At 73.4% G+C, this 97,790-nt stretch carries 82 protein-coding genes and 3 pseudogenes (1 of these 85 cut by a window edge); 46 read left to right on the top strand and 39 right to left on the bottom strand.

Translation table 11 applies throughout. The annotated features are described in order from the left end of the window. Window positions 1-160 precede the first annotated feature (160 nt). A complete protein-coding gene (locus ACFC02_RS01520) occupies window positions 161-1,132 on the bottom strand; it encodes a hypothetical protein (RefSeq protein WP_376350609.1) in 972 nt (323 codons plus the stop codon). A 448-nt stretch (window positions 1,133-1,580) separates the two neighbouring features. Here ACFC02_RS01520 and ACFC02_RS01515 point away from each other — a divergent pair. Then, window positions 1,581-2,030, top strand: a pseudogene (locus ACFC02_RS01515) (pectate lyase); the annotation flags it as partial. Window positions 2,031-2,080: 50 nt separating this feature from the next. Here the strand turns inward: ACFC02_RS01515 and ACFC02_RS01510 are convergent. Continuing rightward, window positions 2,081-2,887: a PaaX family transcriptional regulator C-terminal domain-containing protein gene (locus ACFC02_RS01510; RefSeq protein WP_376350606.1), complete on the bottom strand. Its 807-nt coding sequence runs from the start codon at window positions 2,885-2,887 to the stop codon at window positions 2,081-2,083. A gap of 71 nt (window positions 2,888-2,958) precedes the next feature. Here ACFC02_RS01510 and ACFC02_RS01505 point away from each other — a divergent pair, with 71 nt between their 5' ends. From ACFC02_RS01505 to ACFC02_RS01495, 3 genes are all read left to right on the top strand, one after another. Next, complete coding sequence (locus ACFC02_RS01505; protein ID WP_376350603.1) at window positions 2,959-4,707, top strand: acyl-CoA dehydrogenase family protein; 1,749 nt, start codon at window positions 2,959-2,961, stop codon at window positions 4,705-4,707. Window positions 4,708-5,010: 303 nt separating this feature from the next. Continuing rightward, the gene (locus ACFC02_RS01500) at window positions 5,011-6,168 is read left to right on the top strand and encodes a WD40/YVTN/BNR-like repeat-containing protein (RefSeq protein WP_376350601.1); all 1,158 of its coding nucleotides are present in this window, start codon (window positions 5,011-5,013) and stop codon (window positions 6,166-6,168) included. Between the two features lie 140 nt (window positions 6,169-6,308). Next, a complete protein-coding gene (locus ACFC02_RS01495) occupies window positions 6,309-7,718 on the top strand; it encodes a sensor histidine kinase (RefSeq protein WP_376350598.1) in 1,410 nt (469 codons plus the stop codon). A gap of 428 nt (window positions 7,719-8,146) precedes the next feature. Here the strand turns inward: ACFC02_RS01495 and ACFC02_RS01490 are convergent, their stop codons facing one another. Then, the gene (locus ACFC02_RS01490) at window positions 8,147-8,824 is read right to left on the bottom strand and encodes a uracil-DNA glycosylase (protein ID WP_376350595.1); all 678 of its coding nucleotides are present in this window, start codon (window positions 8,822-8,824) and stop codon (window positions 8,147-8,149) included. Between the two features lie 361 nt (window positions 8,825-9,185). Between ACFC02_RS01490 and ACFC02_RS01485 the strand changes: the two genes are divergently transcribed. Continuing rightward, window positions 9,186-10,109, top strand: coding sequence for a sirohydrochlorin chelatase (locus ACFC02_RS01485; protein WP_376350592.1), 924 nt, complete (start codon window positions 9,186-9,188; stop codon window positions 10,107-10,109). Between the two features lie 198 nt (window positions 10,110-10,307). Here ACFC02_RS01485 and ACFC02_RS01480 read toward each other — a convergent pair whose 3' ends face one another. After that, entirely contained in the window at window positions 10,308-11,345 is a 1,038-nt protein-coding gene (locus tag ACFC02_RS01480; RefSeq protein WP_376350589.1) for a lactonase family protein, read from the bottom strand. Window positions 11,346-11,446: 101 nt separating this feature from the next. Further along, complete coding sequence (locus tag ACFC02_RS01475) at window positions 11,447-12,946, bottom strand: FUSC family protein (protein WP_376350586.1); 1,500 nt, start codon at window positions 12,944-12,946, stop codon at window positions 11,447-11,449. Window positions 12,947-13,217: 271 nt separating this feature from the next. Here ACFC02_RS01475 and ACFC02_RS01470 point away from each other — a divergent pair, with 271 nt between their 5' ends. Then, window positions 13,218-13,694 (top strand): Lrp/AsnC family transcriptional regulator, encoded by a 477-nt coding sequence (locus tag ACFC02_RS01470; protein WP_376350583.1) that lies wholly within the window; start codon window positions 13,218-13,220, stop codon window positions 13,692-13,694. Between the two features lie 49 nt (window positions 13,695-13,743). Here the strand turns inward: ACFC02_RS01470 and ACFC02_RS01465 are convergent, their stop codons facing one another. Further along, window positions 13,744-14,568: a LysR family substrate-binding domain-containing protein gene (locus tag ACFC02_RS01465; protein WP_376350581.1), complete on the bottom strand. Its 825-nt coding sequence runs from the start codon at window positions 14,566-14,568 to the stop codon at window positions 13,744-13,746. Between the two features lie 285 nt (window positions 14,569-14,853). Here ACFC02_RS01465 and ACFC02_RS01460 point away from each other — a divergent pair, with 285 nt between their 5' ends. From ACFC02_RS01460 to ACFC02_RS01445, 4 genes are all read left to right on the top strand, one after another. Further along, the gene (locus tag ACFC02_RS01460; RefSeq protein ID WP_376350578.1) at window positions 14,854-15,255 is read left to right on the top strand and encodes a DUF5997 family protein; all 402 of its coding nucleotides are present in this window, start codon (window positions 14,854-14,856) and stop codon (window positions 15,253-15,255) included. A 427-nt stretch (window positions 15,256-15,682) separates the two neighbouring features. Next, window positions 15,683-17,008 carry a cytochrome P450 gene (locus tag ACFC02_RS01455; protein WP_376350575.1) on the top strand — a complete coding sequence of 442 codons (1,326 nt, stop codon included), beginning with the start codon at window positions 15,683-15,685 and terminating at the stop codon, window positions 17,006-17,008. Between the two features lie 5 nt (window positions 17,009-17,013). Further along, on the top strand, window positions 17,014-18,039 hold the full coding sequence (locus ACFC02_RS01450; protein WP_376350572.1) for a (-)-alpha-amorphene synthase: 1,026 nt from the start codon (window positions 17,014-17,016) through the stop codon (window positions 18,037-18,039). A 167-nt stretch (window positions 18,040-18,206) separates the two neighbouring features. Beyond that, window positions 18,207-21,110: an AAA family ATPase gene (locus ACFC02_RS01445; RefSeq protein WP_376350570.1), complete on the top strand. Its 2,904-nt coding sequence runs from the start codon at window positions 18,207-18,209 to the stop codon at window positions 21,108-21,110. An 82-nt stretch (window positions 21,111-21,192) separates the two neighbouring features. Here ACFC02_RS01445 and ACFC02_RS01440 read toward each other — a convergent pair whose 3' ends face one another. From ACFC02_RS01440 to ACFC02_RS01425, 4 genes are read right to left on the bottom strand one after another with little or no spacing between them, the layout of a single operon-like run. Further along, entirely contained in the window at window positions 21,193-22,389 is a 1,197-nt protein-coding gene (locus tag ACFC02_RS01440; protein ID WP_376350567.1) for an XdhC family protein, read from the bottom strand. Next, window positions 22,382-24,523, bottom strand: coding sequence for a xanthine dehydrogenase family protein molybdopterin-binding subunit (locus ACFC02_RS01435; RefSeq protein WP_376350564.1), 2,142 nt, complete (start codon window positions 24,521-24,523; stop codon window positions 22,382-22,384). Before ACFC02_RS01435 ends, ACFC02_RS01440 begins: the two co-directional genes overlap by 8 nt. Next, window positions 24,520-25,512 (bottom strand): FAD binding domain-containing protein, encoded by a 993-nt coding sequence (locus ACFC02_RS01430; protein ID WP_376350562.1) that lies wholly within the window; start codon window positions 25,510-25,512, stop codon window positions 24,520-24,522. Before ACFC02_RS01430 ends, ACFC02_RS01435 begins: the two co-directional genes overlap by 4 nt. Beyond that, window positions 25,509-26,096 (bottom strand): (2Fe-2S)-binding protein, encoded by a 588-nt coding sequence (locus ACFC02_RS01425; protein WP_376350559.1) that lies wholly within the window; start codon window positions 26,094-26,096, stop codon window positions 25,509-25,511. Before ACFC02_RS01425 ends, ACFC02_RS01430 begins: the two co-directional genes overlap by 4 nt. A gap of 263 nt (window positions 26,097-26,359) precedes the next feature. Here ACFC02_RS01425 and ACFC02_RS01420 point away from each other — a divergent pair, with 263 nt between their 5' ends. From ACFC02_RS01420 to ACFC02_RS01390, 7 genes are all read left to right on the top strand, one after another. Beyond that, the gene (locus ACFC02_RS01420) at window positions 26,360-26,938 is read left to right on the top strand and encodes a TetR/AcrR family transcriptional regulator (protein ID WP_376350556.1); all 579 of its coding nucleotides are present in this window, start codon (window positions 26,360-26,362) and stop codon (window positions 26,936-26,938) included. 201 nt (window positions 26,939-27,139) lie between these two features. Further along, complete coding sequence (locus ACFC02_RS01415) at window positions 27,140-28,273, top strand: acyl-CoA dehydrogenase (protein ID WP_376350553.1); 1,134 nt, start codon at window positions 27,140-27,142, stop codon at window positions 28,271-28,273. A gap of 223 nt (window positions 28,274-28,496) precedes the next feature. Further along, complete coding sequence (locus ACFC02_RS01410; RefSeq protein ID WP_376350550.1) at window positions 28,497-29,594, top strand: SDR family oxidoreductase; 1,098 nt, start codon at window positions 28,497-28,499, stop codon at window positions 29,592-29,594. Next, the gene (locus tag ACFC02_RS01405; RefSeq protein WP_376350547.1) at window positions 29,591-31,018 is read left to right on the top strand and encodes an aspartate aminotransferase family protein; all 1,428 of its coding nucleotides are present in this window, start codon (window positions 29,591-29,593) and stop codon (window positions 31,016-31,018) included. Before ACFC02_RS01410 ends, ACFC02_RS01405 begins: the two co-directional genes overlap by 4 nt. Before the next feature lie 188 nt (window positions 31,019-31,206). Continuing rightward, window positions 31,207-31,692 carry an SRPBCC family protein gene (locus tag ACFC02_RS01400; protein WP_360970405.1) on the top strand — a complete coding sequence of 162 codons (486 nt, stop codon included), beginning with the start codon at window positions 31,207-31,209 and terminating at the stop codon, window positions 31,690-31,692. Beyond that, complete coding sequence (locus tag ACFC02_RS01395; protein ID WP_376350543.1) at window positions 31,685-32,371, top strand: flavin reductase family protein; 687 nt, start codon at window positions 31,685-31,687, stop codon at window positions 32,369-32,371. Before ACFC02_RS01400 ends, ACFC02_RS01395 begins: the two co-directional genes overlap by 8 nt. 91 nt (window positions 32,372-32,462) lie before the next feature. Then, window positions 32,463-33,350, top strand: coding sequence for an esterase/lipase family protein (locus ACFC02_RS01390; protein ID WP_376350541.1), 888 nt, complete (start codon window positions 32,463-32,465; stop codon window positions 33,348-33,350). A 70-nt stretch (window positions 33,351-33,420) separates the two neighbouring features. Here ACFC02_RS01390 and ACFC02_RS01385 read toward each other — a convergent pair whose 3' ends face one another. The 9 genes from ACFC02_RS01385 to ACFC02_RS01345 form a co-directional block, all read right to left on the bottom strand. Beyond that, window positions 33,421-34,059, bottom strand: coding sequence for a hypothetical protein (locus ACFC02_RS01385; RefSeq protein ID WP_376350539.1), 639 nt, complete (start codon window positions 34,057-34,059; stop codon window positions 33,421-33,423). Between the two features lie 70 nt (window positions 34,060-34,129). Next, window positions 34,130-35,182 (bottom strand): fatty acid desaturase family protein, encoded by a 1,053-nt coding sequence (locus ACFC02_RS01380; RefSeq protein WP_376350536.1) that lies wholly within the window; start codon window positions 35,180-35,182, stop codon window positions 34,130-34,132. Window positions 35,183-35,236: 54 nt separating this feature from the next. After that, complete coding sequence (locus tag ACFC02_RS01375) at window positions 35,237-36,217, bottom strand: VlmB-like protein (protein ID WP_376350533.1); 981 nt, start codon at window positions 36,215-36,217, stop codon at window positions 35,237-35,239. Between the two features lie 220 nt (window positions 36,218-36,437). Then, window positions 36,438-37,490 (bottom strand): phosphatidylglycerol lysyltransferase domain-containing protein, encoded by a 1,053-nt coding sequence (locus ACFC02_RS01370; protein ID WP_376350530.1) that lies wholly within the window; start codon window positions 37,488-37,490, stop codon window positions 36,438-36,440. Beyond that, window positions 37,487-37,954 (bottom strand): hypothetical protein, encoded by a 468-nt coding sequence (locus ACFC02_RS01365; protein WP_376350527.1) that lies wholly within the window; start codon window positions 37,952-37,954, stop codon window positions 37,487-37,489. The genes ACFC02_RS01370 and ACFC02_RS01365 overlap by 4 nt, the downstream gene beginning before the upstream one ends. 5 nt (window positions 37,955-37,959) lie before the next feature. Continuing rightward, on the bottom strand, window positions 37,960-38,850 hold the full coding sequence (locus tag ACFC02_RS01360; RefSeq protein WP_376350524.1) for an SAM-dependent methyltransferase: 891 nt from the start codon (window positions 38,848-38,850) through the stop codon (window positions 37,960-37,962). Between the two features lie 262 nt (window positions 38,851-39,112). Further along, the gene (locus ACFC02_RS01355; RefSeq protein ID WP_360970388.1) at window positions 39,113-40,660 is read right to left on the bottom strand and encodes an AarF/UbiB family protein; all 1,548 of its coding nucleotides are present in this window, start codon (window positions 40,658-40,660) and stop codon (window positions 39,113-39,115) included. 156 nt (window positions 40,661-40,816) lie between these two features. Then, complete coding sequence (locus tag ACFC02_RS01350) at window positions 40,817-41,458, bottom strand: hypothetical protein (RefSeq protein ID WP_376350521.1); 642 nt, start codon at window positions 41,456-41,458, stop codon at window positions 40,817-40,819. A 208-nt stretch (window positions 41,459-41,666) separates the two neighbouring features. Then, the gene (locus ACFC02_RS01345) at window positions 41,667-42,203 is read right to left on the bottom strand and encodes a sigma-70 family RNA polymerase sigma factor (protein ID WP_360970384.1); all 537 of its coding nucleotides are present in this window, start codon (window positions 42,201-42,203) and stop codon (window positions 41,667-41,669) included. A gap of 534 nt (window positions 42,204-42,737) precedes the next feature. Between ACFC02_RS01345 and ACFC02_RS01340 the strand changes: the two genes are divergently transcribed. Next, window positions 42,738-43,745, top strand: coding sequence for a LacI family DNA-binding transcriptional regulator (locus ACFC02_RS01340; RefSeq protein ID WP_376350517.1), 1,008 nt, complete (start codon window positions 42,738-42,740; stop codon window positions 43,743-43,745). Window positions 43,746-43,897: 152 nt separating this feature from the next. On the opposite strand, the gene ACFC02_RS01335 is transcribed toward ACFC02_RS01340, so the two are convergent. Both ACFC02_RS01335 and ACFC02_RS01330 read right to left on the bottom strand, forming a co-directional pair. Further along, window positions 43,898-44,350 (bottom strand): hypothetical protein, encoded by a 453-nt coding sequence (locus ACFC02_RS01335; RefSeq protein WP_376350514.1) that lies wholly within the window; start codon window positions 44,348-44,350, stop codon window positions 43,898-43,900. Window positions 44,351-44,540: 190 nt separating this feature from the next. Then, window positions 44,541-44,963 carry a secondary thiamine-phosphate synthase enzyme YjbQ gene (locus tag ACFC02_RS01330; protein WP_376350511.1) on the bottom strand — a complete coding sequence of 141 codons (423 nt, stop codon included), beginning with the start codon at window positions 44,961-44,963 and terminating at the stop codon, window positions 44,541-44,543. A gap of 58 nt (window positions 44,964-45,021) precedes the next feature. Between ACFC02_RS01330 and ACFC02_RS01325 the strand changes: the two genes are divergently transcribed. Then, complete coding sequence (locus ACFC02_RS01325) at window positions 45,022-46,101, top strand: NAD(P)-binding domain-containing protein (RefSeq protein WP_376350509.1); 1,080 nt, start codon at window positions 45,022-45,024, stop codon at window positions 46,099-46,101. A gap of 78 nt (window positions 46,102-46,179) precedes the next feature. Here ACFC02_RS01325 and mltG read toward each other — a convergent pair whose 3' ends face one another. Together mltG and ACFC02_RS01315 are read right to left on the bottom strand one after the other, a co-directional pair. Continuing rightward, window positions 46,180-47,094 (bottom strand): endolytic transglycosylase MltG, encoded by a 915-nt coding sequence (gene mltG, locus ACFC02_RS01320; protein ID WP_376350506.1) that lies wholly within the window; start codon window positions 47,092-47,094, stop codon window positions 46,180-46,182. A 43-nt stretch (window positions 47,095-47,137) separates the two neighbouring features. After that, a complete protein-coding gene (locus ACFC02_RS01315) occupies window positions 47,138-49,012 on the bottom strand; it encodes an ABC transporter ATP-binding protein (RefSeq protein WP_376350503.1) in 1,875 nt (624 codons plus the stop codon). 166 nt (window positions 49,013-49,178) lie between these two features. On the opposite strand from ACFC02_RS01315, the gene ACFC02_RS01310 reads away from it, so the two are divergent. Beyond that, window positions 49,179-49,634 (top strand): MarR family winged helix-turn-helix transcriptional regulator, encoded by a 456-nt coding sequence (locus tag ACFC02_RS01310; RefSeq protein WP_376350500.1) that lies wholly within the window; start codon window positions 49,179-49,181, stop codon window positions 49,632-49,634. 359 nt (window positions 49,635-49,993) lie between these two features. Here ACFC02_RS01310 and ACFC02_RS01305 read toward each other — a convergent pair whose 3' ends face one another. After that, window positions 49,994-50,560, bottom strand: a complete 567-nt coding sequence (locus tag ACFC02_RS01305; RefSeq protein WP_376350497.1) for a L,D-transpeptidase family protein — start codon at window positions 50,558-50,560, stop codon at window positions 49,994-49,996. A 635-nt stretch (window positions 50,561-51,195) separates the two neighbouring features. Here ACFC02_RS01305 and ACFC02_RS01300 point away from each other — a divergent pair. The 4 genes from ACFC02_RS01300 (at window position 51,196) to ACFC02_RS01285 (ending at window position 56,060) form a co-directional block, all read left to right on the top strand. Then, window positions 51,196-53,235, top strand: coding sequence for an ABC transporter transmembrane domain-containing protein (locus ACFC02_RS01300; protein ID WP_376350495.1), 2,040 nt, complete (start codon window positions 51,196-51,198; stop codon window positions 53,233-53,235). Continuing rightward, window positions 53,232-55,013: an ABC transporter ATP-binding protein gene (locus tag ACFC02_RS01295; protein WP_376350492.1), complete on the top strand. Its 1,782-nt coding sequence runs from the start codon at window positions 53,232-53,234 to the stop codon at window positions 55,011-55,013. Before ACFC02_RS01300 ends, ACFC02_RS01295 begins: the two co-directional genes overlap by 4 nt. A gap of 249 nt (window positions 55,014-55,262) precedes the next feature. Continuing rightward, window positions 55,263-55,736 carry a DUF5709 domain-containing protein gene (locus ACFC02_RS01290; RefSeq protein ID WP_376350490.1) on the top strand — a complete coding sequence of 158 codons (474 nt, stop codon included), beginning with the start codon at window positions 55,263-55,265 and terminating at the stop codon, window positions 55,734-55,736. Between the two features lie 66 nt (window positions 55,737-55,802). Further along, window positions 55,803-56,060 carry a type B 50S ribosomal protein L31 gene (locus ACFC02_RS01285; RefSeq protein ID WP_376350487.1) on the top strand — a complete coding sequence of 86 codons (258 nt, stop codon included), beginning with the start codon at window positions 55,803-55,805 and terminating at the stop codon, window positions 56,058-56,060. A gap of 83 nt (window positions 56,061-56,143) precedes the next feature. Here ACFC02_RS01285 and ACFC02_RS01280 read toward each other — a convergent pair whose 3' ends face one another. After that, window positions 56,144-56,938: a metal-dependent hydrolase gene (locus ACFC02_RS01280; protein WP_376350484.1), complete on the bottom strand. Its 795-nt coding sequence runs from the start codon at window positions 56,936-56,938 to the stop codon at window positions 56,144-56,146. Here ACFC02_RS01280 and ACFC02_RS01275 point away from each other — a divergent pair. Both ACFC02_RS01275 and ACFC02_RS01270 read left to right on the top strand, forming a co-directional pair. Further along, the gene (locus tag ACFC02_RS01275; RefSeq protein ID WP_376350481.1) at window positions 56,937-59,597 is read left to right on the top strand and encodes a DEAD/DEAH box helicase; all 2,661 of its coding nucleotides are present in this window, start codon (window positions 56,937-56,939) and stop codon (window positions 59,595-59,597) included. The genes ACFC02_RS01280 and ACFC02_RS01275 overlap by 2 nt on opposite strands. A 61-nt stretch (window positions 59,598-59,658) precedes the next feature. Continuing rightward, complete coding sequence (locus ACFC02_RS01270; RefSeq protein ID WP_376350478.1) at window positions 59,659-60,525, top strand: acyl-CoA thioesterase; 867 nt, start codon at window positions 59,659-59,661, stop codon at window positions 60,523-60,525. Window positions 60,526-60,596: 71 nt separating this feature from the next. On the opposite strand, the gene ACFC02_RS01265 is transcribed toward ACFC02_RS01270, so the two are convergent. Both ACFC02_RS01265 and ACFC02_RS01260 read right to left on the bottom strand, forming a co-directional pair. Further along, the gene (locus ACFC02_RS01265) at window positions 60,597-61,535 is read right to left on the bottom strand and encodes a DUF6397 family protein (RefSeq protein ID WP_376350475.1); all 939 of its coding nucleotides are present in this window, start codon (window positions 61,533-61,535) and stop codon (window positions 60,597-60,599) included. Between the two features lie 123 nt (window positions 61,536-61,658). Further along, a complete protein-coding gene (locus tag ACFC02_RS01260; protein WP_376350472.1) occupies window positions 61,659-62,072 on the bottom strand; it encodes a roadblock/LC7 domain-containing protein in 414 nt (137 codons plus the stop codon). A 91-nt stretch (window positions 62,073-62,163) separates the two neighbouring features. Between ACFC02_RS01260 and ACFC02_RS01255 the strand changes: the two genes are divergently transcribed. Continuing rightward, entirely contained in the window at window positions 62,164-62,592 is a 429-nt protein-coding gene (locus ACFC02_RS01255; protein WP_376350469.1) for a PPOX class F420-dependent oxidoreductase, read from the top strand. 107 nt (window positions 62,593-62,699) lie between these two features. Here ACFC02_RS01255 and ACFC02_RS01250 read toward each other — a convergent pair. Further along, window positions 62,700-63,012 (bottom strand): annotated as a pseudogene (locus ACFC02_RS01250) (ATP/GTP-binding protein); the annotation flags it as partial. 284 nt (window positions 63,013-63,296) lie between these two features. Here ACFC02_RS01250 and ACFC02_RS01245 point away from each other — a divergent pair. After that, on the top strand, window positions 63,297-63,896 hold the full coding sequence (locus ACFC02_RS01245) for a class I SAM-dependent methyltransferase (RefSeq protein ID WP_376350466.1): 600 nt from the start codon (window positions 63,297-63,299) through the stop codon (window positions 63,894-63,896). Between the two features lie 67 nt (window positions 63,897-63,963). Here ACFC02_RS01245 and ACFC02_RS01240 read toward each other — a convergent pair whose 3' ends face one another. Next, the gene (locus tag ACFC02_RS01240; RefSeq protein ID WP_376350614.1) at window positions 63,964-64,833 is read right to left on the bottom strand and encodes an oxygenase MpaB family protein; all 870 of its coding nucleotides are present in this window, start codon (window positions 64,831-64,833) and stop codon (window positions 63,964-63,966) included. 265 nt (window positions 64,834-65,098) lie between these two features. Here ACFC02_RS01240 and ACFC02_RS01235 point away from each other — a divergent pair, with 265 nt between their 5' ends. Continuing rightward, entirely contained in the window at window positions 65,099-66,073 is a 975-nt protein-coding gene (locus ACFC02_RS01235) for a hypothetical protein (protein ID WP_376350464.1), read from the top strand. Window positions 66,074-66,173: 100 nt separating this feature from the next. On the opposite strand, the gene ACFC02_RS01230 is transcribed toward ACFC02_RS01235, so the two are convergent. Next, window positions 66,174-66,356, bottom strand: coding sequence for a hypothetical protein (locus tag ACFC02_RS01230; protein ID WP_376350462.1), 183 nt, complete (start codon window positions 66,354-66,356; stop codon window positions 66,174-66,176). 281 nt (window positions 66,357-66,637) lie between these two features. After that, window positions 66,638-67,696, bottom strand: a complete 1,059-nt coding sequence (locus ACFC02_RS01225; protein WP_376350460.1) for a fatty acid desaturase family protein — start codon at window positions 67,694-67,696, stop codon at window positions 66,638-66,640. A 265-nt stretch (window positions 67,697-67,961) separates the two neighbouring features. Here ACFC02_RS01225 and ACFC02_RS01220 point away from each other — a divergent pair, with 265 nt between their 5' ends. The 3 genes from ACFC02_RS01220 (at window position 67,962) to ACFC02_RS01210 (ending at window position 73,737) form a co-directional block, all read left to right on the top strand. Next, entirely contained in the window at window positions 67,962-70,832 is a 2,871-nt protein-coding gene (locus ACFC02_RS01220) for an SNF2-related protein (RefSeq protein ID WP_376350457.1), read from the top strand. Continuing rightward, window positions 70,829-72,214, top strand: a complete 1,386-nt coding sequence (locus ACFC02_RS01215; RefSeq protein ID WP_376350455.1) for an SWF or SNF family helicase — start codon at window positions 70,829-70,831, stop codon at window positions 72,212-72,214. Before ACFC02_RS01220 ends, ACFC02_RS01215 begins: the two co-directional genes overlap by 4 nt. Window positions 72,215-72,366: 152 nt before the next feature. Further along, window positions 72,367-73,737, top strand: a complete 1,371-nt coding sequence (locus tag ACFC02_RS01210) for an esterase-like activity of phytase family protein (RefSeq protein ID WP_376350453.1) — start codon at window positions 72,367-72,369, stop codon at window positions 73,735-73,737. Window positions 73,738-73,795: 58 nt separating this feature from the next. On the opposite strand, the gene xylA is transcribed toward ACFC02_RS01210, so the two are convergent. Continuing rightward, the gene (gene xylA, locus ACFC02_RS01205) at window positions 73,796-74,962 is read right to left on the bottom strand and encodes a xylose isomerase (protein ID WP_376350451.1); all 1,167 of its coding nucleotides are present in this window, start codon (window positions 74,960-74,962) and stop codon (window positions 73,796-73,798) included. Window positions 74,963-75,143: 181 nt separating this feature from the next. On the opposite strand from xylA, the gene xylB reads away from it, so the two are divergent. The 6 genes from xylB to ACFC02_RS01175 all read left to right on the top strand — a co-directional run bounded on the left by xylB (window position 75,144) and on the right by ACFC02_RS01175 (window position 83,102). Beyond that, window positions 75,144-76,589, top strand: a complete 1,446-nt coding sequence (gene xylB, locus ACFC02_RS01200; RefSeq protein WP_376350448.1) for a xylulokinase — start codon at window positions 75,144-75,146, stop codon at window positions 76,587-76,589. A gap of 75 nt (window positions 76,590-76,664) precedes the next feature. Next, window positions 76,665-77,873 carry an ROK family protein gene (locus ACFC02_RS01195; RefSeq protein WP_376350446.1) on the top strand — a complete coding sequence of 403 codons (1,209 nt, stop codon included), beginning with the start codon at window positions 76,665-76,667 and terminating at the stop codon, window positions 77,871-77,873. A 343-nt stretch (window positions 77,874-78,216) separates the two neighbouring features. Beyond that, complete coding sequence (locus ACFC02_RS01190) at window positions 78,217-78,834, top strand: N-acetylmuramoyl-L-alanine amidase (protein ID WP_376350445.1); 618 nt, start codon at window positions 78,217-78,219, stop codon at window positions 78,832-78,834. Between the two features lie 351 nt (window positions 78,835-79,185). After that, window positions 79,186-81,267: a SpoIIE family protein phosphatase gene (locus tag ACFC02_RS01185; protein ID WP_376350442.1), complete on the top strand. Its 2,082-nt coding sequence runs from the start codon at window positions 79,186-79,188 to the stop codon at window positions 81,265-81,267. A 109-nt stretch (window positions 81,268-81,376) separates the two neighbouring features. Then, entirely contained in the window at window positions 81,377-81,724 is a 348-nt protein-coding gene (locus tag ACFC02_RS01180) for a VOC family protein (protein ID WP_376350441.1), read from the top strand. Window positions 81,725-81,902: 178 nt separating this feature from the next. Beyond that, a complete protein-coding gene (locus tag ACFC02_RS01175; protein ID WP_376350439.1) occupies window positions 81,903-83,102 on the top strand; it encodes a phosphodiester glycosidase family protein in 1,200 nt (399 codons plus the stop codon). 66 nt (window positions 83,103-83,168) lie between these two features. On the opposite strand, the gene ACFC02_RS01170 is transcribed toward ACFC02_RS01175, so the two are convergent. From ACFC02_RS01170 to ACFC02_RS01145, 6 genes are all read right to left on the bottom strand, one after another. Next, complete coding sequence (locus ACFC02_RS01170) at window positions 83,169-83,363, bottom strand: hypothetical protein (protein ID WP_376350437.1); 195 nt, start codon at window positions 83,361-83,363, stop codon at window positions 83,169-83,171. A 124-nt stretch (window positions 83,364-83,487) separates the two neighbouring features. Next, entirely contained in the window at window positions 83,488-84,384 is an 897-nt protein-coding gene (locus ACFC02_RS01165) for a phosphatidylinositol-specific phospholipase C/glycerophosphodiester phosphodiesterase family protein (RefSeq protein WP_376350435.1), read from the bottom strand. A gap of 173 nt (window positions 84,385-84,557) precedes the next feature. Further along, complete coding sequence (locus ACFC02_RS01160) at window positions 84,558-85,661, bottom strand: acyl-CoA dehydrogenase family protein (protein ID WP_376350433.1); 1,104 nt, start codon at window positions 85,659-85,661, stop codon at window positions 84,558-84,560. Next, a complete protein-coding gene (locus ACFC02_RS01155) occupies window positions 85,658-86,881 on the bottom strand; it encodes an acyl-CoA dehydrogenase family protein (RefSeq protein WP_376350430.1) in 1,224 nt (407 codons plus the stop codon). The genes ACFC02_RS01160 and ACFC02_RS01155 overlap by 4 nt, the downstream gene beginning before the upstream one ends. Then, a complete protein-coding gene (locus ACFC02_RS01150) occupies window positions 86,878-87,855 on the bottom strand; it encodes an NADPH:quinone oxidoreductase family protein (protein ID WP_376350428.1) in 978 nt (325 codons plus the stop codon). The genes ACFC02_RS01155 and ACFC02_RS01150 overlap by 4 nt, the downstream gene beginning before the upstream one ends. Window positions 87,856-87,936: 81 nt before the next feature. Next, entirely contained in the window at window positions 87,937-88,530 is a 594-nt protein-coding gene (locus ACFC02_RS01145) for a helix-turn-helix domain-containing protein (protein WP_376350425.1), read from the bottom strand. A gap of 83 nt (window positions 88,531-88,613) precedes the next feature. Between ACFC02_RS01145 and ACFC02_RS01140 the strand changes: the two genes are divergently transcribed. The 8 genes and pseudogenes from ACFC02_RS01140 to ACFC02_RS01105 all read left to right on the top strand — a co-directional run bounded on the left by ACFC02_RS01140 (window position 88,614) and on the right by ACFC02_RS01105 (window position 97,153). After that, complete coding sequence (locus tag ACFC02_RS01140) at window positions 88,614-89,657, top strand: NAD(P)/FAD-dependent oxidoreductase (protein WP_376350422.1); 1,044 nt, start codon at window positions 88,614-88,616, stop codon at window positions 89,655-89,657. A 123-nt stretch (window positions 89,658-89,780) separates the two neighbouring features. Then, window positions 89,781-91,319 carry an ATP-dependent DNA ligase gene (locus ACFC02_RS01135; RefSeq protein WP_376350419.1) on the top strand — a complete coding sequence of 513 codons (1,539 nt, stop codon included), beginning with the start codon at window positions 89,781-89,783 and terminating at the stop codon, window positions 91,317-91,319. A gap of 149 nt (window positions 91,320-91,468) precedes the next feature. Then, window positions 91,469-91,879 (top strand): NUDIX domain-containing protein, encoded by a 411-nt coding sequence (locus ACFC02_RS01130; RefSeq protein WP_360970534.1) that lies wholly within the window; start codon window positions 91,469-91,471, stop codon window positions 91,877-91,879. A gap of 77 nt (window positions 91,880-91,956) precedes the next feature. After that, window positions 91,957-93,342: an NADP-dependent succinic semialdehyde dehydrogenase gene (locus ACFC02_RS01125; RefSeq protein WP_376350416.1), complete on the top strand. Its 1,386-nt coding sequence runs from the start codon at window positions 91,957-91,959 to the stop codon at window positions 93,340-93,342. A gap of 25 nt (window positions 93,343-93,367) precedes the next feature. Further along, window positions 93,368-93,607, top strand: coding sequence for a DUF6213 family protein (locus tag ACFC02_RS01120; RefSeq protein WP_360970300.1), 240 nt, complete (start codon window positions 93,368-93,370; stop codon window positions 93,605-93,607). A 652-nt stretch (window positions 93,608-94,259) separates the two neighbouring features. After that, window positions 94,260-95,327: pseudogene (locus ACFC02_RS01115) on the top strand (type III polyketide synthase); the annotation flags it as partial. Continuing rightward, complete coding sequence (locus ACFC02_RS01110) at window positions 95,324-96,556, top strand: cytochrome P450 (RefSeq protein ID WP_376350412.1); 1,233 nt, start codon at window positions 95,324-95,326, stop codon at window positions 96,554-96,556. The pseudogene ACFC02_RS01115 and the gene ACFC02_RS01110, both read left to right, overlap by 4 nt. Window positions 96,557-96,562: 6 nt before the next feature. Further along, entirely contained in the window at window positions 96,563-97,153 is a 591-nt protein-coding gene (locus tag ACFC02_RS01105; protein ID WP_376350409.1) for a cupin domain-containing protein, read from the top strand. 239 nt (window positions 97,154-97,392) lie between these two features. Here ACFC02_RS01105 and ACFC02_RS01100 read toward each other — a convergent pair whose 3' ends face one another. After that, window positions 97,393-97,790, bottom strand: the 3' end of a protein-coding gene (locus tag ACFC02_RS01100) for an acyl-CoA dehydrogenase family protein (RefSeq protein WP_376350406.1). It continues 826 nt past the right edge of the window; the window shows 398 of its 1,224 coding nt (coding positions 827-1,224); the start codon falls outside the window, past its right edge — the gene reads right to left on this strand; it ends in the stop codon at window positions 97,393-97,395.

Below are 97,790 nucleotides of genomic sequence, written 5' to 3'. Positions count from 1 at the left end.
AGTCCGCGCCGCGCACGCCGGCCCGCGCGGTCCCCGCCAGCGCCCCGGCGGCCACGCCGATCGCCGGGGCGGCGGCCCGTGCCAGCAACGCGGGCGCCGCCGGCAGCAGCCGTACGGCGGCCGAGGGAGCGGTGAGCAGCCCGAGCACCATCACGCACCTTCACAGAGTGGTTCGGCCGGGCCGCGCCGTGGGCCCGAGCGGCCCGGCGGACGCGGCCCGGCCCTTGCGCTGCCCGCCGGTGGCGGCTTGGGCTGCGGCGGACTTGGCGGTCGCGGTCTTGGCTGCGGCGGTCTTGGCGGTCGCGGTCTTGGCGGTCGCGGTCTTCGCCCGGGTGGCCTTGGCGGCGACCTCGGCCGGGGTGGCCTTGGTGGCCGCGGCAGTCTTGGCGGTGGGGGTCTTGCCCGCCGGTGCCTTGCCCACCGCTGCTGTCCTGGCCGAGGCGGCCTTGCCGGCCGGTGCCTTGCCGGCAGCGGTCTTGGTCGCAGCCGCCTTGCTCGCCGTCGACTTGCTCGCCGTCGCCTTGGCCGCCGCGGTCCGGCGGGCAGCGGCCGCGGCGGCGCTGCCTGTCGCCGCCTTCCCGGCGGGCGCCTTGGCGGCGGACGTCTTGGCCGCGGACGTCTTGGCAGCGGTCGTCCGGCCTGCGGCAGTCTTGGCCGTGGGTGACTTGACGGCGGCGGTCTTGACGGCGGTGGCCTTCGAGGCGGACGCCTTGGTCGTGGTCTTCGCCAGGGTCGCGCGGGTCCGGCTGCGGCCTCCGCCGCCCGCCGGGGCCGGTCCCGGCGCCGTTCGATCGTCGGCGGCCCCGCCCGCGGGTGCCGGGGCACGCCCTACGCCGTCCGTGTGCCGTTCCGGGGACGGTGGCTGGCCGGCGGGCTCGGACCGGGGCCGGGTGAGCCAGGCCACCGCGGCCCCCGTGAGCGCCACCGGCCACTCCACGACCCCGGCGATGCCGAGTACCCCGGCACCTGTGTAGACCGCGAGCCGCCGGCCCCGCGGCGACACCGCGCCGATCACGTCCAGCGTGCCCTGCGCGGCCCTGCCCACCGTGCCGGCGCCGGGCACCCTGCGCAGCACCGCCGCGGCGCCGTGCAGGGGCATCGTGAGGACCGACGACGACTTCTGCTCAGCCATGACTCTCCTCGCCTGGGAGTGGGAATCCCGCGTCCGTGCGCACCGGGTGCCCGCGGGCGTGCTGGTCATCCCCGCCCTTCTCAGGGAACGCCAGGGTGCGCGCCCGCGCCACCGGGGTCCGCCGTCGATCCGCCGCCCTGGTGGCGTCCGGGGCTCCGGGGCCGGCTGGCGCAACCACCGGACCACCGGTCCCCGGCCCTCTCGTCCCCCGGGCACCGGACACAGGATGGCAGCGCTCCCATGATTCCTGTGATCCCCCCGCCGGGAGCGTTGGCTAGAAAGCGCTTGCACTCTACGTTCCGTTCAGCAGTGTGACCGAACAGGTTCCACTCGTGGCTGTTTGACGGCTCACTCAGTCGCTCTTCCCGCGCTGCGCGTACCAGATGACGATCGTCGTCTACGTACATGACCAGTCTCGCTCACGCACTCCCCGAAGGGACACATCCGCATGCGTACCCTCCCCCCACGTCCGCGTCCCCGCGCACCGAAGTCCTTACTGGCGGCCGCGGTGGCCGTCGCCGCGGCGGTCGGCGCGCTCGCGCTGCCGCAGCCGGCCGGGGCCGCCGAGACCTCGCCGGTCGGGTTCGGCGCCGGAACCACCGGCGGCGGCACCTCCGCGGTCACGGTCTCCTCCCTCGGCGCCTTCAGGTCGGCCGTCGCGGGCGACGCGGCCAAGGTGGTCAAGGTCAGCGGCGTCATCTCGCTCAGCGGCCAGGTCGACGTCGGCTCCAACACCACCGTGCTCGGCGTGGGCGCGTCCTCCGGGTTCACCGGCGGCTGGCTGCGCCTGAAGAAGGTCAGCAACGTCGTGATCCGCAACCTCGCCATCAGCAAGGCGTTGAAGACCGACGCGATCACCGTCCAGGCCTCGACCAAGGTGTGGCAGGGCAACAACACCGGCAAGGAGCCGAAGGAGACCGGCAGCGGCCCGGACGGCACGTACTGCCGCTACTCGGCGTCCGACGTCACCTGCGGCTGACCCGGGCGGGGGGCGGTGCGGGGCCGGGTCCGGCGTCCGGTCCGGCCCAGCACCTCCTCGGTCAGCTCTCGCTGCCGGGCCGTGTAGGCGGCGCGCAGCTCGGGACCCGGCCAGCCGGCGGGGAGCAGCACGGCGGGCAGGACCGGGTCGTCGAGCAGATGGCGTACGACGGCGGCGAGGGCAGTGAAGCGGCCGGCCGGGCCGTCGGTGCGCGCCAGGTGGGTGAGCAGCGCCCGTCCGGTGGCCGCCCAGGCGTCGAGCGGCCACAGGTCCGCGGCCAGGTCGCGGGCGTCCTCGTCCGGCCGGGCGGCGAAGTGGACCACTCCGCCCAGGCCTGCGGGCCGGGCGCGGCGCAGGTTGGCGGGCCGCAGCCAGAGGCCCTCACGCAGTTCGGCGAGCCGGAGGGCGGTCAGCCGGGCACGGAGTCCGGCGCGTTCGGCGGGTCCGCGTCCGGTCGCCGTCACGACGGCCATCTCCCACTCGCCGTCCCAGGTACGGGTCCGCGGGTGCACGGCGTCGTCCTGGCGCCGCTGGCGCTCCAGCAGCCGGTCGCTGAGGCCGTGCACGCCGTCCGTGCGCCACAGGTCGCCGGCGGCCACCATCCGGCTCAGCGCCGCACGCAGGGTCGACCCGCCGACGCCGAAGGGTTCGACGGCCCGCAGGAGGTCCTTCACCGGCAGCTCGGGCGGGTGGGTGCCCAGCAGCAGGCTGAGGACGACGGACCGCGCCGACAGCGGACGCAGGTCGAGCGCGGCGGGCTCCCGGGAGTCGTTCATGGTCACGTACTGTACGGATTGCTCTTGTTGCATCATTGCTACGACTGTAGAAATAGTGCAACACTGCCGGTATGGCCTCGACACCGGCACACGCACCGGGCGCGGGAGACGCGCGGCGGGCGGGAGACGCGCCCCCGGACGGCACGGCGGCACGCTCCGCACGGCCCGCGCCGCCCTGCCCGTCCACCACTCACGACGTGACCAACCAGCCTCCTCCCCTGAGCCCCTATGACGCGTCGGAGGACGCGGCGCTGCTGGAGGGGCTGCGCCGCGAGGGCGCCGGCTGGGCCGAGGAAGGCGTGCGGCGGCTCGGGGAGCGGGCCGGGAGCACGCAGGCGCAGGAGTGGGCCGATCTCGCCGACCGCCACGAGCCGGAGCTGCGCACCCACGACCGCTACGGCAACCGGGTCGACGAGGTCGACTTCCACCCCGCCTGGCACCACCTGATGCGTACCGCCGTCACCGAGGGTCTGGCGGGCGCGCCCTGGGCGGACGACCGGCCGGGGGCCCACGTGGCCCGTACGGCGGGCGGCCTGGTGTGGGGGCACACCGATGCGGGGCACGGCTGTCCCACGTCGATGACGTACGCGGCCGTACCCGCCCTGCGCGCCCAGCCCGAGCTGGCCGCCGTCTACGAACCGCTGCTGACCAGCCGCGTCTACGAGCCGGGGCTGCGGGCGCCGGCCGGCAAAGCGGGGCTGCTGGCGGGGATGGGCATGACCGAGAAGCAGGGCGGCTCGGACGTACGGACGAACACGACGACGGCCGCGCCGACCGCGGAACCCGGCGTGTACACGCTGCGCGGGCACAAGTGGTTCACCTCGGCGCCCATGTGCGACGTCTTCCTGGTGCTGGCGCAGGCGCCGGGCGGACTGTCCTGCTTCCTGGTGCCACGCGTCCTGCCCGACGGCAGCCGCAACGCCTTCCGCATCCAGCGCCTCAAGGACAAGCTGGGCAACCGGTCCAACGCCTCGTGCGAACCGGAGTTCGACGGCACGGTGGCCTGGCTGGTCGGCCCCGAGGGGCGGGGCGTCAGGACGATCATCGAGATGGTCAACTGCACACGGCTGGACTGCGTGATGATGTCGGCGGCCCTCATGCGCAAGACCCTGGTGGAGGCCGGTCACCACGCACGGCACCGCACGGCCTTCGGAGCGCTGCTGGCCGACCAGCCGCTCATGCGCAACGTGCTGGCCGATCTGGCGCTGGAGTCGGAGGCCGCGACGACGCTCACCCTGCGGCTGGCGGGTGCGACCGACAGGGCGGTGCGGGAGGGCGGGCAGGCATCGCGAGAGGCCGCGTTCCGGCGGGTGGCCACCGCCGCCGGCAAGTACTGGGTCACCAAGCGGGGCCCGGCCTTCACCGCGGAAGCGCTGGAGTGCCTGGGAGGCAACGGCTACGTGGAGGAGTCCGGCATGCCCCGGCACTACCGCGAGGCCCCGCTGCTGTCGATCTGGGAGGGGTCGGGGAACGTCAACGCCCTGGACGTGCTACGGGCACTGGGACGCGAGCCGGGGGCCGCCGAGGCGCTGTTCGCCGAGCTCGCCCTCGCGCACGGCGGCGATCCCAGGCTGGACGCGGCCGTGACCCGGCTGCGGCGAGGCCTGGGCGAAGCCTCCCCGGTGGGCGCGCGCCGCCTGGTCGAGCTGATGGCGCTGACCCTGCAGGCGTCCCTCCTGGTCCGGCACGCCCCTTCGGCGGTCGCCGACGCGTTCTGCGCGACCCGGCTCGGCGGGGACTGGGGGCACGCCTTCGGCACCCTGCCCGGCGCCGCGGACCTCGACGCGATCCTGGAGCGGGCGCTGCCCGGGTTCGACTGAACCGGGGGCGCCGCGGGCGCCTGGCGGACGGGCTGGCACTGGCGCCTGGTGGGCGATGCGTCGCGGGCGCCTGGCGGGCGATGCGTCGCGGGCGCCTGGCGGGCGATGCGTCGCGGGCGCCTGGCGGGCGGTCCTGCGCGGGTGCCTGGCGGGCGATCCATCTCGGGCACCTGGCAGGCGGTCCGCCGCGGGCGCCTGGTGGGGGGTGGCGCGCGGTGCCCCTCCCCCGGGCTGGCGACGGCCCCCTCATGCCCGACCAGGCCGCTGTGACCTGCGGTGACGCCGCCATGGAGGTGGCTGTCAGTGGTGGGGTGCAGACTGGCCGGTGTCCAGGGCGAAGGCGCCTTGGACGCAATGGTCGCGGAGGTGATCGGCATGTCCGAGGTACTGCTCGCCGTGGGCACCCGCAAGGGCCTGTTCATCGGGCGGCGGCGAGGTGGGGCCTGGGAGTTCGACGACAGCCCACAGTTCAACGCGCAGGCCGTGTATTCGGTCGCCATCGACACCAGGGGCACCGTCCCGCGGCTGCTGGCCGGCGGTGACAGCGCGCACTGGGGGCCGTCCGTGTTCCACTCCGACGACCTGGGCCGCAGCTGGACCGAACCGGCCCGGCCGGCGGTGAAGTTCCCCAAGGACACCGGTGCGTCACTGGAGCGGGTCTGGCAGTTGCACCCGGCCGCGGCGGAACCGGACGTGGTGTACGCGGGCACGGAACCGGCCGCGCTCTACCGCTCCGAGGACCGCGGGGAGAGCTTCGAGCTGGTCCGCCCGCTGTGGGAGCACCCCACGCGCTCCCGGTGGGTTCCGGGCGGCGGCGGCGAGGGGCTGCACACCGTGGTCACGGACCGGCGCGACCCGAAGGCCGTCACGGTCGCCGTGTCCACCGCCGGAGTGTTCCGCACGGACGACGGCGGCGCGAGCTGGGCACCGTCCAACTCCGGGGTGTCCGCCGTGTTCCTGCCCGATCCGGACCCCGAGTTCGGTCAGTGCGTCCACAAGGTCGCCCAGGACCCGGCCGACCCCGACCGGCTCTACCTGCAGAACCACTGGGGTGTCTACCGCAGCGACGACAGGGGAGCGCACTGGACGGACATCGGCGAGGGCCTGCCCTCGACCTTCGGCTTCGCGGCGGCCACCCACCCGCACCGCGGCGACACGGCGTACGTCTTCCCGATCAACGCCGACGCGGACCGGGTCCCGGCCGGGCACCGCTGCCGGGTGTTCCGGACCGCCGACGCCGGCCGGAGCTGGGAGCCGCTGTCGGCCGGCCTGCCGCAGGAGGACCACTACGGAACCGTGCTGCGCGACGCGCTGTGCACCGACGACGCGGACCCGGCGGGCGTCTACTTCGGCAACCGCAACGGCGAGGTGTACGCCTCCGCGGACGACGGCGACAGCTGGCGGCAACTGGCCTCGCACCTGCCGGACGTGCTCTGTGTCCGCGCGGCGGTGATCGACTGACGCGGGCGGGTGGGGCGGCCCGTTCCCGGCCCGGTGGGAGCCGCCGTGGGTGACGGCTCCAGGGCGGCGACCTTCCGGACGAGAGGGGTGCGCTTCACGACCCGGCCGTGGAGCGGGAGCGCGCTGGCTACCCTGCCGTCATGCGCTTGCGGGTGACGCCACGTCAACGGTTGGGTCTCGACACGCTGATCGCGGCCGCGCTCCTGGGGGTCACGCTGGGCTTCGCCGCCGGGTACCGGCCGCCCGGCTGGCCCGCCTTCGACACCCGCGCCGTCGTCCTGACCTGCCTCATCCACCTGCCGCTCGTGGTGCGCCGGGTGGCTCCCTGGCCGGTGCTGTGCGCCACCTGTGCCGGCCTCGCCCTGTACACGGCACTCGGCTACCAGCCGTCCGTCAACGTGTGGTCGCCGATGCTCGCGTTCTTCACGATCGCCGCCGCGCGACCGGTCGGGGAGACCGCGCGGGCGGCCGTTCCGGTCACGGCCGCGTGGCTGTACAACGCGCTGGCCTCCCACGCGATGTCGGCGCTGGTGGCCGTGGGCCAGACCCTCGTGGTCCTGCTGCTCGCCTGGGGCTTCGGTACCAGCCTGCGCCGCCTGGAGAGGCAGAACACCGAACTGGACCGGCTCACCGCGCGCCTGCGCGCCGAGGAGGGGGCCCGCGCCCGGCACGCCGTGACGGAGGAACGCCTGCGCATCGCCCGTGAACTGCACGACGTGGTCGCCCACCATCTGTCGGTCGTCTCGGTGCAGAGCGGTCTGGCCCGGTACGTCTTCGACACCGACGCCGCCAAGGCCCGCTCCGCGCTGCGCACCATCGAGGACACAGCGCGCGAGACGCTGGAGGAGATGCGCGGCCTGCTCCAGGTGCTGCGTGTGAGCCCCGACGGCACCGACGCCGTGTCAGGTCCGTCCACCGGACCCGACGCCGGTCTCGCCCGGCTGGACGAACTGGCGGCCCGGATGACCGGCGCCGGGCTGGTCGTCGAGACCGCCGTCACCGGGGCGCCCCGGCCGTTGGCGTCGGGCGCGGACCTGTGTGCCTACCGCATCGTCCAGGAGGCCCTGACCAACACGCTCAAACACGCGGGCTCGCAGGCCCGCGTCCGGATAGCGCGGGCGTACGACACCCATGGGCTGGCCGTCACCGTGTCCGACGACGGGGGTCCCCGGGCGGACGGCTCCCGCACACCGGCCGGAGCGGGCACCAGCACCGGCACCAGAAACGGAAGCGGTGCCGAAAACGCCGCCGGGCAGCGGAAAGCCCTGGCCGGTCGATCCGCGCGAACCGGTCGGCGGGCCCCGGGAGCCGGCCGTGGCGAGGCTGGAATCGGCCCCGGCCCGGCGGGGACCGGGCACGGGTTGATCGGCATGTACGAACGCGTGAGGCTCTATGGCGGCAGCTTCCGCGCCGGGCCCGGACCGGCGGCGGGATTCGAGGTGGCGTTCACCCTGCCCGTCCCGTACCGCCCCGCCCGGGAGGACGACCCAAACGCGCTGCCGCAGGCGAGCCCGTGGACCGAACCTACTGCGGGGGAATCACAGGGATGACACATGTGCTCGTGGTAGACGACCAATACTCGTCCGCAGCGGCCTGCCGGCCCTCCTGCGGGCCGCACCCGACCTCGGCGTCTGCGCGGAGGCGGCGCGAGCGGGGAGGAGGCGGTCGAGCCGGGCGCCGGGCACCGGCCGGAGGTGATCCTCATGGACATCCGACTGCCCGGCCCGGGCGGGGTCGCCGCGGCCGAACTGCCGCGCGCGGGCACTCGCCGTCGCCTAGGAGACCGGTCTCGTACGCACACGGCGCCGGGCCCCGACGGCCGCGGTGCCGTGACCCGCGGCCGGGCGGGCCGGGTGCCAGGGCCCGACTGGACGGCCTGCCGCTGGGGCACGACTGCCGGCCGGTCGGCCACCGCGGGCCGGCCCCGACTGCGGGCAGCCGGCCACCGCGGGCCGGCCGCCGCCTTCGGGCGGTGGGATCAGGGAAGCTGCCAGTCGACCGGCTGCGCTCCCTGCCGTACGAGCAGGTCGTTGGCCCGGCTGAACGGGCGGGAGCCGAAGAAGCCCCGGTCCGCCGACATCGGCGAGGGGTGGGCGGACTCGATCGCCGGGAGATCGCCGAGCAGCGGGCGCAGATTGCGCGCGTCACGCCCCCACAGGATCGACACCAGCGGCTTGCCGCGGGCCGCCAGCGCCCGGATCGCCTGCTCCGTGACCTCTTCCCAGCCCTTGCCCCGGTGTGCCGCGGGCTTGCGGGGCGCCGTCGTCAGCGCCCTGTTGAGCAGCAGTACCCCCTGCCGGGTCCACGGCGTCAGATCGCCGTTGGACGGCCGGGGCAGCCCCAGGTCCGCATGGAGTTCCCGGAAGATGTTCTCCAGGCTGCCCGGAAGGGATCGCACCTCGGGCGAGACCGCGAAGCTCAGCCCGATGGCCATGCCCGGGGTGGGGTAGGGGTCCTGGCCGACGATCAGGACGCGCACGTCGTCGAACGGCTGCTGGAACGCCCGCAGCACGTTGGCCCCGGACGGGAGGTAGGTCCGGCCGGCCGCTATCTCGGCCCTGAGGAAGTTCCCCATGGCGGTGATGCGTTCGGCCGCGGGTTCGAGGGCTTTCGCCCAGCCCGCTTCGACGAGTTCATGCAACGGTCGTGGTGCCACGGCGCGTCACTCTACTGGCACATGTCCGCACGCCGCACAGCCAGGGAGGACCCCCCGGCACACCCACCTCCCCCGGCGCTGTCGACCGGCTTCCCCGCCGTGGACTCCCGTGGGCCGGGGCTGCGGGCCGTCGTCGGGCACACCGTCCGGGACAAGGGGACCAATTACCCATCTACCGAATATGTCGGCCTCTTGCCAGGCAAGCAACCACATGTCCGGGGCGAGTTGTCGCATCCGATCCGATTGCCCGCACCGATCATTTCCGATCGGGGCGTAACTCACGCGACAAAACCGGACGGAAACCGCTCACCCGCCCCCTCCCCGAACGGGGGAACCCCGAAAGCCAGTAACATGCGGCGCCATGAGCTCCCCCACTGGGCCCGCGTCCGGCCTGCCTGTACGAATGCCGCGCCCCCGCCAGCCCGGACGGCACCGCCGACCCGAACCGCTGGCGGCTCCCGAGGGCGCGCCCGCGCTCGTCCTCGCGGTGCCGGGCACACCCGGTGCCGCATCGCGCGCCCTCGCCGAGGAGGCCGTGAGCATCGCCCGCTCCGAGCTCCCCGGCCTGGAGGCCGTGATCGGGTACCTCGACGGGGACGAGGCGGAGTTCCCGGCCCTGCAGTCCGTGCTCGCGCGCGCGGCCGACCGGCGGACGGCCCGCTACGAGCAGGCGCTCGCCGCCGGTGGCGAGGTCAAGGAGCCCGAGGGCCCGGTCGCGGTCGTCGTACCGCTGCTGGCCGGCCCGGACAACGCGCTGCTGCGCCGGCTCCGCGAGGCCGTCATGGAGAGCCGGGTCGCCGCGGAGCTGACCGATGTGCTCGGCCCGCACCCGTTGCTCGCCGAGGCGCTGCACGTGCGGCTGTCGGAGGCGGGGCTGGCCCGTGCCGACCGCGCCCGGCTGTTCACCGTGGCGACGGCCGCGGACGGCATCATCCTCGCGTCGGTCGGCGGCGAGGAGGCCGTCCAGGCGGCGGGGATCACCGGCATGCTGCTCGCCGCCCGCCTCGCGGTGCCGGTGATGGCCGCCGCGCTCGACCAGGAGGGCTCGGTCGTCGGCGTCGCCGAGCAGCTGCGTTCCTCCGGTTCCCAGCAGCTGGCGCTGGCGCCCTACCTGATCGGCCCGGAGATCGACGCCGAGCTGGTCGAGGCCGCCGCCAAGGAGGCGGACTGCCCCGCCGCCGAGGCGCTCGGCGCCTACCCGGCGATCGGCAAGCTGGCCCTGGCCAAGTACACGACGGCCCTGGGCATCTCCCCGCAGCAGGCGCAGGGCACGCCGGCACGGTGACGCGGCTCCGGCATCCGCAGGACTGACGCGAAGGGTCCGCTCCGCTCGGTGCGGACCCTTCGCCATGTCGCCACGCGGCCGACCGGCCCGCCGGCCGATCGGCCGGATCGCGTTCAATCGGCCAGACGCCCGGTCGATCGGCCAGACGCCCGATCGATCGCATGACCGCTTGGGGTCCTCGATCGGGACGCGGAGTGTTCAGCCGAAGACGACACAGGAGGCGGCGGCGACCTTGACCGCGCCGGCCCGTTCCAAAAGCCCCGTCTCCGGGTGCACGGCGAACCAGGTGACGTCACCGGAACGCTCGTTGGCGACGTACAGGAATCCGCCGGACAGGGTGAGCGCGCGGGGCCAGTGGCCGCCGCACGGGACGGTCGCCCGCAGTTCCAGCCGCTCCCCGTCGGCCTCGGCGGCGAAGACCGAGAGCACGTCCTCGCCGCGCGTCGCGGTCCACACGAAGCGGCCGTCCGGCGCGACGACGATGCCCGACGGGTAGGCGTCGCCCGCGGGGGCGGCCCGCAGGACCTGTGTCTCGGCGAGCGGCCTGAGCGAGCCGGTCTCCGGCTCCCAGCGACAGGGGGTGACGGTGGGCGTGAGTTCGTTGAGGACGTACGCGTGTCGGCCGTCCGGGTGGAAGGCCAGGTGGCGGGGGCCGGAGCCGGGGCGGAGCGCGATCTCGCGGTGCACGCCGAGGCTGCCGTCCGTCAGCGTGCACACCCGCACCGAGTCCGTGCCGAGGTCGACGCTGACGGCCCAGCGGCCGCTCGGGTCGGGCTGCACCTGGTGGGCGTGCGGGGCGCGCTGCCGACGTTCGTGCGGTCCGGAACCGGTGTGCCGCAGCACGTCGGACACGCCCTGGCCGAGGCGTCCGTCCGCGCGCACAGGGACGGCGCTGACGCTGCCCGAGCCGTAGTTGGCCGTGAGGACGTGCCCGTCGACCAGGCTGAGGTGGGTGGGACCGCTGCCCTCGACGCGGACGGGCGGACCGGTGAGTTCGACCGTCTCGCCCTTCACCCGGTACGCGGCCACCGCGCCCTCGGCGGTCTCGCTGACCGCGTAGAGCGTGCCGCCGTCGGCGGACAGGGCGAGGTAGGACGGGTCCAGCACGCCGTCCACGCTGCTCAGCACGGTCAGCGCGCCGCCTTCGGCCACGGCCGCGGTGACCACGCCGGGGCCGCCCGCCGCCGTGAACGACCCGATGAACGCCCGCTGGCGCCCGCCGCCCTCGTCTGCCACCGCTTTCTCCTCTCCGTCGTCCCGTTCGGGGTGACGGTAGCAGTCGATCAAGATCGGTCTAGACCAAGGCCGAGGGGTGTCTCGCCGGTGCGGGAAGCGCGTCAGGCGCCGACCAGGGGCGAGCCCGAGGGAGCGCGCAGTGGTGTGGCCAGGTCCGCCAGTGCCCGCTCCAGGCCGTGCAGGTGGACGAGGGCCTGCGCCTCCGCGGCGGGCCGGGGGGTGTCGGACGCGGCGAGGGGTTCGCCGCCGCCGTCGGTGAGCGCCTCGACGGCGGCCTCCACGCGCCAGCAGGCGGCGGCCAGGCGCGCGTCGTGGGAAGCCTCCGGGTCCGCGGCGACGGTGACCAGGCCGCGGACCTCGCGGGCGCAGGCGTCCAGCAGGACGAGCACCTGGCGGGCGCGCCGCTTGCGGCCCAGCATCGGGTTCAGCGGGTGGACGAGCGGCGCCACGGAGAGGCGTACCCGGCCGAGCAGGTGTTCCAGCTCGGCCACGCGGGGCGCCGGGTCGGCGTCCGCGACTCCCGCCAGCCGGGCGGCGGCCTCGCCGGTGCAGGCGTGGACGCAGCGCAGGGCGCGCTGGATCCAGTCACCGGTGACGGCGTGGGTCGTGACCGGCAGCACGAACAGCACGGCCAGCCAGGCACCGAGCGCGCCGACGGCCGTCTCCCCGAGCCGCAGGGCGAGCAGCGCGGGAGTGAGGACGCCGAGGAGACCGTAGAGCGATACGGCGAGCAGGGTGACCCAGAGCATCATCCAGGTGTAGGACACGGCGGCCGTGTAGAAGATCCCGAAGACGCCGACGGCGACGAGGAGGGCCGTGGGCAGGGCGGATCCGTGCAGCGGCGCGACGAGCAGGGCCCCGAGGCCGAGGCCGAGCACGGTGCCGAGGACCCGGCGGAAACCGCGGACCAGGGTCTCGCCGCGCGAGGCGGTGTTCACGAACACCCACCAGGTCGCCCCGACCGCCCAGTACCAGCGCTGCCCGGAGACCAACTGGCCCAGGACGAGCGCGAAACCCGCGCCGGCGGTCGCCTGGACGGCCTGCCGGGTGGTCACCCTGGCCAGTCCGGTGCCGGCCGGCGGGGCGGGGACGGCGGCCGGGGGCTGCCGGCGTTCGTAGCACCACAGCCCGAAGCGCACCGCCGCCGCGCTGAGCACGGACAGGACGACCGCCGCGGACAGCTCGGGCAGCTGCCCGGGGGTGGCGTGCAGGAACTGGGCCACGAAGAAGGTCATGAAGGCGAAGACGCCCAGGCTGTGGCCGCGCGGTCCCCAGCGGCGCGCGTACACTCCCGCGCCGACCAGGGCGAGGAAGGTGAGGTCCCGGGCCACCGGGAGGGCGTGCAGCGCGGCGGCGGCGACGAGGACGGGGATGCCGACGACGGGCAGCAGCGCCGTGGTGAGCGCCTGCCCGCGGATCGTGGGGTCCGAGACGGTGAACAGGGCGAGCAGCGCGGCGAGCCCACCGGTGACGGCCCCGGGCAGCGAGTGGCCGGCCAGACCGCACACGACGGCCGCCAGAGCGATCCCGAGAACGGCCCGGGAGGCGAACCGCAGTCGCGCCCGTCCGGGGTCCGGAGCCATGAACACCCTCTTCAGCACTGTTGACCGCCCCCTCGGCAGACCTCGAACACCGGCATGAAAAAGGCGCCGCGGTGATCCGCAGCGCCATCGACTCGTCCATCACAACACCCGAAGGTCCTCTGGCTCAAGTCAGCGCCGATCAGCTGGGCCATTGGCTCAGCGCGGCGGGCGAAGAAGTGCCCGGCAGGGTGCCAATGGACGAGATCTACTGGCCCACTCCCACCACGCTGAGCTGGGCCATTGGTACAGTCGGAGTGGATCGACCCGCCGTCAGGAGGCCGGTGCCGTCATGGCCGTGGACGAACTCGACACCCGCATCCTGCGGCTGCTCCTCGAACAGCCGCGCACCAGCGTGCGTGAGTACGCCCGCGTCCTCGGCGTCGCGCGCGGCACGCTCCAGGCACGGCTGGACCGCCTGGAACGGGACGGTGTGATCACCGGAACGGAGCCTTCCCTGTCCCCCGCCGCTCTCGGCCATCCGGTGCTGGCGTTCGTGCACATCGAGGTGACCCAGGGGCACCTGGACGACGTCGGGGACGCGCTGGCGGGGGTGCCGGAGATCGTCGAGGCGTTCTCCATCACGGGAGGCGGCGACCTGCTCACCCGGGTGGTGGCGCGGGACAACGCCCATCTGGAGGACGTGATCCAGAAACTGATCAGTCTGCCGGGCGTGGTCCGCACCCGCACCGAGGTCGCGCTGCGCGAACGCGTCCCGCACCGGCTGCTGCCGCTGGTGGAGTCGATCGGCCGTACGACGGGGAAGTGATCCCCCGCGTGGCCGGGCGGAAGGGTCCGCCCTCCCACGGCGGCCCGTTCTACGATCCGCGGCGCGGCCTGCCCCGCTTGGCGCCCTTGCCCGAGCCCTGCGCGCCCGAGCCCCTGCCGCCGCGAGGCGCCCCGCGGGAGCCGCCCTTGTGCGCGGCGGCCCTGCCGGTGCCCGCGGCCGTCCTGCCCGAGGGCTTGCCGCCCCCTCTGCCCGCGGTCCCGCCGGCCGTCTTCTCCGTGCCCGTGGCCCGGCCCGCCGCCGGATTCCGGCCCCGGGTGCTGTTGACGGTCCGGCCACGCACGATCCCGATGAAGTCGTCGACCAGGTCGGTGGTCGCCTCCTCGGGCCACACCAGCGCGACCCCCGACTGCGGGGCGTCGACGACGGGCCGGTAGGTCAGGTCCCTGCGGTGGTACAGCCGGGCCAGCGACTGGGGCACGACCAGCAGGCCCACGCCCGCCGCCACCAGTTCGACGGCGTCCTCCGTGGTGGCCGGGCGTTCGAACGCGGGCTCGCCCGGGGGCCGCTCCCAGCCGAGGACGTCGTCCAGCGGGTGGAAGAGCACCTCGTCGGCCAGGTCGGCGACGGACACCTCGTCCGCCGCCGTCACCAGGTGGTCCTTGGGGACGACGACCACCGTGGTCTCGGTGTAGAGGGGGATCGCGCTGAAGAACGTACGGTCCACGGGCAGTCGTACGACGCCCACGTCCGCGGTGCCCTCGCGCAGCTTCGCCGGCGCGTCGGCGGCCGGGACCTGGAGGAGGTCGAGGGGGACGTCGGGCAGGCGCTCGTTCCAGATCCGCACCCACTTGGCGGGCGTCACCCCGGGGACGTACGCGAGCCGGAACGTGGGGGATGCTTCCGAGCCTGTCACCCGGCCAGGGTACCCGCCCGGCCCCCGGCGTGCGCCTCCGGCCGGTGCGGGCGGGGGCCTGGCGGCCCGGGGACACGGTGCGGTTGCGGAGGGGCGGAGGCCCGATGCGGGCGGGGCGGGGCGGGGCGGGTGCGGGCAGAGGGCCGGTGCGGGCGGGACGGGGGTGCGGCTGGAGGCTCGATGTGGGGGCGGGGCCACGGCTGGAGGCCTGGTGCGGCCGAGGTCCGGCGGGCGGCGCCCCGCGCGTGGTCGGATCCCCCCGCGCCGGTCGATAGTCTGGACACCATGAAGTCGCACCAGACCACCCAGACGATGAAGCCCGCGACCGCGGCGAAGAAGCTGGGTGTGTACCTGCCCGCCACGCCCACCGAGTTCCAGGAGGGCGTCGTCTCGCGTGCCGAACTCGACCAGCTCCAGGCCGATCCGCCCGAGTGGCTGCGGGACCTGCGGCGCGACGGCCCGCACCCCCGCCCGGTGGTCGCGGCCAAGCTGGGTGTCTCCATCGCGGGTCTCGCGCGCGGCGGGGTCACCGAGGCGCTCACCACGGAGCAGATCGAGGCCCTGAAGCAGGAGGGGCCCGAGTGGCTGGCGAAGGAGCGGGCCACCCAGGCGGAGGTCCGCAAGGAGACGGCCCGGCTGAAGAAGCGGGACGCCGAGCGCGCCGAACAGGGCGGCCCGCAGGGCTGACCGGAAAGGACCCGGCGACACCGGAACGGGCCCGAGAGCGGAAGAGGCCTCGGGCCGGGAGAAGTCGGAGACCGGAAGAAGCATGACGCCGGAAGAGGTCCGGCGGGCCCCTTGAGAGGTCCGGCGGACGCCTCAGAGGTCCGGCGCCGGAAATCGGCCGGCTGCCTCGGTTCGTCACGCACGCGGTTCGTCCCACGCTTCTACGCGCTTCCGTGCGCCCCCTTTGCAAGACGCATGGGGAGCCGGTCACGCGTTGGACTGGGCAGGACATGGTTCGAACGCCAAGCCCTGAAAGACCGCCCGAGTTGTGTGTGCCGACTGAGGCAGGTGGTATTCGATGAGCGGTGCGTCAACCGGTGCCCTGCCCACGACAGACCGGTCCGACCGGTCCTGGACCGTGGGTACTGCGCCCGGCATATTTCCTTACTTGAGCCACGGTATCGCCTTGTTCCACCGTCCGCTGGCTTTTCTGAACTCTCTGCCCCGGCGCGGGGACATGGTCCGGATCCGGCTCGGCCCGCTGCCCGCCTGGGTGGTGTGCCATCCGGAGCTGGTCCACAGGATGCTCGTGGACACCCGTACGTTCGACAAGGGCGGCCCCCAGTACGACCGGCTCCGGACGCTCATGGGCGACGGCCTGGTCACCAGCCGTCAGGAGACGCACCGCAGACAGCGCCGCCTGCTGCAACCGCGCTTCCACGCCTCGCACGTCGCCGCGTACACCGAGCTGATGGGCGCTCAGGCCGTGGCACTGTGCGACTCGCTGCGACCGGGACAGCGCGTCGACGTCAGCGCGGCGATGACGGCACTGACGACCCGCGTCACCAGCCGCATGCTGCTCTCCGACACCCTCGACGAGGCGACGGCCGCCGAGCTGAGGCGCTGTCTGTCCACGGTGGTGCGCGGGCTGTTCGTGCGCACGGTGGTGCCGCTGGACGCCCCCTTCCGCATACCCCTGCCCGCCAACCGCCGCTACCGGCACGCCCTCGCACGCCTGCACGGCCTCATCGACGCGGCCGTCGCGCGACGGCGCCGACAGGCTCCGCGTGACGACCTGCTCGGCACCCTGCTGGCGGCCGAACGGGGCGTGGAGGGACCGCCGATCACGGGACAGGAGGTCCACGACCACCTGATCACCCTCCTGCTCACCGGTGTGGAGACCACCGCCCTGTGCCTGGCCTCCCTCTTCAGCCTGCTGGGCCGGCACCCGCAGGCGGAGCGCCGCGTGCACGCGGAGGTCGACACGGTGCTCGGTGGGCGCGCGCCCACCGCCGCCGACCTGCCCCGTCTGGTGCACACCGGCAACGCGGTCACCGAGACGCTGCGGCATTCCCCGCCCGGCTGGCTCTTCACCCGCGTCACCACCGAGGCGACCGAGCTGGGCGGCTGCCGGCTGCCCCGCGGGGCCACCGTCCTCTACAGCCCCTACCTGCTGCACCACGATCCCGCGTCGTTCCCCGACCCCGAGCGGTTCTGGCCGGACCGCTGGCTGCCGGGCACGGCGGCCGGCGGGCCGCAGGGCGCGATGCTCCCGTTCGCCGCGGGCAACCGCAAGTGCATCGGTGACGCTTTCGCCGTGGCCGAGGCCACCGTTGTCCTGGCGACCGTCGCCGGACGGCTGCGGCTGCGCCACCTGCCCGGGCCCGTGGCACCCCCGCGCCCCGCGGTGACCCTGGGGCCACGGTCGCTGGTGATGACCTGTGAACCGCGTTCGGACCGTCCGCAGGACTTCATCGAGCCGAAGGTCAGGTGACAGTGGTGTCGACGACACAGGAGGAACGCGCGGTACCGCGCCAGGGGGTATCGGCCGCCGACCGGGCGGCCGATCCGGCGGCCACGCTGAACGATCTGATCGACGCCCGCCTCTACATGCCCTTCCCCTTCCGGAGCAGTCCGCACGAGGCCGAGGCGGCGGCGGGCACCGACGCATGGCTGGACAGCTGCGGGCTGACCGCCGAACCGGGCGTGGCGGGCATGATCGTCCGTACCCGTCCGGCCCAGCTCGCCTCGTACATCACCCCGGACGTCGACGCGGACATCCTGCACCTCGTCGCCCGGCAGATCGCCTACCAGTTCGTCTTCGACGACCGGGCGGAGGAGGTGGGCCTGGACGGGCCCGACCGGCTGCTGCCCATGCTGTGCGAGAGCGTCGCGATCCTCCGCGACGGCTGCCCGCCGACGACGGCCCTCGGGGCGGCCCTGGCCGACCTGTACGGCCAGGTCCGCCGACGCTGCACCCCCGCCCAGGCGGCCCGCTGGGCGGGCTACAGCCGGGAGTACGTGCACGGCCTCATGTACGAGGCGGTGGCCCAGAACGGGTCCGCGCCGCCGCACCTCGGGCTGTGCACGTCCATACGGTCGCTGACGGCGGGAGTGGAGCCCTTCTATCCGCTCTGCGAGGCGGCGGAGGCCGAGGAGATGGCGCCGGGCGAACTCCACCACCCGCTCATGCGGCGGCTGACCCGCCTCTCCGTGGACGCCGCCGTGTGGATACCCGACCTGTACTCGGCGGTGAAGGAGCAGCGGGCCGGCGGGCTGATCAATCTGGCCCTCGGCTACCAGAGGGCGTACGACTGCTCCCTCGCGGAGGCCGTGCTGCCGGCCATCCGGCGGATCAACAGCACCATCCGGGAGTTCGAGCGGATCCGCGCGGAACTCGAACCGCAGCTCAGCACCGCCGCCCTCGGCTACCTGGACGGGATGACCGGCTGGATCCGCGGGTGTTACCACTGGTCGCGCACCGTGCCGCGCTACGCCGACTCCGCACAGGCGCCTGCCCGGTAGCCGGCCATTCCAGCCGCGTTACCCGCCTCGGGGACGTGTCAATCCTTCGAGAGGGGCGATTCACCCTTCCTTACCCCTTCCATGCCCCATTCGGCCGTCCGGACCCCGCCCGGGCGTACGCTCTGGCTTTCCCCCCGGACGGCCGAAGGACAGGAAGCGGTAGGCACATGGCACATGAGCCGTGGCAGTCGCACACCGAACACCGACCCTTGCTCGAACGCCAACGGGAACTCCACGCGCTGGACACCGCGTTGGCCGACCTCGCCGCCTCCGCGGACGGCGCCCCGCGCCACGGCCGACTGCTCGCCTTCACGGGCGCGGCCGGGCTGGGCAAGACGACCCTCATGACGCAGTTGCGCGCACGGTCCGCCGCCCGAGGCTTCACGGTGCTCTCGGGCCGGGGCGGCGAGACCGAGCAGGAAATGGCCTTCCACGTCGTCCGGCAACTCGTGCAGCCCCCGCTGGCGGCCATGCCCGAGCCGGCCCGACGGGCGTTCCTGGGCAGTTGGTACGACACCGTCGCCACCGCCCTCGGCCTGGAGGCGTCCGACGGCGTCCGGGTGACCGACCCGGCGGGAGTGCGGGACGGCCTGGACTGGGTGATGACCCGCCTCGCCGTGGAGCAGGCCCCTGTCGTGCTGCTCCTGGACGACGCGCACTGGGCCGACGCCGAGTCCCTGGCCTGGCTGGCGTCCTTCGCGCCGCGCATCGAGAGCCTTCCGCTGCTGATCGTCGTCGCCTACCGCCCGGGGGAACTGCCGTGCGACGCCACCGCGTTCCGCTCCCTGGTCGATCACCACGAGAACCGTCCGCACGCCCTGGAGCCGCTCTCCGCCGCCGGAGTGGCCCAGATCGTCAGGGAACACGTGGGCGACGGGGCCGAGGAGGAGTTCTGCGCGGAGTGCTGGGCGGTCACCGAGGGGCGCCCGTTCGAGGCGGTGGAGCTGGCGATCCGGCTCGCCGAACGGCAGGTGCGGGGCGCCCGGGACGACCTGCCGGTCATGCGCGACCTCGCCTCCGCGATCAAGGGCCCCGGGCTGCTGGACCGGCTGCGCCGGCTCGGCACCACCACCGTCCGTTTCGCCTCCGCCGCCGCCGTGCTGGGCACCTCCGTCTCCCCTGACCTGGCCGCCACGATCGCCGTGGTCGGGGTGGAGCAGGCCGCGCAGGAGACCGCGAAGCTGCGCGCCGCCGGGATCCTGACCGACAGCCGGACCGCCGGCGGGAACGTGGAGTTTGCGCATCCGCTGATCGCCACGGCGATCTACCAGGCCATACCGCCGGGTCTGCGAGTCGGTCTGCACAACTCCGCCGCGGTGGCCGTCCGCGCGGCAGGGCTCGGGCCCACGGCCGCCGCACGGCACCTGCTGGAGGTCCCGTGCGAGGCCAACACCGAGGCGGTCGAGTGCCTGCGGGAGGCCGGCCGTGAATACCTGCGGGCCGGGGCACCCGAAGCCGCCCGGCGGATGCTGACCCGGGCCCTGCAGGAGCCGCCGCTGCCCGAGGACCGGGCGGCGCTGCTCCACGAATTGGCGTGCTCGACCTTCCTCGTCGAGCCCGCGGCCACCGTCAGTCATCTGCGGGAGGCGCTGGCGGAGCCGTGCGTCGATCCGGGCCTGCGGGCCTCCATCGTCTACCGGCTGACGCAGGCGCTCGCGCACACGGACCGCATGGCGGAGGCGGCGAGCGTGGCCGCGGAGGAGGCCCAGCAGGCCACCGATGCGCGGACACGGCTGCGCATGCAGGCCGACCACTTCGTGTGGAGCGCCTTCCGCAGCGACGAGCCGGACTCCCGGGGACGCTCACGGAAGCTGGCGCGGCTGGCCGGACGGCTGGCCGGACGCACCCTGGAGGAGCGCTACATCCTGGGGCTGCGCGCCTGGGACGCCATGGTGCGCGGCGAGCCGCGGCAGACCGTCCTGGAACACGCCGAGAAGGCGCTGCGCGGCGGGCTGAGCTGGACCGACGAGCACCGTGGCTTCGAGGTCCCCGCCTCGGTCGCCCTGCTGTTCATGTACTGCGACCAGCCCCGGCGGGCCGAGGAGCTGTTCGGCAAGGGCATCGCCGAGTGCACGGACAAGGGCTGGCGCGGCTCCCACCTGGCCCTGGGCCAGACCCTCCTCGGCTACATCCGCTACCACCGCGGCTGTCTGGCAGAGGCGGAGGACCAGGTCCTGGAGGGCCTGCGGGTGGCCGACCGGGTGGAAGGGGCGGTTCCGGCGCAGTGGTTCGCGGTCGGCGTCCTGATCCAGACCCTGCTGGCCCGTGGCCGGGTCGCAAAGGCCCGCCGGGTCGCCGACGACCACGGCTTCGGCGAGCGCGCGCCGAACGCGGTCATCTACCCCGATCCCCGTACGGTCTACGCCGAGCTGCTGCTGGCGGAGAACCGGAACGCCGATGCGGTCCGCCTGCTGTCCGAGGTCGGGGAGCGGCTGGACGACCGGGGCTGGCGCAACCCCGCCTGGTGTCCCTGGCAGTTGGTCCTGGCGTCGGCGCTGGCCGCGGCCGAACCGGAGCGTGCGGTGAGCCTGGCCTCGGAGGCGGTCCGGCGGGCGCGGGCCTTCGGCGCCGCGTCGGCCACGGGGCAGGCGCTGCGCACCCTGGCCGAGGTGACCGGCGGACCGGCGGCCCTCGACCTCCACGCGGAGTCGGTCTGCCTGCTGGAGGGGTCCCCCGCGGGGTACGAGCTGGCCCGCGCGCTGGTCGGGCACGGCGCTGCGCTGGCCCGCAACGGCAAGCTCCCCGAGGCCGCCGACCGCCTGTACCGGGGGCTGGAGACCGCCGTCCACTGCGGGGCGGAGGCGCTGGCCGGCCGGGCCCGGGCGGAACTGTCGGCGGCCGGTCTGCGACCGCTGCCCTTGCGGTACGCGCAGACCGACACGCTCACCGCCCAGGAGCGCCGGGCTGCCGAGCTGGCCGCCCAGGGGCATCCGGTCGCGGTGGTCGCCAAGGAGCTGCACCTCACCGAGCAGGGGGTGCGGCAGCTCCTGTCCTCCGTGTACCGCAAGGTCGGCACCGACGCCGCCGGTCTCGCCGCCGCCCTGGAGACCTTTCCCCGGTCCTGCCCCTGACCCGGTCGTGCCGACGCGATGTCCTGTCCGACGCGATGTCCTGTCCGACGCGATGTCCTGCCTGCTCGCGGCGCCCGGGCTGTCACGCCGCCCGGGTGCCTCCCGGCCGGGCCCGGTCGTGGTGGATCGGGCCCTGGGAGCCCGTCAGCGGGGCACCCGTCCCGCCACGACCGGCGGCGACGATCTCCGCCGCGATCGACAGGGCCGTCTCCTCCGGCGTCCGTGCGCCGAGGTCCAGGCCGATCGGGGACCGCAGGCGGTCCATCTCCTCCTCGCTCACGCCTGCCTCGCGCAGCCGGCGTCGGCGGTCCTCGTGGGTGCGACGCGAGCCCATCGCGCCCACGAAGGCGACCGGCATCCGCAGCGCGACCGTCAGCAGGGGTATGTCGAACTTGGCGTCGTGGGTGAGCACGCACAGCACCGTGCGCCGGTCGACGGAGGTGTCCCGCAGGTAGCGGTGCGGCCAGTCGACGACGATGTCGTCGGCCTCGGGGAAGCGGCCCCGGGTGGCGAAGACGGGCCGGGCGTCGCACACCGTGACGTGGTAGCCGAGGAACTTGCCCGCTCTGACCAGGGCCGCGGCGAAGTCCACCGCCCCGAAGACGATCATGCGGGGCGGCGGCGTGGTGGATTCGACGAGGAGGGTCAGACCGCCGGGGCAGCGGGAGCCGTCCTCGGACAGTTCCACCGTCCCCGTGCGGCCGGCCTCCAGCAGAGCCCGGGCCTCGGCCACCGCGGTACGGGCCGCCTCCGGATGGTCGTCGAATCCGCTGCCGTCCGCACCCTCGTCCCTCCCGTCCGCACCTGCGTCCGGACCGCCCGGCCCGTCCGGTCGCTGGTCCGGACGGACCAGTACCGTCGCGCCGAGCAGGTGGTCCGGACCGCGCACGATCCGGGCGACGGCCAGCGGCTCGCCCCGGACAGCAGCCGACAGCGCGGCCCGAAGCACCGTCCGCACGGGTGCGTCCGCCGCGACCGGGGTGATCATCATGTCGATGATCCCGCCGCAGGTCAGTCCGACGGCGAAGGCGTCCTCGTCGCTGTAGCCGAACCGTTCGAGGACGGTGGTGTCGTCCTCCAGCGCCTGGCGGCACAGGTCGTAGACCGCTCCCTCCACGCAGCCGCCGGAGACCGAGCCGATGACGGTGCCCTCGCTGTCGACGGCGAGGGCCGCGCCCGGGCCGCGCGGCGCGCTGCCGCCTACGGCCACGACGGTGGCGACGGCGAAGGCGCGCCCCTCCTCGATCCAGCGGTGCAGTTCCTCCGCGATGTCAAGCATGCGGCTCCCCTGCGGCCGCCCGCAGGACACGGTCGGGGCGGATGGGCAGGTGGCGGTGGCGGACGCCGGTGGCGTGCCAGACGGCGTTGGCGACCGCCGCCGCCGCTCCGACGACGCCGACCTCTCCGATGCCCTTGATCCCGACCGGGTCCTCCGGGTCCGGGTCGTCGACCCAGTCGGCCTCGATGAGCGACGGTACGTCGGCGTGCGTCGCGACGTGGTAGCCGGCGAGGTCGGCGCCGTAGAGGCCGCCGCTGGCCCGGTCGCGGACCGCCTCCTCGTGCAGCGCCATGGAGATGCCCCAGATCATGCCGCCGACCAGCTGGTTGCGTGCGGTGAGCGGGTTGACGATCTTACCGGCCGCGAAGATGCCGAGCATCCGGCGCACCCGGACCTCGCCGGTGGTGACGTCCACGGCGACCTCGGCGAACTGCGCGCCGAAGGAGTGCCGCTCCTTGCGGGCGAGGGCGCCCAGGGCCTCGGTGGTGTCCGACCGGACCGTGATGCCCTCCGGCGGGATGTCGGAGCCCAGCGCCAGCCGCTCCCACAGCTCACGGGCCGCGATCTTGATCGCCCAGCCCCAGGAGCGGGTGCCCATGGAACCGCCGGCGATCATCGCCGGTCCGAAGTCGCTGTCCCCGATCCGCACCCGGACCTTGTCCGGTGTGGTCTCCAGGGCGTCGGCGGCGATGAGGCCCAGTGCGGTGCGGGCGCCGGTGCCGATGTCGGCGGCGGCGATCCGCACCGTGAAGGTGCCGTCCGCCTCGGCCGTGACGACCGCCGTGGAGGGCCCGGCTCCGGAGGGGAACGACGCGGCGGCCATGCCGGTGCCGAGCAGCCAGCGGCCCTCGCGGCGCACGCCGGGGCGCGGGTCCCGGTCCGCCCAGCCGAACCGGCGGGCGCCCTCGTGGAAACAGGCCTCCAGGTTGCGGCCGCTGAAAGGCAGTCCGGACGCGGGGCCCCGCTCCGGTTCGTTGCGCCGGCGCAGCTCGATGGGGTCCAGGCCGCACTTCTCGGCCAGTTCGTCGAGCGCCGACTCCAGCGCGAAGGACCCCGGGGCCTCGCCCGGCGCGCGCATGAAGGTCGGGGTCGGTACGTCCAGACGTACGATCCGGTGGGCGGTGTGGTGGGCGTCGGCGTCGTACATCACCCGCGAGGGGGCGGCGCACGACTCGACGAACTCGTGGACGGCAGAGGTCTGGTTGAGGGACAGGTGTTCCAGCGCGCGCAGGCGTCCGTCGGCATCCGCGCCGAGCCTGACGCGCTGCGCGGTGGGGCTGCGGTAGCCGGTCAGCGAGAACATCTGACGGCGGGTCAGAACCACGCGGACCGGGCGGTGCAGAACGGTGGTGGCCATCACGGCGCCCACCTGGTGGACGCGCACGCCCTTGCTGCCGAAGCCTCCGCCGACGTGCTCGGAGCGCACCCGCACGGCGGACGGGTCGAGCGAGAACAGCTTGGCCAGTTCGCCGACGACCCAGGTGGCGCCCTGGTTGGAGTCGACGACCTCCAGCCGCCCGCCGTCCCACAGAGCAGTAGCCGCGTGCGGCTCCATCATGCTGTGGTGCTCTTCAGGGGTGGTGTACTCCTGGTCCAGGGCGAAGGCGGAGGCGGCGAGTTCGGCGTCCAGGTCGCCCTTCTCGACCACTGCCGGCATATGGCCCTCCAACGCGTAGGCGTCGGTGCGGTCGGCGGTGAAATCGGTGTCGTGGGGCTCCTGTTCGTAGTGCACGACGAGGGCCTCGGCCGCCTCCCGGGCCTGCTCGGAGGTCTCGGCGACGACCAGCGCCACCGGCCAACCCAGGTGCGACACCCGGTCGTTCTGGAAGAGGGCGCAGGTGGGGTCGGGCGGCGTGCCCAGCAGGCCGATGAAGTCGGTGTCCAGGCGTGGGGCGTTCCCGTGGTGCAGGACGGTGAGGACGCCGGGCATGCCGAGGACGGGCGCGGTCTCGACGGACCGGATCCGGCCGCGGGCCACGGTGGACAGCACCAGCCAGCCGTGGGCGAGGTCGGCGAAGGGGATCTCGCCGGCGTAGCGCGCGGCTCCCGTGACCTTGTCGCGGCCCTCCACGCGGGTGTGCGCGGTGCCGACGGAGCCCTGGACGTTCGTACGTGTTCCGGTGGCGGTGGTCATCGGGCGGCCTCCTCGGCGAGTTCGGTCAGCACGGCCACCACCAGGTTGCGCATGAGGGCCACCTTGTATCCGTTGTGGGGCAGCGGGGCGGCCGCCGCCAGCTCGGCGTCCGCGGCGGCGGCGAAGGCGGCGGCGTCGGCCGGTGCCCCGGTGAGGGCCCGCTCGGCCGCGTGTGCCCGCCAGGGGCGGGAGGCGACCGCGCCGAAGGCCAGGCGTGCCTCGCGCACGAGACCGTCCTGGACGTCGAGTGCGGCGGCCACCGAGCCGATGGCGAACGCGTAGGAGGCGCGCTCGCGCACCTTGCGGTAGCGCGAGGTGCGCGCGACCGGGGCCGCCGGCAGTGTGACGCCGGTGATCAGCGCTCCGGGGGGCAGGGCGGTCTCCCGGTGGGGGGTGTCGCCCACGGGCAGGTAGAAGTCCGCGAGCGGCAGGCTGCCCGGTCCGTCGGCCGTCCGGTAGGAGACGACGGCGTCGAAGGCGGTCAGGGCCACGCCCATGTCGGAGGGGTGGACTGCCACGCAGTGCTCGGAGGCGCCCAGGATCGCGTGGTTGTGGTGCTCGCCCTCGACCGCGGGGCAGCCGCTGCCGGGGACGCGCTTGTTGCACGCCCGGGTGACGTCGGTGAAGTAGCCGCAGCGGGTGCGCTGGAGGAGGTTGCCACCGACGGTGGCCATGTTGCGCAGCTGTCCCGAGGCGCCGGCCAGCACCGCCTGTGTCAGAGCCGGATAGCGGCGGCGCACCTCGGGGTGGGCGGCCAGGTCGCTGTTGGTGACCGTGGCACCGATGCGCAGTCCTCCGTCCTCGGTCTCCTCGATGCCGTCGAGGGGGAGTTCGCGCACGTCGACGAGGCGGGTGGGACGCTCGATGCCGGTCTTCATCAGGTCGACGAGGTTGGTGCCGCCACCGAGGAATCGGGCGTCCGGGTCGGCGTCGAGCAGTGCGACGGCGCCGGCGATGTCCTGGGCCCTCTCGTAACCGAACTCCCTCATGCCACGGCCTCCTTGTTCTCCGCGGCCGACGCGCCGGCGTCGGGTCGCACGGTCGCGGCGGCCCGGGCGACCGCTTGGGCGATCGACGCGTACGCGCCGCAGCGGCACAGGTTGCCGCTCATCCGTTCCTTGATCTCCTCGGGCGTGAGCGGCGGCGGGCCCGCTTCGGGGCGCACGTCATCGGTCACGGCGCTCGGCCAGCCTGCCGCGTGCTCCTCGATCAGGGCGACGGCGGAACAGATCTGACCGGGGGTGCAGTAGCCGCACTGGTAGCCGTCGAGGTCGAGGAAGGCCTGCTGCACCGGATGCAGGTGCTCACCTTCGGCCATGCCCTCGATGGTGGTGATCTCACGCCCCTCGGCCGCCACCGCCAGCTGGAGGCACGCCACGGCCCGGCGGCCGTCGAGGAGCACCGTACAGGCACCGCACTGCCCCTGGTCACAGCCCTTTTTGGTGCCGGTCAGATCGAGCCGCTCGCGCAGCGCGTCGAGCAGCGTGGTGCGGTGGTCGACGGTCAGCGCATGCTTCTCGCCGTTGATGTTCAACGTGATCGGGCTGTATGTCGACGAGGTGGCTGGGTCCATGATCAGCTTCTTTCGCATGTGCGGCGGAAACACGTCGAGAGAGTCGGGCATCGCCCTGACGGATGACCGATGACGGATCAGGAAAACGGGGCGATGCGGGGCAAGGAGTCCGGAAGCAGGAAGAGGGGCACTGTACGTGGCGAAAAAGCACTGGCTACCGCTAGAGTGGACATCAAGCGGACAGCTGTCCGCTATCGAAAAATCTACCGGACAGCTGTCCGCTTAGCAAGGCCGGGTCGGCGACGCACCCGAACGGAGGACCAGTGCAGCAGAAGAAGCACACGCCTCTGCGCTCGGACGCGCAGCGCAACCGCGAGACCATCCTGGAAGTGGCGGTGGCCGAGCTGACCCGGTGCGCGGACGCCCCGCTCAGCCTGATCGCGAGGAAGGCGGGCGTGGGGCAGGGGACGTTCTACCGCAACTTCCCCAACCGCGAGGCACTCGTCCTGGAGATCTACCGCCACGAGATGCAGCAGGTCTCCGAGAGCGCCGCCGAGCTGCTGGAGTGCCGGCCCCCCGACCGGGCACTGCGGGAGTGGATGGACCGACTGGCCCGGTTCGCGATGACCAAGGCCGGGCTCGCGGACGCCATCCGCCAGGCCACCAGCGGACCCGGCAGCCCGTCGAAACCGGGACACACCTCCCTGTCCACCGCGGCCGATCTCCTGCTCCGTGCCGCGGAGGAGGCCGGCACCATCCGGCCCGGCGTCAGCGCCGACGACTTCGTCCTCGCCATCGCCGGCATCTGGCAGCTCGACCCGCACGGCGACTGGCAGGCCCGCGCGAGCCGCCTCCTCGACCTCGTCATGGACGGCCTGCGCGTCGGTGCGCCCGGCACCTGAGAAGCCCGCCCGCGATCCCCCCTGCCCCACCGCGCCCTCCCCCGCCGGCCGTCGCCTCTCCCACGCTCCCTTTCATGTCACCCCATTTCGCCCCGAGGGGTCCTCGCGCCCCGCGCGTAAACACAAGTGACGCTGCCACGACAGCGACACCGTGAACCGTCGCCGCCGGCAGCGCCCGCGAACCAAGGAGCAGGGGACGACATGAGATTCCTGGACCGTGAACGCGCGGCCCTCACCAAACTGCTGCCGGGGCTCGACGACAGCCTGCGCGCCGTGCCGTTGATGACCCTCGAACGGCCCGGCAGCCCGGGCATCGGGCTCTTCCGCGACAGCGGCGGACCGGGGCTGCTCGCCCCGGCGTCGCTCCAGGGACGGGGGGCCTCCGCCTTGGACGCCGTACGGGTGCAGCGCGCCCTCGGCAGCCGCTCGCCCTCACTCGCCGTGGCGACGACCATGCACCACTTCTCGATGGCGACCCTGGTGGGCCTGAGCAACGCCGGTGAGGGCCTGGAGTGGATGCTGGTCCAGGCCGTCGCCACGGAGAACCAGCTGATGGCCTCCGGGTTCGCCGAGGGACGCAGCGGCGCCGGCATCCTGTCGCCGTCGATGTCCGCCACCGCGACCCCACAGGGGCTGCGGATCACGGGCGTGAAGCGGCCGTGCAGCCTGGCCCGCTCCATGGACCTGCTGACCGCCAGCGTGCTGGTGCCCCGCGAGGACGGGGAAGGGGAGGAGCTGGCCGTGGCCCTGGTCCCCGCCGCCAGCGAGGGCCTGAGTGTCAGCGGCTTCTGGTCCAGCGGCTTCCTGGCCGGGGCGGAGAGCGACCAGGTGACCTTGGACGGGGTGCTGGTGCCGACGGACCTCATGGTGCGCACCGCGTGCCCGCCCGGCGCCCGGCTGGACGAGGTGCAGACGATCGGCCTGGTCTGGTTCGAGCTGCTGATGACCGGCAGCTACCTCGGTGCGGCCAGCGGCCTGGTGGAACGGGTGCTGCTGAACGACCGGGTGCCCGAGAGCGAACGGGTCGCCCTGCTGATCAGTACCGAGAGCGCCGCCGCGGCGGTGGAGGGACTCGCGCGCCGCGTGGACGAGAGCACCCCCGACGAGTCCACGCTGGCCGAATCGCTCTACGTCCGCTACGGCGTCCAGGACGCCCTGTCCCGCATCGTCCCGCGCGCGGTGGAACTCCTCGGGGGCCTCAACTTCATGACGTCCGACGAGGTCGGCTACCTCGCCGCCTGTACCAACGGTCTCGCCCTCCACCCGCCGTCCCGGTCGCGGATGACCGGACCCCTGGCCGCGTACCTGTCCGACGGGACGCTGACCGTGGCCTGAGCCCTCACTACGCCAGGCCCGGCCACCGACTGCCCACCACCTGGCCACCGCACCGCCCTGCTGTGCTCTGCCACCGCCCGGCCGGTGCCCCGGCCTGCCTTGCCGCTGCTTCTCCACCGCTCTGCCGCCGCTCTTCCGTTCCTTGTGCCGCCGACCTGTCACGGCCCGGCCCGGACCGCGGTCCTCCGCCACCGTCCTGCCTCCGACCGAGGGGATCTTCCGCATGCCTCATCTACCGCCGACCCGACGCCCGGTGCTCCTGCTGACCGGGGGCTCCGGCGTCCTGGGCCGGGCACTCATCGAGGAGCTGTCGCCCGGGTTCCGGATCATCTGCCTGCGCCACCGCACGCCCGTGGACGACCCCCGGGTCGAAGAGGTCCGCGCCGATCTGCTGGAGCCGGGCCTCGGCCTCTCCCGCGCCGAGTTCGCGCGCCTCGCCGCCGACGTGGACGTCGTCGTGCACTCCGCCGCGGCCACCAACTGGAAGGCCGAACCCGAGGCGATCTGGCGGGCCAACCTCGACGGCACCGCCACCATGCTCGATCTGGCCGCCCGTGCCCAGGCACCCTTGCACCACATCAGCACCGCCTTCGTGGCCAACCCGCTGGCCGCCGAGGAGCAGCGGCGCTTCCCCGGCGCCGCCGCCTACCTGGCCTCCAAGACGGCGGCCGAGCAGGCGGTGCGCGAGGCGCCGGTGCCGACGACGATCCTGCGCCCCTCGGTGGTGATGGGCGACTCCGTCACCGGGCGGATCGCGGGAGCCCAGGGGCTGACCCGGGCCCTGGGCGCCATCGTGAAGGGCCAGGTCCCGGTGCTGCCCGGAGAACCCGGGGCACGCATCGACATGGTGCCCCAGGACCTCGTCGCCCGCGCCATCGGCGACCTGCTGCGCGGCGGCGTCACCCAGGGCGAGTACTGGCTGACGGCCGGCGCGGAGGCGCTCCTGCAATGCGAAGTCGTCGACGTCTGCCTGGAGTTCGCCGACCGCTACGGGCCCCGCCCGCACCCCCCGCGGCTCATCCCGGTGGAGTCGGTGCACCGGCTCCTGCTCCCGCTCATCGAAGGCCCGACCTTCCCCGAGTCTCTGCGGCGCCGCTTCCAGACGTACGCGGAGCTGCTGCTGGTCTTCCAGCGCGCCCTGCCCTTCGACTCCTCGCTGGGCTCCCCGCACTGCGGCACCGCCGTCACCAAGGACGACCTGCGCCGGGCGCTGCTGAGCAACCTGACCGCCTGGGCGGCCGGTCCCGCGGGCCCGCGGCGGCAGCGGCGGACCCGGCCCGCTCTCCAGGAGGGTTCGGCACCCAGGGAGCTGGCGTCATGACGGCGCTCCCCACCGCCGTAGCGGCCCCTCGCCCGGAAGACCCGCAGGACCCGGCAGAGCCGCAGCACCCGGCAGAGCCGGCGGTCCGGGAAGAAGCGCAGGCACGCGAAGAAGCGGAAGTACCCCCGACCGTCGAAGCCCGCGAAGCGCCGGGGCAGCCGTCGGCGGAGCCGCGCGCGGACCTCCCCGTCGACGAAGCGCACACCGCCCGCCTCTACCGGGAGCACCTGGCCGCCGGCCGCGCGGTGCTGGGCGAGGTGCTGGGCGGCATGGTGGAGACGGCGTCCGAGGGCGCCTGGGTGCACACCGCGGACGGCCGCCGCTATCTGGACTTCGGCGGGTACGGCGTCTTCATCCTCGGCCACCGGCACCCCGCGGTGACCGCCGCCGTGCACCGGCAGATCGACGCCCATCCACTGGCCACCCGGGTGTTCCTGGAGCCGGTCGCCGCCCGCGCCGCCGCCGCGCTGGCCGCGCACACACCCCTCGGCCTGGACCGGGTGCACTTCGTCAACTCCGGCGCCGAGGCCACCGAGGCCGGTCTCAAGCTGGCCCGCGCCCACGGGCACACCGCGCTGGTCAGCACCGTCGGCGGCTACCACGGCAAGACCCTCGGCGCACTCAGCGCGACCGCCAACCCCACCTACCAGGATCCGTTCCGCCCGCTGCTGCCGGACAGTTCGGCGGTGCCGTACGGGGACCGGGAGGCCCTGGCGGCCGTGCTCGCCCGCTTCGGCGAACGGGCCTGTGTGATCGTCGAGCCGGTGCAGGGCGAGGGCGGCGTCCGCATCCCGCCGCCCGGCTACCTGGCCGACGTGGGACGGATGTGCAACATGCACGGCGCCTTCCTGATCGTCGACGAGATCCAGACGGGTCTCGGGCGGCTGGGTTCGTGGTGGGGCGTGGACACCGAGCACGTCCGCCCCGACGTGCTGCTCGTCGGCAAGGGCCTGAGCGGCGGGGTGGTGCCGGTCGCCGCCATGGTGGCCACCGACGAGGCCTACGCCCCCTTCTCGCGCGACCCCTACCTGCACACCTCCACCTTCGCGGCCTCGCCGCTCGCCTGCGCGGCCGCGCTGGCCGCCGTGGAGACGATGGAACGCGAGGACGTTCCCGGGCGGGCCCGCGCGCTCGGGCTCAGGCTGCTGCACGGTGCGCGCACCGCCTGTACGCCGTTCACGGGCGGTCTCGTCCGTGACGTGCGCGGGCGCGGCCTGCTGGTCGGGCTGGAGTTCGCCGCGGAGCAGGCCGTGGGCGAGCTGATCCTCGAACTGGTCGGGCGCGGCGTCCTGGTGAACCACTCCCTCAACGCGGGCCGTGTGCTGCGTCTGACCCCGCCGGCGGTCGTCACCGACGAGGAGCTGCGGCTCTTCCTCACCGCCCTGAGCGAGGCGCTGCACGCGGTGGCGGCCCGGCTCGGCTGAACGCCGCCCCTCCCGCTCTGGCTCCTCCCCTTCTCTGACCTCCGGTCTCCCCTCTCCTCTCTGCCGTCTCCTCTCTGCCGTCTCCTCTCTGCCGTCTCCTCTCTGCCGTCTCCTCTCTGCCGTCTCCTCTCTCCCGTCTCCTCTCTCCCGAAGCCATGAAAGCTACGAAAGTCACGAAAGGTATCCCCATGCGTCGTGTGACCGTACGGATGAACGCCCAGGACGTGAGCCCCGAAGCCGCCTACGAGCGGATCCGCGACTTCCGTCGCTACCCGGACGTCACCGAGACCGTGCGCGAGGTGGTGGTGCATCCGCCCGGCGCCGACGGCACGGTGGTGTCGGACTGGACCGTGCGCTTCCGCAACGGCCTGATGCGGTGGTCGGAGCGGGACTCGTTCCATCCGGAACGCCTGACCCTCGGCTTCACCCAACTGCGCGGCGACTTCGAGGTCTTCGAGGGCACCTGGCGGTGCGCGCCGGCCGGCTCGGGCACCGTCGTGACCTTCGATGCCGGGTTCGACCTGGGCATTCCCACACTGGCCGACATGCTGGACCCGGTCGCCGAGTCGACCCTGCGCACCAACATCGAGCGCATCCTGGGCGGACTGCTCGGCTCCGTCACCTCGGCACCCGCGGTCCCGCTGCCACGGACGGCGGCCCCCGTCCGTGGCTGAACTCGCCCTGGCCCCGCCCACCCCGGGAGCATCGCCCACCGCGAGCTGGGACACCCTGCGCGACGAACCCGGTCCCGACGCCCTGCGCTGCCTCGGCCTCTACACCAGGCTGGCCGCCGGGGTCACCGTGGTCACCGCGCTCGACGCCGCCGGCCGGCCGGCCGGGATGACCGTCTCGGCCCTCACCTCCGTCTCGGCCCGGCCCCCGCTGCTGCTCGCCTGCCTGCGCAGCGGCTCACAGACATTGACCGCCCTCAAGGAGCGCGGCGAGTTCGCCGTCAGCTTCCTCACCGACCGGCAGCGCGGGGTGGCGGAGCGCTTCGCCGACCCCGCCCTGTCCCCCACCGCGCGGTTCCGCGGGGTGCCGGTACGGCAGGTGCTCGGTGTGCCGGTGGTGTCCGAGGCGCTCGCCTGGTCGGTGTGTCTCGTGGAGGACGTACGCCGGTACGGCGACCACGACGCGGTCGTCGGCCGGGTGCGGGCCGTGGAGGCCGGTTCCGGCCGGCCGCTCTTGTGGCACGACCGGGCCTTCCACACACTCACCTCTCTGCCACGCTCCTCCCCACCTGTCCCGTCTCCACCGCTCCCCTCCCCACCGCTCCCCTCCCCACCACTCCTGTCTCCGCCATTGCCCTCTCTTCCACTCGCCTCTCTCCCACTTCGGGCCGAGGAAAGTTGACCGTTCTCCTCCGCAAGGACGCCCGGCCATCTGCTCCACCGGCCGGGCGTCCGCGTATCCGCTCACCCCCATGACCGACCTAGGAGGTCGTATGTCCCTGCCCCCACTCCCCCCACTCCCCCCACTCCCCGGCGTCAACGCCGACGACGCGCGGACCGAACTCACCCGCTCGCCCGAGCGGCTCTCCGGCAACGCCACCGCCGCGGGCCACGGAGTCGCCGCTGCCTTCGACACAGCGGCCGCCACCGACGACTGGGGCCGCCCCCCGGACGCCCAGCGCCCGTGCCCCGTCGTTCTCGTGCACGGCACGCTGGGCGACCGGCAGTACGTCTGGCGGGAGGCCGTGCCGGCGCTCAAGGCCGCCGGGCACCGGGTCTTCCGGCTGAACTACGGAGAACTGCCGACCCTGCCCAGGCTGTACGGCCTCGCCGACATCCGCCTGTCCACCCGCGAGCTGGCCGCGTTCGTCGACCGGGTGCTCGCCGACACCGGCGCGGCCCAGGTGGACCTCGTCGGCCACTCGCAGGGCGGGATGATCCCGCTCTACTACCTGAAGTCCCTCGGCGGCGCGGGCAAGGTGCGCCGGGTGGTGGGCATCGCGCCCAGCAGTCACGGGGTCACCGTCGAGGGCCTGACGGCCCTGGTGCGCCAGGCGGTCGGCGTGCGCGACATCGTCGAGGAGGAGCTGCTGTTCCGGGTCAGCCCGGCGTTCGTCCAGTTGCTGCACGACTCGGAGTTCGTGCGCGAGCTGACGTCGTCCGGCGACACCGTCGCCGGGGTGCGGTACACCGTGATCTGGTCCACGCGGGACGAGGTGGTCCAGCCGCCCACGTCCCAGCGGCTCACACCCAGCGAGCCGGACCACGAGGTCACCAACCTGTGCCTGCAGGAACTCTCCCCGGACAGCCGTACCACGCACATGGCGATGCCGTACGACCCCGTGGTGCTGCGGGAGATGCTCCGCGCTCTGGACGGCTGAGCGGTCCGGAGCACGAAGAAGTGGGGTGAGGCCCCCACGGGTCTCACCCCACTTCCCTGTGTCCAGGGGTTCAGTACGCGGTGCACCGGCCCTTCTCGCCGTTCCAGAAGCACACCTGGCCGACCACGTCGAACCCGGCGACCCCGTTGGGGTCGATCTTGTCGAAGCGGGGCACGGGGATCTGCAGGCCGTTGATCCCGTCGCCGGCCAGCGGGCCGCTGGTCACCGTGCGGTCGGGCACCGGACTGCCCTTCTTCAGCTCGCCCTTGAAGTAGAGGGAGCCCTCCTCACCGGTGTTCCAGGTGCCGCGGCCGGTGCCCTCCACGGAGAACGTCGGCACCGGCACGGCACCGAACCGGCCCGTGCCGAAGACGTGGAAGACGATGTCGGTCAGCTCGGGGGCGGCGCCGTCGGGCGAGCGGCAGTCGCGGTAGCCGATGTGCCCGGTCACCTGCGCCTCCCGCGTGAGCAGGCCGAGCGGCGGGCTGAAGTTCACTTCGGCGTCGAGACGGCAGACGAGGTCGGGGACGGGGCCCGGGTCCGCTGCCGCGGTGGGGGCGGCGGCCCGTGCCGGGGCGGCGGCCGGAGCGGCGACGGCGGCCGGGGCGAGGAGGCCCAGGCCGGCGAGCAGGGCGGCGGGCAGGAGCGCTCTGCGCAGCCTGGGCCGGTGTGCCGAGGGTGTGGTGGTGGCGGTCCGAGTGGTCTTCATCCGCTGGTTCCTCTCTTGCGGTGTGTGTACGGCGTGCGTACGGGCCGGGGACGCGTACGCGGGTGGGGTGTCAGGCGGTGACGGTGCCGGAGCGCAGGACCTCGCTCGCGGAACCCAGGTGGCGTGAGAGGTCCCGGTAGGACTCCAGGACCCCGGTCTCGGTGTAGGCGATGCCGCGCTCGGCGCAGAACTGCTTGACGAGGGGGTAGGCGTGCCGCAGGGCGGAGCGCGGCATGCCCGGGAAGAGGTGGTGCTCGATCTGGTAGTTGAGACCGCCGTAGAAGAAGTCGCCGATCAGGCCGGTGGGCAGGGTGCGGGAGGTGAGCACCTGGCGCTCCAGCCAGCTCCACTCGCCGCCGGTGCGGGTGGGCAGCCCCTTGTGGTTGACGGCGAAGGCGAGGCCGAGCAGGTAGCCGAGCAGGACCTGGTGCACGGCGAGGAAGAGCAGGGCGCTCGGCCAGGGCAGCAGCCAGAACAGCGCACCGAAGAAGAGCACCGCGTGCAGGGCCATCAGGCCGCCCTCCAGCCAGGGCCTGCGCACCGCGCGCCGGCGCAGGGCGATGACCCCGGCAATGCGCAGCACCACCGACTCCAGGCCGAGCAGCGGGAAGAAGAGGTAGCGCTGGTTGGCGGCGAGAAAGCGCGCGAACCCGGTGCGCTGCTGGGCCTGTTCGGGCGCGAAGATGGCGACCCGGCGCAGGATGTCGGGGTCCAGCTCCAGGTGGTTGGGGTGGTTGTGGTGCCTGTTGTGGTGCTGCACCCACCAGCCGAAGCACACGCCGAGCATGAGGTTGCCGTGGATCAGGCCGAGCGCGCGGATGGTCTTCTGGGAGCGGCTGATCTGCCGGTGGCCTGCGTCGTGCAGCAGGAAGGCGAGCTGTTCGTGCCAGACCGCCAGCCAGATTGCGGCCAGGGCGGCCCGCCACCAACTGCCGTCGCTCAGCGCGAGCGCCGCCCAGCCTGCGGCGTTCATCAGCCACACCGTGACGATGGCGGCCGCGTACTGCCCCTTGCGGGGGCTCATCAGTCCGGCTGCCGTGACGCGCCGGGTCAGTTCGCGGAAGTCCTCCTCCGCCGCGCCCGGTTCACGCGGTGCGGAGTCGACTGCCGGGATGTCGGTCATGGGGGTGCCACCAGCCCTTTCGTTCTCGGTGTCGTGCAGGATGCGGGGGCCTCCTCACGGCGCGAGCCCCATGTCGGCGAGGCGTGCCCGCTGGGTGGTCTCGGCCCACTCGGCGGCGGTCACCATCCGTTCCTCGGCGGTGGTGTCGGCCAGCCGGCGGCCCGGCCACACCTCGTAGTCACCGGCGATGTCCCGGTGCTGTTCGAGGCCCTGCTGGTAGAGCTGCTCGCGCCGCAGGGTCAGTTCGCGCACGGGCAGCCCGGACCACAGCCCGGTGCCGCGGGCGATGAGGTCGCCGATCCGTTCCCGCTCCTCGGGGTGCCGTTCCAGGTGCCGCCGGACGATGGTGGTGCCCACCGACAGGTGGCGGATCTCGTCGATGCCGGCGGCCCGTTCGATCTGGGCGGCGGCGGGGTCGAAGGGCCGCCACTTGCGTTCGCTGAGTTCCGCGGTGGGCGCGAGGACACCCTCCACCAGGACGGTCAGGGTGATGACACCGCCGATGTAGTCCCGCTGGTCGCGCAGGACTTCGAGGCCGAACTCCTCCAGCGGAGCGAGGACCGCGTCCCGGTCGGCGCCGGCGAGTTCCTCCATGGTGGCTTCGAGGTCGCTCTCCTCGACGCCGAGTTCCAGGAGGTGGCCGCGGAAGGCGTAGGCGTGCCGGGCCTCGTCCATCAGCTGGGTGGTGTAGAAGTCCATCCCGCTGAGGTCGGGGGCGTGGGCGACCAGGTAGGAGATGGCGCGGGCCGCCTTCTCCTCGGCCATGGAGCGGAAGGCCAGTTCCTGCATCACGGCCTGCCGCAGCGGTCCTTCGCACAGCATGTGCTCGGGCACGGTGATGTCAGGGGTGCGGCCCATCGGGTCCCCTGCGAGGGTGCCGTCGGGGACTGCGCGGAACCAGTAGCCGAGGTCGCAGCCCTCCGGGGTCAGGTCGGCGTGCAGCGCGCCGTCGAGGAGGCTGGGGGCGCGGTGCCGGTCGGCCTCCGCGGGGATCGCGGTGGTGCGGGCCGGGCCGTGGGCGACGGATGTGGTCATTTCTGCCTTTCTGCTCATGCTCGGTCGTGCCTGTTGCCGAGGGATGTGCCGGTCGTGGCTGTCGGCGGGGCGTGCTTCGGTCGTGCCGGTCGGCGAGGACGTGCGGCGGTCGCGTCTGTCCGGCGAGGGGCGTGCTTCGGCCACGCCGCTCGGCAAGGGGTGCTTCGGTCGCGCCGGGCGGTGAGGGTGTGCCGGGCGGTGAGGGTGTGCCGGGCGGGGGTCACACGGCCTTGGTCAGCCGCATCAGCCGCCACACGGCGCCGGGGGTGACCCCGCCCTGGAAGGCCAGGTACTCGGGTTCGATCAGCTGCGGGCGCCACTTGAGCTTGAACGACTCCTGGGTGGCCGCAGGGTAGATGGCCTGCCCCTTGGCGGCGAGGAGTTCCAGGGAGCGCCGCAGCACGCCGCTGGTGGGCCCGAAGGCGCACGCGTCCGGCCGGAGCTGGACGAACGGGGTGAAGCCGAGGTGGAGCCAGGCGCACTCCTCGTCCTGGAAGCGGCGCAAGGCGGTGGCGAAGACCATCTCGACCGTCCCGGGCGGGGCGTCCGGGAGCCGCCGCGTCAGGTCGTAGAGCCAGCCGCCGCGCTCGCCGAAGACGGGCGAGTACGACACGTAGGCGACCGTCCGTCCCGCGTGGCGGGCGGTGAACAGCCGCCGGTGCGGTGCGCCGGGACCGCCGCGCTCGCCGATGAGGAAGTCCAGCTCCTTCACGTGGCGGCCCTTGTCGCGCAGCCAGGCCCGGTCGACCGCGTCGAGGACCGCGGTGACCTCCGGGTCGGCGCGCTCGCCGGCGGTCACCTCGGTGACGGTGACGCCTTCGCGGCGGGCCCGGTTGACCATGTTGCGCACCTTCACCATGCGCTGTCCGCCGAGGCTGTATCCGTCGAGGTGGATGCTGAAGGAGGCGCCGAACTGGTTGACGGTGAACCCGTGCCGGGCGTGGAGTTCGGCGGCCGGTCGCGGGAGCTGGACGGCGGTGACCCGGCGGCCCTCGCTCCCGGCCCGCTCCAGCAGGGCGGTCAGCAGCCGGTCCCGGTCGTCGGCGGCGCAGACCGGGCCGCCCAGCGGGAACAGGTGCCGCCGGCCGCCTTCCCGGTAGGGGACGAAGCCGTCGACGCCGGCCGTGCGGAAGCGGCGGTTGCCCGCGTTCAGGGCGAGGAAGGCGCTGCTGTGACCGGCGTGGCGGCGCAGCATGCCGTAGGCCTCGTCGTCGGCGAGGGACTGCGGCGGTTGCGGTCGCGGGGACGGCTGCCGGGCCTGCCGGGTGCTCATCGGGTGGCCGCCTGGTGCCAGGGCACGGACGCGAAGTCGCGCAGCGCGGACTGCACCGAGGGGTGCGGGCGGGGTTCGAAGGACACGGTGAAGGACTTGACGAAGTTGCCGAACAGGGCGCGGTCGCCGAACAGGTGGATCGGCAGGACGAGCAGCGCCCATTCCCAGCCGTGCGCCAGCACCCAGGCGCCGAGGACCGCGCCCTGCACGCTCAGGCTGTGCATGGTGTTGTACAGGACGTAGTAGACGCGGGAGATCCGCCGGTCGGGGCTGCGGTGGTAGGCGACGGCGCCCGGCAGGTAGCCGATCAGGTCGACGTAGAGGAAGAGCACGGCGGCGACCCACCAGCGGACCTCGGCGAGGTGGGCCAGGAAGAACCCGGCGGCCACGAGGAGTCCGAGCAGGTACTCCAGGCGCAGCAGCCGGTAGGTGGTCGGTGTCTGGCAGAGGTTGTGACCGTCCATCGCACTCACCGCCCGCCGGCGGGCCGGGTGGCGGTCACCAGGAGCATGCTCTGCTTCTCCAGGCCCGGGTGAGCGGCCAGGTGGGGTGCGAAGCGTTCGAGGGCGTACGGCAGGGAGAGCAGGTCGGCCACCTGGGCGTCCCAGCCGCGCTCGCCCCACCAGTGCTCGGCGTCCGCGAGGTGCCACACCCACGGTGTGCCCGAGCCGGACAGGGCCTCCAGCCAGGGCCGGACGAAGGGCGAGTCGGCGGCGTCGGCGTTCAGGCACTCCGCGCCGAGCGAACTGCCGGGCGCGGACAGCTCGCCGACGGTGGCGACCAGGCGGTCCACGGCCTCGGGCGCCAGGTAGAAGAGAAGCCCCTCGCACAGCCACGCGGTGGGCCGCTCGGGGTCGAACCCGGCGGCCAGCAGCGCGCCGGACCAGTCGGCGAGGAGGTCGGCGGGGACGGGGACACGCCGGGCGACGGCCGGCGTGTGCGCGGCGACGATGCGTTCCTTGAAGGCGTGCACGGCCGGCAGGTCGACCTCGAAGAGGTCGACCGAAGCGGGCCAGTCGAGCCGGTGGGCGCGGGTGTCGAGCCCGGCGCCCAGCAGGACCACCTGCGGGCAGCCGGCGCGGGTGGTGGCGAGGAGGTGGTCGTCGAAGAACCGGGTGCGCACGGCCAGCCAGTCCGGGAGCACCTGCTGGAGCAGCCCGCTGCCGGGCGGGGTGCCCACCTCACGGGCACGGGTGAGGAACTCGGCGGCCAGCGGGTCGTCGAAGAGGGCGTCGGCGCGGGCGGACTCCTGGGCACGCATCCGCACGGTCCACAGGGCCGTTCCGGAGACGCCGTCCAGCCTGGCGGAGGCGGACTCCGTCTCGTGGGGGGTGTCGTCGTGCGGCAGCAGCATGGGCATCGGTCGAGATCCTTCGTCGGAGGGTGCGCACACGGATGGTTCGCCGGGACGTGCGGCGGCGCCGGGGCACCGGCCGTCCGGGCGCCCGGCCCGCCGGGCCGGTTCGGCAGGCGAGGTCGGGGGCGACCGGCGAACGGCCCGGCAGACGCTCGGGTCGGCGGGGTGTGCGGCGTCGGTCGGCTTGGTGGGGCGGCGGGTCAGTGGGTCGGCGGTGAGTGGGCCGGCAGCGCTGCGGGTCGGCGGAGCGGGATGGCGGCGCGGCTCAGCGCGGTGCGCGGCGGCGGTCGAGCAGGAGGGCCGCCGCGCCCAGGGCCATCAGGCCGCGCGAGGGCGACCAGGGGCGCTGGCCGCCCAGGGAGGAGGGCGTGTACGGCTCGTTGACCTGCAGGGCGAAGCGGCGGTTGGCGGCGTCCGCGAGCACCCCGCGCCACTGCTCGGGGCCCGAGGTCACGGCGGTGAGCAGGTCCATGGTGTTGCGGGCGACCTGGTCGAGGGAGAAGTACTCGCGCAGCAGGGAGACGATGATGCCGCGCACCTCGGACTTGAAGACCTCGGCGAGGGCGATGTCCGGCGCCAGGCAGCGCACCGAGCCTTCGAGGTTGGCGAAGGACTTGCCCAGCAGCGAGATGGACGGCGCGGAGCCGATGCCGCGTCGTGTGGCCTTCTCCAGCACGGTGGTCAGGGACACCCCGAAGTTGATGTCCTCCAGGGACGCCGTGGCCACCTTGGGTACCAGTGCCGCCATGTCGGAGGCGAAGGCCGGCAGGTTGGACCAGGCCGTGACGCGGCCCATGTCGGCCCAGGCCCAGGCCAGTCCGTGCCCGTCGTTCTGGGCGATGGACATCAGCAGCGGCAGCAGACGCAGGCTGGTGCGCCGGTCGAGCCGGCCGACCATGCCCCAGTCGATGAGGGTGGCCGGACCGCCCGGCCGGGCGAACACGTTGCCCGCGTGCGGGTCGGCGTGGAACATCCGGTCGACGAAGTAGCCGCGGTACATGAACCGCAGCAGGTCCTTGCCCATGTCCATGCGTTCGCGGTCGCTGAACGCGCGCCGGTCGGCGTGGCGGACGGAGGTGCCCGGCGCGAGCGACTGCACCAGCACCTTGGGCGTGGCGTGGACGACGCGGGGCACCTCCAGGGTCGGGTAGCGGCGGATGTTCTCGCGCGCCTCGTCCATGTTGCGGGCCTCGCCGGTGAAGTCCAGCTCGGGCTCCATGGCGTCGAAGATGGAGTCGAGCATCGCCTCCACGTCGATGACCTCGTTGAAGCGGGGCGCGGTGCGCGCCAGGATCCGGGACGCTTTGCGCATCAGCGCCATGTCGGCGCGTACGGTGTCGCGGATGCCGGGGCGCTGCACCTTGACGACGGCCGGCCGCCCGCCGGGCAGTTGCACCCGGTACACCTGGGCCAGCGAGGCGGCGCCGAGCGGGCGGGTGGTGTCGACGTCGTCGAAGCAGAGTTTCCAGTCCGGGCCCAGCTCCGCTTCGAGGACGGGCTCGAAGACGGAGAACGGCTGGACGTCGACCTGGTCGTGGAGGTTCTGGAGTTCGGCGATCATGGCGGGGGGCACCATGTCGGGCCGCGTGGACAGGATCTGCCCGAGCTTGACGTAGAAGGGGCCGAGACTCTCCAGGGCCTGGCGGACCGCTCGCGCACGGCGGGCCCCCTCCCCCTCGGAGGACGTCCCCACGGGCGGGGACTCCCGGCCGAACTGCCGCCTGGTCCGGGCCAGTTGGCCGACCTCGTCGGTGACGAGGCTTCCCAGCACCTTCACCACCAGCCGGAGCCGGCTGCCGAGCGGGGCACTCATGTGCCACATCCTCCTGATGTCTGACGGACGTCCCGGCGGATGTCCGGGACGTCCCGGCGGATGTCCGGGACGTCCCGGACGGATCGCGTCGGTCCTGTGAGGGGTCACCGGGCGGGAGGGGGCTTCCGCCCGGTGAGCACGGGAGCCGGGACGGGCTCAGGTGGCCTTGCGGGCGGCCGGCGTGCTCACGCCGGCGAGCGGTCCCGCGACCTTCTGGACGTTCTCCAGCACGCTCGCCAGATTGCCGACGAGTTCGGTGAGCTGGGCGAGCTGGGCGGGCAGCGCGGCCAGCCCCTCGGCCATGCCCGCCGCACCGGACACGGCCGAGGCCGCGCCGCCCGCGACCTGGCCGAGCGCACCGAGCGGGTTACCGCCGCCCGCGAGCGCACCGAGCGGGTTGCCGCCGCCGGTGAGGGCGCCCAGGGGGTTGGCGGCGCCCGCCACGCCGGTCAGCGCGGCCAGCGGATTGGCGCCCCCGCCGCCGAGCGCCGCGAGCGGGTTGCCCGCGGCGCCCGTCAGCGCGGCGAGCGGGTTGCCGCCGGCCGCGGCGTTGGCGGCACTGGCCAGCGCCGCGACGGGGTTGGCGACCCCGCCGAGGGCGGAGAGCGCGCTGACGGTCCGGAGCACGTCACCGGGGAGGCCGGTGAGCGCCTGGTACGGGTTGACCGGGCCGAGCCAGTCGAGGGCGCTGCGGTCGTCGTCCTTCCGGTCGAGGATCTCGTCGAAGGCCTTCTTCGTGCTGTCGGCGATGTCCCCGATCAGGTCCTTGATGGTGTCCTGCGTGTTGTTCTTCGCCACGGCCACTTCCCTTTCATGTGCCTCACGGAGCCCAGAGGAACAGTCCCCCGAAATCCGGAGTTGATTTTTCATGGAGCCCGATCGATGAGCCCCGAAATACGATCCCTCAACCAGAGGGATTATTCTCGTGAATTCCACCGGCCGCCGCACTCACGGAACTCGCGAAATCCACGGAACGTGTCGCCGATCGCACGCGATCATTTATGGTTCAGGCCATTGCACCGTCCAGCGCGCGGGCGCACACCAGGCGCAGCCGGGCCCGCCCCCGGGTGAAGGCTCCCTCTGCGGCCTTCACCGAGATCTGGTGCATCCGCGCGAATTCAAGCGTGGAGATCCCCTGGGCGCGGGCCAGCACCACCTGGCGCTCCCGGCCGCGCAGCAGGTCGACCTGCCCGAGCAGCCAGCGCCCGAAGTCCTGGTCGCAGACCCCTTCGTCGGGCAGTTCGGGGGCGCGCGCATCAGCGGCACGCCGCAGCAGCCGACGACGTCGTTCCTGCTCACGGTAGTGATCGACACACAGGCGCAGGGCGACCGACGTCAGAAAGGGGCCGATCCGCTCCCGGTCCAGGTTTCCGTGCGCGGCGGCCCGGAGCATTGCCTCCTGTACGCAGTCCTCCGCGTCCTGGGCGTTCGGAAGTCGGCGGCGCACCAGCCGCATCAGGCGTTCGCGGTGGCCGGCAATGACATCCCAGGAGAATTCCCGCTGGAACTCTTTTGAACGATTGAACTCTTCAGAACAGTCCACGAAATCCCTCCGCCCGTCACCCGGGAAAGTGTCCTGCCCGGAACATCAGCAAACAGGGGATCTGGACGTCCACTCATCCGCGTGAAGGTCGCAAGAGGCGCGGTACCTCAGGTTCCGCTTCGTGCTAGCGTGCCATAAGAAAGAGGCCAGAGGGCTGCCTTCCGGAAGGCTCCCGGCGATGGATTCGCTCAGCGGAAACGTACCGCCAGGCGCGGAAACGTCCCAGCACTGGGTAAAGCGTGACAGGTTTCCGTGTCGGGTTTCCCGCGGGCACGGACAGCACCCCGTGCCCGGCCGGCGGATCGCGCGGGAGCGCCGCCGCTCGCCCGGCTGATACGTTCACGTAAACATGCGGTGCCGACCTGCCCCCACCGCACCGGTACGGGCTACGGGTGGCCGCGACGCGCCGCCCCGGCCAGCGCACGGATGAGGGAGACGGTGGAAGCAGCGGACAGCGCCTCGGCGCGCGGTGGGCGGCGCTCCCGGACCACGACGGCCGCGGGGCGCACCGCCGGACGCAGGCGGAGCGTGTCGATGGCGGACGTGGCACGTCTGGCCGGTGTCTCCTCGCAGACCGTCTCCCGTGTCTCCAACGGCTTCCCGGGGGTGAACGAGCAGACGCGGCAGCAGGTCCTCGCCGCCATGAAGGAACTCGGCTACCGGCCCAACAGCGCGGCCCGCGCCCTCAAGCGCGGCGAGTTCCGCACCATCGGCGTCATCACCTTCACCCTGTCCACCACGGGAAACATGCGCACGCTGGAGGCCATCGCCACCTCGGCCGCGCAGGAGGGGTACGCGGTCACCCTGCTCCCCGTCGCGGTGCCCACGCAGGACGAGGTCCGCGGCGCCTTCTCCCGGCTCGGTGAACTCGCCGTCGACGCAGCCATCGTGATCATGGAGGTGCACCTGCTCGACGCGGCCCGGCTCTCCCTGCCGCCCCACATCACCGTGGTCGTGGCGGACTCGGACGCGGGCGACAGGTACACCGTGGTCGACACCGACCAGACCGGCGGGACCCGGGACGCGGTGCGGCACCTGCTCGGCCTCGGACACCGCACGGTGTGGCACCTGGCCGGCCCCGAGGAGTCGTTCGCCGCGCAGCGCAGGGCCGACGCCTGGCGCGCGGCACTGACCGAGGAGGGGCGGGTGCCGCCGCCGGTGGTGCGCGGCGACTGGTCGGCGGACTCCGGCTACCGCGCGGGCCTCCACCTCGCCGGGCAGGAGGACTGCACGGCGGTGTTCGCGGCCAACGACCAGATGGCGCTGGGGCTGTTGCGGGCCCTGCACGAGCGGGGGCTCAGGGTGCCCGAGGACATCTCCGTCATCGGCTTCGACGACATTCCGGAGTCCGCGTCCTTCCTGCCCCCGCTCACCACCGTGCACCAGGACTTCGCCGAGGTGGGGCGCCTGTGCGTGGAAGGGGTCCTGCGCCAGGTCCGCGAGAGCGGGACGGAGCGCGGCACCACGCTCGTCCCCACCCGGCTGGTGGTCCGGCACAGCACGGCGGCGCCCCGCCCCCGCGGAAGCGGTGCCACGACGTGACCTCCGCGGACCGTCGATTGCTGGGCCCCGGAACCTGCGTGAGCACCCCGTCCGGCCATCCGGTCCGCGCGAGGTGACCACCCCCGCTGCCCGGCCGGATCTCCGGCCGCGGCAGGCCCTCGCGACCGAACGGGCCACCGGGGCGCAGCAGTTCACGTCTTCGGAGGTGCGGAGTTCCAGCACCGTACGGCGTCCTGCCGACCGGTGCGCGGCGCCTTGCCGGTCGGGCTCACCCAGTGTCGATCGACTCGATCCAGCGGTACCCCGGCGGGCGAGGCGGCACACCGCGAGACCGGCGCCACGGACGTGCGCCGCGGGCGTGGCAGCGTGCTGGGCGAGCGTGGGGCGGACGGGTCGTCGTTGCGCGAGGCTCGTCTGCCCTCGGCCTCGGCGGTCTGCGCCCCCTTGATGACGCGCGGCCCGTGGTGCTCCACCGAGGGCATGAGCGTGCCGCCCACGAAACGCGTCGCCCTCGGACCGCAGGCCCCGCGCACGCCCTCCCCCGGCAGGGCCGCCTGCGCCCGGCACGGCAGCGCGCTGCCGCCGCGCATGCGCCGGACCAGACCGTGACCGGCCGGCAGTGCGGCGCCTGCGCCCGCGGTCACCGTTGCTCCGCCGACTGCACCTGGGCCGCGCGAGCCGCACGATGCCGTGCTTGCGGACCGCGGCGAGGATCCGCTCCTGACGCTCGCCGACGGGTGGCGTCGCAGGTCCTTACCTTCCGCGCGCAGAGACGCGCAGTCGGGCGTCCCACAGGCCCGCGCCGTCCGCCCGCCCGCCCCGCGTCCGTCCCGGTCAGCCGAGGAAGCTCAGCCTCACCCGGCGGTCCGGGTTGTCCACATTGGTGTCCACCAGGCACACCGACTGCCAGGTGCCCAGTTCCATGCGTCCGCCGAGAACCGGGACGGTCGCGTGTGGCGGGACGAGGGCGGGCAGGACGTGGTCGCGGCCGTGACCGGGGCTGCCGTGGCGGTGCTGCCAGCGGTCGTCGGCGGGCAGCAGCGTGTGCAGGGCGGCCAGGAGGTCGTCGTCGCTGCCCGCGCCCGTCTCGATGATCGCGATACCGGCCGTGGCGTGCGGTACGAACAGGTTCAGCAGGCCGTCACGGCCGTCGGAGGCCTCCCGCAGGAAGGTCTCGCAGTCGCGGGTGAGGTCGACGATCCGCTCCCGTGAACCGGAGGCGACGTTCAGCACTCGGGTGGTGAAGGCGTGTGACATGCGCCCATCCTCGTCGATCCCGGGGAAGATCCGCGCCCCCCACTCGGTTGGTGCCTGCGTGAACAGCACACACGAGGTCGACGTGGTCGTCGTCGGTGCCGGTCAGGCCGGCCTGGCCGCCGCCCATCACCTGCGGCGCACCGGATTCGAGCCGGATCGCGACTTCGTCGTGCTCGACCACTCCCCCGGCCCGGGCGGCGCCTGGCAGTTCCGCTGGCCGTCACTGACGTACGGCAAGGTGCACGGGATGCACGCGCTGCCGGGGATGGAGCTGACGGGCGCCGACCCGGCGCGGCCGTCCGCGGACGTCATCGGCGAGTACTTCGCCGAGTACGAGCGCATGTTCGACCTGCGGGTGCGGCGGCCTGTGGACGTACGCGCCGTGCGCGAAGGCCCCGGTGGGCGGCTGCTGGTGGAGACCTCGAAGGACGTGTGGTCGACGCGCGCGCTGATCAGCGCGACCGGCACCTGGGACCGTCCGTTCTGGCCGCGCTACCCGGGTCAGGAGACCTTCCGCGGGCGGCAGTTGCACACCGCGCAGTACGCCGGTCCGCGGGAGTTCGCCGGGCAGCGGGTGATCGTGGTGGGCGGCGGCGCGTCCGGCACCCAGCACCTCATGGAACTCGCGCCGTACGCGGCCGCCACCACCTGGGTGACCAGGCGGCCGCCGGTCTTCCGCGAGGGGCCCTTCGACGAGTACGCGGGCCGTGCCGCGGTCGCGCTCGTCGAGGAACGGGTCCGCCGAGGACTGCCGCCCCGCAGCGTCGTCTCGGTCACGGGCCTCCCCCTGAACGACGCCGTGCGGCAGGCACTGCGCGACGGCGTCCTGGACCGCCGGCCCATGTTCGCCCGGATCACGCCCGACGGAGTGGAGTGGCGGGACGGGCAGCGCCTGGCGGCCGACGTCATCCTGTGGGCGACGGGGTTCCGGGCCGCACTGGACCACCTGGCGCCGCTGCGGCTGCGCGAGGCGGGCGGCGGCATCCGCGTGGAGGGGACCAGGACCGTCGCCGATCCGCGTGTCCACCTGGTCGGTTACGGTCCCTCGGCGAGCACGGTGGGGGCCAACCGGGCGGGGCGCGCGGCCGTCCGGGACATCCGGCGGCTGCTGGCCGGGGAGCCGGCCGTGGCCGCGTGAAGACGCGGCCGTCGTCGCGCAGGACACGACCGGCGCCGCCCGAGGGTCCGGAGGGGGGACCGCCGCATCGGCTCCGGCTCAGCTCGTGGTCGGTTGCGCACCGGGGCTGTGACCCGGCTGCGCGCTCCCTGCCCGCCCGGGGCTCTGCCGCGCCGGGGTCTGTCGGGCAGGGCTCCGTCGCAGGTCCTCGAACTCCTCGACGTCGCGCTGGTGCTGGGCGTAGTCGGAGGTGAAGCGGGTGTCACCGGGCTTGACCGTGACGAAGTACACCCAGTCACCCGGAATCGGGTCGTACACGGCGCGCAGCGCGTCCTCGCCGGGGTTGTCGATGGGGGTGGGCGGCAGCCCCATGCGCCGGTAGGAGTTGTACGGGCTGGTGATCCGCGTGTCCTCGGCGGTGGTACGGGCCGTGGTGCGGCCGAGACCGTAGTTCAGGGTGGAGTCCATCTGGAGCGGCATGCCGAGCTCCAGCCGGTTGAAGACCACCCGCGCCACCTTCCCCATGTCGGCCCTGGTGGCGGACTCCGCCTGGACGATGCTCGCGATGGTCACCGCCTGGTAGAAGGTCAGCGAGGAGCGGGGAGCGCCCGCGGCGGCCGGCGCCGCGGAGAACTTCCTGCCGGCGGTGGTGACCATGGCGGACAGCAGCGACCGCGGGGTCGTCCTGCCGTCGACCGGGTACGTCGCCGGGAACAGGTACCCCTCCGGATTGCCCTCCGCCGCGTCCGGCAGCTTCAGACCCGCCTCGGCGGCCGTCTGCTTCGTGCTGCCGGGCGGCAGCGCGAGCGCCTTGTCGACGGCGGCGTAGACCTGGGCGGCCCGCCAGCCCTCCGGGATCACCAGCGTGCGCGGGCGCACCGCTCCGTCGCTGCGCAGGGTCAGCAGCGGCACCACCACGGCGGCGCCGGCCAGGACGGCCCCGGACACGAGGAGGACCAGTCGGCCCCGCCGCGTCAGCGTGACGGTCTTCCGTGACGGAGTGTTCGCGCGCATGCGGGCACGGTAACGCTCCGAAGTTCACAAACCCGGCATATCGTCAGTTTGTCGGCTCCATTCTGACGCTTCTCGACGACTCCGGCCGGGCGTCCTTGGCCGGCTCCGGCCGGGCGTCCGCCGCCGGTTCCGTGCGGGCGTCCCGGCGGACCAGTGCCGCGTAGCGGCCGTCCAGCTCCAGCAGTTCCTCGTGTGTGCCGCGCTCGGCCACGCGGCCCGAGTCGAGGACCACGATCTGGTCCGCGCCGCGGACGGTGGACAGACGGTGCGCGATGGTGAGCGTCGTGCGGTCGGCCGACAGCGCGTCGATGGCCTCCTGGACGGCGGCCTCCGTACGGGTGTCCAGGGCGCTGGTGGCCTCGTCGAGGAGGAGGACCGGCGGATCGCGCAGGATGGTCCGGGCGATGGCCAGGCGCTGCTTCTCGCCACCGGAGAAGCGGTGGCCGCGCTCGCCGACGACGGTGTCGTAGCCGTCGGGCAGGGCCGCGATGTGGTCGTGGATCTGGGCCGCCTTCGCCGCCGCGCGCAGCTCCTCGTCGGTGGCGTCCGGCTTGGCGAACCGCAGGTTCTCGGCCACCGAGGCGTGGAAGAGGTACGTCTCCTGCGAGACCACGCCCACCGCGCGGGCGAGCGTGTCGAAGTCCAGGTCGCGCACGTCGACGCCGTCGAGCGTGACCCGGCCCCCGCTCACGTCGTACAGCCGCGGAACCAGGTAGCCGAGCGTGGACTTGCCGGCCCCGGTCGGTCCGACGACGGCCAGACTGCTGCCCGCCGGGACCGTCACGTCGACGCGGTCGAGGATCGGGGCCCCCTCGCCGTCGTAGCGGAAGGAGACGTCCTCGAAGCGGACCTCGCCCTTGACCCGTTCGAGGCGGACCGGCCGCTCGCGCTCGGTGATGTCGATCGGCAGGTCGAGGTACTCGAAGATGCGCTGGAAGAGGGCGAGCGAGGTCTGGATCTGCACCCCGGTGGACAGGAGGCTCACGGTCGGCCGGAACAGGCCCTGCTGGAGTGAGACGAAGGCGACGATCGTGCCGAGGGAGACCTTCGGGCCGCCGAGCTGGAGCGCGACACCCGCGGTCCAGTAGATGACCGCCGGCATGGCTGCCATGACGATGGTGATGACGGCCATGCGCCAGCGCCCGGCCATGTTGGACCGCACTTCGAGGCCGACCAGGCTCTCGGACTCCGCACCGAAGGACGCGGTCAGCGAGTCCGAGCGGCCCATCGTCCGGCCGAGCAGGATGCCGCTGACGGACAGCGATTCGGTGACCGTGGCGGCCATCGCGGCCATCTGCTTCTGCCGCTGGGTGGCGATCTTCTTGCGCTCGTTGCCCACGCGGCGGCTGATCCACACGAACACCGGGAGCAGCAGCAGCGAGACGACGGTCAGCCGCCAGTCGAGCGCGGCCATCGCGACGATCGTGGCGACCACGCTGGTGATGTTGGAGACCAGCGAGGTGGCGGTGGAGGTGACGGTGGCCTGCATGCCGCCGATGTCGTTGGCGATGCGGGACTGCACCTCACCGGTGCGGGTGCGGGTGAAGAAGGCCAGGGACATGCGCTGCAGACGTCCGTAGACGGCGGTGCGCAGGTCGTGCATGACGCGCTGGCCGACGGTCGTGGAGATCAGGGTCTGCAGCACACCGAAGACGCTGGTGAGCACCGCGCTGAGGATCATGCCGGCGGCGAGCAGGCTCAGAAGTCCGGTGCGGCCCTGCGGGATCGCGACGTCGAGGGTCTCCCTCAGCAGGAAGGGCGTGGCGACGGAGACCAGCGAGGAGGCGCCGACCAGCAGGCCGACGACCGCGAGACGGCCGCGGTAGGGGCGGAACAGCCTGAGGATGCGACGGACCTGCCGGGGCTGTTCCTTGGCGTCGGCGGGCGGGGTCCAGGAAGGGTGACGGTCGGGGTGCATGGGCTCCTACGGGGGTGAGTGGGCTCTGCGGCCTTCGCGCGCCCCGGCCGTGGGTGCGGTCGGCGGCGCTTCCGGAAGCCTCTCCGGGCGCTGCCCGGGCGCTCCTCGGATGCTAGCTCATTGTTACCTATGCTCATAATGAATGTCGTCCTGTTATTGTTCCCGCATGACGACCCCCGACCCCGACGGCCTCCTCGCCGAGCAGTTGCTCCGGCTGACCCGCCGGGTGCACCGCATCCAGAAGCGCCATCTGGAGCAGCACGCGCTCGGCATCACCCCGGCCCAGTCGCGGCTGCTGCGCACCCTGGCGCACTTCGGCGAGCCGCCGCGCATGGCGGACCTCGCCGAGTCCCTGGAGGTCGTCCCCCGCGCGGTGACCACGCTCGTGGACGGACTGGAGGCCGGCGGAAAGGTGCGCCGTGTGCCCGACCCGGCCAACCGCCGGGTGACGCGCATCGAGTTGACAGATGAGGGGCGCGGCGCCCTGCGCGAAGTGCGCGGGGCACGCCTGTCCGCCGCCGAGGAGATCCTCGCGCCCCTCACCGACCGGCAGCGCGCCGCGCTCGGTGAACTGCTGGACACTCTGGTGGGCACGGTACCCACAGGGCAACACCGCTGCTGAACGGGGCGCTGACGCGACGGCGGCGGACGGAGCGGCCGGGGCCGTGCGCGCGCTTGTGCACCGAGGGCGCGGTCGCGGGCGCGCACGCGGGGCGCACACCAGGGCGCGTACGGGTGGAGAGCAACGGACCGCGTACAGGTGGGGCCCGCGGGGGCATGTGGGGGGGGAGAGCGCACCGGGGGCGTGTACGGGTGGAGCGGGCCGGAGGGCTGGCGCGCCGGGGGACGTACGGAGTGACGCACCGGGGCGCATACAGTGCGCTGTAGAGCACCTGCGGGGTGACGCGCGGGGCGCCTGGGGTGGGGAGCGGCCACGACAACTGTGCGGCAGGGCCGTTCGAACGGGCGCCGCGCTCCCGGCTAGGCCTGCAGATCCGCCCTGTCCCCCATCACCACCACCGGCTTGTCCTCCGGGTCCAGTCGGCGCAGCAGGTACTGCATGGCCGACTCCGGAACACTGATGCAGCCCAACGTGCCGTCGCCGTGGTCCAGATGGAGCCAGATGCCGCCGCCCTTCCCCTGCCCCAGGGGGCGGGTCGGGTCGTCGGGACGGTTGCCCGGCTGACGGTTGTAGTCGATGGCGATGACGTAGTCGAAGTCGTGCCAGTGGGCCTCGTCCCAGTAGTAGGGGGTCTCGAAGGCCTCCTCGTCCTGGGTGTACGACAGTCTGGTGCCGGGGTCGTCGAGGAGACCGCCCGCGTCGGAGAGCGTGAACACTCCCACGGGGCTGCGCTCGTCGCCCTCACGATGGTCGGTGCTCCAGCCCTGCTTGCCGTTGTGCGAGGCCCAACTGTCGACCTGCTCCCACGCCGTCCCCCGCTTCTCGTACAACACAAGGATGGAATCCGGGGAGTTCACGCCCTCCCCGTACACCGCGACGACCTGCCGGGTGCCCACCGGGACCCGCTTCCAGATCCGTTCGCCCACCCCCGGGACACGGGCCGGCTTCGTCGCCGGAACAGGCCGGGCGGTCCCCGAAGGGCCTCCTGGTCTGGGGACGTCTGTGTGGCGGACCTCGGTCCGCGGACCGCCACAGGCGGCCAGAGCCGTCAGAGAGAAACCACAGGCCGCCACCGCGACCATCGCACGCCTTACGCCGCCTCTTCGCATGGCTCCATGGTGGCCATCACGAACCTGACGATCTACTCGAGATTGGTCCAAACAGCGTCATCGTCTCCTCTTTGGAGGGTGCCGGGCGCGCCGATCGGGCCCTGAGCAGGGGTCGAGGAGGTACGGGAACATCGCGCCGAGGCACCCGGACGGATGGCTCCGCGGAAACCTGGAGCACCGAGGGGAGGCCGGACGCCGGGCGCATGCGAAGCCGCGAGCCGGGCGCGTGCGGAGGGCGTGCACCGGACACACGCGAGGTCGGGCGCCCGGCGGGCGCGGAGGACGTGCGCGGTCGGGCGCCGGGGCACGGTGCCTGGCGCCTGCCGCGACGTCAATCCCGTTGCCGCGCAGCGGAAAACCGCTTGCCTCCGACGACTCCGCGAAGCGAACCTGTCACGGCTCGTCGCCGCCTCCGCGGCCCCTCCGCCCCTGACCCGAACCACTGGGACGTCATGCAGATTCAAGACCTTCCGTATCCCGACCCGGGGGTGCCCGACGCACGCTCGGGTCCTCGATTCCTGTGGTGGCTGGGGCGGAACCAGCTCGGCGGCCAGCTGAGAGCACTGGCCTGGGGGCTGCTGCACTTCTCCTCCGTCTCCGCGTTGCCGTTCTGCGTCGGCCTCGCCGTCCAGGCGGTCGTCGACCGCTCCGGCACCCGACTCGCCCTCAGCGGTGGCCTGCTCGCCCTGGCCTGCGCGGGCAACGCGCTCGGCGACACCTTCCTGCACCGCGCCGCCGTCACCAACTGGATCACCGCGGCGGCCCGTGTCCAGCAGCTCCTGGCCCGCAGAACCGCCCAGTTGGGCTCGGCGCTGACCCGGCGGGTCGCCGCCGGCGAGGTGGTGGCCGTCTCCACCGCTGACGTCGAGAAGATCGGCTGGTTCGTGGAGGCCGTGTCCCGCTTCACCGCGGCAGCGGTCACCATCCTGCTGGTGGTCGTCGCCCTGCTCGTCTACCAGCCCGCGCTCGGCGTTGTGGTCGCCGCGGGCCTGCCGGTGCTGGCCCTCGCCGTGCTCCCCCTGCTTCCGCGCGCGACGCGACGCGCCGACGTGCAGCGCGAGAAGGCGGGCCGCGCCACCGAACTCGCCTCGGACACCGTGGCCGGTCTGCGCGTGCTGCGCGGCATCGGCGGCGAGGAACTGTTCCTGGAGCGCTACCGCCGTGCCTCCCAGGAGGTCAGACAGGCAGCGGTGCGCAGCGCTCGGATGTGGTCCCTGCTCTCCGCCATCCAGGTGCTGCTGCCGGGGCTGCTCCTGATCGCGGTCGTCTGGTACGGCGTGCACCTGGCCCGCGCCGGCCGGATCACCGTGGGCGAACTCGTCACCGTCTACAGCTCCGTCATGGTCCTCACCTACCCCTTGCGGCACTTCGAGGAGATCGCCATGGCGTACTCCTTCTCCCGGCCGTCGGCCACACGCGCGGCGCGCGTACTTTCCCTGGAGCGGACCTCCACCGGCGGGATTCCCGCCGCGGAGCGGCCGGCCGCGGACCGGATCCCGGCCGAGGAGCGCACTGCCACGGAACGGAACAGGGCCCCGGTGGCTGCCGGCACGGGATCGACCCCCGACGTGGGACCGACTGCCGAAGCGGAACCGGTCCCCGAGGCGGAACGGACCCCCGACGCGGATCTTCCTGCCGTGCAGCGGGGTACGCCGCGCGCCCCGGGCGGGGACCTGTACGACCCGGTGACGGGGCTGCTCGTCCCCGACGGGAGTCTGTCCGCCGTGGTGTGCGGCGACCCCGACGCGGCGGGCCGACTGGCAGAACGCCTCGGGGGCCACCCCGAGGAGCCAGGCCCCTCGGTGCTCCTGGGCGGCGTCCCGCTCGACGAACTGCCGCTCGAACTGGCGCGCACTGCCGTCCTGGTCCAGGACAAGGACCCGGTACTGCTCTCCGGTTCCCTGCGGGAGCTGCTCGACGTCCCTGCCTCGGGCGATGTCACGGCCGAGGCGGCGCTGGCGGCGGCGCAGTGCGGCGACGTCCTGGCGGCACTGGAGCAGGCGTCGCCGCTCGCGGAGGACCCGATGGACGCTCGGATCACCGAGCGCGGGCGGTCCCTCTCCGGCGGCCAGCGCCAGCGGCTCGCCCTGGCCCGCTCCCTCATCACCGACCCCGAGGTACTGGTCCTGGACGAACCGACCTCAGCCGTCGACTCCCACACGGAGGCGCGGATCGCACGGGGCCTGCGAGAACTGCGTGAGGGGCGCACCACCGTGGTCTTCACGTCGTCACCGCTGGTCCTGGAACGCGCCGACCGCGTGGTGCTGCTCCACGAGGGCAGGGTCGCCGCGATCGGCACCCACCGCGACCTGGTGCGCACCGATGCCCGGTACCGGTCCGTGGTGACCCGCGAGACGGACGAGGAGCGCGCGGCGGGTGACGGGGAGCGCGCCCTGCCCGGCGAACAGCGCGCCTCGGACGGCGTACCGGACCACGGCGGCTCCCTGCCCAGCGCGCTCGAAGAGCTCGAAGAGATCGAGGAGACAGCATGATCGGCGTGGCCCCGCCGGTGTACGACCCGGCGGCTCCGACGACGGCCGACACCCTGCCCGTCGGCGCTCCCGCGACCGTACGCGCCTACGTGAGCGAACTGCTGCACCGGCACCGCCGGGAGTTCGTGCTGCTCGTCACCGTCAACACGGTGTCGGTCCTCGCCTCCATGGCGGGTCCATGGCTGCTCGGCGACCTGGTCGAGCGGGTCTCGGACGGGACCCGGGAACTCCGTCTCGGTCTGACCGCCACCTTGTTCGTCATCGCTCTGCTCGTACAGGCCGTGTTCGTGCGCGAGGTGCGGCTGCGCGGTGCGATGCTCGGCGAGCGGATGCTGGCCGACCTGCGCGAGGACTTCCTCGTCCGGGCGGTCGGCCTGCCGCCCGGTGTGCTGGAGCGGGCGGGCACCGGTGACCTGCTGTCGCGCATCACCACGGACATCGACCGGCTCGCCAACGCGATGCGCGAGGCCGTGCCCCAGCTGGCGATCGGTGTGGTGTGGGTGGTTCTGCTGCTCGGTGGCCTGGTCGTCACCGCGCCGCCACTCGGTGCGGCCGTGCTGCTGGCCGTGCCGTTGCTGGTGGCCGGCTGCCGCTGGTACTTCCGGCGGGCGCCCTCCGCCTACCGCTCGGAGGCCGCCGGGTACGCCGCGGTGGCCGCCGCGCTCGCCGAGACGGTCGACGCGGGCCGCACCGTGGAGGCGCACCGGCTCGGTGAACGCCGCATCGCCCTGTCGGAGCGGCGCATCAAGGAGTGGACGGCGTGGGAGCGCTACACGCTGTGGCTCCGGTCGGTGCTGTTCCCGGCCATCGACGTCACCCATGTGACGGTGCTCGCCTCCGTGCTCATGGTCGGCGGCGTGTTCGTGCTGCAGGGCTGGATCGGGATCGGCCAGCTGACGACGGGCGCACTCATCGCGCAGATGCTCATCGACCCGGTGGGGCTGATCCTGCGCTGGTACGACGAACTGCAGGTGGCACAGGTGTCCATCGCGCGGCTGGTCGGCGTCCGCGACATCGAGCCGGACGCCGGGGACGCCTCGCTCGCTCCCGAGGGACGGGAGGTGCACGCGGACCGGGTCCACTTCGGCTACCGCGAGGGCGTCGACGTGCTGCGCCAGGTGTCCCTGAAGGTCGCCCCCGGCACCCGTCTGGCCCTGGTCGGTCCGTCGGGCGCCGGCAAGTCCACGCTGGGACGGTTGCTCGCCGGTATCTACGCGCCCCGCGACGGCCGGGTCACCCTCGGCGGTGCCGAACTGTCCCGGATGCCCGCGGAAGGTGTCCGATCCCACGTGGCCCTCGTCAACCAGGAGCACCACGTGTTCGTGGGCTCGCTGCGCGACAACCTCCTGCTCGCCCGTACCGACGCGGTGGACGCCGAGCTGTGGGCGGCGCTGGGCGCCGTTGACGCCGACGGCTGGGCCCGGGCCCTCGACGCGGGTCTGGACACCGAGGTCGGCTCGGGCGGCCTCGCGCTCACCCCGGCCCAGGCACAGCAGATCGCGCTGGCCCGGCTGGTCCTGGCCGATCCGCACACCCTGGTCCTGGACGAGGCGACCTCGCTCCTCGACCCGCGCGCGGCCCGGCACCTGGAGAGGTCGCTGGCCCGGGTCCTCGACGGGCGCACGGTCGTGGCCATCGCGCACAGGCTGCACACGGCGCACGACGCGGACGTGATCGCCGTGGTCGAGAACGGCCGGGTCAGCGAGCTGGGCAGTCACGACGAACTGGTCTCGGCGGACGGCGCGTACGCGGCGCTGTGGCGCTCCTGGCACGGCTGAAGCGGAGCAGGCGGTCCTGACTGCCCGCGGCACACGGGCCGCCAGGTCGACGGGCCCGGCGGGCCGGGGCGCTCGCCGGAGGCCGCGGACGGCGCGGGGCACGGCGGCGGGCCGCCGCCGTGCCGTTGCGCGGTCCCGAACCGGGGTGGAAGGCTGGAATGAGGCAGCGGCTCGGGGAGCGCCCGGGAACCGTCCGGTTCGCGCCGGGCGGCGAGAGTACGGGCCCGTCCCCACCACCTGGAGGTACCCGTGGACAGCGCCGACGGATGGGGAGACGACGTCTACCAGCCCGATGACGACTCCGAGATCAAGGAAGACACCGGAGTCCTGGACTCGGAGGACACCCTGGAGTACGACGGGGTGGACGATCCGCTGGACCGTGGCTGGTCGCCGCCCGAGCGGCCGTGGGCCGTGGAGCACATCGGGGTGACCGCGGCGGAGCGCCGGCAGGGCGAGACCCTGGAGCAGCGCCTGGCCGAGGAACTGCCCGACCTCGCCGCGCCGGACGGTGACGGCATCGGTGACTGCGAGGGCTCCGACGGGGAACTCCTGGACGACGAGGTCGGCGCGGCGCGCTCCGGGCGCCTCGTGGCACCCGACGAGGGCGTGCACGAGGACGACGAGAGTGCAATGGTCGCCACGGACGTCGGTATCGACGGCGCCGCCGCCTCCGCCGAGGAGGCCGCGATGCACGTCGTCGACGAGGACACCCTGTACGGCTGACCCCGTCGCCCGCCCGCCGTCGCCGCCGTTGCTTCCCGCGCCGCCGCCGCACGTCAAGGAGTGCTCATGCAGCAGGACAAGCATCCCGACTACCACCCCGTGGTCTTCCGCGACCGAGCTGCCGGCTACGCCTTCCTGACCCGGTCGACCGCCGCCAGCGACGAGACCATCGACTGGGACGACGGGGAGACGTACCCGGTCGTGGACGTGGAGATCTCCTCGGAGAGCCACCCCTTCTACACCGGCAAGGCCCGCACGGTGGATTCCGAAGGCCGGATCGCCCGGTTCGAACGCCGCTACGGCAGCGGCTCGGGGCAGGGCTGAGGGCGGACACGACGGCCCGGTCCGCCGTCCGCGCGAAGACCGGGCAGGGGGCCGGCCAAGGTGTCGCGGGGCCGACGAGCGGCTCAGATGACGTTCAGCGCGGCGGCGCAGCCCACCCCGCCCAGCACCATGAACACCGGCATGAGCACCTTGAGCTCGACCCAGCTGCCGGCCCGGAAGCGCATGGCCTTGGGCGGCCCGATGGGGTGCCAGCGCCTGCGGCCCAGCGGTATCGGCCACAGGATGGGGCAGCCGGACACGGTCAGCGCGTCCCCTATGTCGTGCACCAGCGCGCCCAGCACGATCGGCAGCCCCAGCCACAGGTACTCCTGGCCCGGCGCCGTGAAGAGCCAGTCGGAGCCGTTGCCGGGCTGGTCGAGGATCCCGGCGAGGATCCAGGCACTCGTCCCGGCCAGCAGCCACACCAGGATGTCGCTGCTGGATCCGCGGGCCGCCCGCCACAGCAGGCCCTCGATGGCCAGCACCATGTGCGCGAAGAGGATCGCGAGCACCGCCCAGCGTCCGCCGGTGATCGCCGCCGCGGAGGCGCCCGCACCGATCAGGACAGCCCACAGCCAGGTGTGGGTCAGCGTCCGGTGGCCACCGGAGCGGCGTGGGTCGCCCTTCTTGCGTGTCGCCTTGTAGACGGCGTAGGACAATTTGTCGACGATCTCGCAGAGCCAGTGGGAGAGGGGTCCGAAGGCCCGCGAGATGGTGGCCGCCTTGTGGTCCAGGTCCGGGGCGAGCGCGGCCCCGGCGCAGATCAGCGCCCCGACCAGCAGGACCGGCCAGGGCATCGGGTGCCCCGCCGCGGCGGTCGCCGCACCGACGCCGAGCCAGGCCGCGGCGCCCGACAGTGAGTGTGCTGGTCCCATCATGGCCGTTCCCCGCCCCATTCGTCGTGTGCTGCCTCCCAGTTGGCCCGGTGCGCTGAGAGTGCGTCGGCGACACAGCGTAGCGGTCGTGATCTTCGCTCCGGCAGCCGATTCCCGCCCGGGCCGGGCGGCCAGGCAAGATGGGGGCGTGACCCTCATCGATCAGCTGCCGCCGAACGCCGACCCCGACGCCCTCTACGAAGCCTTCGACGCGTGGGCCCAGGAGCGGGGTCTCACGCTCTACCCCCACCAGGAGGAGGCGCTGATCGAGGTGGTCTCCGGGGCGAACGTGATCGTGTCGACGCCCACCGGCTCCGGAAAGAGCATGATCGCCGCCGGTGCGCACTTCGCCGCCCTGGCCCGGGACGAGGTCACCTTCTACACGGCTCCGATCAAGGCACTGGTGTCGGAGAAGTTCTTCGAGCTGTGCAAGCTGTTCGGCACCGAGAACGTCGGCATGCTCACCGGCGACGCCTCCGTGAACGCCGACGCGCCCGTCATCTGCTGTACCGCCGAGGTCCTGGCCTCGATCGCCCTGCGTGACGGCAAGGACGCCGACGTCGGCCAGGTCGTCATGGACGAGTTCCACTTCTACGCGGAACCCGATCGCGGCTGGGCCTGGCAGATCCCGCTGCTCGAGCTGCCGCAGACGCAGTTCGTCCTGATGTCGGCCACGCTCGGTGACGTCTCGTTCTTCGAGAAGGACCTCGCCCGTCGTACCGGCCGCCCCACCGCCGTGGTCCGCTCGGCGACCCGTCCGGTGCCCCTGTCGTACGAGTACCGGCGCACCCCGCTCACCGAGACCCTCACCGATCTGCTGCAGGCGCGGCAGGCGCCCGTCTACATCGTGCACTTCACCCAGGCCCAGGCTGTGGAGCGGGCTCAGGCGCTGATGAGCATCAACATGTGCTCCCGTGAGGAGAAGGAAGAGATCGCCGAGCTGATCGGCAACTTCCGTTTCACCACGAAGTTCGGCCGCAACCTCTCCCGGTACGTACGGCACGGCATCGGCGTCCACCACGCCGGCATGCTGCCCAAGTACCGGCGTCTGGTGGAGAAGCTGGCGCAGGCCGGTCTGCTGAAGGTGATCTGCGGCACCGACACGCTCGGGGTGGGCGTCAACGTCCCGATCCGCACGGTGCTGTTCACGGCGCTCACCAAGTACGACGGCAGCCGTGTGCGCACCCTGCGGGCCCGGGAGTTCCACCAGATCGCCGGCCGGGCCGGGCGGGCGGGTTTCGACACGGAGGGCTTCGTCGTCGCGCAGGCCCCGGAGCACGTCATCGAGAACGAGAAGGCGCTCGCCAAGGCCGGAGACGACCCGAAGAAGCGCCGCAAGGTCGTCCGCAAGAAGGCGCCCGAGGGGTTCGTCGCCTGGTCGGACACCACCTTCGACAAACTCATCGCCTCCGAGCCGGAGCCGCTGACCTCCCGCTTCCGCGTGACGCACACCATGCTGCTGTCGGTGATCGCACGTCCCGGCAACGCGTTCGACGCGATGCGGCACCTGCTGGAGGACAATCACGAGCCGCGCCGACAGCAGCTTCGGCACATTCGGCGGGCCATCGCCATCTACCGCTCGCTGCTCGACGGCGGCATCGTCGAGAAGCTCGACCAGCCGGACGCCGAGGGCCGGATCATCCGCCTCACGGTCGATCTCCAGCAGGACTTCGCCCTCAACCAGCCGCTGTCCACCTTCGCCCTGGCCGCCTTCGAACTGCTCGACCCGGAGTCGCCGTCCTACGCGCTGGACATGGTGTCCGTCGTGGAGTCCACGCTGGACGACCCGCGGCAGATCCTGGCGGCGCAGCAGAACAAGGCACGCGGCGAGGCCGTGGCCGCGATGAAGGCGGACGGCGTCGAGTACGAGGAGCGCATGGAGCGCCTCCAGGACGTCACCTACCCCAAGCCGCTGGAGGAACTGCTCTTCCACGCGTACAACACCTACCGCAAGAGCCATCCGTGGGTCGGTGACCATCCGCTGTCGCCGAAGTCCGTGATCCGCGACATGTACGAGCGGGCCCTGACCTTCACCGAACTGGTGTCCTTGTACGAGCTGGCGCGCACCGAGGGCATCGTCCTGCGGTACCTCGCCAGCGCCTACAAGGCCTTGGAGCACACCGTCCCGGACGACCTGAAGTCCGAGGACCTGCAGGATCTGATCGCGTGGCTGGGCGAGACGGTGCGCCAGGTCGACTCCAGCCTGCTGGACGAGTGGGAGCAGCTGGCGAACCCGGCGGAGATGACCGCCGAGCAGGCGCAGGAGAAGGCCGACCAGGTCAAGCCGGTCACCTCCAACGCGCGCGCCTTCCGCGTCCTGGTCCGCAACGCGATGTTCCGTCGCGTGGAGCTGGCCGCCCTCGACCAGGTCGAGGAGCTGGGCGAAATGGATGCCGAGTCCGGGTGGGACGCCGAGGCGTGGGGGGAGGCCATGGACGCCTACTGGGACGAGTACGAGGACCTGGGCACGGGCCCCGACGCCCGTGGCCCGAAGCTGCTGGTGATCAAGGAGGAGACGCAGCACGGGTTGTGGCGCGTGCGGCAGATCTTCGACGACCCGAACGGCGATCACGACTGGGGCATCAGCGCGGAGGTGGATCTGGCAGCCTCGGACGCCGAGGGCCGGGCTGTCGTCCGGGTCACCGCTGTCGGACAGTTGTGAACGGACGCCGGTCAACCGACCCCGCATGCCGGTCAGCTGTGAACACAGGAGAACCCCACCCATGACGAACCCGGCCGAGAGGCTTGTCGACCTGCTGGACCTGGAGCAGATCGAGGTCAACATCTTCCGTGGCCGCAGCCCGCAGGAGTCCCTGCAGCGGGTCTTCGGCGGCCAGGTGGCCGGCCAGGCCCTCGTGGCAGCCGGGCGCACCACGGACAGCGACCGCCCGGTCCACTCCCTGCACGCGTACTTCCTGCGGCCCGGCCGTCCGGGGTTGCCGATCGTGTACCAGGTCGAACGGGTGCGGGACGGGCGGTCCTTCACGACCCGCCGGGTCACCGCGGTGCAGCAGGGCCGCACGATCTTCAATCTGACCGCCTCCTTCCATCAGGCCGAACAGGGTGGTTTCGAACACCAGCTGCCGCCCGCCCGCAAGGTTCCACCTCCGGAGTCCCTGCCGACGGTCGCCGACGAGGTCCGGGAGCACCTGGGCGCGCTGCCTGAGCAGCTGGAGCGCATGGCGCGCCGCCAGCCCTTCGACATCCGTTACGTGGACCGGCTGCGCTGGACCGCCGAGGAGATCGAGGATGCCGAGCCGCGCAGCGCGGTGTGGATGCGTGCGGTCGGGCCGCTCGGCGACGATCCGCTCGTGCACACGTGCGCGCTGACCTACGCCAGCGACATGACGCTGCTGGACGCCGTGCGCCTTCCCGTCGAGCCGTTGTGGGGGCCGCGTGGCTTCGACATGGCGTCGCTGGATCACGCCATGTGGTTCCACCGGCCGTTCCGGGCGGACGAGTGGTTCCTGTACGACCAGGAGTCCCCGATCGCGACGGGCGGACGCGGTCTTGCCCGGGGCCGCATCTTCGACACCGAGGGGCGGCTGCTCGTGTCGGTCGTCCAGGAGGGGCTGTTCCGCCCGGTGTAGGCGGCCGGCGGCCGGCGCTGGTGGGCCGCTCCGGTTCCCGGACGCCGGGCGGGACGCTCGATCCCTCCGGCTCAGGCTCCTGTGCGGAAGATCCGCCCGAACAGCCCCCGCGGCGGCTGTCCTGCGGTGCCCCTCTGCCGCCGCTCCGCTACAGGCGGTCCGTCCTGCCTCGCTCCCTCCTCGGTGCAGCGGGGCACCGGGCGAGGGGCGGGGCGGTGGTCGCGTGCCTCCGACACCGCCCGTACCAGATCGGCGCGGAGCCAGGCGATCTCGTCGGGGTCCTCCGCCATGGTGATCCGCTCGGTGAGGTGGGCGGTGGGCGAACCGGGCGCACCGTGCGCGGGTGGCCTGGGCCGGTAGCGGTTCAGATGGGCCCGTTCATAGGGGTCGGGGACGATCTCGGAGACCAGGAGCGGGTCGAGGAGCGAGGCGAGGGCGGCCGCCCCCTCCCAGGGGTCGCCGGACTGGCGCAGCAGGCAGCCGAGGTACCGACCACGCCAGTTGCGTGGGCGCAGGTCCAGGCCTGCGTCCAACTGGTCGCGCAGGGTCTCCGGCAGCGGCCGGTTCAGCAGCGAGACGTTGTTCGTTTCGGCCGCGAACTCCCCCAGTTCGTCGGCCAGGTACAGCCAGACGACGGCCCGGTACCGGTTGACGTAAAAATCGACCGGCACCACGAGGCCCAGGCGGGCCAGGCGGGTGAACCGGACCCTGGTGACGCCCAGGAGCTCCGTGGCCTGTCCGGTGCCCACGGCCTCCACCCGTCGGCGCAGCCCGTCGGGAAAGTCCTCCTTGGCGCGGAGCCGCTCGACCTCCGCCCGGGCCACCCGGCGGCCGCCTCCTCCTTCGTCAGGGAGGGTCCGGATGTGGCCGAGGCGCACCGCCAGCTCGAACTGGCTGCGCTTGAAGCCCAGTTCCCGGGCCGCCCGGCTCGGGCTGAAGGACGTGTCGCGCTTTGTGACGGCCGCTTCGGCGGTGGATGTGGACGTGGGTGTGAGGGTGTAGCCGGACATGTTCGTCCCCCGTGGAGTGAGTTGCTCGCGCCTGTCGCGTTCGCATGCGAAAAACCGTAGCCGTTGCCGGGAATCTCGGCGCGGGCCTGTGGATAACTCCAGGGAAGACAGCGAAAGCGCTGGTCAGAGGTCTGTTGCAGAACCGCGCTCAGGTCGCCGGGTGGCCACGTCGAGGTGCTCGCCGACACGGTTCACCAGCAGGGTCATCTCGTAGGCGATCAGGCCGATGTCGGCCTCCGCGCCGCTGAGGACGCACAGGCAGCTGCCGGTTCCGGCCGCGGTGACGAACAGCACGGCGTCGTCGAACTCGACCATCGTCTGGCGCACCGAGCCCGCACCGAAGTGCCGCCCGGAGCCCTTGGCCAGGCTGTGCAGTCCGGACGAGACGGCGGCCAGGTGCTCCGCGTCCTCTCGCCTCAGGCCCGTGCTGGCTCCCGTGACCAACCCGTCGGTGGACAGGACGAGGGCGTGCCGGACGTCCTCCACCCGTTCGGTCAGGTCGTCCAGCAGCCAGCCGAGTGTGCGGTGCTGTTCCATGACGCTGTCGCCCCCTGCGTGTCTCCTCCCGGCCGGAGGATCTCCCGCCAGCCTTCACCACTGTCCCTGCCCCGGCAAGCAGGATGGGGGCATGGCACAGAAGATGACCGACGAGGAATGGCGGGCGTTCGTCTCGGGCGGCACCCGCACCGGCAAGCTGTCGACCGTACGGGCCGACGGGAGCCCGCACGTGGCACCGATCTGGTTCCTGCTCGACGGGGGCGATGTGGTCTTCAACACCGGGAAGGAGACCGTCAAGGGGCGCAATCTGGCGCGTGACGGCCGGTTCGCGCTGTGCGTGGACGACGACCGGCCGCCGTTCACCTTCGTGGTGGTGCAGGGTCGCGCGCACGTGTCCGAGGACCTGGGCGAGGTCCGGCACTGGGCCGCCCGGATCGGTGCCCGGTACATGGGCGAGGAGCGCGCCGAGGAGTTCGGTGCGCGCAACGGCGTCCCGGGGGAACTCCTGGTCCGGGCGACGATCGAGAAGGTCGTGGCGGTGCGGGACCTCGCGGACTGATCCGGCCGGCTTCCCGGCGCCGGACGCGTGGTTCGTCCGCTTGCCGTTCAGCCCACGGAGCCGAGCAGCCGGGCGGTGCGCACCGCCCGGCGTACTCGACGAACCGCCTCGAGCCTGCACGGGTCCACGAGGGCCACGGCGCCGAGCGCCTCCTTTGGCAGTTCGTCCCACAGGAACCAGGAGCGGTCCTGACCGGGTGCCGAACAAGGAGAGGCAGAGTCCGGAGCGGATGGTGATGCGCCCGAAGTCCATGGCGCCGGTCGTGGTCACCTTCTGGTCAGCCCCGTGGGTGTCGTCCACCGGCCGGCCCGCCTGGCTCAGCGGTTCCTCGGTGTGCAGCGGCCGGATCTCGCTGACCGCGCCCACCAGCGTGGTGTTGCCCACGCCGAACCCGCCGGCGACCAGTGTCTTCAGCGACAAGGGTCGGTGCCTTCGACCTGATCTCGCTCGTCACCCCCGTCCCGGGCGCCTCCGGGACGGGCGGGCAGCCGCAGCCGGCCCCGAACACCGTGTCTGATCGACCTGGGCCGCGCGGAGACGCAGTCGGTGGCCGAACTCGCCGCCCGCTCCGACGACGGACGCCCCCGGAAACCACCGAACCTCCACGCGCGCGTAGTCATCACCGGCGTACAGCTGAACGATCGCCTCGCGTTCGAACGTGCGCGCAGTGACGTCGTCCGATGCGGTGAGGAATCATGCGGAGCATGAGCGACGACCACACACACGTCCAGGAGTTCTTCACCGCCCGCGCCGCGGACTGGGACCGCAGGTTCCCCGACGACGGCCCCGCCTACGCCGCCGCGGTCGCCGAGCTGGAGCTCGACGAGGGCGACCGCGTGCTCGACGCGGGGTGCGGGACCGGGCGCGCCCTGCCGTCTCTGCGCGCCGCCGTGGGCGCGTCGGGCGTGGTCGTGGGTGCCGATCTGACCCCGGCCATGCTTCAGGCCGCCGTGCGGGCCGGCCGGGACCGGGACGGGCGGCTGCTGCTCGCCGACGTCGCCGCGCTGCCGTTCAGGCCGGAGTCGTTCGACGCCGTCTTCGCTGCGGGTCTGGTCGCCCATCTGCCACACCCTGGGGACGATCTGCGGGAATTGCGGCGGGTGGTGCGGCCGGGCGGCACCCTGGCGCTGTTCCACCCGATCGGCCGGGCGGCGCTCGCGGCACGTCAGGGTCGCCGGCTCACACCGGACGACCTGCGCGCGGAACCCAACCTCCGCCCCCTGCTGGCCCGTTCGGGGTGGCACATGACGGCGTACACCGACGAGGACGTCCGCTTCCTGGCACTGGCTGTGCGCCAGGACTGACGCCGGTCCAAGTGCCTGGCACCGACCGGTACCTCTGGAGCCGGTCCGGTCGCGCGCCACGGTCGGCTCACTCGACGAGGCGGCCCGCCGAGTCACTGATGTGCCGCACGGGGCATCCCCGGACGCCTGGCACCGGGTGGGTGCCCAGGTCTGCCACCCGGTAGCCGTCCGGGTAGCTCTTGATCTCCCAGTTCTGGCGCGCGAAATGCGGCGCCCGACGTGGTGGCAGCAGCCTGACGACGCGGCCGCGGGCCCGCACCGCGCGCCGCACGAGCGTGCGTGTCAGCGCGGACGGGGGGTCGTACCGGAAGGCCCGGAGCAGCGGTTCGTCGAGCAGGGCGAGGGTGGCGCCGCGCAGGACGGGGGCGAGGGGGCGCGGGTACCAGGAGGTCATCAGGTCGAGTGTGGAGTCGGAGACCGTGCGGGCCCGCTCGTCCCAGTGGAAGTTGGCCTTCTCGTAGCCGTCGAGATGCGCCTCGAAGTCCTCGTACGACTCGGGGATGTCCTTGATGCCCATGTGCCGTCCGAGCGTGCGGTAGTGGACGGCTGCGGCCACGGTCTCGTGCCGGGAGAGTCTGCGCCAGGCGTACGCGTCGATCCACCGCTTGGGCATCACGACGAACGTGCAGAGCACGTAACGCATGTCGTCGTTGCTGATGTCGTAGCTTCGGTGCATCTGGTTGATGCGCCGGATCGCGGTGCGGCCCCGTTCACTCGCGAAACCGTGCTCGACGACGGTGTCCAGGAGCAGGGACGTGTCGTCGTAGCGCTTCTGCGCGCGGTCGGTCAGCTCGGCCGTCTCCGCCAGCAGTCTGCCGATGCTCGGGACGGCGTACGTGCGGTAGAGGGCCAGTTCCAGGGCGCGGGTGAAGTCCCAGGGGAACTCGTAGGCCGCGGTGATCCGGTGGATCTCCGTCGCCTCGGCCACCGGATCCATCCGGCGGATCTGCTCCAGCCGCTCGAACCGCTTCGTCACGCCACACCCCTTCTTCCCGTTCGCATTCCAACTCTACTGTGCGTAGCGGCACATGAGCCATGCGTGCTGAAGCGGCGCGCGAAACCGGGGTCCGGGCAGGCGCCGTGCGGCCGTTTGCCCCCTCCGGGGAGGAAAACTGCAGGTCCGGGACGTAACGCGCGTCGTGACAACCGCCTCTCCCGCACACTAGGGTGCGCGCCGTTGGACGAACCGATGGGAGGCTGGGATGGCCGGGACGGACGAGGAAGCCGTCACCGCCGCGGATGACGCGCTCTACGTGCTCACGGCGGTGCTGCTGACACCGGCGCAGTTCCCGAGCGTGCTCGGCGACGACTATCCCGAGGCCTGTGCGGCGCTCGGCCTGGCCCCGTCGGCGGACGGGTACGGACTCGTGCTCGGCCAGGACGGCACCGGGGCACGGTGGACGGTCGTCGTCGACGACGTGTCCCTGGTGGCCGTGGCCATCGCTTCCTGGGACTGCGGCATGGAGTACGACCTGTCGCCCGACGAGCGCACGGTCATCGCCGCGCTGCCGGGCTGGCCGCTGGCCGTGGCCGTGGCGGCGCCCGGTGTGCCAGCGCCCCACGATCCCGCTCCGGACACCGGCGACGGCCCCCTGCTGGCACCGCCGGACACCAGTGCGTGGGGGCCGGCACAGCGGCGCCTGGGCGCCGACGAGATCGCGCTGCGCTGGTCGGTGTGGCGGGAGCAGATCGACGACGCCTTCTCCACCCCGCGCGAGCGGGGCGGCGACGCACCCGGCACGAGGGGCCCGCGTGCCGGGACAGAGCCGCAAGGAGAGGCCCGCGCGGTCCCGGGACGAGCAACAGGCGCGGGCCGGGAAGAAGAGCGGGAGCAAGGGAGCGGCGGGACGGAGGGAATCGCCACGGGCGACGACACGCCGGGCGGCCCCGGAAACCGGGCCCTCCTGGGCCACCGGGGCGTCCGGCGTGTCCTGGCGGAGGCGCGTGCGTACGTGGACTCGCCGCCGCCCCTGGGCCGTGTCCGGTCCTCCTTCGCCCCGGGCGAGGCGCGGACCCTGCGCGCCGACGGACCGGGATGGTCGATGGTGGCCCGGACCGACGACATCGCCTTCGTCCTCCTCGACGAGGAGCCCGGTGAGGTCCATCCGGTCGGCCGGGGCCCGGAGCTGCCCGGTCTGCTGCAGGCCCTCGACGAGCTGGCGGTACGTCCCAGCTGATCAGTCGGACAGCTGGACCGGATCGCCCCGAGGGGTCCCGGACGGGAGACGGCCCGGGCAGGCTCGCCCAGGTGGGCGAGGCTTCCCGGGCAGCCGTGTCTCAGCGGCGGAGTTCCTTGCGGGTGACGCGGCGCAGTCTGCGGCGCTGGGAGGGGTCCAGCGCGAGGTAGGCGGCCGCCGGGACGCCCAGGACTATCAGGAGCGCGGCCCACCAGGGCAGCCAGATCCACAGGATCAGTCCGACCGCCACTCCGCCCACGGCGATCTTCGCGTTCTTCGACATCTGTCGCCTCCTTCGCGGCCACTGCCGCTCTCTGTCGTGGAAACGGCCCCGCGGCTCAGGCGGTTCCTGGCCGCACCCCCAAGACGCCCCCGAGATGTCCCTGAGCCATCCCTGAGCCGCGCCCCCTACGGGTCGTCGCCCGCAAACGGGCCGCTCGAACACGGATCACCGGACACGATCCGCCCGGACGGGGCCCGCCCGGACGGAGCCCGTCCAGACGCGGTCCGTCCAGACGCGGTCCGCCTTCGTACGCGCTCCGCCCGGTCGGCCCCCCGCCCCGGCTACTCCGCCCTGAGCGGCTCCCCCACCTCGTACAGGTGCCGCAGGGCCTGCCGGTAGGAGTCGACGAGGCCGGTCTCCGCATAGGGGATGCCCAGTTCGCGGCAGTGTGCACGCACCAGCGGCTGGGCCAGCCGCAGGTGCGGGCGCGGCATGCTGGGAAACAGGTGGTGCTCGATCTGGTAGTTGAGTCCGCCGAGGAACCAGTCGGTCAGGACGCCACCGCGGATGTTGCGGGAGGTGAGCACCTGGCGGCGCAGGTGGCCCCAGCGGTCTCCGTCCGGGTCCGGCATCTCCATGCCCTTGTGGTTCGGTGCGAAGGCGAGTCCCAGGTGGAGTCCGAACAACGCCTGGTGCAGCGCGGCGAACGCCAGGGCCTTGCCGGGAGACAGGACAGCGAGCAGCAACGCCGTGTACGCCACCACGTGGGCCACGAGGAGCGCGCCCTCCAGAGCGCGCTCCCGGGGGGACTGCCGACGCAGGTCCTTGAAGCCGTGCACCTTGAGGGCGATGCCCTCCAGGAGGGTGAGCGGGAAGAACAGCCAGGCCTGGTTGCGGGTGAGCCAGCGCCGGAAGCCCTGCCGGACGCCGGCCTGCTCCCCCGTGAAGACCAGCACATCGGCGGCGACGTCCGGGTCCTTGTCCCGGTGGTTGGGGTTGGCGTGGTGCCGGTTGTGCTTGGCGTTCCACCAGGAGAAGCTCAGCCCGAGCAGCAGGTTGCCGTGCACCAGGCCGATGACCCGGCTGACCGCCTTGTCGCCGGTGATCTGCGCGTGGCCCGCGTCGTGCCCGATGAACGCGGTGCGGGCGAAGAGCACGGCGAAGGGCACCGCCAGGAGCAGCGCCCACCAGGAGTCGCCGATCAGGAAGAGTCCGGCGACGACCGCGGCCAGGGCGAGGGCGTTGCCGGTGATGACGCGCGCGTACCAGGCGTGGCGTCGTTCCAGCAGTTCCTGGCCCTTGGCGGTGCGCAGCAGGGGCGCGAATTCACTGCTGCCGGCGGACGACCCGACGACCCTCTCGTCGGTACCGTCCGCGACGATTGCGGCGGGTTGGGGCATGGCGGGGTCTCCGGTCTCTCGGCAACGTCCTGACCTGAGGAAACGTACGAACCGAAGCACTGTGCCGACCATGGCGGCAGCACCCGGGCCGGGAGGGGGGTGGCCTCCCCGCGGGTGGGGGGTGCACCCCCGGACGGGCCCGGGGGCTGGCGACACTCCGGTCGGCGGTGCCGCACGTCACAGCCGCGTGGTTGCGGAGCGGACGTCGGCGTGCTGTACCCTCGGCGACCCACTCAGTAGTCAAATTTGAGGAACCAGCATCACCGTGCAGAGGACCTCCCTGACCACCCCGCCCGACCTCACCGAACTCGCCCACTGCTGTGCCGTGTTCCTGCCCGCCGACCCCGCGCGTACGGGCCGGGTCGCCTTCTGGCGGCCCGACGGCCACGCCCCTTCGGCCGTCGCGCACTCGCCCGTGACGGACCTGACGGTCGTCCTTCCCGGCGGGGACGGAGTCACGCGGATGACCGTCCCCGCCGTCACTCTCCCGCTGCGCGCGGCACTGCCCGTCCTCATGCGCGCGCGGGCCGACGGACAAGGGCACCGCGCCACGGTCTTCTGGGGCGCGGCAGCCGTGCTGGGCCTGCACCTCACGGCGCGCGGCCTGCTGCTGCCCGGCCTCTCGGCGGGCGACCACGACGCGTGGCGCGCGGCTCCCCTGCACGGCGCCGACGCGGAGCAGGTGGGCGCGCTGGCCGCCGCGATGCCGCCCGAGGCGCATGCCGTGCCGCTCGACGCCACCGGGCGGCTGCGGCTGCCCGACCCCGAACGCCTGCTGCGTGCCTTCCTGGACGCGGTGGCCGACACGCTGCCCCGCTCACCGGCCGCGTCCCTCGTCACCGGCGGTCCCGCCTACGCGGCACCGCAACGGCAGCACGTGCCGGAACACCGGGCGTGGGCCGCCGAGGTCGCCGCGGGACACGACGCGGGGGTGCGGATCTCGGTGCGCGTCGAGGTGCCGGGACTGGGCTCCGCAGAGTCCGGCGGGCCGGACCCGCGGTTCCGTGCGGTGCTGCAGGTGCACAGCGTGAGCGGTCCCGCGCGGGTCGCCGACGCCGTGGACGTCTGGGACGGTTCCGGATCCGATGCCGCGGCCGGGCCCTTCGGTGCCCGGGCCCGGACGGACGTCCTGCTCGCGCTGCGCCGCGCGGCCCATGCGTGGCCGCCGCTGTCCCCGCTGCTGTCGGCGACCGTGCCGGACGCCGTCGAACTCGCCGACGAGGAGATCGCCGAACTGCTCGGAGAGGGCGTGAGGGCGCTCGCCGCGACCGGGGTCGAGGTGCACTGGCCGGCGGAGACGACCCGGGGGCTGACGGCCGGGGCGACCGTCGGGCCGCCCGACGGCGCGGACGACGCCCGGGGCCGTCCGCCGGGGCCTGGGAGCGTGCTGTCCGCCGACGCCCCGGTCGCCTTCGACTGGTGGTTCGCGCTGGGCGGTCAGCGGCTCACCCGCGCGGAACTGGACCACCTGGCGGAGGCGAACCGGCCGCTCGTACGGCTGCGCGACCGGTGGGTGCTGGTCGACCCCGGCGAGGTGCGCCGGGCCCGGGCCCGGCAGGACCGGAAGATCACCTCCGTGGAGGCGCTGGGCGCCGCTCTGACGGGCTCCGCCGACGTCGACGGCCTCCGTGTCGAGGTCCGGCCGACCGGATGGCTGGCGGCCCTGCGGGACCGCCTCACGGGCCCGCACGCGCAGGAGCCCGTCGCGCAGCCGGCCGCGCTCGCCGCACGGCTGCGCGACTACCAGCTGCGCGGCCTGGGCTGGCTGTCGCGGATGACGTCGTCGGGCCTCGGCTGCTGCCTGGCCGACGACATGGGGCTCGGCAAGACGATCACACTGATCGCGCTCCACCTGCACCGGCAGCAGGACCCGGTGACGAGCGGTCCCTCCCTGGTTGTCTGCCCGACATCCCTGATGGGCAACTGGCAGCGCGAGATCGAGAGGTTCGCTCCCGGTACGCCCGTGCGCCGCTTCCACGGGGCGCGGCGCGATCTCGCGGACCTCGCGGACGGTGAGTTCGTCCTGACCACGTACGGCACGATGCGTACGGACGCGCCGCGCCTGGCCGAGGTGGCCTGGGGCATGGTCGTGGCGGACGAGGCGCAACACGTGAAGAACCCGTACTCGGCCACGGCCCGGCAGTTGCGCACCATCGGGGCACGCGCGCGCGTGGCACTCACCGGCACGCCCGTCGAGAACAACCTGTCCGAGCTGTGGGCGATCCTCGACTGGGCGACTCCGGGCCTGCTGGGCAGGCTGGGCACCTTCCGCTCGCGCTACGCACAGGCCGTCGAGAGCGGACGGGACCCGGCCGCCGCCGAGCGCCTCGCCCGGCTCGTCGGACCGTTCCTGCTGCGCCGCCGCAAGTCGGACCCGGGCATCGCGCCCGAACTGCCACCGAAGACGGAGACCGATCACGCCGTCACGCTCACCGGGGAACAGGCCGGGCTCTACGAGGCCCTGGTGCGCGAGACGCTGGCCGAGATCTCCTGCGCGGACGGCATGGCGCGGCGCGGTCTGGTCGTGAAGCTGCTGACCGGTCTGAAGCAGATCTGCAACCACCCGGCGCACTTCCTCAAGGAGGACCGGCCGGTGATCACCGGACGCTCGGGGAAACTGGAGTTGCTGGACGAACTGCTCGACACCGTCCTCTCCGAGGACGCGAGCGTGCTGGTCTTCACGCAGTACGTGCGGATGGGACGGCTGATCGAACGGCACCTGGCGGCGCGCGGCACGCGGTCGCTGTTCCTGCACGGAGGCACACCCGTCACGGAGCGGGAGGCCTCGGTCCGCCGCTTCCAGGACGGCGAGGTCCCGGTGTTCCTGCTGTCCCTGAAGGCCGCGGGCACGGGGCTCAACCTCACGCGCGCGGAACACGTCGTGCACTACGACCGCTGGTGGAACCCGGCGGTCGAGGCCCAGGCCACCGACCGGGCGTACCGCATCGGCCAGCAACGGCCCGTGCAGGTGCACCGGCTGATCGCTGAGGGGACGATCGAGGATCGTATCGCCGACCTGCTGCACCGCAAGCGTGACCTGGCCGAGGCGGTCCTCGGATCGGGTGAGTCCGCGCTCACGGAACTGACCGACGCCGAACTGGCCGCGCTGGTGGAGCTGCGAGGAGGACCCCGATGAACGACCACGGCACCGAGACGGAGCGGACCTTTGCCGCGCTGTCGCCCGCGCGCGGGCGCGCTTTCGCGCAGACGTGGTGGGGACACGCCTGGCTGAAGGCGCTGGAGGACACGGCGCTGGACGGTCAGCAGGTACGGACGGGACGGCGGCTCGCCCGATCGGGAGCGGTGGGCGCCGTGACGGTGCGCCCGGGCCGCATCACCGCGGTCGTGTACGACCAGGACCGTACGGCACACCGTGCGGACGTCCTGCTGGAGCAGTTGCCCGAGGACCGGTGGGCCCGGTTCCTCGACCTGGCCGTGGAACGGTCCGGGTATCTCGCGGCCCTGCTGGACCGCGACCTGCCGCCCCATCTCGTCGAGGACGCGTCGGCCGCCGGCATCGAACTGCTTCCCGGGATCGGCGACCTGGAGCCGCGCTGCGACTGCGACGCCTGGGACCACTGCGGGCACACGAGCGCGCTGTGCCATCTCGCGGCGCGGTTGCTCGACCAGGATCCCTTCGTGCTGCTGCTGATGCGCGGGCGTGACGTGCGGACCCTGTTCGGCGAGCTTCGCGCGCGGGATGCCGCGCGGAGCGACGCACCGAGCGCGCAGGAGGGCGTGGACGCGGCGGCGGCCTATGCGGCGGGGCGCGCCCTGCCACCGTTGCCGCCCGTGCCCCTTGCGCCCGCCGAGCCGGGCCTGCCGCCGTCGCTGGGCACCGAGACCGCCCCGGCACCCGGGCTCGATCCGGCCGCCCTGGAGTTCCTGGCCGCGCAGACCGCCGCCACGGCCTGCAGGTGGCTCGACGGGGCGCGGGAGGACACGCCCGGGAGCCACCCGGCGGACGAGGACGGCCTCACCGTCGCGCAGGATGCCGTCCGCCTTGCCGCGGGCCTCTTCGAGAGCGAGGGCGGTGCCGCCCCCGCGGGCCGTGCGGACGACGTCCTGCTGGACCGGCTGGCCATCGGCTCAGGACGTGACAGGGCACAGCTCTCGCGGGCCGTGCGCGCCTGGCGGGCGGGCGGCGCCGCCGGGTTGTCCGTACTGGAGGAGGGGTGGACCCCCGACGGCGAGGCCCGGGTGCGCGCGCGTGCCGCACTGGCGTCGGCCTGGGAGGAGGGGGACCGCCCCTCGCTGCGGGCCACGGGCAACCGTTGGACCCTCGTCGGCGCGGCCCACCAGATCCGGTTGGGGCAGGACGGCCGTTGGTGGCCTTTTCGCAAGGAGAACGGCCACTGGGAGCCGATGGGCGCCGCGGCCCACGACCCGGCGACCGCCCTCGCCACGGCACAAGGCACCCCTGTGGAAGACGCGACGGAGGAGGACGCCACGAGGGAGGACGCCACCCAGGGAACCCGTCGGCCCCGGGCCACGGGCCCTGACCACACGAAGAGCTGAGGCAGCGCCGGCTCACCTCCACGACAGCGCGCCCCCGTCGGCCCGAGGCCGACAGCCCGTGGACGCCCGTCGTTCACCCGCCCGTCGGCCGCCGTAGCGCGCGGGCCCCAACCCTGACGGCTGTCAGCACAGTTGTGTTCTCAGGAGGCCCGATGTCCTCGCACGCCCCCGGTCGGCGCCGCGTCCGCCGTTCTCTCGCGACGGGGCTCCCGCTCGCCCTGCTCGCCTCGGTCGTCGCGGCCGGCGCGGCGGCGGCCGCCCCCGCCGGTGAGGCCCGCACCGGGAAGGCCCGCACGGGCGACGCCCGCGTCATCCGCACGGCGACGCTCCCCGACATACCGCTCGGCGCGTTCAGCAACCGGCTGCTGCCGGGCACCGTGGACGACGACCGGGGTGTGGACCTGGGTGGTATCGGCAGCGACATCTACCCGGCGGGCCGCAAGGGCGAGTTCTGGACGGTCACCGACCGCGGGCCCAACGGGCAGATCAAGGTGGCCGGCAAGAAGCGCCGCACGTTCCCGGTGCCAGGCTTCGACCCGGCGATCGTGAAGATCCGCGTGGCGGGCGACCAGGTACGGGTACTGGACGCGATCCCCCTGACGACGTCCTCCGGCAGGCCCGTCACCGGTCTGCCCGACCAGGCGGGGCGGGACGAGGCGCCGTACACCTACGACGCCCGGACACCCCTGTCGTACGACCCGAACGGCCTCGACACGGAGGGCATCGTCCGGGCGGCGGACGGCTCCTTCTGGCTCGTCGACGAGTACGGCCCCTCACTGGTCCACGTCTCCGCGCGCGGGAAGGTGCTCACGCGGTACGTGCCCAAGGGGCTGCGACTCACCGGCGCGGACTACCCGGTGGTCGAGGCGCTGCCCTCCGTCCTGCTGCACCGGAAGGTCAACCGCGGTTTCGAGGGACTGGCGCAACTGCCGGACGGTGACCTGGTGATGGCTCTGCAGAGCCCGCTGCCGCTGCCCGACGCGGACGCGGGGGACGCCTCGCGCACGACCCGGCTGCTGCGCTTCTCACCCCGCCGGCAGGCGGTCACCGCCGAGTACACGTACCGCTTCGACCCGGTGGACGTGGTCGATCCCGGCGAGGACGACACATCGGAGTTGAAGATCTCCTCGGTGGTCGCCGTGGGCCGGGACCGGCTGCTGGTGGAGGAGCGCACCGACAGGGCGGCGCGGCTGCACCTGGTGCGGCTGGAGCGCCGGGCGGACATCCTCGGGGGGCGCTGGGACGACGACACCGCCTCGCCGTCGCTGGAGCAGCTCGACGACCCGGCGGCGGCCGGCGTGCCGGTGCTCGGCAAACGGCTGGTCGTCGATCTGGGCAGAGTCGCGGGGGTGCCGGGGAAGGTCGAGGGTGTCGCGCGCGTGGACGAGCGGACGCTCGCCCTCGTCAACGACAACGACTTCGGGATGACGGACGGCGCGGACGCGTTCGACGCGCGGGGCCGGCTGGTGGACAGCGGTGTCGAGACGACCGTGACCTACGTGCGGCTGCCGCACGGCATCTGATGTCCCGTCGTCGTGTGGGCGGTACGCGCGCGCGTACCGCCCACACCACGTCCTGGGCTCAGCCCCGGGCGCCGAGCAGGTGGTCCATGGCGAGCTGGTCGAGGTGTTCGAAGGCCATCCCGCGCGCGGCGGCGGCATCGGTGTCGAAGTCCTCGTAGGCGGAACGGTCGGCCAGGAGTGCCTGCACGCCGTCGGCGGCGGTGGGCTGGGCGAGCTGGTCGAGGCGGGCGGCGCGCAGGGCCTCCTGGACCTCGGGGTCGGCTCGGAAGGCGGCGGCGCGCTCCTTGAGGATGAGGTAGTTGCGCATGCAGCCGGCCGCGGAGGCCCACACGCCGGCGAAGTCCTCGGTGCGCGGGGGCTTGAAGTCGAAGTGGCGCGGGCCGTCGTAACCGGCACTCTCCAGCAGGTCGACCAGCCAGAACGCGGCGCGCAGGTCCCCGGCGCCGAAGCGCAGGTCCTGGTCGTACTTGATGCCGGACTGGCCGTTGAGGTCGATGTGGAAGAGCTTGCCCGCCCACAGGGCCTGGGCGATGCCGTGCGGGAAGTTCAGGCCGGCCATCTGCTCGTGGCCCACCTCGGGGTTGACGCCGTACAGCTCGGGGCGTTCCAGGCGTTCGATGAAGGCCAGGGCGTGGCCGACGGTGGGCAGCAGGATGTCGCCGCGCGGCTCGTTGGGCTTGGGCTCGATCGCGAAGCGCAGGTCGTAGCCCTGGGAGGTGACGTACTCGCCGAGCAGGTCGAAGGCCTCCTTCATCCGGTCCAGCGCCGCGCGCACGTCCTTGGCCGCGCCGGACTCGGAGCCCTCCCGGCCGCCCCAGGCCACGTACGTCTTCGCGCCCAGCTCCGCCGCCAGGTCGATGTTGCGGATCGTCTTGCGCAGCGCGTAGCGGCGCACGTCGCGGTCGTTGGCGGTGAAGGCGCCGTCCTTGAAGACGGGGTGCGTGAAGAGGTTGGTGGTGGCCATCGGGACCGTCATGCCGGTCGCTTCCAGCGCCTGCCGGAATCGCTTGACGTGGGCCTCGCGCTCGGTGTCCGAGGACCCGAAGGGAATCAGGTCGTCGTCGTGGAAGGTCACTCCGTACGCGCCCAGCTCGGACAGGCGCTGCACCGACTCGACCGGGTCCAGGGCGGGGCGCGTGGCGTCGCCGAAGGGGTCCCGTCCCTGCCAGCCGACGGTCCACAACCCGAACGTGAACCGGTCCTCGGGGGTGGGCTGGTAGTTCATGCCGCGGCTCCTTGCTCGCTTGCGACTATTTCGTCATGGCGATTTACAAATTAGTATGCCGACGCGTCCCTGGGAAGGGACAACGGGGCGCCCACCGGTCCCGAACGCGGGACGCGGGCCCCACCGTGCCAGGATTTCCGCAGGTCACAGCCGCTCGAGCCGCGAAAAAAGAGGAGAGCCGATGTCAGCAGCCGAGGGTCCGCTCGTCGTCGGTGTGGACTCGTCCACCCAGTCCACCAAGGTGCTCGTCGTCGACGCGGCCACCGGTCAGGTCGTGGCGAGCGGTCAGGCACCGCACACGGTCTCCGCCGGTGCCGGCCGCGAGAGCGATCCACGCCAGTGGTGGGAGGCCCTGTGCACGGCGCTGCACCAGTGCGGGGACGCGGCGCACGAGGCCGCCGCCGTGTCGATCGGCGGGCAGCAGCACGGGCTGGTCACCCTGGACGCGCACGGGGACCCCGTGCGGCCGGCGCTGCTGTGGAACGACGTGCGCTCGGCCCCGCAGGCCCGCCGTCTCGTGGCCGAACTGGGCGGCCCGAAGGCCTGGGCGGACCGTACGGGCAGTGTGCCGGGCGCCTCGTTCACGGTCACCAAATGGGCCTGGCTCGCCGAGCACGAGCCCGAGGCGGCACGATCGGTGGCCGCCGTGCGCCTGCCGCACGACTACCTGACCGAGCGGCTGACCGGCCAGGGCACCACCGACCGCGGTGACGCCTCGGGGACGGGCTGGTGGGCGTCCGCCACCGAGGCGTACGACGAGGAGATCCTGGCCGGGATCGGTCTCGACCCCGCCCTGCTGCCCCGGGTCGTACGGCCGGGAGAGGTGGCGGGAACGGTGCGCGACATCCATGACCTGCCCTTCTCCAAGGGCACCCTGGTGGCTCCCGGTACCGGCGACAACGCCGCCGCGGCGCTCGGCCTCGGGCTGCGCCCTGGCACCCCGGTCCTCAGTCTGGGCACGTCGGGCACGGTGTACGCGGTCTCCGAGCACCGTCCGGCCGATCCGACCGGCACCGTGTCGGGGTTCGCCGACGCACGCGGGGACTGGCTGCCGCTCGCCTGCACCCTGAACTGCACGCTCGCCGTCGACCGGATGGCCACGCTGCTCGGCCTCGACCGGGAGGCCGTCGAACCCGGCACCGAAGTCACCCTGCTCCCCTACCTGGACGGCGAACGCACCCCCGACCTGCCGAACGCCACCGGCCTGCTGCACGGGCTGCGCCACGACACGACCGCCGGGCAGCTCCTGCAGGCGGCCTACGACGGGGCCGTCCACTCCCTGCTCGGCGCGCTGGACCTGGTCCTCGACCAGGACGCCGACCGCACCACCCCCCTGGTGCTGATCGGCGGCGGCGCCCGCGGCACGGCATGGCAGCAGACCGTACGCCGGCTGTCGGGCCGGCCGGTGCGGATCCCAGAGGCCGGGGAACTGGTCGCGCTGGGTGCCGCGGCCCAGGCGGCGGGACTGCTGACCGGCGAGGACCCGGCCGCCGTCGCCCGCCGCTGGAAGACGGCCGACGGCCCGGTGCTCGACCCCGTGGAGCGGGACGAGGCGACGCTGGAGAGGATCTCCGGGGTACTCTCCGACGCGGCGCCGCTGCTGGAGCGGGGGACGCGGGAGCACTGACAGGACCGGCGGGACCTGGCCGGACATCGTCCGCCGAGGCCCCGCCGCCGGACACGGACCGAGGACGACGGAGGCATGACCGCACCGCTGAACGATCCCCGCCCGACCGGTCCGGGACGTGCGCTGTCCGACACGCAGCAGGGCATGCGCCGCCGCAACCTCGCCCGGGTCCTGCACACCGTCAGCGCCGAAGGGCCGCTGTCGCGGGCCGCGGTCGCCTCACGCATCGGGCTGACCCGTGCGGCGGTGTCGACGCTGGTCGACGAACTCGTCCGCTCCGGCCTCCTGGAGGAACTGGGGCCCGAGCGGCCCGGCCGGGTGGGCCGCCCCGGCTCGGCGCTCGCCGTCAGCGGGCGCGGCCCGGCCGGGATCGGCGCCGAGGTCGGCGTCGACCACCTCGCGGCCTGCGTGGTCGACCTGCGCGGGCAGGTCAGGGCCCGGGCCGTGCGGCACGGCACGAACCGGGGGCGCGCCCCGCGACCGGTGACCGAGGATCTCACCGCGCTGATATCCCAGGTGGTCGCCGAGGCGGAGCGGCAGGGCCTGTGGCCGGCGGGGCTCGCCGTCGCCGTGCCCGGTCTGGTCGCACGGGACGGCCGTACGGTCGTCCGCGCCCCCAACCTGGACTGGCACGACACCGACCTCGGCGCCCTGATGCCCGACGCGTACGCCCTGACCGTGGACAACGAGGCGAACTTCGGCGCTCTGGCCGAACTCTGGCTCGGCGAGCACACACCGCAGGATTTCCTGCACGTGTCCGCGGAGATCGGCATCGGCGCCGCGCTGGTGGTCGACGGGCGGCTGCTGCGCGGAACCCGTGGCTTCGCCGGCGAGCTGGGGCATGTGCCGGTCGAACCGGAGGGACCCGCGTGCCCGTGCGGCGGCCGGGGCTGCCTGGAGCAGTACGCGGGCGAGGAGGCCGTGCTGCGGGCCGCCGGGCTGGCAGCGGGCGAGGGGCGGGTCGGGCTGCTCGCCGGCCGCGCCGCCGCGGGCGACGCCGGCGTGCGGCGGGCCCTGCGCGACGCCGGCCGGGCACTCGGCGTCGCGCTGACCGGCGCGGTCAACCTGCTCGATCCGCAGGCCGTCGTGCTCGGCGGGGCGCTGGCCGGACTCGCTCCCTGGCTGCTGCCCGCGCTGGAGGCCGAGCTGGACCGGCGCACCGCGGGACCGGCCTGTCCGGTGTCCGTCTCGCGGTTCGGCCCCGAGGGGCCGCTGCTGGGCGCCGCGCACGCGGTGGTCCGAGCCGTTCTCGACGACCCCGCGGCAGTGGCCGAACGCCTCTGAAACCTGGCGCAGTTCACTCGTCCGAGTGGTCGAGTTGTCCACAATCCGCCGCCCGTCCACGGATCCTTGCCGTGCCCTTCTGCCCAACCCGTCGGCGCCGTACCGTGATTCACGCGAGGCGCCGTGCACGGGCGGACGACGGCGCACCGCACCCACCCGGTCGCACCCCCGTTGCCGTGGTGTGCGACACCAACCGGACACAAGGGCCGGGCTCCGCACGGAGCGCCCGGCCGTGCGCGAGACTCACCGCCACCGACGGACATCCCTCCACGCACCCGCAGAACCCCACGAAGAGCGAGATCCCCCCACACGGACAGCCCCCACACGAGAAAGGTCCTCGCCCATGGACCGGGCCGGATCCCAGCCCAGCCGACGGCGCATCCTGAAGGGCGCCGCCCTCGCCGCCGTCCCCGCCGCCTTACTCCCCGCCTCCCGCGCCACGGCGCACCCCCGGCCCCGGTCCGTGCCCCGGACCGCCGACTACCCGCCCGCCGAATGGCAGCCGGCCTCCAGCTCCAACTACACGGCCTCCGACCGGCCCACCAGCTACTCCCTCGACCGAGTGATCATCCACGTCACCCAGGAGACCTACGCCAACACACTGGCCATCTTCCAGAACCCGGCGAAGAAGGTCTCCGCGCACTACCTCGTCCGCTCCGCCGACGGGCACGTCGCGCAGTGCGTCCGCGAGTCGGACATCGCGTGGCACGCGGGCAACTGGGACTACAACACCCACAGCATCGGCATCGAGCACGAAGGGTGGGTGGACAGGCCCGCGTACTTCACCGACGCGCTGTACGAGCAGTCGGCCCGGCTCACCTCGGCGATCTGCGACCGGTACGGGATCCCCAAAGACCGTGCGCACATCATCGGGCACTACGAGGTACCGGGCACCGACCACACCGATCCCGGACCGCACTGGGACTGGGTCCGCTACCTGAGAATGGTCAACTTCGACTGACACCGGCCGCCCACCCGCCCGCGCAGCCCCCGGCCGCCGTAGGATCCGCCGGCCCGCCTCCGGCTCCCCCCTCCCCGGGCCCAGCGGTCCGCACCCGAGCACCCCGAGCCCACCGTCCCCGCCCAGCCTAGCCCGCACCCGGCCACCCCCGGGTCCACCGTCCCCACCCGGTCCGCGCCCGGCCACCCCCGGACCCACCGGCTCTCACCCCGTCGCCCCGGGGGCCGGCGGTCCGCTCCCGCGCTGCGCGTGCGGTGGGCCCCCGCGCGGAGCACGCTGGAAGCCAGCACCCGGGGCATGCCCCCGGGCGCGGGGCGAGCGGACGGACGGGCGCGGCCGAAGGAGGCCCCAGTGGCGTACGGAGACCCCGGACGACCTGTGGAGAAGACCCCGGCCGCCATGCTGGAGGCGCTTTTCACCAGCTCACCGGTCGGGCTGCATCTCCTGGACCCCGAGCTGCGGGTGGTGCGGCTGAACACCGCGGCACCCCTCGTGCGGGGGGAGGCCCCGGACGACCTGGCCGGGCGGCCGATCCGGGACGTCTACCGCATGGTCGAGGACAACGACATGGAGACCGCTCTGCGCGAGGTGCTGGAGACCGGCGAGCCCCTGTTTCAGCGGCTCGTGGGGGCACGCGTCGAAGGGGAGCCGCCCGAGGAGCGCTGCTTCGAGACGACCGCCCTGCGTCTGGAGGGCCGTGGCGGCGACGTGCTCGGTCTCGCGGTCACCGCGGTCGACGTCACCGAACGCGAACGGGTCCGAGCCCGCTCCCGGGTCCTCGACGCGGTGCTGCGACGGGTCGGGCGGACCCTGGACCCGGTGGTGACCGGCGACGAGCTGGTCGCGGCCGTGGTCCCCGAGTTCGCGGACATCGCGGTCGTGGAGGTGGTGGAATCGGTGATCCGGGGCGACGAGCCCCCGCCCGCTCCGCTGCCGCCGGGCACGCCGTTGATGCGCACCGCCTTCCGCAGCGGCACCACGCATCCGCCGCAGGCGCACCCGGTCGGCGACGTGCGGCGGCTGCCGGCGCCCACGCCCTTCACGCAGGCCCTGACCGACCTGCGCCCCCGCATCGTCCCACTGCGTCCGGGGGACGAGTGGATGCCGGCCGACCCGCCGCGCATGGAGGCCGTGCGTTCCTCGGACGCCCACACGCTGCTCGCGGTGCCCCTGGCCCTGCGTGACACGGTGCTGGGGCTGGTCAGTCTGTACCGGTCGGGCGAGTCGCCGCCGTTCGACGCGGACGACCACCGGCTCGCGGTCGAGGTCGCCGCCCACACGGCCCTGTGCATCGACAACGCCCGGCGTTTCGTCCGTGAGCACACCGTCGCCGCGACGGTCCAGCGCCAGTTGCTGCCCCGCCGCCCCGAGTCGCACGCCTCGCTGGAGACCGCCTACCTGTCGGTCACCGGTGCCGACCCGGGCGCCTGGTACGACACCGTCGCCCTGTCCGGCGCCCGCACCGCACTCGTGGTCGGGAACGTCTCGGGCCGGGGGGTGAACGCGGCGGCCAGCATGGGCCAGCTGCGTACGGCGCTCAGGTCGCTGTCGGCGTTCGACCTGCCGCCCGACGAGTTGCTGGCCCGCCTGCACGACACAGCGTCCGAGCTGGCGTTCGAGCGCGCGCATCTGCCGCTGGGCGATCCGCTGCGCCGGGAGGCGCTCACCGCCAACTGCGTGTACGCCGTCCACGATCCGCTGACCGGTACCTGCGTGACGGCGGCGGCCGGCGAGCTGGCGCCCGTCGTGATCCGGCCCGACCACACCGTCGGTATCCCCGACACCCCGAGCGGGCCGCCCCTGGGCGCGGCGCAGGACGCGCCGTTCGCGACCGCCGAGTTCGACGTGCCCGCCGGGAGCGTGCTGGTCTTCACCAGCGACCCCCTGGTCACCGCCTACCTGGCGGACTCCTCCCGGCCGCTGCGGGCGGCCCCGGACTACGCCGACCGGCCGTTGCAGGAGTTGTGCGACGCCGTCGTCTACGCCCTCCCGGACGGCCTGGGGGCGGGCGACGCCGCGGTGATCGTCGCCCGCACCCGGTCCTTCCCGCCCGGCGCGTTCGCCTGCTGGCGGCTCGGCGGCGACAGCGCGGCGGTGGGGACCGCCCGCGCCCGCGCGCGCAGGCAGCTCACCGAGTGGGGCGTGGACGACGAGACCGCGTACAACACACAGGTCATCATCAGCGAGTTCGTCACCAACGCCCTGCGCTACGGGAGCCCGCCCATCGAACTCCGCCTGATCCACGACCGCACGCTCACCTGCGAGGTGCGCGACGCCGGCCAGGCCGCCCCTCACCTGCGCCACGCCCGCACCGCCGACGAGGGCGGACGCGGCCTGTTCATCGCCGCCCGACTGGCCCGGGCCTGGGGAATCCGCTACACGGCGACGGGCAAGACCGTGTGGGCCGAACAATCACTGGCGGACGGCCACTGACACCCGCGCCGCTTCGCTACGCTGACCGCGTCCGTCCGCGCCGGCGGACCCTACCGCCCCCGCGGAACCGGCCCGCGCGCGGCATCCGCGCGATCACCGGAGCCGCCCGATGCAAGTCCGCCGTGTCGTACCCAACGTCCGGTCCGAGGCCATGGAGGAGAGCGCGGACTTCTACGGGCTGCTGGGCTTCGAGGAGGTCATGGACCACGGCTGGATCAGGACGCTCGCGTCCACGGTGAACCCCGCCGCGCAGATCAGCTTCATGGGCGCGGACCGGACGGCTCCCGTCGCGCCCGACCTGAGCGTCGAGGTCGACGACGTCGACGCCGCCCACGCGGCGCTGCGCGAGCGCGGCGCGGAGATCGTCCACCCGCTCACCGACGAGGAGTGGGGCGTACGGCGGTTCTTCGTCCGGGACCCGGCCGGCCTCGTCGTCAACGTGCTCGGGCACCGCTGACACCCGAAGGAGTGCGTTTTCCCGTCCGTCGCCGAGTCGTCGGCGCACGGACACCGCCCCGGGCACGGGCTTCTGCTGCACTTCCTCCCTGAGTCCGAACCGAGTTGACGAGGCATCAGGGGGCACGGTGAACACTGCGGGAGTTGTGACGACGCGTCGGGCCGGGCGGTGCAGAACGGTGCTGACCGTTCTCCTCGCCGCCGGCACACTGGCGGGAACGGCCCTTGTGGGAGCGGCGGCACCGGCCGGTGGCGCGCAACGTGCCGAGGAGATCGCGCCGGGTGTCGAGTACCGCGACTTCGACCTCGCCGCGGCCCACGGGCGGGTCCGCGTCCACCTGGTCGGCGTCGACCTGAACAACAAGCACGTCCACGTGGGCCTGTTGCATCCGGACGCGGTGGCGGCGCGCGGCACGGTGTCCCGGCTCGCCGACACCCAGGGAGCGCTCGCGGGCATCAACGGCGACTTCTTCGACATCACCGAGACCCAGCATCCGGGTGTCCCGGCGACCGGCGCGGCGGTCGGCCCGGAGATCGCGGACGGGAGGGCGCTGAAGGCCGCCGTGCCGCGCGGGCAGCGGTTCGGCCCCGCCCTGCCGCCCGGCACGAGCACCGAGGACGTCCTCGGGGTGGACGCGGACCGCACGGCCCGCCTCGACCGGCTGACCCTGTCCGGCTCGGTGACCACACCCGAAGGGCGGCTGAAGCTCGGCGGGTTCAACCAGTACGCGCTGCCGGTCGGTTCGATCGGCGCGTACACCTCCGACTGGGGCGGCCTCTCCCGGGCCCGTGCCGTGTGCGGTACGGACTCGGACCGCGCCGCTGCGTGCAGTACGGACACGTACGAGGTGACGGTCAGGGGCGGCCGGGTGGTCGCCAGGGCCGGCGCGCCCGGCAGCGGAGCCGTCCCCGCGGGCACCACGGTGCTGGTGGGCCGGGAGACGGGTGCGCAGCACCTGCGTAAGCTGTCCATCGGCGAGTCGGTGACCGTCGAGCACCGCCTGACGGCGGCCTCCGGCGTGGCGTACACGTTCGCGGTCGGGGGCTTTCCGGTGCTGCGCCGGGGTGCCGCGCTGCCCGGTCTCGACGGCACGACGCCGGCCGTGCGCACCGCCGCAGGCATCACGGACGGCGGGCACCGTCTGCTGCTCCTGGCCCTCGACGGTGCGTCCGAGTACCGCAGTGGTCTGACCCTCACCGAAGTCGCCGCCGCGCTGCGCGATCTGGGGGCGACGGAGGGCTTCAGCCTGGACGGCGGCGGCTCCAGCACGCTGGTCGCCCGGAAATCCGGCGGGACGAAGGTGAGCGTGCTCAACCATCCGAGCGGAGGCGTCGAGCGGGCCGTCGCGAACGGGATCGGGGTGTTCCCCGGCTCGTGAGGCGCGCGGGGCCGGCCAGGCGCGCGCCTGTCCGCCTCGCCCGTCCGACGCCTGCGCGTACGGGCCTCAGGGCCGCAGGCTGCTGACGATCTCGGCGGTGGCCGCCAGGCCCTGGTGGATGGTGGGGGCCATGCTGGAGCAGGCCAGGAAGAAGCCGAGGAGGCCGCAGACGAGAGCGTGCGAGAACTTCAGCGCGCCGTTGCGCACGAAGATGATCGCCAGGATCGCGAGCAACAGCACCACAGAGATGGAAATAGTCATCGTGAACCTCCTCCGCCACGCCCACTTCGCGGCTTTCGGCCGCAAGTGTGGCGTAGCGGAGAGTTCGTCCGGGCGGCTGACGTGTCCGCCGAACGTGTGGTTCTGCGGTGGGCTCAGGACCGGCTCAGCGCCGGCCGCTCCGGTCGTCGTGGGCGTCCAGGAAGGCCTCCAGGCCGGCGAGGTCGTCGGTGTTGAGGTGGTCGACGCCGGCGGCGAGCAGTTCGGTCCAGACAGCGTCACGGGCCGCTCCGGGCGCGTCCGGGGTGGCCCAGAACCGCACCCTCTGACCGTGGGCGTGCGCCTGGCCCACGATGCGCCGCAGGGTGCGCCGTTCGGCGTCCGGGAAAGGCCCGGCCCCCGCCCAGGTGAAGTTCGAGATCCAGTTGTCGCTGGTCAGCGGGGCGAACGAGGCGGGAGCGGTGCTGCCGAGGTCGGTGAGCCTGCCGTCGTAGAAGGCCCGGCGTACCGTCTGCGCCTCCATGGGCGCGCGGGCCCCCCGGTCGCCGGAGACGACGGCGGTGACCGGGCCCGGGTGGACTCGGCCGTGCGCGTACGTGGTGAACAGGTGGCGGTGGCGGGCCAGGTGCCGGTCGAGCGCGAGGTAGGTGGCGGCACCCTCCGTCTTGATGTCGATCAGGAGTTGCAGGGGCTCGCGCCGGCCCCGGTAGACGGAGCCGTGGTGGGCGCGGACCCGGGCGGCCAGCGGGTCGAGGTAGAGGGCTTCGAGGGTGCGCCTCGGGTCGAGGTCGACCGGGTCGTGGGCGACCAGGAGCTCGCCGTCCACGAGGTAGATGTCGGCTTCCACGCTGCCGAAGCGGTGGTCGAGCGCGTCCAGCAGGGGCCGCGGGTGCTCGTAGTCGTTGTGGGCGTGGGCGCGCCGGAGCGGGCGCGGGCCGCACCGCCGCTCTCCGGCGGCGGCCGGGACGGGCTGCGCGACGGCCTGCACGGCGGGCAGCGCCACGGTGCCCGCGAGGGCGGCGCCGAGAGTGGTGAGGGCTCTGCGACGGGTGGTGAGGGCCATGCTGCTCTGCCTCCCTTGAGGGACGTACGGGTCCTCAGGGGAGTATGCGCGCGACAGACGCTCAACACGTCTGGCCCAGCGCCGAGTTGGCCGGATGGTCCGCATGCGTTCATTCAGGGACGGCAGGCACGGCGGAGGCCCGCGCCCTCAAGGGTGCGGGCCTCTTGGGGCTGTCAGGGCCTGGGGCCGGAGGGCGGGGGCGCCGGCAGGTCGACCAGGCAGGCCAGCGCGTCGCGGTGGACGCCCGCGGTGCCGTACGCGATCGAGTCCGCCTTGGCCCGCTTCAGGTAGAGGTGGGCCGGGTGCTCCCAGGTCATCCCGATGCCGCCGTGCAACTGGACCGCCTCTTCGGCGGCGTGCACGGCGACGGGCGCCGCGTAGGCCTGGGCGACGGCGACCGCGACGTCGGCGTCCTCGTCCCGGGCGAGCGCGTCGGCCGCGTTGCGCGCGGCGGCGCGGAGGTTGACGACCTCCAGCCACAGCTGGGCGAGCCGGTGCTTGAGCGCCTGGAAGCCGCCGACGGGCCGGTTGAACTGCTTGCGCTCCTTCAGATGGCGCACGGTCTGCGTCAACGCCCAGTCCGCGAGGCCGAGTTGTTCGGCAGCGAGCAGTCCCGCTCCGGCGCGCAGGGCGCGGCGCACGGCGGGTTCGGCGTCGCCGAGGCGGCGGCCCTCGGCCCCGTCCAGCCGCACGCGTGCCACCGGGCGCGTCAGGTCCAGGGAGACTAGCCCGGTGACGGTCGCGGCGGACGACGCGACCGCGTACAGGCCTCCGTCGTCGGCGGGCACGAGCAGCACGTCGGCGGTGGTCGCGTCGGCGACGGCGGTCAGCTCTCCGTGCAGGGTGCCGTTCTCCCGTCGTACGACGGGGTAGGGGGCGCCCGGCGCGGTGTGCAGCCCGACGGCGAGCACCCCGATGGACGTGGCCGAGGCCAGCTCGGTCACCAGGTCGTCCGCGCCGCAGGCCAGCAGCGCCTCCGTGGCCACGACGGCGCTCGTGAGGTAGGGCACGGGCGCGACCGCGCGGCCCAGTTCCTCCGCGACGACGGCGGCCTCGCGGTGGGTGGCCCCCTGGCCGCCCAGCTCCTCGGGCACCAGCAGGCCCGCGAGGCCCATGCCGCCGGCGAGCGTCTTCCACAGGGGCAGGTCGTGCGGGGCCGGCGATTCCACCCGCGCGATCACGTCCGCCGGCCGGCAGTGATCGGTGAGCAGGTCGCGTACGGCGGCGCGCAGCGCCTCTTCCTCCGCGGAGTGCAGGAGGTCCGGCTGGGTGCTCATCGGGCCAGGTCCTTCCAGGCGACGTCCTTGTCGGTGCGCGGTTCGGCGGGCAGGCCCAGCACGCGCTCGGCGACGATGTTCAGCAGGACCTCGCTGGTCCCGCCCTCGATGCTGTTCCCCTTGGACCGCAGGTAGCGGTAGCCGGCGTCGCGGCCGGTGAAGTCGACCAGTTCCGGGCGGCGCATGGTCCAGTCGTCGTACAACAGCCCCTCCTCACCGCGCAGTTCCACCTCCAGGCCGCTGATCTCCTGGTTGAGGCGGGCGAAGGCGAGCTTCATGCCGGAGCCCTCGGGGCCGGGCTGGCCGGCGACGAGCTGCTGGCGCAGCCGCTCCGCGGTGAGGCGGGCGACCTCGGCCTCCACCCACAGTTCCAGCAGCCGCCGGTGCAGGTCGTGGGTACGCAGCTGCGGGCGTTCGCGCCAGGTCCTGGCGACCGGGCCGATCATGCCGCCCTCGCGGGGCAGCCGCATGCCGCCGATGGAGACGCGTTCGTTCATCAGGGTGGTCTGCGCGACCCGCCAGCCGTCGCCCGCTTCGCCGAGTCGGTGGGAGTCGGGGATACGGACGCCGGTCAGGAAGACCTCGTTGAACTCGGCCTCGCCGGTGATCTGGCGCAGCGGCCTGACCTCGACGCCGGGGTCGGTCATGTCGCACAGGAAGTAGGTGATGCCCTGGTGTTTGGGCAGGCCGGGGTCGGTGCGGGCGATGAGGATGGCCCAGCGGGCGAGGTGGGCGCTGGAGGTCCACACCTTCTGCCCGTCGACCACCCAGTCCCCCGTGCCGTCGCGGACGGCTCGGGTCCCGAGGGCGGCCAGGTCGGAGCCGGCGCCGGGCTCGCTGAACAGCTGGCACCAGACTTCCTCGCCGGTCCACAGGGGCCGCAGGAACCGCCGCTTCTGTTCTTCGGTGCCGTAGAGCAGGATGGTCGGGGCGGCCATGCCGAGGCCGATGCCGATCCGGCGCGGGTCGTTGTCGGGGGCGCCGGCGGCCTCCAGTTCGGCGTCCACCACGGCCTGCAGGGAGCGGGGCGCGCCGAGTCCGCCGAGGCCCTCGGGGAAGTGCACCCAGGCCAGCCCGGCGTCGAAGCGGGCCTGGAGGAAGGCGAGGCGGTCGGTGTCCCGGGGCAGATGCGCGGCGAGCAACTCCCGGGTGCGGCGGCGCAGTCCGTCCGCGTCGAGGGGGCGGCCGCCGGTCTCGGGGCGGCGATCGGCGCGGCTCACAGGGCGGCTCCGTTCTCCGGTGCGGGCACCACCGTGACGCGCCCGGTGGTGGCGCCGTCGGCGACCCGCTGCACGGCGTCCGCGGCACCGCTCAGCGGCACCCGCTCGCTCACCAGCGGCTTGATCGCGCCCCGGGCGGCCAGCTCGGTGAGCTGCTCGTGGCAGTCCTGGACGAGCTTGGGGTTCTTGGTGTTGTAGAGGCCCCAGTGCAGGCCGAGGATCGAGTAGTTCTTGACGAGGGCGTGGTTCAGGGCCGGGCTCGGGATGGTGCCGCCCGCGAAGCCGACGACGACGATCCGGCCCTCGAAGGCGACGACCTTGGCGGACTGGGCGTACGCCTCACCGCCGACCGGGTCGTAGACCACGTCGGCGCCCCGGCCGCCGGTGGCCTCCTTGACGGCCGCGACGACGTCCTCGCCGCGCCGGTCGACGACGACGTCGCAGCCCAGCTCCCGGGCCACCGCCGCCTTGCGGGGGCCGCCGACGACGCCGATGACCGTGGCGCCCGCCGCCTTGCCGAGCTGCACGGCCGCGCTGCCGACACCGCCGGCCGCGGCGTGGACCAGCAGAGTCTCACCGGCCTGGAGACGGGCCCGGCGGTGCAGGCCGAACCAGCCCGTCTGGTAGCCGATGTGCAGGGCCGCGGCCTCGGCGTCGTCCAGTGCCTCCGGGGCCGGCAGCAGCGCGTCGGCCGCGGCCACGGCGTACTCGGCGAAGCCGCCGTGGGGCAGCGCCGGGTTGGCGAGGACCCTGCGTCCGTCCTCGGTCTCGCCGCAGATCTCCACGCCGGGGGTGAAGGGCAGCGGGGGCCGGACCTGGTACTGGCCCCGGCACAGCAGGGCGTCCGGGAAGTTGATGTTGGCGGCCCGTACCGCGAGCAGGACCTGGCCGTCACCGGGCGTGGGCCGCTCGGTCTCCTCCAGGCGCATCACCTCGCTCGGCTCGCCGTTCTCGTGCACTCGCCATGCCTGCATGCGCCGCCTCCACCGCACTGCGTCGTCCGTCCGGTCGACGGCATACTAAGCGGTCGCTTGCCCTCAGGGGAACAGGGAACCTCAGTCGCCTTCACCGGTCGCGCCGCGCCGTGAGGGCCGCGCCCGCACGTGCATCCGCTCGCCCTGCGGGCCGAACAGGCTCAGGAACTCCACCGGCCCCTCCCCCGTCGACCCGAACCAGTGCGGCACGCGCGTGTCGAACTCCGCCGCCTCCCCCGCAGAGAGCACCACGTCGTGGTCGCCCAGCACGATCCGCAGCTTCCCGGAGAGCACGTACAGCCACTCGTACCCCTCGTGGCTCCGCGGCACCGGTTCCTCCTTGCGCCGCGGTTCGAGCACCTTGTACGCCTGCAACCCGCCGGGCTGCCGGGTCAGCGGCCAGTAGGTACGCCCCCCGCGCACGATCGGCTTCGCCCGCACCCGGGGGTCCCCGACCGGCCCCACACCCACCAGCTCGTCGAGCGGCACCTGGTGGGCCTGCGCGATCGGCAGCAGCAGTTCCAGGCTGGGCTTGCGCAGGCCCGACTCCAGCCGCGAGAGGGTGCTGACGGAGATGCCGGTCGTCTCCGCCAGGGCCACCAGAGTCACCTCCCGCTCCTTGCGGATCCGCCGCAGCCTCGGTCCCACGCCCGCCAGTACGTCGTCCGTCGTCATACCTGTATTGCAGAATCGGCAAACGCATTTGTCAATCCCGCAGGGTTCGGGCGACTGTCGTGCCCGAGAGGGAGGTGGTCACCATGACCGAGAAGACCGACCGCACCGAGGGCCCCGGAGCCCAGGGAGGCGGAACCGAGGGACGCGGAACCGAAGGGTACGAAGTGGTCGTCGTCGGCGGCGGTGCGGCCGGGCTGTCCGCCGCGCTGGTGCTCGGCCGGGCCCGGCGGCGCACGCTGGTCGTCGACGCGGGCGAGCCGCGCAACGCGCCCGCCGCGCACATGCAGGGTTTCCTGACCCGGGACGGTATGTCACCGGCCGAGTTCCTGGCCACCGGCCGGGAGGAGATCGCGCGGTACGGGGTCGGGCTCGTCCGGGACCGGGCGGTGGACGCCGCCCGGGACGTGGACGGCGGGTTCGACGTGACCCTGGCGAGCGGCCGTACCGTCCACGCCCGGCACCTGGTCGTCGCCACCGGGCTGCGGGACGAACTGCCCACGCTCCCGGGCGTGGCCGAACGGTTCGGCGAGGACGTGCTGCACTGCCCCTACTGCCACGGCTGGGAGGTCCGCGACCAGGCCTTCGGCGTGCTCGCCACGACCCCGATGAGCGTGCACCAGGCGCTGATGGTGAGCCAGTGGTCCAAGGACGTCACGCTGTTCCTGCACCAGGTCGCCGAGGACGAGCTGTCCGACACCGACCTGCGCAGGCTCGCGGCGGCAGGCGTCGGCGTCGTGCCGGGCGAGGTGGCGGAAGCGGTCGTCGAGGACGGCCGGCTGACCGGGGTGCGGCTCGCGGACGGGACGACGCACGCCCGCCAGGTCCTGTTCGTCGCGCCGCGTGCGGTGCCACGCAACGAGCTCCTGCTGCGGCTGGGCGCCGAACTGCGCGAGACACCCTTCGGCGCCTACCCGGTGATCGACGAGCGGGGCCTGACGACGGTTCCGGGCCTGTGGGCGGCCGGGAACGCCAGCGGCTTCGCCGAGCAGGTGATCAACGCGGCCAGCCGGGGCTACCGCGCCGGGGTGGCGATCAACGGCGAGCTCGTGTTCGCCGACCTGGACGCGGCGATCGAGGCGGCGGACGCACCTGAGGTGGCGGGGACACCGCAGCCGGCGAAGGCGTAGGCGCTGGTCGCGGCGGACGATCACGGCCCCGCCCGGGCCGGCCACGACCCGCACATGCCCCTCCGCCCGCCGCGCCGCCGGGGCGGGGGTGTGCGGGTGTCCGTCGCGGTGCACCATGGCTGCATGTTGCTCGCCCGGCTCGCACAGGTGTCACAGGAGGTCGCCGCCTCCTCCGCACGGTCCCGCAAGACCGCCCTGCTGGCGGAGTTGTTCCGGGAGGCGGCGGCGGAGGACGTGCCGGTCGTCATCCCGTATCTCGCGGGCAGACTCCCGCAGGGACGGCTCGGCGTGGGGTGGAAGGTGCTCGGCCACCGCGTCCCTCCGGCCGCCGAGCCCTCGCTCACCGTGCGGGAGGTCGACGCCCGGCTGAGCGAGCTGGGCAAGGTCTCCGGCGCCGGGTCGCAGGCCGAGCGCTCCCGGATGGTCGGGGAGTTGATGGGCGCGGCGACACAGGACGAGCAGCGGTTCCTGCTGGGGCTGCTGACCGGCGAGGTCCGCCAGGGCGCGCTGGACGCGGTCGCGGTCGAGGGGCTGGCCGCGGCGACGGGCGCCCCGGCGGCGGACGTACGGCGGGCGGTGATGCTGGCCGGTTCCCTGCAGGCGGTGGCGCAGGCCCTGCTCTCGGAGGGCCCGCCGGCGCTGGAGCGCTTCCGGCTCACCGTAGGCCGTCCGGTGCTGCCGATGCTCGCGCACAGCGCCTCCTCGGTCGCCCAGGCGGTGGAGAAGCTGGGCGCCTGCGCCGTGGAGGAGAAGCTGGACGGGATCCGGGTCCAGGTGCACCGGGACGGCGACAGCGTCCGGATCCACACCCGCACGCTGGACGACATCACGGCCCGGCTGCCGGAGGTCGGCGCGGCGGTGCTCGGGCTGCCGGGCGAACGGTTCGTCCTGGACGGGGAGGTGCTCTCCTTCACTCCCGAGGGCCGGCCGCGTTCCTTCCAGGAGACCGCCGGACGCGTCGGCTCCCGGCTGGACGTGGCCACGGCCGCCGAGGCGGTGCCGGTGTCCCCGGTCTTCTTCGACGCGCTCTCGGTCGGCGACCGTGACCTGCTCGACCTGCCGTTCGCCGAGCGGCACGCCGAGCTGGCCCGGCTGGTCCCGGAGCCGATGCGGGTGAGGCGGACGCTGGTCGCCGGGCCCGAGGACACCGCCCGGGCGGAGGAGTTCCTGGCCCGGAGCCTGGAGCGGGGGCACGAGGGCGTGGTCGTCAAGGCGCTCGACGCCCCCTACAGCGCGGGCCGGCGCGGGGCGTCCTGGCTGAAGGTGAAGCCCGTCCACACGCTCGACCTGGTGGTGCTGGCCGCCGAGTGGGGGCACGGCCGCCGCACCGGCAGGCTGTCCAACCTGCACCTGGGCGCCCTGACCCCCGACGGCGGCTTCGCCATGCTCGGCAAGACGTTCAAGGGAATGACAGACGCCATGCTGGCCTGGCAGACCGAGCGGCTGCGGGCGCTGGCCGTCGAGGAGAAGGGGTGGGGCGTGGTCGTACGCCCCGAACTGGTCGTCGAGATCGCCTACGACGGCCTGCAGCGCTCCACGCGCTATCCGGCGGGCGTCACCCTGCGCTTCGCCCGGGTCGTGCGCTACCGCGAGGACAAACGCCCCGAGGACGCCGACACCGTCCGGACGCTGCTGGCCGCGCACCCGGAGGTACGGCCGTGAACGAGGGAGGGGGCGGGCGGAGCAGGCGCAGCGCCGGGCTGCTCCTCTTCCGGCGCACCGGCGCGGACGGGCTCCCGCGCGCCGACGCGGAAGGCTCCCCGCATGCCGGCGCGGACGGCTTCCGGCGCACCGGCGCGGACGGCACCGGCCTGGAGGTCCTGCTCGGCCACATGGGCGGACCGTTCTGGTCCCGTCGCGAGGCGGGCGCCTGGACCGTGCCCAAGGGCGAGTACGCGCCGGACGAACCCGCCCTGAGCGCCGCCCGGCGAGAGTTCCGCGAGGAACTGGGCGTCGCTCCGCCGGACGGCGAGGCGGTACCGCTCGGCGAGGTCCGGCAAGCGGGCGGCAAGACCGTGACCGTCTGGGCGGTCGAGGGCGACCTCGACCCGGCGGCGGTCGTCCCGGGCACGTTCACGATGGAGTGGCCCCCGCGCTCGGGGCGGACCCAGGAGTTCCCCGAGCTGGACCGTGTGGCGTGGCTCGGCCTCGACCGCGCCCGTGAGGTGATCGTCACCGCCCAGAGCGCGTTTCTCGACCGACTGGCTGAGCACTCGCTCTGACGAGGGCCGCACGCGTTGCGGCGGGCAGCGCGGCGCGCGAAGGTCGAAGCACAGCCCGCTCCCGAGGGAGGTCAGCCATGTCCATCGCCACGGTGAACCCGGCCACCGGCGAGACGATCAAGACGTACGAGGCCATGGGCGAGGAGGAGGTCGAGCGCCGGCTCCAGCTCGCCGAGGCCACCTTCCGCACGTACCGGACGACGTCCTTCGCCGAGCGGGCCCGCCTGATGAACAGCGCAGCGGAGCTGCTCGACGAGGACCGGCAGGAGATCGGCCGGGTGATGACCACCGAGATGGGCAAGCCGGTCGAGCAGGCGCGCGCGGAGGCCGCCAAGTGCGCCAAGGCGATGCGCTGGTACGCCGAGCACGCGGAGGGACTGCTCGCCGACGAGGAACCGGCCGCCGCCGACATGAAGGACTCCGGCGCCTCACGGGCCCTGGTCCGCTACCGGCCGCTGGGTCCTGTGCTCGCGGTGATGCCGTGGAACTTCCCGCTGTGGCAGGTCGTACGGTTCGCGGCGCCCGCGCTGATGGCCGGGAACGTCGGCCTGCTCAAGCACGCCTCGAACGTGCCGCAGACCGCCCTGTACCTGGAGGACCTGTTCCACCGGGCGGGCTTCACCGAGGGCTGCTTCCAGACCCTGCTGATCGGTTCCGGCGCGGTCGACGACATCCTGCGCGACGAGCGGGTGAAGGCGGCCACGCTGACCGGCAGCGAACCGGCGGGGCGGGCCGTGGCGTCCACCGCCGGGGAGATGGTCAAGAAGACGGTGCTGGAGCTGGGCGGCAGCGACCCGTTCGTCGTGATGCCGTCGGCCGACATCGACCGGGCCGCCGAGGTCGCGGTGACCGCGCGGGTGCAGAACAACGGGCAGTCCTGCATCGCGGCCAAGCGGTTCATCGTGCACACGGACGTCTACGACGCCTTCGCCGAGCGGTTCGTGGCCGGCATGCGGGCCCTGAGGACGGGCGACCCGATGCTGGAGGACACCGAGGTCGGGCCGCTCGCCAGCGAGCGGGGCCGGGCCGACCTGGAGGAGCTGGTCGACGACGCCCGGCGCAGCGGGGCGGAGGTGCTGTGCGGCGGCGAACGGCCCGGCGGCCCCGGCTGGTACTACCCGCCGACCGTGCTCGCCGGCATCACCCGTGAGATGCGCATCCACCGCGAGGAGGCCTTCGGCCCGGTCGCCACGCTCTACCGCGCCGCCGACCTGGACGAGGCGGTGCTGATCGCCAACGACTCGTCCTTCGGGCTCAGTTCGAACGTGTGGACGCGGGACGGGGACGAGGTCGACCGCTTCGTACGGGACCTGGAGGCGGGCGGGGTGTACGTGAACGGGATGACCGCCTCGCATCCGGCGTTCCCGTTCGGCGGAGTGAAGCGGTCGGGGTACGGGCGTGAGCTGTCCGGGCACGGAATCCGCGAGTTCTGCAACATCACGACGGTATGGCACGGAGCGTGAGGCTTCCGCGGCTACGATCGCTGTCGTGAACCGCGAAGTGACACTCCCTCTGATCGTCGACGACCGCGGTACCTTGCAGGTGGCCGCGGCCGATGTGAGCAAGCTGCTGCGGACGCTGGGCGGCCGGTGGCTGCGGCTGGTGGAGACCGGGCAGGAGGGGCTCGACGAGGACACGGTCGCCGCCCTGACCATCGAGCTGGCCAAGCTGGCCGACCGGATCGACGTGGCCTGCATCGCGCACAGCAGCGGGGCGGCGTCGGGCTGAACGCCCCGCACCGACGGCATCGGGACGAACGGCTTCGGGCCGAACGGCTTCGCATCCGCGGCGCGGGACCGAGCGCCGTATCGCCCGCCGCGCGCACCGCACCTCCCGCGCGTGCCTTCCCTCCCCCGGCTGCCGCGCCGGCCCGAGCCGCGCCGCAGGCCGCACCAGCGGCACCAGCGGCACCAGCGGCACCAGCGGCACCAGCGGCACCAGCGGCACCAGCGGCACCAGCGGCAGCCCACCTCATCTCACACCCTCACCGCCCACGCCGCGTCCGCCGTCCCCGCGCGAGTCGACCGCCCGGACGCCCCTGCCCCGGCGTGTGCCGCGCCGTCCCGCTCGCCGCGGGCCGCCCACGGCGCGCGCGTCCCCGATCATCGTGCCGTCGCCGAGCGACGCGCGGGCGCGGTCACCGCGTGCCGCCCGGGCCTGTCGGCCGACGCCTGTGACCAGCGGTTTTCCTGTCGCCGTGTCCGCCGCCGCGGCCGTGTCCGCGAGGCCGCCGGGGCCATGCGGTCCCACCCCGCCGTCCCCGGATTGGAGTAGTCCGGCGCGAGATCGTCGCTCTCCCGGGTGATCGTGGGTGGACCACCCTTCTGGGTGCACCACCCTCTGACCGGGGGGCTCCCGGCCCTCCGGAAGGCGAAAGCAGGCACGGATCATGGCGACTTTGTGCAGGCCCTCGGTGTCCGTCCCAGAGCACGTGATCACCATGGAGGAAACGCTGGAGCTCGCTCGCTCCCGGCACGCGGACCACCCGCAACTCGCGCTGGCCCTCCGGCTGATCGAGAACACCGGCGTGCGAACCCGCCACATCGTGCAGCCCATCGAGGAGACCCTGAAGCACCCGGGCTTCGAGGAGCGCAACAAGCTCTACGAGCGCGAGGCCAAGGCCCGGGTCCCCGCGGTCATCCAGCGGGCGCTCGACGACGCGGAACTCCTCACCACCGACATCGACGTGATCATCTACGTCTCGTGCACGGGCTTCATGATGCCCTCGCTCACGGCGTGGCTGATCAACGAGATGGCCTTCGACTCGACCACCCGTCAGATACCCATAGCCCAGCTGGGCTGTGCGGCGGGCGGCGCGGCGATCAACCGTGCGCACGACTTCTGCACGGCCTACCCGGAGGCCAACGCGCTCATCGTGGCCTGCGAGTTCTGCTCGCTTTGCTACCAGCCCACCGACCTCGGCGTCGGCTCGCTCCTGTCCAACGGCCTGTTCGGCGACGGCATCGCCGCCGCCGTGGTCCGCGGCACCGGCGGCACCGGCGTCCGCCTGGAGCGCAACGGCTCGTACCTGATCCCCAAGACCGAGGACTGGATCGCGTACGCAGTCCGGGAGACCGGCTTCCACTTCCTGCTGGACAAGCGGGTGCCCGCCACCATGGAGCCGCTCGCCCCGGCGCTCCAGGACCTGGCGGGACTGCACGGCTGGGACGCCTCCGACCTCGACTTCTACGTCATCCACGCGGGCGGTCCGCGCATCCTCGACGACCTCAGCAAGTTCCTGGAGGTCGACCCGCACGCGTTCCGGTTCAGCCGCTCCACGCTCACCGAGTACGGCAACATCGCGAGCGCCGTCGTCCTGGACGCGCTGCGCCGGCTGTGCGACGAGGGCGGCGTGGAGGACGGCGCGCGCGGGCTGCTCGCCGGGTTCGGCCCCGGCATCACCGCGGAGATGTCCCTGGGCAAGTGGCAGACCGGGGAGGGGGCATGACGGAGGAGACGCTCACCGAACCCGGCGGGGCCGTCGCGGACCTGTGCCCGGTGCGGCACTGGCCGGCGCTCGACCTGATCGGCGTCGACTTCGACCCGGTGCTGGCCGACCTGATGGAGGAGGGGCCGGTCACGCGCATCGAGCTGCCCAACGGCGAGGGCTGGGCGTGGCTGGTGACGCGCATGGACGACGTGCGGCTGGTCGCCAACGACACCCGGTTCAGCCGGGAGGCCGTGATGGACCGGCAGGTCACGCGGCTGGCCCCGCACTTCATCCCGTCCCGCGGCGCGGTCGGCTTCCTGGACCCGCCCGACCACAGCCGGCTGCGCCGTTCGGTCGCCCCCGCGTTCACGGCGCGGGGGGTGGAGCGGGTGCGACAGAGCGCGCGGCGGATGCTGGACGGTCTGGTCGACGAACTCCTCGCGGCCGGCCCGCCCGCCGATCTCACCAGCGCGGTGCTGAGCCCCTTCCCGATCGCGGTGATCTGCGAACTGATGGGCGTCCCGGCGGCCGACCGGCACGGCATGCACACCTGGACCCAGCTGATCCTCTCCTCCTCGCACGGCGCCGACGTCAGCGAGCAGGCCAAGGAGGAGATGGGCGCGTACTTCACGGAGCTGATCGACGCGCGCGTGGACAGCGGTGACGAGGACGTCGCCTCCCTGCTGGGCGCCGCCGTGGGGCGTCGGGAGATCACCGTGGACGAGGCCGTGGGACTCGCGGTGCTCCTGCAGATCGGCGGCGAGGCGGTCACCAACAACAGCGGGCAGATGTTCTACCTGCTGCTGACCCGTCCCGAGCTGGCGGACCGGCTGCGCGCCGACGCGTCGGTCCGCCCGCAGGCCATCGACGAGCTGCTGCGCTACATCCCGCACCGCAACGCGGTCGGGCTGTCGCGGATCGCCCTGGAGGACGTGGAGATCAAGGGGGTGCGGATCCGGGCGGGGGACGCGATCTACGTGTCCTACCTGGCCGCCAACCGCGACCCGGAGGTCTTCTCCGACCCGGAGAGCATCGACTTCTCGCGCAGCCCCAACCCGCACGTGGCGTTCGGTTTCGGCCCGCACTACTGCCCCGGCGGCCAGTTGGCCCGGATGGAGTCCGAGCTGCTGGTGGACGCCCTCCTCGACCGGCTGCCGGGGCTGCGGCTCGCGGTGGCGCCGGACCAGGTGCCGTTCAGGAAGGGCGCGTTGATCCGCGGGCCCGAGGCCCTGCCCGTGGTGTGGTGAGCGCCGATGACGACGATCGAGCCGCCGCTGCCCGCGATCGGGGATCCCGGGCTCACGGCGGTCGTGGAGCCCGAACTCACCGCGGGCGACGGCCTGCTCGTGCCGCCGGGCCACGGCCAGGTGGTCGAGACAGCCGCCCAGCGCGTGACGTTCAAGGTGACCGGCTCGCACTCGCGGACGGCCTCCACCTTCGAGGTGGAGGTGCCGCCCGGCTTCGACGTGGGCGCCCATGTGCACACGCGCAGCGAGGAGTTGTTCTACGTGCTCGAGGGCGAACTGGACGTCCTCGCGTTCGAGCCGCGGGTCCGGACGCCCGACCGCTGGCAGAGGTGGGAGTCCCGGTCCGGCAACCGGGTGGTGCGGGCCACCCCGGGCACGGTCATCGTGGTGCCCCCGGGCTGCCCGCACGCCTTCGCCAACCCCACGGACGGTCCGGCGAAGATGTTCTTCCAGTCGTCCCCGCCCCCGGACCACGAGCGGTACTTCGAGGAGTTGCTGGAGATCCTCGGGAACGGGGGGCCGCCGGACCACGCGGCGATCGAGGCGCTGAGACGGCGCTACGACATCGAGCAGCTGACGCCGCTCAGGCACCGCTGAGCACCGGTACCGAGTGCCCCGCCCGCGCATGACGGGCGGGGCACGGTGCTGCGGGCGGCTCAGCGTTCGGCGAACCTGGCCACCTTGGCGGTCAGGGGCTTGTGCTCCGCGTCCTTGAGCTGCTGCCGGGCGGTCGTCGCCACGAGTTCCCCCCGGCTGCCGGTGACGTCTCGGGCTCGATGCAGCCCGGCGGCCGCAGGCGGACCGGAGGGCGTGGCGGCGGCCCACGGCGGCGTCCACTAGCGGATCGGCAGGCCCGAGACCGTCCGGGAGATGACCAGCCGCTGGATCTCGCTGGTGCCCTCGAAGATGGTGTAGATCGCCGCGTCGCGGTGCATCCGCTCCACCGGGTACTCCCGGGTGTAGCCGTTGCCGCCCAGGATCTGGACCGCCTGGGCGGTGACCTTCTTCGCGGTCTCGCTCGCGAACAGCTTGGACATCGAGCCCTCGGCGGCGGTGAACGGCTTGCCGTTGATCGCCATCCAGGACGCGCGCCACACCAGCAGGCGTGCCGCGTCGATGGACGTGGCCATGTCGGCGAGCTGGAAGGCCACGCCCTGGTTGTCGATGATCGGCCGGCCGAACTGCTCGCGGGTCTTCGCGTAGTCGAGGGCGACCTCGTAGGCGGCGCGGGCGG

Source organism: Streptomyces sp. NPDC056160 (genome assembly GCF_042268205.1).
In the GTDB taxonomy this organism is placed as follows: domain Bacteria; phylum Actinomycetota; class Actinomycetes; order Streptomycetales; family Streptomycetaceae; genus Streptomyces.
Note: the sequence above shows the minus strand (reverse complement) of the source record. Positions and strands in the feature narration are given on the sequence as shown.

Coding starts and splice junctions, on each gene's coding strand:
- ACFC02_RS01520 (WP_376350609.1), bottom strand. CDS start 1,132: ATGGCTGAGCAGAAGTCGTCGTCGGTCCTCACGATGCCCCTGCACGGC.
- ACFC02_RS01510 (WP_376350606.1), bottom strand. CDS start 2,887: ATGAACGACTCCCGGGAGCCCGCCGCGCTCGACCTGCGTCCGCTGTCG.
- ACFC02_RS01505 (WP_376350603.1), top strand. CDS start 2,959: ATGGCCTCGACACCGGCACACGCACCGGGCGCGGGAGACGCGCGGCGG.
- ACFC02_RS01495 (WP_376350598.1), top strand. CDS start 6,309: ATGCGCTTGCGGGTGACGCCACGTCAACGGTTGGGTCTCGACACGCTG.
- ACFC02_RS01485 (WP_376350592.1), top strand. CDS start 9,186: ATGAGCTCCCCCACTGGGCCCGCGTCCGGCCTGCCTGTACGAATGCCG.
- ACFC02_RS01470 (WP_376350583.1), top strand. CDS start 13,218: ATGGCCGTGGACGAACTCGACACCCGCATCCTGCGGCTGCTCCTCGAA.
- ACFC02_RS01460 (WP_376350578.1), top strand. CDS start 14,854: ATGAAGTCGCACCAGACCACCCAGACGATGAAGCCCGCGACCGCGGCG.
- ACFC02_RS01445 (WP_376350570.1), top strand. CDS start 18,207: ATGGCACATGAGCCGTGGCAGTCGCACACCGAACACCGACCCTTGCTC.
- ACFC02_RS01440 (WP_376350567.1), bottom strand. CDS start 22,389: ATGCTTGACATCGCGGAGGAACTGCACCGCTGGATCGAGGAGGGGCGC.
- ACFC02_RS01435 (WP_376350564.1), bottom strand. CDS start 24,523: ATGACCACCGCCACCGGAACACGTACGAACGTCCAGGGCTCCGTCGGC.
- ACFC02_RS01430 (WP_376350562.1), bottom strand. CDS start 25,512: ATGAGGGAGTTCGGTTACGAGAGGGCCCAGGACATCGCCGGCGCCGTC.
- ACFC02_RS01425 (WP_376350559.1), bottom strand. CDS start 26,096: ATGGACCCAGCCACCTCGTCGACATACAGCCCGATCACGTTGAACATC.
- ACFC02_RS01415 (WP_376350553.1), top strand. CDS start 27,140: ATGAGATTCCTGGACCGTGAACGCGCGGCCCTCACCAAACTGCTGCCG.
- ACFC02_RS01410 (WP_376350550.1), top strand. CDS start 28,497: ATGCCTCATCTACCGCCGACCCGACGCCCGGTGCTCCTGCTGACCGGG.
- ACFC02_RS01405 (WP_376350547.1), top strand. CDS start 29,591: ATGACGGCGCTCCCCACCGCCGTAGCGGCCCCTCGCCCGGAAGACCCG.
- ACFC02_RS01400 (WP_360970405.1), top strand. CDS start 31,207: ATGCGTCGTGTGACCGTACGGATGAACGCCCAGGACGTGAGCCCCGAA.
- ACFC02_RS01390 (WP_376350541.1), top strand. CDS start 32,463: ATGTCCCTGCCCCCACTCCCCCCACTCCCCCCACTCCCCGGCGTCAAC.
- ACFC02_RS01385 (WP_376350539.1), bottom strand. CDS start 34,059: ATGAAGACCACTCGGACCGCCACCACCACACCCTCGGCACACCGGCCC.
- ACFC02_RS01380 (WP_376350536.1), bottom strand. CDS start 35,182: ATGACCGACATCCCGGCAGTCGACTCCGCACCGCGTGAACCGGGCGCG.
- ACFC02_RS01375 (WP_376350533.1), bottom strand. CDS start 36,217: ATGACCACATCCGTCGCCCACGGCCCGGCCCGCACCACCGCGATCCCC.
- ACFC02_RS01370 (WP_376350530.1), bottom strand. CDS start 37,490: ATGAGCACCCGGCAGGCCCGGCAGCCGTCCCCGCGACCGCAACCGCCG.
- ACFC02_RS01365 (WP_376350527.1), bottom strand. CDS start 37,954: ATGGACGGTCACAACCTCTGCCAGACACCGACCACCTACCGGCTGCTG.
- ACFC02_RS01360 (WP_376350524.1), bottom strand. CDS start 38,850: ATGCCCATGCTGCTGCCGCACGACGACACCCCCCACGAGACGGAGTCC.
- ACFC02_RS01355 (WP_360970388.1), bottom strand. CDS start 40,660: ATGAGTGCCCCGCTCGGCAGCCGGCTCCGGCTGGTGGTGAAGGTGCTG.
- ACFC02_RS01340 (WP_376350517.1), top strand. CDS start 42,738: ATGGCGGACGTGGCACGTCTGGCCGGTGTCTCCTCGCAGACCGTCTCC.
- ACFC02_RS01330 (WP_376350511.1), bottom strand. CDS start 44,963: ATGTCACACGCCTTCACCACCCGAGTGCTGAACGTCGCCTCCGGTTCA.
- mltG (WP_376350506.1), bottom strand. CDS start 47,094: ATGCGCGCGAACACTCCGTCACGGAAGACCGTCACGCTGACGCGGCGG.
- ACFC02_RS01315 (WP_376350503.1), bottom strand. CDS start 49,012: ATGCACCCCGACCGTCACCCTTCCTGGACCCCGCCCGCCGACGCCAAG.
- ACFC02_RS01310 (WP_376350500.1), top strand. CDS start 49,179: ATGACGACCCCCGACCCCGACGGCCTCCTCGCCGAGCAGTTGCTCCGG.
- ACFC02_RS01300 (WP_376350495.1), top strand. CDS start 51,196: ATGCAGATTCAAGACCTTCCGTATCCCGACCCGGGGGTGCCCGACGCA.
- ACFC02_RS01295 (WP_376350492.1), top strand. CDS start 53,232: ATGATCGGCGTGGCCCCGCCGGTGTACGACCCGGCGGCTCCGACGACG.
- ACFC02_RS01285 (WP_376350487.1), top strand. CDS start 55,803: ATGCAGCAGGACAAGCATCCCGACTACCACCCCGTGGTCTTCCGCGAC.
- ACFC02_RS01275 (WP_376350481.1), top strand. CDS start 56,937: ATGGCCGTTCCCCGCCCCATTCGTCGTGTGCTGCCTCCCAGTTGGCCC.
- ACFC02_RS01280 (WP_376350484.1), bottom strand. CDS start 56,938: ATGATGGGACCAGCACACTCACTGTCGGGCGCCGCGGCCTGGCTCGGC.
- ACFC02_RS01270 (WP_376350478.1), top strand. CDS start 59,659: ATGACGAACCCGGCCGAGAGGCTTGTCGACCTGCTGGACCTGGAGCAG.
- ACFC02_RS01265 (WP_376350475.1), bottom strand. CDS start 61,535: ATGTCCGGCTACACCCTCACACCCACGTCCACATCCACCGCCGAAGCG.
- ACFC02_RS01260 (WP_376350472.1), bottom strand. CDS start 62,072: ATGGAACAGCACCGCACACTCGGCTGGCTGCTGGACGACCTGACCGAA.
- ACFC02_RS01255 (WP_376350469.1), top strand. CDS start 62,164: ATGGCACAGAAGATGACCGACGAGGAATGGCGGGCGTTCGTCTCGGGC.
- ACFC02_RS01245 (WP_376350466.1), top strand. CDS start 63,297: ATGAGCGACGACCACACACACGTCCAGGAGTTCTTCACCGCCCGCGCC.
- ACFC02_RS01240 (WP_376350614.1), bottom strand. CDS start 64,833: ATGGATCCGGTGGCCGAGGCGACGGAGATCCACCGGATCACCGCGGCC.
- ACFC02_RS01235 (WP_376350464.1), top strand. CDS start 65,099: ATGGCCGGGACGGACGAGGAAGCCGTCACCGCCGCGGATGACGCGCTC.
- ACFC02_RS01230 (WP_376350462.1), bottom strand. CDS start 66,356: ATGTCGAAGAACGCGAAGATCGCCGTGGGCGGAGTGGCGGTCGGACTG.
- ACFC02_RS01225 (WP_376350460.1), bottom strand. CDS start 67,696: ATGCCCCAACCCGCCGCAATCGTCGCGGACGGTACCGACGAGAGGGTC.
- ACFC02_RS01215 (WP_376350455.1), top strand. CDS start 70,829: ATGAACGACCACGGCACCGAGACGGAGCGGACCTTTGCCGCGCTGTCG.
- ACFC02_RS01210 (WP_376350453.1), top strand. CDS start 72,367: ATGTCCTCGCACGCCCCCGGTCGGCGCCGCGTCCGCCGTTCTCTCGCG.
- xylA (WP_376350451.1), bottom strand. CDS start 74,962: ATGAACTACCAGCCCACCCCCGAGGACCGGTTCACGTTCGGGTTGTGG.
- xylB (WP_376350448.1), top strand. CDS start 75,144: ATGTCAGCAGCCGAGGGTCCGCTCGTCGTCGGTGTGGACTCGTCCACC.
- ACFC02_RS01195 (WP_376350446.1), top strand. CDS start 76,665: ATGACCGCACCGCTGAACGATCCCCGCCCGACCGGTCCGGGACGTGCG.
- ACFC02_RS01190 (WP_376350445.1), top strand. CDS start 78,217: ATGGACCGGGCCGGATCCCAGCCCAGCCGACGGCGCATCCTGAAGGGC.
- ACFC02_RS01180 (WP_376350441.1), top strand. CDS start 81,377: ATGCAAGTCCGCCGTGTCGTACCCAACGTCCGGTCCGAGGCCATGGAG.
- ACFC02_RS01170 (WP_376350437.1), bottom strand. CDS start 83,363: ATGACTATTTCCATCTCTGTGGTGCTGTTGCTCGCGATCCTGGCGATC.
- ACFC02_RS01165 (WP_376350435.1), bottom strand. CDS start 84,384: ATGGCCCTCACCACCCGTCGCAGAGCCCTCACCACTCTCGGCGCCGCC.
- ACFC02_RS01160 (WP_376350433.1), bottom strand. CDS start 85,661: ATGAGCACCCAGCCGGACCTCCTGCACTCCGCGGAGGAAGAGGCGCTG.
- ACFC02_RS01150 (WP_376350428.1), bottom strand. CDS start 87,855: ATGCAGGCATGGCGAGTGCACGAGAACGGCGAGCCGAGCGAGGTGATG.
- ACFC02_RS01145 (WP_376350425.1), bottom strand. CDS start 88,530: ATGACGACGGACGACGTACTGGCGGGCGTGGGACCGAGGCTGCGGCGG.
- ACFC02_RS01140 (WP_376350422.1), top strand. CDS start 88,614: ATGACCGAGAAGACCGACCGCACCGAGGGCCCCGGAGCCCAGGGAGGC.
- ACFC02_RS01135 (WP_376350419.1), top strand. CDS start 89,781: ATGTTGCTCGCCCGGCTCGCACAGGTGTCACAGGAGGTCGCCGCCTCC.
- ACFC02_RS01125 (WP_376350416.1), top strand. CDS start 91,957: ATGTCCATCGCCACGGTGAACCCGGCCACCGGCGAGACGATCAAGACG.
- ACFC02_RS01110 (WP_376350412.1), top strand. CDS start 95,324: ATGACGGAGGAGACGCTCACCGAACCCGGCGGGGCCGTCGCGGACCTG.
- ACFC02_RS01105 (WP_376350409.1), top strand. CDS start 96,563: ATGACGACGATCGAGCCGCCGCTGCCCGCGATCGGGGATCCCGGGCTC.